The organism is Salinigranum halophilum (assembly GCF_007004735.1).
In the GTDB taxonomy this organism is placed as follows: Archaea; Halobacteriota; Halobacteria; order Halobacteriales; family Haloferacaceae; genus Salinigranum; species Salinigranum halophilum.
Genome location: NZ_SSNL01000007.1, coordinates 56431 through 169987, shown reverse-complemented (window position 1 = coordinate 169987; position 113557 = coordinate 56431). Strand labels below are relative to the sequence as shown.

Here is a 113557-nt window from a genome sequence, read left to right as displayed (position 1 = left end):
ATAATCGGCGGCGGCTTCCCCGTGGGCGCGATTGGCGGGAAGGCGGAGATAATCGAGTCGTTCACGCCGTCGGGCGACGTCTTCCAGTCGGGGACCTTCTCCGGCCACCCGGTGACGATGGCGGCGGGCCACGCCTACCTCACCTACGCCGCCGAGAACGACGTGTACGACCACATCAACGGGCTCGGAGAGACGCTCCGGGCGGGCATCACCGACATCTGCGAGGAGCGCGCGCCGGAGTACACCGTCGTCGGAACCGACTCGATGTTCAAGACGGTCTTCACCAGACAGGCCCCCATCAGCCTCGGCGACCAGTGTTCGAGTGGGTGCGAACAGCGACCCGACTGCCCGCGGTACGACCACTGTCCGAAGACCGGCCACGACGTCGCCGACGCCGAGACCGAGCGGTGGGAGCGCGTCTTCTGGCAGGAGATGAAAGAGAGAGGCGTCTTCCTCACGGCCAATCAGTTCGAGTCGCAGTTCGTCTCCTACGCCCACACCGACGAGGACGTCGAAGAGACACTCGAGGCGTACAAAGAGGCGCTCTGAGCCGTCGCCCGAGAGCCCGCGTGAGAGCGGACGGGGCGACCGTCGCCGGGGCAGCCGACGACTTTCGCCGTCGTGACTGCTCGACACGGCGCTCCCGAGCCAGCGAACGGCGGACCGGGCAGAACGTACCGACACGAAAAACCGAGTAGAGGAGCGGATTGTTCTGCAACTAGGCGAAGAAAACATATATCGTTACAGGCCCGCGAGGGTCGCCATGGAACAGTTCGAGGGAACGATACTCGCCGGGGAGTCGTTCGAACCGGTTCGCGGCCGCGTCGTGGTAGCGGACGGTCGTATCGAGGCGGTCGAGCAGACCGACACGACGTCGACGGACATCGTCCTCCCGGCGTTCGTCAACGCACACACCCACATCGGCGACTCGGTCGCGAAGGAGGCGGCGGTCGGTCTCTCTCTCGACGAGGCCGTCGCGCCGCCGGACAGTCTGAAACACCGACGGCTGGCGGCCGCAAGCCGGACGGAACTCGTGACCGCGATGCGTCGGACGCTCCGGTTCATGGAGCGGACGGGGACCACCGCGTTCCTCGACTTCCGCGAGTCGGGCGTCGAGGGTGCTCGGGCGCTCCGCGACGCCGCACGGGGGCAGATGGTCGACCCGTTCATCTTCGGGAGCGATGACCCGGCAGTGCTCGAGGTAGCGGACGGCTTCGGGGCGAGCGGTGCGGCCGACGACGACTTCGCCGCACGGCGCGCGGCGGTCCGAGAGGCGGGCGTCCCGTTCGCCATCCACGCCGGCGAGCCGGACGCCGACGACATCCACCCCGCGCTCGATCTGGAGCCGGACCTCCTCGTCCACATGGTCCACGCCGAACCGGAACATCTGGCCCGCGTCGCCGAACGCGAGACACCCATCGCAGTGTGTCCGCGGGCGAACCTCGTGCTCGGGGTGGGTCGGCCGCCGCTCCGGGACCTGCTCGACCACACGACCGTGGCCCTCGGGACGGACAACGTCATGCTCAACGCGCCGTCGATGTTCCGGGAGATGGCGTACACCGCCAAGTCGTTCGACGTGACGGCCCGGGAGGTGCTCCGGATGGCGACGACGGCCGGTTGTGAGATCACCGGGCGGAACGCGGGCGTCGTCGAAGCCGGCCGGGCGGCGGACCTCCTCGTCCTCGACGGTGGTTCGGACAACCTCGCGGGCTGTGCGGACCCGGTACGGGGTGTCGTCCGGCGTGCGGGACTCGGTGACGTCGAGACGGTCGTCTCGTCGACAGGCGGCTGAGCCAGCCGTCGAGTTCGACCCGCCCACGGAGGTCCTCCGCGTGCGCGGCGGGCTGTGGACCGAGCCGCCGTGTGTCGTCCCCGGCGGGTGACCGGGAGAGTTGAGTGTCGGCACGCCCTCCGGTCGGACATGTGCCCGCCGCGTGACGAAGGCCGTGACGACCCTGACGGGGCGTCGCCCGCCGAGTTCGACCCGCCCACGGAGACCGACGACGCGAACGGCGGCGACGGGGCCGCTATCGGTCGAAGTGGCGAGACCGCCGCCGGGTCCGACGGCGCGACCGGTGCGCCCGAAACGACGAGCGAGAGCCTCCGGCGGACGCTCGACGGCCTCTTGCCCGCTGCGAGCGTCGAATCGAACTGGTGGTACTGGATCGCGGCCGTCCCCGTCTACCTCCTGGTCACTCTCGTCGGCGGTGCCCTCGCGGCCGTCCTGTTCCTCTTCGCGGGCGTGCTCGATATCGTCGGGCTCGGCGGCCTCGCGAGCCTCTCGACGTTCGTCCTCTTCGGAGGCGTCGCCACGCTGGCCGGCCTCGTCGGCGTCGTCATCACGCTCGTGTTCCCCGTCGCGATGTACGTCGACGCGCGGGCGGTCGAACGGGAAGGCGGCGCGTGGACGCCCGACCCCGTCCTCTGGGGGTTGCTCGCCGTCGTCGCCGTCCTCGTGACGAACTTCGTGGTGAGCGTCCCGCTCGCGCTGTACTACCTCTACAGGCGGCACGAGGAACTCGGCACGCCGTGAAGGGCGTCCGAGCGCGCTACGACCGCGGCCGGAGGAGGACCCGGTCGCGGAACGACCGCCACAGCGTCGGCGAGGTGAGTCCGACGCCGACGCCGACGCCGACGAGCCACCAGCAGAAGACGAGGACGACTGTCGCGAAACTGGACGACTCGTCGAACGGGAACAGGACGAACCCGACGACAGAAATCACGGAGACGACGATGCCGCAGAGCCACGCACGGCCGACGAGCCGCCAGGAGAGCCGGCCGACGGACCAGTAGACGGCGGTCGCGAGAACCGCAGTCGTCACAGAAGCGGTCCACCAGGGCAGTCGCTCACTGGTGGCGGCCGAGATTATCGTTCGAAGCGGCCCCGTCACCGAGCCGAGAGCGACCCAGAGCAGGACGAATCGAAGGAAGTCGCCGACCCCACGGGCCAGCCAGTCGAGTCGGCTAGCCGTCATCGTCAAATGCAATGGTGCGGTCGGAGGGCGACAGAGGGAGGGACACAGACGGACGTGGAGACAGCCAGACAAGAGCGTGACGGCGGAAGTGGTGGGCTTTTCACTGTCGGTCGCGCATGCTCGCGTATGCCCACACGGACGCTCCGACTAGCGACACGCGGGTCGGACCTCGCCCTCCGGCAGGCGGCGAGCGTACAGGAGGCGCTCGAGGACCGCCGATACGAAGTCGAACTCGTCGAGGTCGAGACGGAAGGAGACCGAATCACGGACGAACTCATCCACCGACTGGGAAAGACCGGGGCGTTCGTCCGTGCGCTCGACCAGCGGGTGATGGCGGGGGAGGTCGACGCCGCGGTCCACTCGCTGAAGGACATGCCAACGGAGCAGCCGCCCGAACTGGTCATCGCGGGGGTACTCGAGCGCGCCCCGGCGAACGACGTCCTCGTCACGCCCGACGGCGAGTCGCTGGCGGACCTCCCCGAGGGGGCGACGGTCGGCACGTCGTCGCTCCGCCGCAGAGCGCAGTTGCTCAACGCCCGTCCCGACCTGGAAGTCGAACCGCTCCGCGGAAACGTCGACACGCGCGTCGAGAAGGTGCTCGCGCCGTCGCTCCAGGCGGAACACGAAGCCCGGGTCGAAGCCGACAAGGAGCGGAAGGGCCACATCGGCGAGGACGACTACGAACCGGAGTACGACCAGCGGCCACAGGAGTGGTTCGACTCGCGGACGGAGCTCGAACGGAACGCACTCGGCCGGGAGGTCGACGTTGAGTACGATGCCATCGTCCTCGCGGAGGCGGGCCTTCGGAGGAGCGGCCTGGACCACCAGGTCTCGTTCACGCGCCTCTCGCCGACGGAGTTCGTCCCGGCCCCGGGCCAGGGCGCAATCGCCGTGACGGCGACCGAGAACATCGACGACCTCAACGAGGTGCTGGACTTCCCGCGGACGCGCGTCGAGACGACCGTCGAGCGGACGCTGCTGGCAGAGCTCGGTGGAGGGTGTATCGCCCCCATCGGCGCGTACGCCGTCCTGCAGGGGTCGTACGTCCACGTGACCGTCCAGGTGTTCGGCCCCGACGGCGAGGACGTGCTCGAGGCCTCGCGTGACCTGCCGGTCGAACGGCACGGCACCGCCGCTGCGGACTTCGCCGCCGACCTCCGGGACCGCGGGGCGGCCGAACTCATCGAACGGGCGACGGAGGCCGCCGAATGAGCGACGCGACGGGCGACGGGGGTGACGTCGGCCACGTCTCGCTCGTCGGGTCGGGGCCGGGCGACCCGGAGCTGTTGACGGTGAAAGCCCGACGGCTCCTCGACGAGGCGGACGTCGTGCTCCACGACAAGCTTCCGGGCCCGGACATCATCTCACTCGTCCCCGAGGACCGGCGCGAGGACGTCGGGAAGCGCGCCGGTGGCGAGTGGACGCCACAGGAGTACACCAACCGCCGGCTCGTCGAACTCGCCCGCGAGGGCAAACACGTGGTTCGGCTGAAGGGGGGCGACCCGTTCGTCTTCGGCCGCGGCGGTGAGGAGATGGAACACCTCGCGAGCGAGGGGGTCCCGTTCGAGGTCGTCCCCGGCGTCACCTCGGCCATCGCCGGGCCGGCCGTGGCCGGCATCCCGGTGACCCACCGCGACCACGCCTCGTCGGTGTCGTTCGTCACGGGACACGAGGACCCGACGAAGGAGGAGTCGGCCGTCGACTGGGACGCACTCGCCGCGACCGGCGGGACCATCGTCGTGCTGATGGGCGTCGGGAAGTTGCCCGCCTACAGCGCCGAACTCCGGAGCGCGGGACTGGACCCCGAGACGCCCGTCGCCCTGGTCGAACGCGCGACGTGGCCGGGGATGCGCGTCGCGACGGGGACGCTCGACACCATCGTCGACGTCCGCGACGAGGCGGGAATCGAGCCGCCGGCGATCACGGTCGTCGGCGACGTCGCAGCGACCCGCGACCGGGTTCGAGCGTTTCTCCGGAGCGGGTACGAAACGGAGGTCGGTGAGGCGAGATGACACGAGAGGTCCGCGTCGCCGTGTTCCGTCCGGACGACGAACGACTCGCACAGGCGGTGGAACTGCTCGACTCGCTCGGCGCGACCCCGGTTCCGGACCCGATGCTCGCCGTCGAGCCGACGGGGAACGTCCCCGAAGACGCCCCGTACGTCGTCCTCACCAGCAAGACGGGCGCGGAACTCCTCGCGGAGGCGGGGTGGTTGCCGGGGGAGGCGACGCTCGTCTGTATCGGTCCGACGACGGCCGCGGCCGCGCGGGCGGCGGGCTGGACCGTCGACGCGATGCCGGAGGAGTACTCCTCGGTCGGACTGGTCGAACGACTCCGCGGAGACGTCGCAGGCGAACGGGTCGCAGTCGCACGGTCGGACCACGGGAGCGACGTGCTCCTCGACGGGCTCCGCGAGGCGGGGGCGACGGTGGAGGAGACGGTCCTCTACCGGCTGACGCGCCCCGAAGGAGCGGGGCAGTCGACCGTGATGGCCGCCGGTGGTGAACTGGAGGGTGTCTGTTTTACCTCATCGCTCACGGTCGAGAACTTCCTCGACGCGGCGGCCGAGCGCGGCGTCCGCGACGAGGCGGTCGCCGGCCTGAACGACGCGGTCGTGGGAGCCATCGGCGACCCGACGCGTGAGACGGCGGCGGCGAACGGCATCGACGTCGACGTCGTCCCCGACCACGCCGAGTTCGAAGAGCTAGCGTGTCGCGTCGTCGAGGCCGCGGCACCGTCGTACCACGAGTAGCGTGGTCACTGTCGTCGGAGCGTGGCCACAGAAGAGGGTGAACGTCGGCGATACCGTCGTCGGTCAGAGACGGCTCGTCCGAGACCGGTAGCTACGCCGAGTCCTCGTCTTCGGTCGTCGTCTCGTTCTCCATCGAGTCAGTCTCGTTGGTCAGCGTCTCGTTCTCCATCGAGTCCGTCTCGTTGGTCAGCGTCTCGTTCTCCATCGAATCCGTCTCGTTGGTCAGCGTCTCGTTCTCCATCGAATCCGTCTCGTCGGTCGTCGTCTCGTTCTCCATCGAATCCGTCTCGGTCATCATCTCCGTCTCCGTTTCAGTCTCGGTCATGGCCTGTTCGTCGTCGGCCGTGTCCGTGACGCCTTCTGCTCCCTGGCTCTCTGTCGTTCCGTTCGTCGAGGCACTGTCGCTGCCCGCACCCGAGCAGCCCGCAATCGCTGCAGCGAGTGTCGTCGTTACGCCGGCTACGAACTTCCGTCGAGAGCGGTTGTCGTCAGTCATGTCGCAGTCGTCGGCGACGGGTGACGGGTGCAAAAACCGGGGAGACCGTCCCGACTGTTCGGCGGTGAAACACGGATCGTTTCGACTGTTTCGAACGGAAACTCAGGCCGAGTGGATGATAAACAAAGCGTTAAACCGCAGATACGAGTAGATGTCACGACTGAGTCATGAGCGCACGTCTCGCCGTCCCTGCCACCGTTGTCGTCGCCGTCGTCTTGTTCGCCCTCACCGGCGGCGCCGTCGCTGCCGGGTCCGACGCCGTGGCCGTGAACAGCGTCACGCTGTCGGGGACGGGCGTCGTCGCGGACGGAGAGCGACCGACGGTCGCGGGGTGGCGTGCGGTGAACGTCACCACTTCGGTCACGACGGGGACGGACACGTACGACGTCTGTGCCGACGTGCATGGTAACACGGCCGGGACAGCCACCTGTCGGCAGGTCGATGGGACGAACGCGACCACGAACGTCACGCTGACGCTCGACGGGTTCCCGGAGAACGCGACCGGGAAGCGGGACCTGACCGTCACCGTACGTGCCGCGAACGCGACCAACACGAGCGCCGAACCGCTGGCGAGCGGAACGGTCGGCGTCCGGGTGCTCGGGGCGGCGGGCGACGTCGACGGCGACGGACTCGGCAACCGAGAGGAGTTCGAACGCGGGACGGGGTTCGACACGAGGGACACCGACGGCGACGGCCTCGCCGATGGTCCCGAACTGAACACCCACGAGACGGACCCGACGAGCACCGACACCGACGACGACGGCCTCGCCGACGGCGTCGAGGTGGACAACCAGCAGACCAATCCGACGGAGACAGACACCGACGGCGACGGCCTCGACGACGGCGTCGAGGTTGCCACACACGGGACCGACCCGACGAGCACCGACACCGACGGCGACGGCCTCGGCGACGGGGCGGAAGTGACCGAGTATCAGACCGACCCGACGGACACAGACACCGACGGCGACGGCCTCGACGACGGGCCGGAGGTCAACGTCCACGAGACGGACCCGACGAACCCCGACACCGACGGCGATGGCCTCGACGACGCGGCGGAGGTCCGTCGGTACGACACCAATCCGACGCGGGCAGACACCGACGGCGACGGCCTCGCCGACGGACGCGAGGTGAACCAGCTCGGAACGGACCCGACTCGGGCCGACACTGACGGCGACGGGGTCGACGACGCGGCCGAGGACGCGAGGGGTGGGGACGTCTCTCCGGACGACTCGAGACTGGTCGGTGCGCTCTCGCCCACGCCGGGCGTCGCCGTCGGCGCGCTAGCTGGCGTCTCACTCGCTCTCGGAGCCGGAGCCGTGTTGTTCTACCGCACACGCGGGTCGCCGTGGACCGACTCGTCCGGAGGCAGAACGGAACAGGTCGACGTGGAACCAGGGGTGGAGACCGACGGTGCGACCGAAGGCGGAACGGGCCACGTGGCGAGAGCGACGACGGACGAAAAGCGAGTTCACGAGGTACTCGACGAGCACGACGGGCGGGTACGACAGTCGGTCGTCGTCAGCGAGACGGGGTGGTCGAAGTCGAAAGTGAGTCGGGTGCTCTCGGGGATGGCGGACGACGGCGCGATTCAGAAGATACCCATCGGGCGAGAGAACGTCGTCGTACACCCCGACCGAGTTCCCGAAGGGGCGGAGTCACCGTTCGACTCGTCCGACGAGTAGCGAGAGCGGGGTCGATACCCGACCGGGTGGCCCGAGAGTTCTTGCCACGGAGCGACGTGTACCGGAGCGTGATTCACACAGAGACCCGCGGCGACGCGCACTGGGTGACCATCGACCGACCCGAGAAACGAAACGCCCTCCACCTGGAGGGGTGGCGTCGACTCGGCGAGGAACTCGTACGGGCGGAGGCCGAATCACGGGTAGCCGTCCTCACGGGCGTCGAAGACGTCTTCTGTGCAGGCGACGACATCGCCGTCATCGACGAGGCGGAGTCCGCGGCCGACGTCGAGGAACTGGCCGACGCGCTGTACGAGACGTTCTGGGGAATCGAGCGCCTCTCGGTCCCCGTCATCGCGGCGGTCAACGGCCTCGCGTACGGCGGCGGCTTCGAACTCGTCTGTGCCGCCGATCTCGCAGTGGCCGTCGACGACGCCGCCTTCGCGTTGCCCGAGACCACCATCGGGGCGTACCCACCGTACGCCGTCGAACGTGTCGGAGAGAGCTGTGGGCGGAAGCGTCTCATGGAACTGATCCTCACGGGCGAACCCATCGACGCCGAGACGGCCCACGAGTGGGGGCTCCTCAATCGCGTCGTCGGGGACGGGGAACTCGAACCGGCCGTAACGCGGTTCGTCGAGCGCATCAGTGAGTCACCGAAGCGAGCGACGGCGACGGCCAAACGGCTGGCCCGCACACCGGAGGACGGCGCACGCGACCGTATCCGCGGCGCGCTGTCACAGCTCCGGCGCGACGAGGCGTGCCGGGCGGCCACGCGGGCGTTCACGGAGTGAGGGCGAGCGGACGGTGCAGTCGAACCCGGCGGACGACGCACCGTCACGTCGCGACCCGTCCACCGGCGGCCGTCAGCGCATGACGTGCGGTGGGGTCGTTCTCGTACGTGAAGCCTCGCCCGTGGACGCGAGACCGAGATTTATACGCGAGAGGGCGCTAAGGAGAGTCTATGAGCGCGGACGTAGACACCGGCGGTTCCGAGAGTGGCCCAGTACCCGCGCTTTTCGACCGCGCGACGGCGTGTGCGGACCGACTCCGCGCGGCCGACCGGGTCCTCCTCGCGTCGCACATCGACGCCGACGGCCTGACGAGCGCCGCCATCGCCTCACGCGCACTCGAACGCGCGGGTCTCTGCTTCGAGACGATCTTCGAGAAGCAGCTCGACAGAGCCGCCGTCGAGCGCATCGCTCGGAGCGACTACGACACGGTACTGTTCACCGACTTCGGCAGCGGACAACTGGACGTTATCACCGAGTTCGAAGGCGAGTTCACACCCGTCATCGCCGACCACCACCAACCCGCCAACGCCGAGACCGAATACCATCTCAACCCGCTGTTGGAAGGAATCGACGGCGCGTCAGAGCTCTCCGGAGCGGGTGCGAGCTACGTCCTCGCCCGTGCGCTCGGCGGGGAACGGAACCGTGACCTGGCCGGGCTCGCCGTCGTCGGTGCCGTCGGCGACATGCAAGACGGCGACGGAGGGCTGTCGGGGGCGAACGAGGGAATCGTACGCGAGGGCGTCGACGCGGGAGTGCTCTCCGAGGAGACCGACCTCCTCCTGTACGGGCGACAGACGCGACCGCTGCCCAAACTCCTGGAGTACGCGAGCGAGGCGCGCATCCCCGGTATCTCGAACGACGAGGCAGGGGCCGTCTCGTTCCTCTCGGACCTGGAACTCGACCTCAAGCGGGACGGCGAGTGGCGCCACTGGGTCGACCTCACCGGCGAGGAGCGGAAGACGCTCGTCAACGCGCTCATGCGCTACGCCATCTCGCGCGGCGTGCCTGCCGAACGAATCAACGCACTCGTCGGGACGACGTACGTCCTCACCGACGAGACGCCCGGGACCGAGTTACGCGACGTGAGCGAGTTCTCGACGCTGTTGAACGCGACGGCACGGTACGAACGCGCGGACGTCGGGCTGTCGGTCTGTCTCGGCGACCGCGGCCCGGCGCTCGACCAGGCGCGACAACTCCTCCGTAACCACCGTCGGAACCTCTCGGAGGGGCTCCAGTGGGTGAAGACCGAGGGCGTCACCGTCGAGGAGAACGTGCAGTGGTTCGACGCGGAATCGCGAATCCGCGAGACCATCGTTGGCATCGTCGCCGGGATGGCCGTCGGGTCCAGCGGCGTCCGACACGACCGCCCCATCATCGCGTTCGCCGACGCCGGCAACGGCGAGGTGAAGGTGTCCGCGCGTGGGTCACACGCACTGGTCCGTCGGGGACTGGACCTCTCCGTCGTGATGCGCGAGGCCTCACAGGCGGTCGGGGGAGACGGCGGCGGTCACGACGTGGCCGCGGGCGCGACCATCCCCGCGGGTGCTCGGGAGGAGTTCGTCGCCCGCGCCGACCGCCTCGTCGGAGAACAGCTGTAGTCGGCCGCGCGGTCAGCGGCCGGGCGCGAACACCGTCACGTCGCCCTCGCGCGTCACGCCGACGTCGACAGCGGTCTCCAGTCGATTACGCTGCGTGTGCGGTTCGAGCTGTCCGAACAGGTGCGCGTACAGCTCCGGCCGACAGTACGAGACCTGCGTCCCGGCCGCGTCACACTCGGTGTACACGCGGTCGACGAGGTCGTCGAACGACGTGCCGGCGTCGACGGTGAACCGGACCGGCGAGCGCAGTGTCCGGACGAGTTCGAGCGTCTTCCGGGCCTTCTCGACGTTGGTGTTGGCGGCCCGCTCGATGGCACTCACGTTCGAGTCGGTGGTCCCGAGCCGTTCGGCGACCTCCTGTTGGGTGTGACCCGCCTCCCGGAGTTCGAGCACCTCCACCTGCCGCGCTGTCAGCGTCGTCGAGTCGGGTGAGACCATGAAGGTGAAACAAATCTCTTTGAGATATGCTTTTCCCTCAAATGGTGTTCTGTGATGGTATGTCGAGCGAGCGAACTACGATGACACGTCGGAACTTCCTCGGGGCCGTCGGCCTCGCGGGAGTGGCCGGCTGCACCGGCCGGAGCGGTGGCGGAGGCGGCGGCGTGCCCTCCACGTCGGCGGCGACGGCGCGGGCGAGTAAGAGTAGTGGGCAGTCGACGACCGTCGCCATCCTCGCGGCCGGGAGCCTCCAGCACGCGCTCCAGCACGGCCTCCAACCCGCCGTCGACGTCCCCATCGAGGTCGAAGCGCACGGGTCGGCGGCCGTCGCTCGGATGATCGCCGAGGGCCAACGCGACCCCGACATCGTCACGGTGGCCGACACGGCGCTCTTCGACGAGCCGCTCTCGCCGCCGTGGCACTCGGTGTTCACGAGCAACGCCGTCGTCATCGCCTACAACCCCGACACCGAGGGCGGAACGCGCCTCGCCGAGGCCGGGACCGAACGGTGGTACGAGCCGCTTGTCGAGGGCGACGTCAGGCTCGGGCGGACCGACCCCGACCAGGACCCACTGGGGTATCGGACGCTCTTCGCGCTCGAACTCGCCTCGCGGTACTACGACGACGCCTCGAACCTCACGGAGACGGTGCTCCGACGCGAGCAGATCTACCCGGAGACGGGGTTGATCAGCCAGTTCGAGACGGGGTCGATAGACGCGGCCATCGCCTACCGCAACATGGCCGTCGAACGGGGCTACGAGTACATCGCCCTCCCGGGGCAGATCGACCTCAGTTCGCCGGCGTACGCCGAGGAGTGGTACTCGACCGTCTCGTACACCCTGCCGACCGGGCAGGAGATCGAAGGCGGCGTGATAAGCTACGGCTCGACGATACGGAAGTTGAGCGACGCTGCACTCGCCGTGTTCGACGTCCACACGACCGGTGACTATCTCGCAGACGCCGGCTTCCTGCTCCGCGACAGCTTCCCGCGGTACGAGGGCGACGTCCCGGCGGCGGTCAGAGAGGCGGTGGGACCGCCGGGCGCGGGTGAAAGCGACCGGCGTCGACCGCCGGCTGTGGCGCTCGGAGAGATGGTCTCGGATATCACGGTACTCATCTAGTCCGATGGCGGCACACTCGACACACTCGACACGCTCGCGGCACGCACCGCGCTACGACTGGTTCAAGACTGCGCTCGTACTCGGTGGGCTGTTGCTCGTCTACTACCTCGTCCCGGTCACCTCGCTGTTCCTCTCGGTGCCGCCGGCAGAGGTCGCCAGGCGGATGACGGAGCCGACCGTCGTGAACGCCGCGACGACCTCGCTGCTCTCGGCCTCGGTCACTACGGTCGTCGCCACCGGTTTCGGCCTCCCGCTCGCGTACTGGCTCGCGCGCGCGACGACGCCGTGGAAGAACGCCGTCCTCGCGGCCGTGGTGCTGCCACTCGTCCTCCCGCCGACGGTCGGCGGCGTCGTGTTGCTCACCGTCATCGGACCGAACACCCTCGTCGGGAGTGCGGCCGCGGCGGCGGGCGTCCCGCTCACCCGATCGCTCGTCGGTGTGGTCCTCGCCCAGCTGTTCGTCGCGTCGCCGTTCGTCGTCATCACGGCGAAAGCGGCGTTCGAGGGAGTCGACCGGACGCTCGAACACGCCTCGCGGTCGCTCGGGAAGAGCCGGTGGGAGACCGCCCGACGCGTCACACTGCCGCTCGCCGGGCCGGGTATCCTCGCGGGCGTGACGCTCGTCTTCGCACGCGCGATGGGCGAGTTCGGCGCGACGATGATGCTGGCGTACTACCCGCGGACGATGCCGGTCCAGATCTGGGTGTCGTTCATCTCGCTGGGGCTCGACAACGCCTATCCGGTCGCGATACTGCTCGTACTCCTCGCTGTCGGGACGCTCGTCGTGTTGAACACCGTCGCGTCGAACCCCTGGGAATGACGCTCGTACTCGACGGCGTCGCGAAATCGTACGATGGGTTCGAGTTCGGCCCGGTCGACCTCACCGTCGGACAGGAGGTCCTCTCGGTGCTCGGACCGTCGGGGAGTGGCAAGACGACACTGCTCTCGCTCGTCGCGGGGATGGTCGAGCCGGAGCGTGGCTCGATTACTCTCGACGGCCGAGAACTGGTCGGCACGCCGCTCGAAGAGCGCGAGGTAGGGGTGGTGTTCCAAGAGGGCGCGCTGTTTCCGCACATGACCGGCCGCGAGAACGTCGAGTACGCGGCGACGCGTCGAGGCCGCGTCGACGAACTCGTCGAGATGCTCGAGATCGGTTCGGTGTTGGACCGCCGTCCGGCAGCGCTCTCGGGAGGTGAACGACAGCGGGTCGCCCTCGCTCGGACGCTCGCGGCCGACCCGAACGCCCTGCTGCTGGACGAGCCGCTTTCGAGTCTGGACTCGCCCATCCGTCGACGGCTTCGGGACCAGTTGCACGACCTCTTCGCCTCGCTCGACATCCCGGTCGTCTACGTGACACACGACCAGCGGGCGGCGACGGTCCTCGGCGACCGGCTCGCGGTGCTGCGGGCGGGACGGGTCGACCAGCTCGGCACGCCGGAAGCGGTGTTGAATCGACCGGAGAGCGCGTTCGTCGCCCGGTTCACCGGGAGCGAGAACGTGTTCGAAGCACGCGTGGCGGGACGGGACGGAGAGGCCGTCCTCCGCGTCGGTGACGCCGCCCTCCCGACTGACGCGGACGTCACCGTCGGCACGACCGTCACGGCGTGCGTCCGTCCGTCGCGGATTCACCTCGTCGCACCCGATTCGGCACGAGCGACAGCGCTCACGGGCACGGTCCGCCGCCTACTGAACGAGGGAGACGAGTACCGGGTCACCGTCGCAGGCGAGGGGTGGGAGATGACCACGCGGACTCGCCACGCGACAGTCGAACGAGTCGGCGTACGGCAGGGATCGACGGTTCGGCTCTCGATTCCGGCGGACGCGGTGCACGTCATCAGCGCGGACTGAAACTCGGTCGATGGGAGGCGGATGGCGACCGCGTTTCCGAGCGAGCCCCCTATTTTGTATCGCAACATGCCATTTATCGAGGGGGACAGGGTGGACACGAACAGCTACGTCAACAGCGTCGACGTCGACACAGCCCCGCCGAATCGACGTATCGGCTGACTTTTGTCGCTGCCACGAAAACGCCGGGTATGGCCGAGTTCGACCCCGAGAAGTTCGAGGACAAGTACGCGAACTACTTCACCGAACTCCAGCGAGCGTACAAGAACGCCTTCGAGACGATGCGTGAGTCGTACGACTCCGACCTCGTCCACGCCATCGACCAGTTCGTTCTCAACGAGTCGGAACCGTTCTACGAGGACGGCGGGTTCCGTATCGAGCTCCCGGACGACCCGGCGACGCGACTAGAGGGAAGCGGCGTCCCGGTCGGCGAGGAGACGCTTCAGGCCGCACTCGACGACTACGTCGCGGAGATCGACGCCGAACTCCAACGGATGTTCCGCCTCGACACTGACGAGGAGTGACAGACATCCCCCCGGTGGCCCGGGTGCTCACTCCCAGGAACCGACTACTCACAGCCCGCCCCCTCTCGGGTGAACCAAAGGCATAAGCACCGCCGTTTCGTATTCGCAATCATGAGCACGGACGCCCAAGAGGCCGACGACGACCTGAAAGAGCGGGTGTCGAACTTCCTGCGCCGGAACTTCCCCCAGATTCAGATGCACGGCGGGAGCGCCGCCATCCAGCACCTCGACCGGGAGACGGGCGAGGTAACCATCATGCTCGGCGGTGCCTGTTCCGGTTGCGGCATCTCGCCGATGACCATCCAGGCCATCAAGAGCCGCATGGTCAAGGAAATCCCCGAGATCGAAACCGTTCACGCGGACACCGGCATGGGTGGCGGTGGACACGGCGGTGGCGGCGGCATGTCCCCGTCGTTCCCCGGCGACACGACCGAGGATTCGGACCGCGACGAAGGTCCGCAGGCTCCGTTCTAACCCGCCGGCGACGGTCGGCCGATCCTTTCTTTACCGACGAGAGAGCGACTCGCTCGTGAGCGCCAGCAGAGTGCGGCGATTCCGCTCACCCTCGACTTCACGCGTTTCAGCAGCTTTCACGCCCATTATCGACCGTTCACTGTGCCGTCCGTGTTCGACCGATAAATCAAATACTGCGATATCGAATCGGTACCTCGTCTCTCGAATCATGAACAGACGGCTTTATTCGGGTCAACACGCAAGTCGGGCGCATGCCTACCGAGTCGCCCACGAACGTCCTCTTCGTGGTGATGGACACGGTCCGGAAGGACCACCTCACGCCGTACGGGTACGACCGTCCGACGACGCCCGGTCTGGAGGAGTTCGCGACCGAGGCGACGGTGTTCGAACAGTGTGTCGCGCCCGCGCCGTGGACACTTCCCGTCCACGCCTCGCTCTTCACGGGGATGTACCCCAGTCAGCACGGGGCCGACCAGGAGAACCCGTACCTCGACGGCGCGACCACCCTGGCCGAAACCCTGTCGCGTGAGGGGTACGACACGGCCTGTTACTCTTCGAACGCGTGGATCACGCCGTACACGCATCTCACGGACGGCTTCGACGACCAGGACAACTTCTTCGAGGTGATGCCCGGCGAGTTCCTCTCGGGACCCCTCGCGAAGGCGTGGCAGACGCTCAACGACAACGAGCGACTCCGCGCCGTCGCCGACAAACTGGTCAGCCTCGGCAACACCGCCCACGAGTACCTCGCGGGTGGCGAGGGTGCCGACTCGAAGACGCCCTCGGTCATCGACCGCACTCAGGAGTTCGTCTCTGACTCCGACGAGTGGTTCGCGTTCATCAACCTGATGGACGCCCACCTCCCGTATCACCCACCAGAAGCGTTCAAAGAGGAGTTCGCCCCCGGCGTCGACTCCACCGAGGTGTGCCAGAACTCGAAGGAGTACAACGCGGGCGCGCGAGACATCTCCGAAGCGGAGTTCGAGGACATCCGGGGCCTCTACGACGCCGAAATCGCCCACATCGACGCCGAACTCACGCGACTGTTCGACTACCTCAAAGAAGAGGGCGAGTGGGAGGACACGATGGTCGTCGTCTGCGCCGACCACGGCGAACTCCACGGCGAACACGACCTTTACGGCCACGAGTTCTGCCTCTACGACCCGCTCATCAACGTGCCGCTGATGGTGAAGCACCCGGAGCTCGACGGCGGACGGAGAGACGACCAGGTCGAACTGCTCGACCTCTACCACACGGTGCTCGACGCGCTCGACGTCGAGGGCGGCGTCCCCGCCAGCGACGGTGAAACCGCCATCGCGCGCGACCGGACGCGGTCGCTTCTCTCCGAGTCGTACCGGCAGTTCAGTCGGGCACCGGCTCCCGATGCCGGTCAGCGGGCCGCGACCGGGGGCGAGTACGCGTTCGTCGAGTACTCGCGGCCGGTCGTCGAACTCAAGCAGTTAGAAGAGAAGGCCAAGGGGGCCGGTATCACGCTGCCGACGGAGTCGCGCTTCTACTCGCGGATGCGCGCGGCGCGGCGACCCGACGCGAAGTACGTCCGCATCGACCGCATTCCCGACGAGGCGTACCGACTCGACCGCGACCCCGGCGAGACGGACTCGCTCACGGCCGCCGATGACGAGGTGCTCGCCGCGACCGAAGCCGCACTGAGCGCGTTCGAAGAACACGCCGGGGGAGCGTGGACCGACGCGCTCGACGCCGAAGTGAGCGACGAGACGGTCGACGAGATGGACGACGAGGCTCAAGAGCGACTGCGCGACCTCGGCTATCTCGAGTAGCGGGCAGACGCTTCACCCTCGTGCGCCTCAGTCTCGGTGTGCCCCCTCCGGTTCGCGACCACCGAGACGACCCGCCCGGGCGGGTCGAACCGAAGAACACCGACGAGTACGTCTTACTTCGATAATCGAATCTGAAACCGAATAGCGGTACGTGTCGGTGTCGGACGGTCCCCTCGTCTCCCCAGAACACGGGAACGAGAGTTCCACGCGAGTGAAGAGACGCTCGCGACGTCGGACGGAACCGAGCCGGAAGTCGGAGGGTGGCTGCAGGTGAAAAGTCAGCTTCGAAAATCGAATTTTAGTTCGATATCAGTCTTCCGCCCAGTAGTACAACTCCTCGCGTGGGGCGTGACAGGCCGGACACGACTCGGGGAGGTCGCCTTCGATCTGACCCATCTCACCACACTCCCAGCAGCGCCACATGACGTACCCCGCGCCGAACGCGTCGCGGGCCTCCTCGAAACCGACTCGCCCCGTGCCCGCGACGGAGCGGACGTAGAACCCGACGTCGTCGAGGCCGCGGACGGTCCCGAGTTCGTTCCCGTCAGCGTCGTACACCGTCGTCCCGATCTGGACGTCGACGACCGAATCGGTGGTGCTCGCGGTTGCGGATGCGTCCTCGGACATACGTATGTGTTGGACCGCTGATGACAAAAACCGTGGTATATTCTGTCACGCTGAAGAGAAAACCCCTCACCTGGCGAGATGCCGTTGCTTGCGGTGTCGTCTGTAACCGACCGCGAGCGAGTCGCACACGACTCGCTCGCGGCGTTTTTCATCGATTCTTTTCGGAGCGGTTCGCGCGCTGCGCGAACTGCGAGGGCGATAAAGCTCGAGTTACATGAAATCCGCAATCCCCGACTGCTTGTTCTGGTCGTTCTCGAAGACGCTCTCGAGAGATTTCTCGAGCACTTCGAGCCGCTGTTTGGTGTAGGGGCGACAGTCGTACTCGTCGGCGACCCTGATAGCGGTCTCCATGTACTTGTTCACCGAGCCGCGGTGGACCGTGAGGTTCACGCGGCCACCGCACTCGCGGCAGTCGCCGGTCAGGGGCACGCGACGGTACTTCTCGCCGCAGTCGAGACAGCGCGTCTCCTGCCGGGAGAAGGCGCGGAGGTTCCCGATGAGATCAGGTAAAAAGTGGTACTCGATGACCCGTTCGGCGACGTCGGTTTCGTCGACGGCGCGGAGCTTCCGGGCGAGTTCGAGCTGAGCGTCCATCTTCTCCATCATCGACCCGAGCGTCTTGTACGCCGAGAGGTCGGGTCCGAGGGCGATGTTCGAGGTGTCGTGGCTGTGCTCGAAGCCGTGGTACTCGTGGTCGGTGTCGAGCGTCTCCTCGGCGATGGTGATGTCGACCGACTCGGGGTCGGCCATCTCCAGCGTCGCCTCGTAGAACTCCCGCGGGTACTCGCGGACGATGTCGACGTTGTGCGCCTCGTCGTCGATTTCGGACGGGTCGATGCGCGAGGACATCACGAGCGGCGCGTCCATCTGCCCGCCGCGCTTGTCGGGGAGGAACTCCTTCGAGAAGTTCAGGAGGCCGTCCATGAGGAGCATGACGCAATCTTCGTCTCCGTCACAGTTGCGGCGCTTAGCTGCGTGAAAATAAGGGTGTGCGTAGCCGACGGCCGCGGACGTGAAGCCGACGACACGTCCGACGACGGCCGCCGAGGTATGCGGAGCCATCCCGAAGACGAGTTCACCCACGAGGTCCTGTCGCTCTTCCACCTCGTAGAAGGGCGGCAGGTCGTAGAACTGGGTCAGAAGGTCGTCGACGAAGTCGGCGGTTTTGAGCATGTGTGTTGCCGCCCCGTCAGAGAGCACAATGTCCTGCACTTTGAGTTCGACCAGCTGGTCGTCGAAGCGGAGCGGTTCGCCGTCGACGTCGGTGTCGTAGCCGAGGTTCCGGAAGTCGCCGGCGGTGACGTCGAGTTCGGCCGGGCGGACCGACGTCACCGGGAGGTCCGTCATGTCGTAGCGGACGGTCCCGTCCTTGAACGAGGTCACGCCGTGTTTCGCCCGGAGGACGCCCTTCTGGATGGGTTCGGGCGTCTTGTTCGACGACATCAGCCCTTTGACACCTTTGAGGATGTCGAAGGACGCCTCCCGTTCGCCGACGTCCTCGAGCGCCGCCCGGAGTTCGGTGTTGAGGTCGACGGACTGCCAGTCGACCGAGGAGACGTCACGCTCACACCGCGTGCAGTGGACGCGGCCCCCCTCGTCGGGTTCGACCACCTGACCGCAGTCGTCGCACTCGTAGTAGGGGTCGGTGTGGGACGCACAGTCGGGACAGCGTGACTTGTACGTCCGTGTCCCACAGTCCGGGCAGCGCCGCCGCCCGAGTTGGACGTCGAAGTGTCCGCGTTTCCCGTTCTCCCCACGGGCGCGGGCCGCGGTACTCACGTCTCGCTGGCTGCCGCCGGCCTCGCTGATGGGAAAGAGCGTGTGGACCGCGGGCGAGAGGTCGCGGCTCTCGGACTTCTCCGGGCGGCCCATGCGCGCTCCGATACGCGTCGGCGCGCGCTCTCGAATCCGGAACGGGGCCACCTCGTTGACGGCCTCGACGGCGTTCTCGCCGTCGTCCCAGGTTCGTGCGTGATCGGAGAGCGTCTCCCACGTACGCTCTAGCTCCGGTGTGAAACCGAGCGAGCGGACGAACGGCCGCCAGGTCGAGAGGCGGAGGTCGTCCGCGGTCTGTCGGTGTTCGACGAGGAGTGATTCGAGCGCTCGCGTCACCTCTTCGGTGCGCGGGAGGACGAGCGTCCCCGCGCGGTTCGACCCACTGGCCGTCGGGTCGAGCGCGACGCCGCCGTCTGCGGTCGCTTCCGCGACGTGTCCGGACTCGACCGCGTCGGCGAGCGCCTCGAACGTCTCGACTGAGACGTCGTGCCACAGGTAGGTGTACGCCGGGTGGAGCGGACAGTCGTACTCGGTTGCCCACGTGAGCGCCTCCGTCGCCGTGGGGTTCGCGAGGTCGACGTGGGGGTCGTCCGCCAGCGCCTGGAGGTCGCCGCCCGCGTGCACGAAGTCTTGTCGCCACCACTCCACGGTGTAGGAGGCGGGCGCGAGCGGGTGGTTGTTCTCGACGAACTCGCCGTAGTTGACGAGGTACTCGCCGAGGTCGAGGATGGCCTCGACGCCGTTGCGGAGTTCGAGCGCCTCCGCGGGGTCGTCGATGCGGCGGACGTCGCCGTTCGCCAGTCGGACCGTCGGCCCCTCGATGGAGTCGACGGGGACGACGCCCGCGGCCTTGCCGGGTCGCTCGGTCTTGATCTGAGTCCCCGTGGCGAGGAAGTCGTCGACGAGGTGCATCGTCGCGGGATGGACGCCGGCGGTCGCGAAGCCGTGGTTGCGGGCGCGGCCGTATCTGAGGCGGAACCCGCCCGGCATCGACGGATGTCCGAAGACGGGCCGGCCGGCGATGAGGTCGCGGAGGAACTTGGTCGCGGGTTCGACCCGGGGGGGACCGGCGGGTCCGTCGGCAGGGGTCTCGTCGCCGCCCGGGTGCTCCTCGTCGGCGTCGTCTCCCACGTCGGCGTCTTCGGCCGCGTGCTGTTCGGCCTCGTCGTCCTCGTCCGTCCCGATAGCCCCGTCGATGAGGTCCTGGAGCCACGGCCAGTCGACCTCGTCGAGCTTTCGCGTGTATCGCTGAATCTTCGGAGCTTTCAGCGCGATGCCCTCGGCGAGGACGAGACACATCCCGCCGCGAGGGTTGTTGGTGTCGACGCGTTCGAGGTCACGGTATCCCGAGACTTCCTCGTCCCCGGTGGCCTCCCCGTCGAGCATGATGGGCATGTTCTGGGCGATGAAGCGGGTCTCTTTGTCCTTCGGCGAGTACTGCAGGCCCGTGTCCTTGTCGTAGAGGTTGACCTCCTCGACGTATCGCTCGACCTCGTCGGTTCGAGCCTTGTACTCGTCGATGTCGAGGAGCGTCCGGGCGTAGTCGGCGACGAGCACGGAGAGTGCCTGTGCGGTCCCGCCGGCAGAGCGAATCGGGCCGGCGTAGTAGACGTTGACGAACTGGGTGCCGTCGTCGTTGTCGAGAATCTCGACGCGGTCGATTCCCTCGATGGGCGCGGCGACGACCCCCTCGGTGAGGAGGGCGACGGCCGTCCGGACCGCTCCCTCGATCTTCCCGGCCTTCGACTCGTAATCTCCGACAGAGCCCTCGACGAAGTCGGTGACGAGTTCGAGCGCGGCCTCCTCGCGGGACATCTGCCCTTCGAGTTCACGGACGCGCTCGGCCACCCCCGGGATGCCGAGGATGTTCTCGACGCGGTCGGCCATGTCCTTCGCGACGGGAATCTCGACCTCGCAGGTGGGGTCCCACCCCTGCGCCTTGGCCGCCTCGGCGCGCTCGAACGCCTGGTCGAGCCGCGACTCGATGCGCTCGAAGTAGCGTTCGTCCGCCGGTCTCATCGCTGTCTCCCGCTCACAGCCAGAGGTCCAGGTCGGTCACGTCGTCGTGTTCGCGCGCCAGGGGTTCCTCGAACGCCCGAAGGTAGACCTCGCCGGCGAACACAGTCCCTGAGTTGAGGTGTCCCGCGAGCGACTGCCCCGACCGCCGCGAGAGCACGGCGTGGGTGTGTGCGAACGGGTCGCCGTCGAGGAGGGCGACGTTGCCGACGCAGGCGGCGACCTCCAGCGGTTCGTCGAACTGCACCGAGAGGTACTCTTTGTCCTCCTGGTCGTAGAACCACACCTCGGCGTCCTGGACAGCACCCATGGCGTTGAACCACGCCGACTCGATCCCCTCACGCGCGGCGAACTCCTCGATCTCCTCGCGCCAGTCCGTCCCGTGTTCGAGCGAACAGAGGAACTCCCGCGTCGGCGTGACCTCCCGATAGTTCATAGCCTGGGTATCGGGAGTCGGTGACAAAAAAGTTCAGTCACCGGCCGCCGACCCCCGGGCGTCAGAGCGACTCGATGACCTGACGGCCGCTGACCACCTCCGGGATGACCACCTCGTCGGCACCCGCACGCCGCGCGAGCGACTCGTACATCTCCTCGCCGACCCGGACGACAAGCGTGACCTCGGGGGCCAGTTGGCTCGCCGCGATGGAGAGCTGGATGTTCACGTTGGAGTCGTCGATGGCCGCGACGACCGTGTCGGCCCGGCGGACGCCGGCATCGACGAGCGTCTCTTCCCGGCGCGCGTCGGCGTTCACCGCCAAGACCCCCTCCGTCGCGAGGGCGCGTTCGTACTGCGTCTCGTCCGTCTCGACGACGACCACGTCGCGGTCGGCCGACCGCAGGCTGTCGACGACGGTCCGCCCGAACATCCCGTAGCCGCAGATGATCACGTGGTCGTCGAGGTCGGCGATGGCCCGGTCGTTCTGCATCCGTTTGAGTTCCTCCGTCATCTGGCCGCCGAACGCCGCAGCGAGTACCGTCTCACCGGTCCACAGGCCCGCGAGCACCAGCCCGGAAACCACGAGGACCGCGTAGGCCTTCACGAGGCGTTCGGGGCCCGCGTGCTCGCGGAAGTGGAGTTCGATGCTGGTGGGGTCGACGAGCCAGAAGAGCGCGTCGACGACGCCGACGCCGCCGAGGACGGTGAAGCCGACGACACCCGCGACGACGACGCCCGCGAACGCGGTGAGCGGGCGGGTCGCCCGTCGCACCAGCGGCCGTCCGGCGGACGTGTCGAGGCTGTCAGACGACACTTCTATAATTATCGTTCGTTATGTATCAAGCTGGATTCTCGTGCAAGTACTGCCAGCGGTGGCTCGAGAGCAGTGACTGTCGAGGAGTGAGCGACTCGAGAGTCGACTCAGCGCCACTCCGGGAGTGTCGACGCTTCCTCGAGTCGTACTGCCATCCAGGCGTCGTCGCGGGTCACGTCCGCGATAATGAACTGCGACCGACCGGGGGCAGAGTCCACCGAGGCCATGACCTCAGTGTTCGAGGCATCGACGGGAGTGGTCGCATCCGTCATGTTTGGTACAACGTACCACTCTCTTATAAATTCGTCGATGTATCGAAGACGAATCTCACAAACGGCCCGTTAGTTTCGGACGGATAGCGTTTCTTACCCGCGAGTGAGACATATACGTAAAGAAATGTCCCCACTCTCTCGAACATCGTCCGATTCAGTGCGTCTCGACGGAGGAACCACCGTCGAGCGCCGCGTGCCGGACGGGGTATCGCGGGACCGTGGCGCGAAAATCGCCCTGCGGCGGGGTGCGACCGGCGATGCTCCGCTTCGCAGAGTACAAGAGGAGGGGGCCTGTAAGCGGGGGTATGAACGTAGCCGACGCGATGACGCCACGAGCGGAGGTGGTCACGGTCGAACTCCCCGGCACCCGTGACGACGTCCTGACCTATCTGCAAGAACGTGGCTTCTCCTCCGTTCCCGTCGTCAAACAAACCGACGACGGCGAGGAGTATCGCGGACTCGTCTCCCGAGAGGACCTCATCGAACAGCCCGACGAAGACCAGCTCGCCCTCCTACTGCGGGAGGTCCCGACGACCGCGCCCGACGCGACGGTCGAGGAAGTCGCGAAGCTGATGGTCGACAGCGACACGCGCCGCGTCCCGGTCGTCGACGACGGGCTCGTCGGCATCGTGACCGTGACCGACGTGATTCACGCCATCGCCAGCGGCGAGGCCGACGGTGACGCCGCGGTCGGCAACCTCGCGGCTACGGACGTGAACACGACCTACGTCGGGACGCCGCTGACCGTGGCCGAACGCGAGATCTACTACGCCAACGTCCCCTACGCCGTCGTCCTCGACGACGACGGGCGGATGTGCGGCATCCTCACCGAGGTCGACATCATCGAGGTCGCCCGCGTCGTCGAGGGTGAAGACGACACCGGTGACTCGATCGCCAACCAGGACAACGACTGGATGTGGGAGGGCATCAAGGCCGTCGGGAAGCGTTACATCCCGACGCGGAACGTCGAGATTCCCGCTGAGTCAGTCGAGACGTTCATGACGACCGACCTGGTGACGGTCTCGCGCACGCGGACCGCGAAGGACGCCGCGCAGATGATGATCTCGAACGACATCGAGCAGATTCCGCTCGTGAACGGCGACGAACTCGTCGGCGTGGTCCGGGACATCAACCTGCTGGAGGCGCTCTGACGATGGGGTCGGAGAGCGAAGCCATCGCCGAACTCGCGAAGCGACGCGGCTTCTTCTTCGGTGCCGCGGGAGCGTACGGCGGCGTCGGCGGCTTCTACACGTACGGCCCCCAGGGCGCGTCGCTGAAGCGGAACGTCGAGGACGCCTGGCGCGAGCGCTTCGCCGTCCAGGAGGGCAACCTCGAAATCGACGGCCCAACGGTGATGCCCGAGCCCGTCTTCGAAGCGTCGGGCCACCTCGACGGCTTCGACGACATGCTCGTCGAGTGCCCCGAGTGTGGCGAGTCACACCGTGCGGACCACCTCATCGAGGACGCGACCGGTATCGAGGAGGCCGAATCCCTCCCCATCCCGGAGGTCGAAGCGCTCATCGCAGAGCACGACCTCGCGTGTCCGAACTGCGGGGCCACCCTCGCCGGCGAATCGGTCGAGGAGTTCAACCTCATGTTCGAGACGACCATCGGGCCGGGGTCGTCGACGCCCGGGTACTTACGACCGGAGACGGCGCAGGGCATCTTCGTCGAGTTCCCGCGGCTGAAAGAGTACGCCCGGAACCGTCTTCCCTTCGGTGTCACGCAGATCGGCCGCGCCTATCGGAACGAGATATCGCCGCGGAAGAGCCTCGTCCGCACGCGGGAGTTCACCCAGGCCGAGTTGGAGCAGTTCGTCGACCCCGAGACGGACGAACCGGACCTGTCGAGCGTGGCGGACGTCGCCGTCGACCTGTACCCCGCGAGCGAGCAGGCCGACGACGACGGCGGCCTCGTGGAGACCACCATCGGCGAGGCGGTCGAAGAGGGCGTCATCGGGAGTGCCTGGGTCGGCTACTTCCTCGGCGTCGCCTACGAGTGGTACGAGTTCGTCGGTGTGGACATGGACCGCTTCCGCTTCCGTCAGCACCTCTCGGGCGAGCGGGCCCACTACGCCGCCGACTGCTGGGACGCCGAAGCGGAGGTCGACGGCGACTGGATCGAGATCGCCGGCTTCGCCTACAGAGGCGATTACGACCTCTCGAAACACGGCGAACACGCCAACGACGATTTCACCGTGTTCCAGCAGTACGACGAGCCGAAGACGGTCGAGAAGGCGGTCGTCGACCCCGACATGAGCGTGCTCGGACCGGAGTTCGGTGGGGCCGCCGCCGGCGTCGCGGACGCGCTCCAAGAACTCGCCGAGCGCGACCCGAGCGCGTTCGACGGCGAAGAGGTCACCGTCGAGGTGGGCGACAGCGAGTACTCCGTCCCCACCGAGGTGGCGGACTTCCGCATCGAAGAACAGACCGAGTCCGGCGAGCACACCACACCCCACGTCGTCGAGCCGTCGTTCGGTGTCGATAGGACGGTGTACACCCTCGTCGCCCACGCGATGCGAACCGACGAGGTCGACGGCGAGACGCGGACGTATCTCGACCTCTCGCCCGCGGTGGCTCCGACCGACGTCGGCGTCTTCCCGCTCGTCTCCAACGTCGAGCACCTCACCGACCGCGCGACGGAACTGGCGAGCCAGCTCAGGAACGCCGGCTTCACCGTCGTCTACGACGACTCGGGGAGCATCGGCCGGCGCTACCGCCGCCAGGACGAGGTCGGCACCCCGTTCTGCGTGACCGTCGACCGTGACGGGCTCGAAGGGGACGGTCCCGACAGCGTCACCGTGCGCGAGCGCGACTCCGCCGCGCAGGCGCGCGTTCCCATCGACGACCTCGTCGCCGTCCTCGTCGACCTCCGGGCTGGAACGCGGGCGTTCGACGACGTGCTCGACGAGTACGACGGCGTCGCGACCGAGGCCTGAGCGCGTGAGTGAGCTCCAGCGGCGACTCGTCCACGCCAGCGGGAGCCTCGTGCCGCTCGGCTATCTCGCCGGGGTCGCGCCGTGGTCCGCCGTGAAAGGGCTGCTCGTCGTGAGCGCCCTCGTCGCCACGGTGCTGGAGGTGCTCCGACTGGGGGTGGGCCTCGACTGGGCCATCTACGACCGGCTCACCCGCGAGTACGAGCAGGACAACCCCGCGGGCTACGCGCTGTACACGTACAGCATGGCGGCTGTCGGGTTCGTCTTCGCCCCGCCGGTCGCTGCGGCGGGGATGCTCATGCTCGCCATCGGCGACCCCATCTCGGGGCTCATGGCCTCGCGGGGCGTCGGCGAGGTGAAGCAGGTGACGACGCTGGTCGTGATGTTCGGCGTCTGTCTCGTGCTCGCCGTCGGCACGTTCGTCGTCGAGGGGATGGGGCTGGGCGTGTCGACGCTGACCGCGGGCGTCGTCGGGGCCGCCGGGGCGACCCTCGCCGACGGTATCAAACCCGTGGTCGTCGGCTACGTCATCGACGACAACCTCTCCATTCCACCGGTGGCGTGTGCAGGGATGTGGCTGGTGCTGGTCGCGCTCTCGTGAGGCTTTATTAACACGACTGTCGAACCCCGTCTGTGACCGTCTACGAGAGCGACCTCCCCGGCGTCGGCAAGAAACACGAGATAGAACTCGGTGACGGCTCACAGCTCGTCATCGTGACGCACAACACGGGAAAACGCGAGGTGTTCCGCCGAGCGACCCCGGACGCGGACTCGGAGAAACTCCTCGAACTCCCCGACCAGCTCGCCCGACAGGTCGGCACCATCCTGGAAGGAGCGTACTTCCAGCCGGTCCGGTCGCAGAGCATCGAGACGCTCCTCGGCGGGGACACGGTCATCGAGTGGGTCGAGGTGCCCGAGGGGTCCGACCTCGACGGGACGACGCTCGGTGAGGCCGACCTCCGCCAGGAGACGGGTGCCAACGTCATCGTGGTCCAGCGGGGCGAGACGACCATCACCAACCCCGGTGGCGACACCGAACTCCGCGCCGGCGACACCCTCCTCGCGGTCGGCCCACGGGAGGCCTGTCAGACGTTCGAGTCGCTGGTGACGGGCGAGTAGATGGTCGAGTTCTCCCTGTTAGAACTCGGCGAACTGTTCGTCGCCGTCGCCGTCGCCGGTGCTCTCGGGGCTCGACTCGGCCTCTCCGTCATCCCACTGTACGTCGTCGTCGGGATGTTTGCCAGCCCGTTCGTCGCCGGACGGCTGGGCCTCCCGTACGTCCTCCCCGGCGAGACGCTGACGCTCCTCGCCGAGGTCGGTATCGTCCTCTTGCTGTTCTTTCTCGGCCTGGAGTTCAGCCTCGACCGACTCCTGGCGGCGAAGACGAACATCACCCGGGCGGGCGTCATCGACATCGTCATCAACCTCCCCATCGGGGTCGTCATCGGCCTCGCGCTCGGCTGGTCGTTCGTCGAGGCGCTCCTCCTCGGTGGAATCGTCTACATCTCCTCGAGCGCCATCATCACGAAGTCGCTCATCGACCTCGGGTGGATCGCCAACGCGGAGTCCGAGCCCATCCTGGGCACGCTCGTCTTCGAAGACCTCGTCATCGCCGTCTACCTCGCCGTCGTCACCTCGCTCGTCCTGGGTGGCGACGGCCTGGGGAGCCTCGCTCGGAGCCTCGCCATCGCCTTCGGCTTTCTGGGGCTCCTGCTGGTGGCCGTACAGTACGGCACCCGGTTCTTCTCGGCGGTGCTCGACGTACAGGACCCCGAGCCGTTCGTCCTGCGGACGCTGGGTGTGCTGATCCCCATCGCCGGGTTCGCCCTCTCGATCGGGGTGAGCGAGGCCGTCGCGGCCTTCTTCGTCGGCATGGGCTTTTCCACCACCGAACACCGCGAGCGCATCGAACGTCGACTCGTCGGTATCCGCGACGTCTTCGCTGCCATCTTCTTCTTCTGGATCGGGGTCAACACCGACCCTCGGCTCGTCGTCGCCGCGGCCGTTCCGCTGGCCATCGCCGTCGTCCTCACGGCTCCGACGAAGGTCATCTCGGGGTACTACGGGGGACAGGTCTACGACCTCACGCCGAAGCGGTCGCTCCGGGTCGGCCTCGGGCTGGTCTCTCGTGGCGAGTTCTCGCTCGTCATCGCGGCGCTCGCCGCACAGGGGACCGGTACCGTGATGACCGAGCTCATTCCGGCGTTCGCGGTGGGGTACGTCCTCGTGATGAGCACGCTCGGAACCGTGTTGATGGGCGAGTCCGACCGGGTGGAGACGCTGGTGTTCCGGACGAAGACCGAGACGGCAGCGGCCGATTGAGCGCGGACGAGCAGATTCCAGCGTCGCGGTGCGGTGGCGCGTGGCGTCGCGCTCCACGAGAGCGCGACCCGCGCGCGCGGTCTTCGCGAGTGAAACGAGTTCGGCGAGACGGCACAGCCGTCTCGCTACCTCACGGGCGACCCACAAGTCGCCCGTGACTGAAGGCTCGAAGCGACTTGGTCGCGTCAGTGGACGAGCACCACAGCGAGCGAAGCGAATGAGGAGCGCAGTCGGCTGGGGAGGCTCGTGGATTCATCACCATAGCGACCGCGAGTCCGTGTGCTGTCCCAGAGACGGTATCGCGTCGGACACGCGCCATGGCTCGCCCGAACAATCCCGAACGCACCGACAACCGACCGTCATACTCACACCGCAAAGAGCAGGAACCGCACGCTCACGAAGACGAAGTAGGCGACGACGAGCCACGCGCCCTCGCGCCGCCGGACGACCCACCCCTCGCGGCTCGCGACCACCACGAGCGCGGCACCGACGAAGAGCTTGAACGGGAGGTCCCACCAGACGACCGAGGGCGGCACCGCGTAGGTCGAAATCGCGCCCCCGAGCCCGAAGCCGACGAGCGGGTTGACGACGTTCGAGCCGACGAGCGTCCCGAGCGCGAGGTCTGGCGTCTTCCGCCGGAGCGACTCGACCACCGTCGAGAGTTCGGGGAGCGCGGCGGCCAGTCCGATGGTGACGACGCCGACCATCGACCCGTTCAACCCCAGCGTGACCACGAGGCCGTCGACGACGCGGAGGACGACGAACGCGCTCCCGAGGACGAGGAGGAAGCCCCCGAACGCGACGGCGGCGTCCCGACGCGGGTTCGTACTCGCCGTCTCGGGGACCGTCGCGGCTCGTCCGTGGGTGGTGACCGTCCAGTACGCGTAGGCGACGAACGCGACGAGGAGTGCGAGACCGTCGAGGCGCGAGACGGTCCCGTCGAACGCGACGACGAACGTGAGCGCGAACGCCGCGAGCATCGGGTAGTAGGTCGAGCGACGGAACGCCTCGGAGAGCGTGACGCGGCCGAAGCCCACGAGGAAGAGGCCCACGAGGAGCGTCTGCTGGACCGTCGACGACCCCATGTTCCCGCCCAGCACGGTCGCGCTCGCGACGACAGGGTCCAAGGTGCCAGAGAGGATGCCGAGCGAGGCGACGAGGTGCGAACCGAGTTCCGGGAGACTGGTCCCGATGGCGACGAGCGTCGAGGCGACGACGGCGTCGGGGACGTCGTAGCTGCGAGCCAGCGCGACGAGGCTGTCGACGGTCGCGCCCGCGGCCTTGACGAGGACCGCGAGCGCGGCGGCGGCGAGGAGGAGCGAGCCGAGGAGGTCGGGCGTCAGTGGGACGGCCGTCATCGACTCCCTCGGTCGGTCATACGCGGCGCGACGACCGGGGAAGACAAAAACCCCGGTGTGAGAACGAGCGGACCGACGCCACGAGAGCCGACCGGACGAGTCGCGTCTGACCCGCCGAGCGCGACAGCGGCGGACGGGTGCCGGGTCGCTCGCAGGCCGCATCAGCGCCGGGTCGGCGACGCGGCGGCCGGGGCGTCCTCGACGACGGCCCGTGCCGTTCGTTCACCGCTGATGAGACACATCGGCATCCCGATACCGGGCGTCGTGTACGCGCCGCTGTAGTAGAGGCCGTCCGGGCCGGCACGGCGGTCAGGGCGGAACGGGCCGGTCTGAAAGAGCGTGTGTGCGAGGCCGAGCGCCGTCCCCTGTGGGTCGTCGTACCGGTCGGCGAACTCGCTCACACACGCCGACTCCTCGACGACGATGCGGTCACGGAGGTCGACGCCCGTCTGTGTCGCGAGGTCGTCGAGGACGAAGTCCCGGTATCGCTCGCGGACTTCGGGGCCGTCGTCGAGACCGGGCGCGATGGGGACGAGGACGACCACCGCGTGGTGGCCGTCGGGCGCGACGGTGTCGTCGGTCTTCGACGTGACAGACAGGTAGTACGCCGGGTCGGCCGGCCACGCGGGCCGGTCGAAGATGCGCTCGAAGTGCGGGTCCCAGTCCGTGGGCAAGACCAGCGAGTGGTGCGCGAGCGGGTCGACGTCGCCCTCGACGCCGAGGTAGAGCATGAACGCGGAGGGGGCGTACGTCCGGTCGTCCCAGTCGTCGGGGGCGCGCTCGTGGGCCGTCGACGAGAGGAGTGTCCGTTCGGTGTGCGCAGGGTTGGCGTTGCTGACGACGAGGTCGGCGTGCTCGACACCGGTGTCCGTTTCGAGCGCGAACGCACCGCGCTCGCCGCGGATGGCCTGCACCGCCGTCCCGGTCTCGATGTCGACTCCCTGTGTGCGGGCGAGGTCGGTCAGCGCGTCGACGACACCGGCGATGCCGCCCTCGGGGTAGAAGACGTTCAGGTTCAGGTCGACGTGGCTCATGATGCTGTACAGCGCCGGCGTGTTGTGGGGCGCCCCACCGAGAAACACCAGCGTGTACTCCAGGAGTTGTCTGAGCTTCGGGTGTTCGACGTACCGCGAGACGTAGTCGTCCATGCTACCGAACAGCCGGGCGCGGGTGGCCATCGGCAGCAGGTCCGTGTCGACGTAGTCCCGGAGGCGGTCCCGGCCCGGGTAGACGACCCGGTTCATCGCCAGTTCGTAGTTGCGTTCGGCCGTCGCGAGGTAGTCGGCGAGGGCGTCGCCAGCCCCGTCCTCGTAGCGGTCGAAGAGGGCGTGAACGTTCTCACGGTCCGGCCGGACGGTGGCGCTGTCGCCGTCTTTCCAGAACACCCGGTACTGCGGGTCCAGCCGTTCGAGGGCGTAGTAGTCCGTCGGCTCACGGTCGAAGTGGCCGAAGAACCGCTCGAAGACGTCCGGCATCAGGTACCAGGACGGCCCCGTGTCGAACCGGAACCCCTCGCGCTCGAGCAGTCCCGCGTGGCCGCCGAGTCGGTCGTGCTGTTCGAGCAGTCGGACGTCGGCCCCGGCGCGAGCGAGATATGCGGCCGCCGAGAGTCCGCCGAAGCCGCCGCCGACGATTGCGACTCGCGTCTCGTCTGGCAGGACCCGTTGCATGTGTAGGGCTAGCGACCCGGGAGACAAGGACACGGTACCCGTTCTCAGATTCTTGGAACGCCGGCCGTCGCTTATGAGCGGTTTCTCCCTAGGCCCGAATAATGAGCACGCCAGGCCTCGGTCCGGTCCGACGGTGGCACCGACACGCAGACACGCACGTCTCGCTCGTGCTGTCGCGAGGCGCGCTGCTCGCGCTCGCGGTGGGGTTCGGCGTCGTGAGCGTCGCCGACGTCACCGTCCCGCTGGAGGCGCAGATGGTCGTCTACCTCGTCGGGATGGTCGCGCTCAACCTCCCGCACGGAGGGTACGAGCACTTCGAGAACCTCCGGCGACGCCGGCCGACGTTCCGCTGGCAGTACGTCGTGGCCTACCTCGCCGCCATCACGGGGTTCGTCGGGCTGTTCCTCCTCGCACCCGTCGCCGGCCTCGGACTCGCGGTGGCGGTCGCGGTGGCCAAGGGCGGCATGGGCGGCCTCCACGTCATGGAGGCGACGACCGGGACGGCCCACCTCGAGACGCGACTCCAGCGCGCCCTCGCGGTCGTCGTCCGCGGTGGCGCGGTGATGCTCGTGCCCATCGTGTTCTGGCCGGAGACGTTCCACGCGTTCAGCGCGCTCATGGTCGGCCTCGTCGACCCCGGTGGCCTGGCCCCCTACACCGGGTACTTCGACGTGACGCGACCGCTCGTCGCCGCGGGGTACGGCCTCGCCCTCGTCGCGCACGTGGGCCTCGGCTACGTCCACGGCGGCGGGCACTCGTGGCTCGTCGACGCGGGCGAGTCGCTCCTCCTCGCGGCGTACTTCGCGTTCGTCCCCGTCCTCGTCGCCGTCGGCCTCTACTTCCCGTTCTGGTACTCGGCCCGACAGGTCGCACGGACGCAGACGGTCGAGGAGTTCGGCGGAGGCGACGACGGCTGGGACCTCATCGGCGGCGAGGAGGCGTCGACGGTCGCCCTGCGGGCGTGGCTGGTCCTGGTCGCGGGTGCACTGGCCACGTTCTCGGTGCTGGCCGTGGTGTACTGGGCGTTCCCGAACCCACTGGCCGGGGCGTCGCTCCTCCCCGGAGCCGTCGCGTTCTGGAGCGTCTTCATCAGCATCGTCGCCCTGCCGCACGTCGTCGTCGGGTCGGTGCTCGACCGGGAGCGCGGCATCTGGTACGTGCCCTGACGGCGAACGGCGTCACCCACCTCGTTCAGCCCGAGAAGAGCGAGTTGTGGACGGGTGCGTACTCGCGCTCGTTCTCCGTCTGGTCGGGGGCGGTGTCGTGGATGGCGCTCCCCTCGAGGCCCTCGGTCAGGAAGTCCTTCAGCGGCGGGCCGACCTTCTCGGGTTCGACGAGGAACGCGTCGTGGCCGTGGTCGGAGTCGACGACGTGGTGGGCCACGGGGACGTCCGAGTCGCGGAACGCCTCGGCGACCGCCTCCGACTGTTCGACGGTGAAGTGCCAGTCACCGGTAAACGAGAGCAAGAGCGTCTCGCCCTCGAAGGCGGCGACTGCGGCGGCGTCCGACTCGTACCCCTCCGAGAGGTCGTAGTCGTCCATGGCGCGCGTGAGGTACAGGTAGGAGTTGGCGTCGAAGCGCTTGGTGAACTTCTCGGCCTGATAGTCGAGATACGACTCGACGTCGCGGTACGGGAAGAACGACGCCGCGGGGTCGACCGGGAAGGTGTCCCGAATCGCGTCTCTCCCCGCCGACCGACGGCCGAACTTCTGCTCCATCGACGCCTTCGAGAGGTACATCACGTGTCCGATCTGTCGCGCCAGCGCGAGGCCGTCGCGCGGGCCCTCGGTCCCGTAGTAGTCGCCGCCGTCCCAGTCCGGGTCCGAGGTGATGGCGCGGCGGGCGATAGCGTCGAGCGCGAGACACTGTGGGTCGAGCCGGGCGGCCGTCGCGACCGGGGCGATGCGCTCGACGTCGTCGGGGAACGCGACGGCCCAGTCGAGGACGTTCATGCCACCGACGCTGCCGCCGACGACGGCGTGGAGGCGGCCGACGCCGAGTTCGTCGAGGAGCGCGCGCTGGGCGTTCGTCCAGTCCCGGACGGTCACCGGCGGGAAGTCCGTCCCCCACGGTTCGTCGTCGGGGCCGTCGCTCGGCGGGCCGTCGGTCCCGTAGCACGAGCCCGGAACGTTCGCGCAGACGACGTAGTACCGTTTCGTGTCGACCGCCTTGCCGGGGCCGACGATGTCGTCCCACCACGCGCGGGCCTGACCGGCCGTACCTTTCGTCTGCCGCCCGGAGACGTGTTGGCTCCCGGTGAGTGCGTGGCAGACCAACACGGCGTTCGAGCCGTCGAACTCGCCGTACGTCTCGTACGCGACGGTGAAATCCTCGATGACGTCGCCACACTGGAACTCGAATCGGCCGACAGAGGTACGGTCTCGGGTCGTCATATCTGTGTCACCGCCGTCTCGATACCCTGTTCGAGGTCCGCAATGATATCTTCGGCGTCTTCGATGCCCACCGAGAGACGGAGCATGTCGGGGCCGACCCCCGCGGCACGCTGTTCGTCCGCGGAGAGTTGCGCGTGCGTCGTCGACGCGGGGTGGATGATGAGCGTCTTGGCGTCGCCGATGTTGGCGAGGAACGACACGAGTTCGACCGACTCACAGAGCGTCTTGCCGGCCTCGAACCCGCCCGCGAGGCCGAACGTCACCATCCCGCCGTAGCCGCCGTCGAGATACTGGGTGGCGAGGTCGTGGGTCTCGTGACTCGCCAGGCCGGGGTACGACACCCACGCCACGTCGGGGTGGTCGGCGAGGAACGCCGCGACGGCGCGGGCGTTCTCGCAGTGTTTCTCCATTCTGAGGGGAAGCGTCTCGAGTCCCTGAATCGTCACCCAGGCGTCGAACGGCGACTGCTGGTTGCCCAGCGAGCGGACGGCGCGCTGGCGGGCGCACTCGGCGAACGCGTGGTCACCGAATCGGTCGGCAAAGTCGATTCCGAAGGCAGGGTTCTCTCCCGAGAGTTCGGGGTACTTGTCGGTCTCGCTCCACGGGAAGGTGCCGCCGTCGACGAGGACGCCTCCGACGGTCGTCCCCGACCCGTGGAGCCACTTCGTCGTCGACTCCCAGACGATGTCGGCTCCGTGTTCGAGCGGGCGACAGAGCATCGGCGTGGCGAATGTGTTGTCGACGACGAGCGGCGCTTCGTACGCGTGGGCGACGTCGGCGATAGCCTCGAAGTCGGGCGTCCGAAGCGAGGGGTTGGCGATGGTCTCGACGTGGACGTAGGCGGTGTCGGCGTCGATAGCTTCCTCGTAGGCGTCGACGTCGAGCGTGTCGACGACGCGCGTCTCGATACCTCGTCGGGAGGCCATCTTCGAGAGATACGTCGCGGTGCCGCCGTACATATCCGAGGCGGCGACGACGTTGTCGCCGCTCTCCGCCAGAATGCTCGTCGCCGAGTCGAGCGCGGCCATGCCGGCGGCGGTCGCGACGGCGTCGGTGCCCCCTTCGAGCGCGGCCATCCGCCGTTCGAGGACACGCGTCGTCGGGTTGGCGATGCGCGAGTAGACGTACCCGTCTTCTTCGAGCGCGTAGAGATCCGCCGCGTAGTCCGCGTCGTCGAAGACGTAGGACGTGGTCTGATAGATGGGTGGTGCGCGAGCACCCGTCGCCGGGTCCGTGCGCTGTCCGGCGTGGAGGCTCCGGGTGTGGAAGCCACGGGTCATGTATACTACGCATATTTCTCGAATCTCTTATAACCCGTAGTTACGGCAATGCCTGCGGCTGTTCGGGGGTTTCTGAGGCGACAAGGGCTGAGAACGAGCGTTTCGGGAGTATATGTGACGTGTGCACGAGGCGCGGAGACGAACGCAGACACTCCCCAACCGCCACACCCCCGAGCACCACAGGGAAGAACACATCCCGGACCATTTACTCCCGTCCCTCCTATGACCGGTCGATGACAGAGGGCGAACTCGAGTCGGACGCCGAGAACCCGTATCTGCGAGACCCGCCGACTGCGTTCACGCCGGTCGACGAACTCACGCGCGAGGACGCCAGCGCGGAGGCAGACCGACTCCGCGAGGCGCTCCACGAACACGACCGCCGGTACTACGTCGAGGCGGACCCCCTCATCGCCGACCGGACGTACGACGCGCTGTTCGAGCGACTCCAGACGCTGGAGGAGGCGTTCGACCTCACCACCGCGGACTCACCCACCCAGCGGGTCGGCGGCGAACCGGTGGACGAACTCGCGACGGTGGAGCACGTCGCGCCGATGCTCTCTATCGACCAGTCCGTCGAGGAAGCGGACGTGCGGGCGTTCGACCGCCGCGTCCGCGACGCCGTGGGCGACGGTAGATACGTCTGCGAACCGAAGTTCGACGGCCTCTCGGTCGAGGTCGTCTACGACGACGGCGTCTTCCAGCGCGCGGCGACCAGAGGCGACGGACGGGCGGGCGACGACGTGACGGCGCAGGTTCGGACCATCCACGCCGTCCCGCTGCGGCTCCGAGGCGACCCGCCCGAGACGCTGGCCGTCCGCGGCGAGGTGTACATGCCGCGGGACGCCTTCACACAGCACAACCGCGAGCGGGTCGAAGCCGGGGACGAGCCGTTCGCCAACCCGCGCAACGCCGCCGCCGGGACGCTCAGACAGCTCGACCCCTCGGTGGTCGCAGAGCGGCCGCTCGCGTGTTTCTTCTACGACGTGATGGCCGCGAGCGAGGAACCCGAGACACAGACCGAGGCGCTGGAGCGCTTCGCCGACTGGGGGCTTCCCGTCGCCGACCGAGTGGAACACGTCGACGACGTCGACGAGGCCATCGCGTATCGGAACGAGTTGATGGCCGACCGCGACGACCTGAACTACGAGGTCGACGGGACGGTCATCAAGGTCGACAGCCGTGAGGCCCGCGAGGAACTGGGCGCGACCGCCCGGGCGGTCCGGTGGGCGTTCGCCTACAAGTTCCCGGCACGGCGGGAGGCGACCACGGTCGAAGACATCGTCGTGCAGGTGGGGCGGACGGGGCGGCTGACTCCTGTCGCCCTCCTCGACCCCGTCGACGTCGGCGGGGTCACGGTGTCGCGGGCGACGCTCCACAACCCCGACGAGATTACGAGCCTCGGCGTCGACGTCGGCGACCGCGTCCGGGTCAAGCGCGCGGGCGACGTCATCCCGCACGTCGACGAGGTGGTCGAGAAACGCGCCGACGGCGTCTTCGCGTTCCCCGACACCTGCCCGGTGTGCGACAGCCCCGTCGAGCGCGACGGCCCGCTGGCGTTCTGTACCGGCGGACTCGCCTGCGAGGCGCAACTCGAACGAGCCATCGAACACTACGGCTCGCGAAAGGGGCTCGATATCGAGGGACTCGGCGGCGAGCGCGTCGCGCAACTCGTCGACGAGGGGCTCGTCAGGGGGCTAGTGGACCTCTACCGCCTCTCTGTCGAGGACCTCGCCGAACTGGCGGGCTGGGGCGAACGCAGCGCCGAGAAGCTCGTCGGCGAGATCGACGAGGCGCGCGACCCCTCCCTCGACGACTTCCTCGCCGCGCTCGGCATCCCCGAAGTGGGGGCGTCGACGGCGCGGAACATCGCCCGGGAGTTCGGCTCGGTCGGCGCCCTGCCGCTGGACGACGCAGACGACTTCGAGGCGTTCGAAGAGCGCCTCCAGACCGTCCCGGACGTGGGGCCCACAGTCGCCCACCACGTCCGGGAGTTCTTCGAGAACCACGAGAACCGCGCCGCCATCCACGCCCTCTTGGGTGAGGTCGACCCACGGGACGTCGACGTCGAGGAGGGAGCGGCCCCGCTGGAGGGACTGACGTTCGTCTTCACCGGGTCGCTCGCCGTCTCGCGTTCGAAGGCGTCGGACCTCGTCGAACGCAACGGTGGCCGGGTGACGTCGTCGGTGAGTTCGAACACCTCCTACCTCGTCGTCGGCGACTCGCCCGGACAGAACAAGCGCGACGACGCCGCGGCGAACGACGTCGAAGAGCTACGAGAAGCGGAGTTCGAACGCCTGCTGGACGGGTACGGCGTCGCGTACCCGCCCGCGGAGTGACGGATAGACGTATTATCGACCTAATATAGCTTAGCCAGATCCGCGACAACCCTTATATTCCCTGGCGGCCCGGTGTGCAGCAATGGCAACGAAACAGACGGCAGTGAACACGTACCGGTGTCCCAGTTGTAGCGGCGTCCTGGCGTGCGTCGACGGCTCGTGGGGGTGTACCGAGTGTCGGTACGTCCCGACCCACGGCGCGGACTGACGGGACCGGTCGCACTGGGCGTCGGTCGTCGTGAGCGTCAGAGGTCCTGGTCGCGAAAGCTCCAGTAGCCGAGCAGCGGCGGCACGGCGATCCACGCCAGCAGCACGGCGAAGATGAACGGCCCCGTGAGGTAGAACGGGAGCGACTCCTGCAGCACCGGCGCGGCCTGCGCCTGCGTGAAGAAGCCCTCTTTCACCAGCCGAGCCTGGATCGGGTCGCCGAAGTACACCTCGGCGACCAGCGTCTCGTACGCCCGGAGCGGGTTGAGGTACTTCACGAGGAGTCGAAGCTTCACCGTGAGCGCCCCCGAGAGCGGCTCGACAACGGGCACGCGCTTCGCGATTTCGGTGAGTAACTGGGGGAAGCCGCGGGCGACGAACGACCACAGCAGGGCGAAGAGGAAGTACAGTCCCAGCGTCCCCAGCGTGGCCTGTCGACCCGAGCCCGCGGACGCGGAGACGCCGACGCCGATGGAGACGAAGGCGACGGCGAGCAACGCGGTGAGCGCGATCTGCGGGAAGAAGTGTCCGGGGACGATTCGCGTGCCTGTGGCGAGGAGCGCGACGAGCGCGATGAGGAAGCCGACGAGCGCCGGGATGACGACGACGGCGCTCCGGCCGGCAATCTTTCCGGCGATGACGTCCCGACGGGCGTGAGGGAGCGACAGCAAGAGCTTCAGCGTGCCCGACTCCCGCTCGTCGATGACGGCCCCGTACGAGGAGATGAGCGCGATGAACGCGAGCGCGAACGCGAGAAAGCCCGTGTACGAGAAGGAGAGAAAGCCCGAGGCGAAGAGGCCGAACAGCGAGTCGGAGGTGGCGTCGGGACCGCCGACGTAGGCGTAGAAGACGGTTGTCGTCCCGCCGAAGAAGAGGAGGAAGAACACCGAGAGTCCCCAGAGCCACCGCGAGCGGACGGCGTCTTCGAAGTCCTTCTGGGCGACGGCCTGCCAGCTCATGTGCGGGCCTCCGTGTCGGCGTCCGTCTCACTCGCCGTGGCGCGCTCGACGGTCCCGTCACCGGGGTCACCCGTCGCCTCGCCGGTGTAGCTGAGGAAGAGGTCTTCGAGTGAGGCCTCCTCGGTCTTGAAGTCCTCGACGGTCACCCCGGCGGACTCGAGCGCGCCGATGACGCGGGTCTTCGCGTCGCTCGAACACGAGACGGTGAGTGTCTCGCGGTCCAGGTGGGCGTCGTCCACTCCTTCGAGGCCGCGAACCGTCTCGACCGCCCCGTCGACCGCGCCGCCGACGGTGACGACGAGGCGGGTGTCGCCGCCGCGCGCGTCGCGCAGGCCCTCGATGCTGTCCTGTGCGACGAGTTCGCCGCCGCGGAGGATACCGACGCGGTCGCAGACGGCTTCGACCTGCCCGAGGACGTGGCTCGAGAAGAAGACGGTCGTCCCCCGGTCGGCCTCGTCGCGGACGATGTCGCGCATCTCCTTCGCGCCTGCGGGGTCGAGCCCCGAGGAGGGTTCGTCGAGGACGAGCAGGTCGGGGTCGCCGACGAGCGCCATCCCGAGGACGAGTCGCTGGCGCATCCCTTTCGAGTACTCGTCGGCCCGGCGGTCGGCGGCGTCGGCGATGCCGACGCGTTCTAAGACCGCGTCGGCGTCGACCTCGACGTCTTTCGAGCGGGCGGCGAAGTCGATGTGTTTCCGGCCGGTGAGGCGGGTGTACACGTCGTACCCTTCGGGGAGTACGCCCGTCCGCCGTCGGACGGCGACGCTGTCGGCCTGGGCGTCCATCCCCAGGACGCGGACGTCACCGGAGGAGGGTCTGACGAAGTCCAAGAGCATGTTGATGGTCGTCGACTTCCCCGCGCCGTTCGGCCCGAGGAAACCGTACACCTCGCCTGTTTCGACCCGGAGGGAGAGGTCGCGGACGGCGGTGACATCGCCGAACCGTTTCGTCACTCCGTCGAGTTCGATGGCGGCCATGGGATGGCCTTGTCCCACCACGGAATAAAGGGTTTAGGTCCCGCTATCAGCGCTGACCCCTGGAGCGGAGTCAGATCTCGTCGTCGGGGTCGTGGCGGTCGGCCATCCTGGCGGCCTCGGTGGCGTAGCGCTCCCGGTCCGTGGCGTCGACGGCGGCGAGTTGCGCCTCGTCGGCGTCGATGGCGGCAGTGATGCGGGTCCCACGCTGGTGTAACACCGTCGCCGCGATCTCCTTTCGGAGCGCGCGCTCGCCGTCGGGGGTGGCGTAGACCAGCGTGATGAGGTTCCGGTCGTCGTACGAACGCTCGACCAGCCAGGCACGGACGGTGGCATCGTCGTCAGCGTCAGGGTCGACGTCGGCCATACCGGCGATTCGGGGCGCGGGGTTATACAGACTGGCATGTTCGGGCGCTCGAGCGACTCGACACCGCGTCCCGACTGTGACGACTGGTATCACGAGTGCTTCTGTCAGCACCGAAGATATACCGACACAGTTTGGCTGGCACTTAATAGTCTGGCCGTTCATCTGTTGCGATGATGGGGGAGAACACAGACAGTGGGGGACCCACAGGAGTGTTGACGAATCGGCGACGACAGCTGGTGCTCAGCCAGTTGCAGGACCACGAGTCGATGGCGCTGCGCGACCTCGCGGAACAGATCGCCGTAAACGACCTGCAGACGGACATCGAGTCGCTCAGCGAGGAGGTGATCGACGAGGTGGAGATCGCGCTCCACCACGTCCACACGCCCAAACTGGCCGGGGCGGGCTACGTCGAGTACGACTCACACAGCCAGGTCGTCTCGTTGACCGAGACGGGGCGCCAGGCGTCGATCGAGACCCAGTGCGACCGGGTCGACTCGACGTCGGCCAGCCGGGTCTCGGTCGACCTCTGTCCCGAGACGGTCGACCTGCTCCACGACCTCATCCGGCGCGACGACCGGTTCGGAGCGCGGATGGACTACGACGAGGTCATCGCGACCGTCCTCGCCGACGCCGGACCGGACGTCGGGCGGGAGAGCGAAGAGGAAGCGAAGTAGCGGTCCGGCCCCGTTTCTCGGCTCGAATCGCGTCTGACAGCGGCCGCCACCTGCGGGTGTGAGTCCGCCCGCCGGTGCGGGACGAACCCCCGGAACAGCCGACGCGAAACCTCAAAGCCCGTCGGCCCGCTAGCGGGGGCGTGGAACCGAACGAGGTCCGGGCGCGCGCGAACGACCTGCCGCGACAGCCCGGAGTGTACCAGTTCCTCGACGGGGACGCCACGCTGTACGTCGGGAAGGCGGTCGACCTCCGGAGCCGTGTCCGGTCGTACGCCGACCCGCGCGGGGAACGTATCCGCCGGATGGTCGCCGCGGCGGAGACGGTCGACGTCGCGGTGACGGAGACGGAGACGCAGGCGCTCTTGCTCGAAGCGAACCTCATCAAGCGCCACCAGCCGCGGTACAACGTCCGGCTGAAGGACGACAAGTCCTACCCGCTCGTCCAGTTGACCGACCATCCGGTGCCGAGAGTCGAGGTGACGCGCGACCCCGAGCCGGGCGCGACGGTGTTCGGCCCCTACACCGACAAGGGGCAGGTCGAGACCGTCGTGAAGGCGCTCCGGGAGACCTACGGCCTTCGGGGATGCTCCGACCACAAGTACAGCGGTCGCGAGCGCCCGTGTCTCGACTACGAGATGGGACTCTGCTCGGCGCCGTGTACCGGGGAGATCGGCGAGGACGCGTACGGCGAGGACGTCGAGTCGACAGTTCGGTTCTTCGAGGGCGAGACCGGCGTCCTCGCGGACCCCTTGCGGAGAGAGATGGAGGCCGCGGCACAGAGCCAGGAGTTCGAGCGGGCCGCACACCTCCGCGACCGGCTCTCGGTGGTCGAGTCGTTTCACGGCGGCGGCGAGGAGGCCGTCAGCAGTCGGCGCGACGAGCGCACCGTCGACGTCCTCGGGGCGAGCGTCGAGGGCGACCGGGCGGTCGTCGCCCGACTGCACGCCGAGCGGGGCCAGCTCGTCGACCGGTCGCGACACCACCTCGACGCACCCGAGGGGAGCGACGCGGCCACCGCGGCGCTGTTCAGCGCGTTCCTCCCCCAGTACTACGCCGAGCGCGACTTGCCCGACACCGTGCTCCTCTCGGAGCGCCCCGACGACGAGGACGTGATCGCGTGGCTCGAAGCCGAGGGCGTCGCGGTCCGCGTCCCGGGGAGCGGCCGGGAGGCGAAGCTGGTCGAACTCGCGCTGAAGAACGCCCGGCGAACCGACGGCGAGCCCGACGGCGTCGGCGAACTCGGTGCGGCGCTCTCGATTCCACGACCCGAGCGCATCGAGGGCTTCGACGTGAGCCACGCGCAGGGGCGGGCCGTGGTCGGAAGCGACGTCTGCTTCGTCGGCGGCGACTCCGACACGGCCTCGTACCGGCGAAAGAAGCTCTCTGAGGGCAACGACGACTACCTGCACATGCACGAACTCGTCGCGTGGCGCGCCCGACGGGCCGTCGAGGGCCGCGACGACCGGCCCGACCCCGACCTCCTCCTGGTCGACGGGGGCCGCGGGCAGTTAGACGCCGCTCGTGCCGCTCTCGACGAGGTCGGGTGGGACGTGCCGGTGGTGGCGCTCGCGAAAGAGGAGGAGGTGGTCGTCACCACCGAACGGACGTACGACTGGCCGGCCGACCATCCCGGACTCCACCTCCTCCAGCGTGTGCGCGACGAGGCGCACCGCTTCGCCGTGCAGTACCACCAGACCCTTCGCGACGACGTCTCGACGGTGCTCGACGACATCGACGGCGTCGGGCCCGCGACGAGAAAGCGGCTCCTCCGGCGCTTCGGGAGCGTCGACGCGGTGCGGACGGCCTCGCTCGACGACCTCACCGACGTGCCCGGTATCGGGGAGAAGACGGCAAGAACGCTCAGCGAGCGTCTCTAACGCCCGCTCGACCCCACAGGCGTTCGGGTCGGAGCAGCAGCCACCCCGCGAGGAATCCCCACGGAATCACGACGACGAGTCCCGTGACGGTCGGACCGAGGAGCAGCGACTCGGCGGGGCGCGAGACCACCAGGCCGATGCCGCCGACGGCGTTGACGGCACCGTGGCCGAGCGCGGCCGGCCAGACGCTCTTCGCCCGGAGCGTCACCCACGCGAGAAACGTGCCCGTCGAGACCGTCATCACGACCATCGCGAGCATGCCGGTCCAGGGCGCGCCGGGGTAGCCGACGCCGTAGTTGTACCCCATCGCGATGACCGGCCAGTGCCAGACGCCCCAGACGAGGCCGACGAGGCCGACGGCGATGCGTGGCCCCAGCGGGAGGAGCTTCGGGAGGAGGTAGCCGCGCCAGCCGAACTCCTCGCCGAACGCGAAGACGGTGTTGATGGCCGGGCCGACGGTGAGCGCCGCGACGAGTTGGGTACCGACGACGAGGGTGGGTGACAGCGGCGCGTCGGCGGGCAGGACCGAACTGATCGTCGAGAGCGTCGGGTCGAACCGGGACGGGAAGACGGCGAAGTAGAGACCGACGCCGGCCAGCGTGAGCGCGGCCGGCCCGACCCACGCGAGGAGGTACGAGCGGGGGGCGGAACGAAGGTTCGGGCGGAGTACGGCGCGAGCGTCGGCGACCCCCTCTCCGGTCATGAGTCGCGTCAGGACGTGGGCGGCTGCAGGGGCGAACATGTAGCCGGTGGCGAGCAAGACCGTACCGAGCGAGAGTCCGGCGACGAGCGGCGGGCTGTCGCGGAGCCCACCCGTGAGCGCGATGACGCCGCCGACCGCCCAGGCGATACCGAACGCGAGGACCGAGAAGACGAGGACGCGGCGACGCTCGACCGAGGCGGACGGCGTCGGCGTGAACGGGGACGAAGCGACCGGGGTGGAGGGCTGTGACATGCACGGCTAGACGCGTCGGCCGCGAGCAAAAACGTGGGTGTCGGTGCGGGTCGTGGGGACCGTGGCGTGGTGTGGCCGGTTCAGAGGTCGGCCGTCATCTTCTCGTACTGCGTCGAGAGCTTCTCGGAGGCGTCTTCGAGGAGTCCCTGCTCGTAGTCGTCGAGGTCCCACTCGACGACCTCCTCGACGCCGTTCGAACCGAGCTTGACGGGGACGCCGAACGCGGTGTCTTCCTGTCCGAACTCGCCGTCGAGTTTGACCGAGCCGGGGAGGACCGCGCCGGTGTCCCGGAGGACGGCCTCGGTCATGTGGGCGACGCCCGTCGCCGGGCCCCACTGGGTCGCGCCCTTGCGGGAGATAACGTCCATCGCCGACTCCTGGAGGTCGGCGAGAATCTCCTCCTTCTCGTCGTCGGTGAACGACGGGTCGGCACCGTCGACGCGGACCTTCGAGAAGACGGGTACCTGCGCGTCGCCGTGCTCGCCGAGGATGGTCGCCTCGACGTTCCTGACGGGGACGTCGAAGCGCTCCGAGAGGACGTAGCGGAAGCGCGCCGAGTCGAGCCGACCGCCGAAGCCGATGACCTTCTCGGGCGCGCGGTCGCCGACCTCGTAGAGGTGGCGGTTGAGCAGGTCGACCGGGTTCGACGTCGTGATGGAGACGAAGTCGTCGTTGTACTCGGCGAGCGAGTCGTGGATGTCCTGCATGATGGGCGCGTTGTCGCCCGCGAGGTCGATACGGGTCTGCCCCTCTTTCCGGGGGATGCCCGCCGTGATGACGACGACGTCGGAGCCCTCGGTCGCCTCGTAGCCGCCCTGGACGACGCGCGTGTTCGAGTCGTAGGCGATGCCGTGGTTCGTGTCGGCGGCCTGGCCGACCGTCTTGTCCTCCATCTTCGGGATATCGACGAGGACGAGTTCGTCGCAGATGTCCCGAAGGGCGATGTTGTATCCAGCCGCTGCGCCGACGGTGCCGGCGGCGCCAACCACGCTAACTTTCGTCATACCGTTTCGAAACGGTGCGGGACCCCGATTAAACGCTTCGGAACGGCCGAACGGCCCGGTACGTCCGGGCGCGGCCGCGGCCGCGTCGGGACGAGTCGCGCACGTCGCCGACCCCGGTGGGTTTTTCGACTCGAATCGCATGGATGGACGTATGAGCGACTTCGACAAGGAGGCAGAGCGACAGAAGCTTCGCGAGAAGTTCGACCACGACCGCGAGAAACGCAAGGAGACGGAGCGGATGAGCCAGCTCCTCCTGCAGGGGGCGACGATGACGAACCGCCACTGCGACGCGTGCGGTGACCCGCTCTTCCGTTATCAGGGGCAGGTGTTCTGTCCGACCTGCGAGGGGCGCGCACAGGAGGCCGAGGGGCAGACGGGGGACACGGCACGGCCGGAATCGGGCGCGGAGGCGACGGAAACACCCGCGACGGCGGAGGCCGAGCGGGGTGACACCGCCGCGGTCAGCGCGCTCGACGCCACTGCCGCCGGACATCCGGAGCCGGCGGTCGACGCCCCCACCGAGGACGGCGACGGGCAGACACCCACAGGAGCAGAGACGGAGACGGACGCGAACGTGGCGACAGGAGTGTCGACGGCCACGGAATCCACTCGCGTGAGCGCGCGCGGAACGGACGAGAACGACCGCGACGAACTCGCCGCCGCACGCGCCTCGCTGGTCCGGACGTTGCAGCACCATGCCCAGGCGGCCGAGGCCGCCGACGGGCCACGGCGGGCGAGAGAACACCTGTCGGCCGCGCGCGAGGCCGCCGAAGCGCTTGCGGCCCTCGACGAGCGTCGCTGAGGCGGCTACTCCTCGTCCTCGTCGTCGTCCTTGTCACCATCGCCGTCACCGTCACTATCGCTGTCCTCGCTGTAGGCGTAGTCGCTCCCGACGACCTCCCGGATGCGCTGTGCGGTCTTCGTCCCGACGCCTCGGACCTCCTGTAACTCCTCTTCGGTGGCAGTCATCACGGCTTCGACGCTCCCGAGCGACGCGAGGAGCGACTGCGCCGTGACCGGGCCGACGTCCGCAATCGCGCCGACGACGTACTCTTGCTGTTCGTCGAGCGTCTTCGCCGCCTTCTCCCCGTGGACGCTCACGGTCCGGTCCCGTTCGGTCTGTTCGCGCGAGGCGAGGGTCGCGAGGAGTTCGGTGGTGTCGGTCTCGTCTCGGGTGTGGAGGACGCTCACCCCGAAGTCCACCGCGAGCGACGCGATGGCCCCGCGGATCGCACCGGGGTGGATGTTCCGCTCCTCGTACAGGCCGTCGCCCTCGATGACGACCACGGGACGGGGGTAGTGGCGAGACATGTCGCGGGCCTGTCCGAACAGCGAGCGGTCCCCGCCGGTGAGGGTGTCGAGGAAGTCCGAGACGGTCTTGCGCTCGACGACGACGCGGTCCGAGCAGACGTAGTCGCCGACCGCGAGCGTCTCCAGTCTCGTTCTGAGCCCCTCGCGCGTCGAGAGGTCGCGAGCGATGGTCGAGTCGAGTTCGCGCTGGTCGACGACGACCTCCACCACGTCGGGGTCGTCCGTCGAATCCGCGGTCGCGACGGTCCCCTCGGGGTCGTCGTCTGACTCGGCTTCGGTGTCGTCACCGTCGGAGTCCGCCGCCTCCACGGAGTCGGTGTCGTCGGTCGCGTCGGTCCCGTCCGTCTCCGCTGTGGTGGCCGCGAACTCCGTCAGCGACGAGTCGCGGGCGCTCCCGCCAGTGGCGGCGGCCGGGCCGGAGTCGGCGTCGCTCGTCGCGTCGGGGGTCGTGCGCTCGCCGTTCTCGCCGCCCGCCGCCTCGAACTCCTCGAGGGTCGTCTCCTCGAGTTCGCGTTCGAGTTCGTCGGCGACGCCTTTCAGGTCACGGAGTTCTTCGGCCATCTCCCGCTCGCGGCGTCGCGAGATCCAGAAGAACGCCTCGTCGCGCGTGTCCTCGGCGAGGAGGACGACGACGCGTCCCTCGGCCTGCCGACCGGTTCGGCCCTTGCGCTGGATGGACCGAATTGCGGTGGGGACCGGTTCGAAAAAGAGTACGAGGTCGACTTCGGGAACGTCCAGCCCCTCTTCGGCGACGGAGGTGGAGACGAGCACCTCGAACTCGCCGGCGCGGAACTCGTCGAGCGTCTCCTGTTGCTCCGTCTGGGTCATCCCGTCGGAGCCGTCGGTGTCCGACTGTCCGACGAACTTCCGGACGTGGAACGACTCGGCGAGGAAGTCGACGAGCGCCTCGGCGGTGTCGCGCGACTCGGTGAAGACGATGACGCGTTCGCCGCCGCCGATGCCGAGCGTCTCGGCCAGCAGGATGCGCGTCTGGGAGAACTTCGGGTGGATGCCGTCGTACGATTCGGCGAGGCGCATCGCTTCTCTCACCTTGGGCTCGGAGACGAGTCGCTGGCTCGCCTTCGACGCCCCCGACGAGCGGGCGGCGTTGCGCTGGCGCTCGAAGTACCGCCGCACGGATTCGACCGACTGGGTCTCGACGAGTTCGACGGCCCGGCGGAGCTTCATCACCTCCGCGTGAATCGACATCCCCTGATACCCCTCGGACTTCCCGGCGTTGATGAGTCGCTGGAGGTCCGCGCGCATCCCGTTGAGCTGCTTCTGGGAGAGGTCGGGCGAGGTGGCGTTCGTCACCCCCATCTCCTTTAGCTTCTCCAGTCGGTCCGTGATGACCGCGTTGAGCGCGTCCCTGATGTCGAGGACCTGGTCGGGGAGCTGGATGCGGTTCCACTCGACCTCGGTGTCGTGGGTGTAGTCGGCGACGTCGCTATCCTCGTCGGTCATCACCTCGACGTTGGAGAGACCGAGGTTCTCACACACCTGGACGATGGCCTCCTTGTCGCCGCCGGGGGAGGCGGACATCCCGGTCACCAGCGGGTCCGCGGCGTCCGCGAGGTAGCGCTCGGCGATGTAGACGTACGAGTAGTCGCCGGTCGCGCGATGACACTCGTCGAAGGTGAGGTGTGTCACCCGGTCGAGCGAGATACGGTTCCCGATGAGGTCGTTCTCGACGACCTGCGGGGTCGCGATGACGACCCGTGCGTCCGCCCAGAGGGCGGCGCGGTCGTCGGGGCGGACCTCGCCGGTGAAGACGACGATATCGTCGTCGGGAATCGAGAGCGCCTCGCGGTAGAAGTCGGCGTGTTGCTGGACGAGCGGCTTCGTTGGGGCGAGCATCAGCGACGTGCCGCCGCGTTCGTGGAGCCGTTCGGCCGTGACGAGCAGCGAGACAGTCGTCTTTCCCAGCCCGGTGGGGAGACAGACGAGGGTGTGCTCGCCCATCGCGGCGCTCGCGAGGCTGAGCTGGTACCGGCGCTGTTCGATGAACGCCGGGGAGAGCAGGGGGTGGTCGACGTACGCGTCCTCGGACGTGGCCGCCATTGCGCTTGAGGTTGCGCGTCTCACCGGTTAAGCGTTGGCGAACCGCGGTGAAAGTGAAACGGCGGGTCCGAGCGGGGTGGTCACTGGCTCTGGCTGTTCGACGGCTGGGTCGCAGTCCAGCGGTCGTCCGTGGGCCGGCCGGCGGACGGCTGTGCCGCGGCGGCGTCGACGTCGCAGACCACGTCCGGAACGCGGTCACCGACGAGTTCGGCCCACTCGGCGACTCTGGACGGACGCGTGTGGGATGTCATAGCTGGCTCGGGAGGGTGGTTCTCGAACCGAGGATATAACGGTTGTGTCCACTCTCACGCGGCGGGAACAAAGGGAGCAGGGCGCACGCCGACGTCACCAGACGCCCTGGACGCGGTCCATCCAGGTGACGACGACGACGTGCGGGAGCGTGAGCGCCGCGATACCGACGAGGTACAGCGCGAGCAACGCGTCGCTGTCGGCCAGTCCCGTCGGCGACGAGGGAACCGCGAGCGCCAGGCCGGCGAAGAGCAGGAGCGAGACAGCCGTCAGGGGAGCGGCGTCGCGGGCGAAGCGACGAAGCGCCCCGACGGCATCGCCGGTCGTGAGCGCGTGCTGTGCGTCGGGATCGACGGCGAGCAGGCGAGCGATGTGGCGGAGGGCGTGCCAGAGGGTGAAGTAGAGCCCGACCGCGAGGACGGGCGGAAGGACGGCGAAGAAGACCCAGAGGAGGGTGAGTTCGGCGGCGTCGACGAGCCAGGGACGGGCGGCAGCGCCCCGGCGGACGCGCCAGGCACCGACTGCGAGCGCGAGCACGGTGAGCGCGAAGAGACCGCCGCCGGCGACGAGGCGGGCCGTGGGGGTGAAGAAGGGGGTGAGCGCCGCCGGTGACCCGTCGAAGAGAGCGACGAACGCGGCGACGACGCGGCGGTACGCGGCGGGGTGAAACGCGAGCGGCGCGAGCATCGGGAGGCCGCCGCGAACGACGAGCGAGAGCGCGCGCTCGGCGCGGGTGGGCAGGTGTTCGACGTTGAGGAGTGCGAGGAGCGCGTACACGTCGCCCTGCCCCCAGTGGAACCCCGTGAGCGCGATGAAGAAGACGGCCGCGGAGACGGGCGCGACGAACCACCACGCGAGATACGCGCCCCCACAGAGGAGGTACAGCAGGCCGACGACGAGCATCGACCGTCTCTCGCTCCCGTCGACGGTGCGGGCGGGCGCGAGGTGGTCGACGGCACCGTGAGGGAGGCCGAAGACGAGGGCGCTCAGGGCGAAGGGGAGGTACACGAGGACGTCCGGGAGTGACTCGACGAACGGGGCGAGGAGGACGGCCACGCCGAGCGCGAGCCACGAGGGACGGACCGCCGCCGTCGACAGCGTTCGTCGGACGACGGACGGAAGTGGCTCGGAGACGGCGGCGCGCGCGGACGACGACAGGCTCATCGTCCCCGGTCCGTGGAGGGATGCTCCCGCGCGGTCGGGTCCGGATTCGAGTTCGGAGACGAGACGCGGGGCGTGACGGGGTCTCGCTCCGTCTCGGTGACGGCTCCGGTGTCCATCCGGTCGGCATCGAGGGTGAGTCGACCCCAGCGGTGCATCACCCACTCGAAGAGCACCAGGCCCTGGACGACGAGGAGGTTCGTCACGAGGAAGAAGACGGCCTCCTCGAGCGGGAGGCCGAGGATGTCGACGCCGAGCGTCTGGGTCCCCGAGATGGTCCACACGCCGAGGCCGATGGCCACCCGGTCGGCGAACCACAGGTACAGCGTCGGGATGGCCACGGCGACGGGCCACTCACGACGCATGCGGACGAGGTAGCCGCCGCCGACGGCCCACTGGAGCGCCAGGAGGGGACAGGCCCACAACAAAATCGCACCGAGGTAGTAGCCCGACGTCGTGGTGAGGAGGACGCCGCCGAGGGCGCTCAGGGCGAGAAAGCCGACGCCGCCAGTGAGACGGGGGCGAAGCCTGGTGTCGCGCTGCTCGAACGCGGGCGAGAAGCCCATCGTGTAGAGGAACAGTCCCGAGAGGACCGGCTGGAGGACGAAGAAGAGGTACTCTTCGACGGGAGCGGAGCCGAGGTAGGCGACGACGGTCCCCTCGCCGTACCACCAGACGCCCTGGTCGATGAGGTAGTTGTCCCACGGAGTGGTGTAGACGAGCGCGAGGAACGTGATGGCACCGAGGCCGGTGAGCGCCACGCGGCGTCGCGTCGGCGGGAGCGACGGTGCGGCTCGGAGGAGTAACGCGAGCGGTGGGAGGATGAACACGAGATGGAACCCGAGGTAGGTGAGCCTCATCCGCGTCCACGCACCGCCGACGTCTTCGAACGGGTGGTCGTCATCGCTCGACGGGGAGGAGGGACGCGAGCGGGATGAAGCTCACGGCCACCGGGGTGTGCGCCGAACGAGGTACTTCAACGTTCTGGCCGAGAGAGGCGCGCTCGAATCGGATATCGACTTTTTTCCTCAATCTGCCATCAAATATAAGTCGAGGTCATCCCTAGCCGCGAACGGGTATGGCACAACCAGGCGCAGGCCTCGAATCGATAGCGCTGTGGATCGGCACGATCGGGATGACACTCGGCACCCTGTACTTCGTCGGACAGGGATGGTCCGTACGTGACCCCGACCAGCAAGAGTACTACATCATCACCATCTTCATCGCCGCTATCGCGGCGGCGGCGTACTTCGCAATGGCCACGGGGTACGGCCTCATCGAGGTGTCAGTGCAGGGGCTCGGGACGCTCGACATCTACTGGGCCCGCTACGCGGACTGGCTGTTCACGACACCACTGTTATTGCTGGACCTCGCACTGTTGGCAGGAGCCGATCGGAACACGATCTACACCCTCATCGGGCTGGACGTGTTCATGATCGGCACGGGTCTCGTGGGCGCACTGGCAACCGAGGGACAGCTGTTCCGCATCATCTGGTGGGCGATCAGCACGGGCGCACTCCTCGTGCTCCTGTACGTCCTGCTCGGCTCGCTGTCGGAGCAAGCCAGCAAGCAGTCCGGCGAGGTCGGTGCCCTGTTCAGTCGGCTCAGGAACCTGATCCTCGTCCTCTGGTCGGCGTATCCGGTGGTCTGGATTCTCGGAACCGAGGGCGGCTTCGCCATCATCCCGCTGGGAATCGAGACGGCAGCGTTCATGGTCCTCGACCTGTCGGCGAAGGTCGGCTTCGGGATCATCCTGCTGCAGAGCCGCGACGTCCTCAGCGCGGCGAGTGGGACGGGCGCTTCGGCGACAGCGGACTGACGCGAAACCGACCGGTCGCGACGCGAGACGTCATTTTTTGCCGCGCCACCACCCGAGAGTGAGAGCGACAGCGACAGCGCCGAGCGGCGTGAACGTCCGGAGCGACCGTCGGCTCAGACGATCCGCTCGCCGTCGTCGTCGAACAGCTTGATGGCGTCGACCGGACAGACGCGCGCGGCGTACTCGGCGTCGAACTTCGCGTCCTCGGGCACCTCGCGGACGAAGACGCCGTCTTCCTCCTCGGCGTCGACGAGGTCGGCCTTGCCGTCGTCGAGGTTCTTCTCGAACGCCTCCCACTCGTCGACGCACTGGAACATCCCGATGCAGGTGTCGCGGTCGTACTCGATGTGCATGGCTCGGGGTAGACTGGCGGGGGGTTTAGACGTGGCGCCCAGACGCGGACAGGTCGCCGCCACACCGCCACACCGCCGCGCACGCGACCCGAAACCCTATACTCCGAAAGGAACCAAACGGGCGGTAGATGAACCCCGCCGACGTCCCCGGACTGCCCGAGGGGGTCGCAGACCGACTCCACGAGGAGGGTATCGAAGCGCTGTACCCACCGCAGGCCGAGGCGGTGAACGCGGGCGTCACCACGGGCGAGAGCGTCGTCGCGAGCGTCCCCACGGCCTCGGGGAAGACGCTCGTCGCCGAACTCGCGATGCTCTCGGCGATTCGGCGCGGAGGGAAGGCGCTCTACATCGTCCCCCTCCGCGCGCTCGCCTCGGAGAAGAAAGCCGAGTTCGAGCGGTGGGAAGAGCTGGGCTTCACCGTCGGGGTCTCCACCGGGAACTACGAGTCCAGCGGCGAGTGGCTCGCCTCCCGCGACATCATCGTCGCCACGTCGGAGAAGGTCGACTCGCTCGTCCGGAACGACGCGCCGTGGATCGACCAGCTCACGTGCGTCGTCGCCGACGAGGTCCACCTCGTCGACGACCGGAACCGGGGGCCGACGCTGGAGGTGACGCTGGCGAAGCTTCGACGCATCAACCCCGGCCTTCAGGTGGTCGCGCTCTCCGCGACGGTCGGCAACGCCGACGAGATCGCCGAGTGGCTCGACGCGAACCTGGTCGACGCCGACTGGCGCCCCATCGACCTCCGGACGGGCGTCCACTACGGCAACGCGATCACGTTCGACGACGGCTCACAGCGGGAGGTTCCGGTCGACGGCAAGCGCCAGACGCCGGCGCTCGTCGACGACGCGCTCGTGGGCGACGGTGACCACGGACAGGGCTCGTCGCTAGTGTTCGTCAACTCCCGGCGCAACGCCGAGGCGGCGGCGAAACGCCTCGGCGACGTCACGTCAAAGCGACTCACGGGCGAGGAGACGCGGGAGTTACGCGAACTCGCCGACGAAGTCGAGGACGTCTCGGACACGGAGACGTCGACGGACCTCGCGCGCGCGGTCAGGAAAGGCGCGGCGTTTCACCACGCGGGACTGGCCCCGAAGCACCGAGAGCTCATCGAGGACGCCTTCCGGGCCCGACTCGTCAAGTGCGTCTGTGCCACCCCGACGCTGGCGGCGGGGGTCAACACACCCGCACGACGGGTCGTCGTCCGCGACTGGCAGCGGTACGACGGGGAGTTCGGCGGGATGAAGCCGCTCGACGTGCTCGAAGTGCATCAGATGATGGGACGGGCGGGGCGGCCCGGACTGGACCCCTACGGCGAGGCCGTGTTGCTGGCGAAGGATTACGACACGCGCGACGAACTGTTCGAGCGGTACGTCTGGGCGGAGCCCGAGGCCGTCCAGTCGAAGCTCGCCGCCGAGCCCGCCCTGCGGACACACCTCCTCGCCACCGTCGCGTCGGGGTTCGCGCACACCCGGTCCGGACTGCTGTCGTTTCTCGACCGGACCCTGTACGCGACCCAGACGGACGACCCCGACTACCTGGCGCAGAAGGCCGACACCGTCCTCGACTACCTGGAGCGGAACGACTTCCTCACGCGCGAGCGCGAGGACGACGACGTGCGGCTGAAGGCGACGGGGTTGGGCCACACCGTCTCCCGGCTCTACCTGGACCCGATGAGCGCGGCCGAGGTGGTCGACGGTCTGGCGTGGGGCGACGAGAACGAGCGCGAGATGCGACGACGGCTCGACGGCGTGGAGTCGACTACGGGCGGGAGTAGGACGAAGGAGACGGAAGCCGGTGGCTTCCAGACGGCGAGCGAGTTGGTGGCAGAGAGCGAGAGAGCGGACGAGAGCGACGGAGACGGGCAGGAAGCGGACGAGAGCGACCGCACCTATCCCACGCCGCTCGGGCTGTATCACCTCGTCTCCCGCACCCCGGACATGTACGAACTCTACCTCAAGTCGGGAGACAGAGAGCGGTACACCGAGGAGTGTTACGAGCGGGAGGCCGAACTCCTGGGTCGAACGCCCTCCGAATACAGCGACACGCAGTTCGAGTCGTGGCTCTCGGCGCTGAAGACGGCACGACTCCTCGAGGACTGGGCGAACGAGGTCGACGAGGACCGCATCGCCGAGCGGTACGGCGTCGGCCCGGGTGACATCAGGGGGAAGGTCGACACGGCGACGTGGCTCCTCGGCGCGGCCGAGCGCATCGCCGGCGACCGCGGCTTCGACGCCGTCGCGGTGCGCGAAGCGAAAAAGCGCGTCGAGTACGGCGTCCGCGACGAACTGCTCGACCTCGCGGGGGTGCGGAACGTCGGCCGGAAACGCGCACGACGGCTGTACGAGGCCGGCATCGAGACCCGCGCGGACCTCCGCGACGCGGACAAGTCGGTCGTCCTGGGGGCCCTTCGGGGGCGGCGGAAGACCGCCGCGTCCATCCTCGAGAACGTCGGCCGGCAGGACCCGTCGATGGACGACGTCTCGGCCGACGAGTCGACGGCGCAGGCGGTGGCCGAGGGGACGGAGGCGGAGGGGTCAGCCTCGGGAGGGGGAAGCGACACCGAGAGCGACCAGGCGAGCCTGGGAGACTTCGGATGAGGCTGGTCGAGGGAGTCGCAGACGTCGACGACGTCGGGGCGTTCGTCGAGCGGCTGGATGCCGTCGGAGCGCGCCACGGCGTGACGGTCCAGGCGTTCGACGCGCGGTACGTCGTCTCGCGCGCGCACCTCGAACGCGCCGTCGAACTCGCCGAGAGAGCGTTCGAGCGGGGAGCGAACGTCGCCCACGACCGCGGTGTCGAGATACTCCTCTACGCGGCCGGCCGTCGACAGATCGACCGGGCGCTCACCATGGGCGTCTCGCCCGGCGAACAGTCGGTCGTCGTCCTCGTCGACGCTGGAGACGACGACGGAGCGGCCGAAGACGAGGCGGCCGCCGCCGTCGAGCGGGAGTTGCGCCCGGCGTCGACGCTGGGGGCGTTCGACGAGGGGCGCGTCAGGGAGTACTTCGACGTGGGAGCGCGCGAACTCGCCGTCGTCGACGGGCGTCTCGCGGACGTCGTCCTCGAGCGGGTGGCGCTCCTCGACGTCGAGAAGTGAGCGCGCCCCTGTTGCGTCGTCCGCAGACTCGAGTGTGTCATCCAGAGGTGGTGTTCGGCTGACCGACACGTTCTGGTCGCTGCGGTCCCTTTCGTCACAGATGACCGTTCGAAGGCTGTGGGCCGCCGTCAGGCGGTGGACACCGTGGGTCATCGTGGCACCCCGGCGGTACGTGGGACGGGGCGACGAGTGGGGTTCGTTCGACTTCGAGTCGTGGTCCGAGCGGTACGAGTGGCGCGAGGACGAGTGGAACGGGTGGGTCGACGTCGCACGGCGGCCGGACGACACCGTCGCGGACGAGACTGGCGACTGTGAGGATTACGCGCTCGTCGCGGCGTCGTGGGCGCTCGCGAGGGGCCGGACGCCCGTCGGGGTGGGCTTTTGTTTCACCCCGTGGCTCCCGGTTCCGAGACACGCCATCGCCTACGACCGCGACAGGGTGTACTCGAGCGGCGAGGTTCGCGAGGAGAGCGTCGACGCGTTCCTCGACCGGACGGAGTACGCGTGGGCGCTTCGGCGTCGACTCGCCTGAGAGCGGCGACTGACCGGACCAGTCCGAGCGAGTGCGGGCGCGGAACATTCAATCCGTTGACGGGCCAAGTGGGAGGTATGTACCGAGTGCTGTTCCCGGAAGGACAACTGGAGTGTGCACACTACGAACGGACGGAGTACGGCGTCGACCTCTACGACGACGAAGAGGAGCTGGTGGCGTTCATCCCCTACGCGAACCTCCACGCGGTCATCGACGACGCGGGGTTCGACGACGACGAGACGGAGCCGTCGGTCATCTGAGCCTGGCTGACGGACTAGACGCTCGAAGGACGAGCGAGAGAGAAGTAGTCCCACCAGGATTCGAACCTGGGTCGTTGCCCCCAGAAGGCAACAGGATTGGCCACTACCCCATGGGACTGCATACTGAACGAAGACACACCGAAACAAAACGCTGTCGCTTCATTTCGAGGGTGGAATCGTCTCCCACGCGGAGGGTCCACGGGCCGGATAGACGGGCGAAGAACGTGCATATATCGTCACCTACTTCACCCCGAGATGACCACTGTCGTGCATGTACATCGGGAGATTCGTCGTCGTCGGTCCGGGACTGGGTGCGTATCGCGTCTCGTCGCGGTCGTTCCCGAACCGCCAGGTCGTCGACCGTGACGGGACGCTGACCGTCGGGCCCACCGCTGCGGCCGAGGAGACGGACAACCCCTACGTCTCGTACAACTGCCTCCGTGAGGCCGGGTCGGGGGTCGTCCTCGGGAACGGGTCGCACGTCGACCCCATCGCGGAGAAAGTCGACATGGGGTATCCCGCCCGGGACGCACTCGCGCTCTCGCTTCTCTCCTTGGACTTCGAGAAGGACGACTACGACACCCCGCGGGTCGCCGGCGTCGTCACGGCCGACACCGCGTTCGTCGGCATCGTCCGCCGCGACGCGCTGCTCGTCGAGGAGGTCGACGAGCCGACGCTCGTGGCGACGTACGAGGAGGACACCCCCCGGGCGTTCGATTTCGCGGCGGAGAGCGCCGAGGCGGCGGCGGAAGAAGCGTACGCCCTCAGCTTCGAGCACGCGGTGTGTGCAGCGGCGGCGCGGGTGACAGCGGCGGGCGTCGAGACCGCCGTCGAGAACGGCGACGGGTAGGCGGGCCGGGCTACTAAACCGCCGGCGGGCCTGCTAGGGAGCATGCGTCTCGGACTCATCTCGGACGTCCACGGGAATCGGGTCGCGCTCGAAGCCGTCCTCGACGACATGCCCGCCGTCGACCGCCTGCTCTGTGCCGGCGACGTCGTCGGCTACAACCCCTGGCCCGCAGAGTGTGTCGCCGCGGTTCGGGGCCGAGACGTCCCGACGGTGATGGGCAATCACGACCGCGCAGTCGCTTCGGAGACGAGTTTCGGGTTCAACAGCATGGCGCAGGCGGGCGTCGAGTACGCCCGCGAGCACCTCGACGAGTCCGCGCTGGCGTGGCTCGCGAGGCTCCCGGACGAACGGACCCTCCTCGACGGCCGTGTGAAGGTCGTCCACGGCCACCCCGCAGACCCCGACCGCTACACCTACCCCGCGGACTTCGCGCCGGGGATGTTGGACGGCGAGGAACTGCTCGTGATGGGTCACACGCACGTCCAACACCACGCGGTCTTCGCGGAGGGGATGCTGGTGAACCCCGGCAGCGTCGGCCAACCGCGCGACGGTGACCCGGACGCGGCCTACGCCGTCGTCAATCTGGCGGAGCGAGCGGTCACGGAACACCGGGTCTCGTACGACGTCGACCGGGTCGCGACGGCCATCGAGGAGGTGGGGCTCCCCAGACGGCTCGGCCAGCGGCTGTACGAAGGTCGGTAGCGGAAAGGAGAGCGAGCGAACGTTACCCCTGGAACTCGTCCTGGATGATGCGGAGCGTCTCCTCGCGGTCGTCCCAGGCGACGAAGATGGCGACGGAGGTCGCGCTCGTGATGACGTCGTGGATGTTGATGCCGGCGTCGGAGATGGGTCTGACGATGTCGAGGATGATTCCCGGGCGGTTGGGGAGTTCGCCACCGGTGACGCGGACGACGGCGATGTCGTCTTCGACCGTCACCGAGGAGAGCGTCTCGTCGGAGATGACCCGCTCGTGGAGGACGGTCTCGGCGAGTTCGGCGTCGTCGTCGCCGACGTAGAACGTGATGGAGTCCATCCCACTGGCGACGGAGTCGATGTTGACGTTCGCCTCGCGGAGCGCCTGGGCGAGTTCGGCGAGGATGCCTGGCCGGTTCCGAATGGCCCGACCGGCGAGGGTGATGCACGACAGGGGGTTGTCCTCCATGTCGATGAGGTTCTGGAACTCGCCTTCGATGAGCGTGCCGCCGGTGAGCAGGTCACCGTGCTGGTAGTGGACGACACGGACGTTGAGCGCGGCGTCTTTGTATGACAGCGCGGAGGGGGCCACCACTTCAGCGCCGCGGAACGAGAGGTTTCGGAGTTCGTCGACGGTGATGCGCCCGACGTTGCGAGCGCCCTCGACGACGTGGGGGTCGCCGGTCATGACGCCCTCGACGTCGGTGACGATGACGACCTCGTCGGCGTGCATGTACTTGCCCATCATGACGGCGGTCGTGTCGGAGCCGCCTCTACCGAGCGTGGTGACCTCGCCGTCGATAGTCTGGGCGAGGAAGCCGGTGATGACCGGGACGACGCCGTCGAGGTCGGCGGCGAGTTGCTCGGCGCGCTTCGTCGTCTCCGCGACGTCGACCTCGCCGTACTCGTCGGTGATGACCGGCCACTCGTCGCTGCCGGGTTCGAGGAACTTCGCCTCGACCCCGCGGGAGGACAGGGCGGCCTTCAGCATCCGAACCGAGGTACGCTCGCCCATCGAGACGATCTCCGCACGGTCCTTGTCGTCGGCTTCGAACTTGATCTCGTCGAGGAGGTCGTCCGTCGTCGAGCCCATCGCGCTCGCCACGACGGCGATCTCGTGGCCCTGTTCGACGGCGGCCGCGATGGAGTCGGCCGCGCGGTTGATCCGGTCACCGCTTCCGAGAGAGGTGCCACCGAACTTCGCGACTACGCGCACCGTCGGGCCTCCGTCGTTCGCGGCAGCACACCGTTGGAAAGACGCCTGTCAAACATGGCGGCGACTAACACAGGGGCCGGTATAACTGTGTCCAAATCGGTGGCTCGCGTGCATCCGGCTGACACGACTGACCGCGTCGCGCCCGCTGGTCGAGGGCACCCGACGCGACGAACGCAGGCGGCGGGAGTGGTCACCCGAGACGGCCTGTCCGTGCCACCACCAACGTTTATGAAAGACCGTCAAAGACCTAGGCGTATGAGTCACGAACGCGGTTCGGTTCCAGCACCGGAAGGCGATCGACGACCGCACGCGACCCCGCTGTCCCGGCTTCTCGGGAAGGTGCACAGACATTTCAGGGCGTGGCCGCGGCGCTACGTCGAGATGCGCGTCGGCCGGCGACGGCCCTGATCGAGTTCGTCGGGACGACTGCACGGGGTTCGAGACCCGTCGAAACGGTCGTCGGCCGCGCTCCCGGCCGACGGGGTCACCTCACGCTTCGGCTCTGACCGTGAGCACCGGCACCGGGGAGTTGCGGACGACGCGCTCGGTGACGCTCCCGATGAGGTAGTGGTCGAGGCCGGTTCGACCGTGCGTGCCCATGACGACCAGGTCGACGTCGGTCTCGTCGACGTAGTCGAGGACCTCCGTCTTCGGGATGCCCGCACGGACCACTCGTTCGGTCGGGACGTCGTCCGGAAGCGCCTCGACCGCCCGGTCGATGGCCGCCTCGGCGCGCTCGTGTTCGGCCTGTTCCCAGGCGTCGACCGCGAGGCCCGCGGTGGGGCTCTCGAACCGGTTCCGCGTGTCGGCGACAGAGAGGACGTGCACCGTCGCACCCGAGAGCGCCGCGATGTGGCCCGCCTCCTCGACGGCCGCCAGCGTCGCCTCGCTCCCGTCGGTCGGGAGGAGGACGTTGTCGTATCCGCGCGCCATCATCTCAGAGGATACCTCCCGCGGCCATGAGGAACAGCGCGATCGAGATGACGGCGAAGAGGACGCCGACGCCGTTCTTGATGGTGTCCGTCTCGAGCGCGTTCGACACGTAGGGGGCGATCTGTCCACCGATGACCGTCGCCGGAACGGTGAAGACGACCATGTTCCACGGCGTCGTCGCGAGGCTGAGCGAGTGCCCGCCGACGATGCCGCCGCCGAAGACGTGGACGACAGACGCCAGCACCGCGGTCAGCGCGACGACGATGTGGTTGGTGCCGATGGCCACGCGAACCGGAACCTTGGTTCCGAGCATCGAGACGATGCCGAGTTCGCCGACGCCGAAGCCGGCGAGGCCCTGGAACGTCCCGCCGACGCTGTAGTTGGCGAAGCGTCGCAGGTAGCCCGACCGGGTGTAGGTGTAGTCGTCGCCCTCGCGGTCGACCCGGGTGACGGTGCCGTCGTCGTCGGTGCGGACGCCCGCCGGGCCGAGTTTGCCGGGGTCGTTCGGGAGGGCGACGGTGCCACCGTCGGCCGCCGTGGTCGCGTCCGCGTCGGAACTCGCCGAGCCGTCGTGGTCACCGTGCCCGAGGTCGGCCGTGAACAGGAGGTACGACGCCGCCAGGAGCGCGAGTCCGAGGAGCGAGTGGAACAGCACCTCGGGGATGACGAACGAGAGCAGCGCGCCCCCGATGACGAACGGAATCGACCCGGCGACGAGCGACAGCGCCAGTCGGCGGTCGACGAGTCCGTACTGGATGAACGCCACGGCCGAACTCGAGAGGCCGAACGCTTCGCTGATGAGCCCCACCTTGACGATGGTCTGTGGCGTCAGCGGCTGGGCGAACAGCGGGAAGATGAAGATGAGGAACGGGACGAACAGCGCCGACCCGCTGATACCGACGGTGTTGACGATGGTCGCACCCAGCATGAACACCGGGAAGAGCCACCAGAACTCCAGCCAGTAGCCGGAGCCGGTGTCGGCGGGCGTCGGTGCCGCGAAGTACACCGAGGTGATGAACAGCACGGGCGCGAACAGGACGAACACGTGCTGGTACTTCAGGAACGACTTCTGGACACGGCTGTATGAGGGGGTGTCAGACATTGGCGTTGTGTAGCGTTAGTTGTCGACGAGACTGACGGTCGGGAGACTCGGTGACAGCACGGACACAGACGCAGGAACTGACGCACGAGACTCGGACGGAGTCCGGGCGTGAGAACAGTGTGCTTCGAGGTCGGTCGGGACGGACGGGGCCCGAGACATCGTCAGGTGATCCCTCCGGTCGCCGGGTTGAAGTGACGATGAGCGCTAGCGCCTCCGCTCGTGACAGTACGAATCATCGTGGAGCCTCGTATGGATTCACCGTTTGAAAAAGTTGAGATTCGCCGACGGCGTGCGAACGCGAGGCACAAAATTGCATTGACAGGTCGAGCGCGAGGCTGCCCGGGTGCGCCCTCACGAACCGTCCGCCCTGTCGTCGGGTTCGACGACCGTCCCGACGGTTCGGACGAGGAGGCGGTCGGAGAAGCCCGCGACGAACGCGACGGCGAGCGCGAGTGCCGACGACAGCGGACCGAGAGAGACGACGCCGGAGTGGAGGAAGACGAAGAGCGCGAGCGCCGCGGCCATCCCGACGGCGACGCGGGCGAGTCCGACCCAGGCGTCGACCAGCCGTTCGGGGTTCCGAGTGGAGTCGCGGCCGGCCGAGAGCGCCGCGCTCACCGTCGCCCCGAGGCCGCCGAAGAGCGCGACGGCGACGAACAGGGAGGTCCCGACGTCGGGGAGTAACGGGCCGCCGAGCGCGTCGACGGCGACGACGCTCACGACGAAGAGAAGAGAGAGGGTGGCGAGCGCGCCGAGGTATCGCCTGAAGGTCCGGAGCTGCCGCCACATGTTGTCGTACTGTTCGTCGAGGAGGCGACGGACGTGGTACAGCGCGTGCGCGTCGCCCGATTCGAGCAGCGCGGTCGCCGCCGCCCGTCGCCACGCCGAATCCAGCTTCGTCGTCTCCGCCGCGAGCAGTTCGGCCCAGTCGTCGACGCGGCCGTCACCGCCGAGTGCGTCCGCGAGCAGTTCCACCTCGACCGCGGCGTGGAAACACGCCCACGCCCGGTCGACGTCGCCCTCGGTGAGTGCCGCCTCGGCGGCGTCGAGTAGGGGTTCGAGCCGCGGGAGCCGCTCGGCTCCGGTGACCTCGTCGACGGCGTCGAGCTGGAGGCGATACGCCGCGAGTCTCCCGCGGAGTCGTCGGTGTGAGCCGCTCTGGGACCACGGCCCGCTCGCGCGCAGGCGTCCGAGCGCCCAGGTTCGCTCACCCGGTGCGGGCCCGTAGGGTGGCTGTTCCTCCGGTTCGGTCGGGAGCGCGCGGTTCATGTCGAAGCGCCAGTACGCCACGAGAGGAAATCACCGTTTCCCCCGGAGTGACCAGTCAGTCGACCCTGCCGACACGCCGGAGCAGGTCGCGTTCGAGCGCGTACGTCAACCGGTCGAGCGCGTCCGCGACTCGGAGCCACGCGAGTTCGTCCACCTCGTCGTCCGGTCGTCCCCGCTCGTCGCGGGCGCGCATGTGCCAGACGAACACGGTCTTCGGTCCCGCGCTCACCTCGTACTGGTACCGACCGGCGAACCCTCCGCGCTCGACGGCGAACCCCGTCTCCTCTTCGACCTCGCGCACCGCAGTCTCGGGGAGGAGTTCGCCCGGTTCGAGTTTCCCTTTCGGGAGGCTCCAGTCGTCGTATCGGGGGCGGTGGACGACGGCGAGCGAACCGTCGTCGCGCCACAGCAAGCCGCCGGCAGCGAAGACCATCGCTCCGTCGTCGTCACGCGCGGGCGTGGGGTCGGACACGGGTCAGAACTCCGGGTCGAGTTCCGGCGCGACGCCGTCGTCCTCGCGGTCGAGGTCGTACTCGCGCCTGAGGTCGCGGATGCGGTCGCGGATGTCCGCCGCGAGTTCGAACTCCAGGTTGCTCGCGGCCTCGTCCATGCGCGCTTCCAGTTCTTCGATCTGCGCTCGCGCCTCGTCGGAGTCCGTCGGCTGCTCCCGTGAGACGCCACCAGTGTCCGTCTTCGACCCTGGGAGGTTCATCTCGCTGACCGCCTTCTGGATGGTCTCGGGCGTGTAGCCGTGCGCCTCGTTGAACTCCCGCTGAATCTCGCGGCGACGGCGCGTCTCCTCGATGGCCGATTCCATGGCGTTCGAGGGCGAGTCGGCGTAGAGGACGACCCTCCCGTTGACGTTTCGCGCCGCCCGCCCCATCGTCTGAATCAGCGTCGCCTCCGAGCGGAGGAACCCCTCCTGGTCGGCGTCGAGGATGGCCACCAGCGAGACCTCGGGGATGTCGAGCCCCTCGCGGAGGAGGTTGATGCCGACGAGGACGTCGATATCTCCCAGTCGGAGCGAGCGGATGATCTCGTGTCGCTCCAGCGTGTCGGTCTCGTCGTGCATGTACTCGACGGCGACGCCCGACTCCTCGAGGTACTCGGTGAGGTCCTCGGCCATCCGTTTCGTCAGGGTGGTGACGAGCGCGCGCTCGTCGTCGGGGAGGTCCGAGATGCGGTCGAGGAGGTCGTCGACCTGCCCCGTCGCGGGGGCGATTTCGACCTCCGGGTCGACGAGGTGGGTCGGGCGGACGATCTGTTCGGCGATCTGTTCGGACTGCTCGCGTTCGTAGTCGGCGGGCGTCGCCGAGACGTACAGCGTCTTCGCGGTCTTCTCTTCGAACTCCTCGAACGTCAGGGGGCGGTTGTCGTACGCGGTCGGGAGGCGAAAGCCGTTCTCGACGAGCGAGTCCTTCCGCGACTTGTCGCCCGCGAACTGCCCTTTGATCTGCGGGAGGGTCTGGTGGGACTCGTCGACCACGGTGAGAAAGTCGTCGGGGAAGTAGTCCAGGAGGGTGTACGGCGGGTCGCCCGACTCGCGGTCCGAGAGGTGGACCGAGTAGTTCTCGATGCCCGAACAGTAGCCCGTCTCCTGGAGCATCTCGATGTCGAACGTGGTGCGTTCCTCGATGCGCTGGGCGGCCACGAGGTCGCCCTGCCGCTCGAAGTACCGCACCCGGTCGTCCATCAGGTCCTCGATCTCGCCGATGGCCGCGTCGAGGGTCTGCTCGGGGATGGAGTAGTGCTCTGCGGGGTGGACGAGCACCGCTGGCTCGGCGGAGACGACTTCTCCCGTCAGCGGGTCGAGTTTCGCCATGCGGTCGACCTCGTCACCCCAGAACTCCACGCGGACGGCGTGGCGACCGTACATGGGAAACACCTCGACGGTGTCGCCACGGACCCGGAAGGTGCCCTGCTGGAAATCGACGTCGTTGCGCTCGTAGTTGAGGTCCACGAGCCGCCGGAGCAGTTCGTCGCGGTCGAGTTCGTCGCCGACCTCGAGTCGGAGTGCCATGTCCTCGTACGTCCGCGGGTCACCGAGCCCGTAGATGGCCGACACCGAGGCGACGACGATGACGTCGTCGCGGGTGAGAAGCGACCGCGTCGCCGAGTGGCGCAGGCGGTCGATCTCCTCGTTTATCGACATGTCCTTGTCGATGTACGTGTCGGTCTGTTCGATGTAGGCCTCGGGCTGGTAGTAGTCGTAGTACGAGACGAAGTACTCGACCGCGTTGTCGGGGAAGAGGTTTCGGAACTCCTCGTACAACTGCGCGGCGAGCGTCTTGTTGTGGGCGATGACGAGGGTGGGCTGCTGTATCTCCTCGACGACCCACGAGACGGTGTTGGTCTTGCCGGAGCCGGTCACGCCGAGCAAGGTCTGTCGCTGCATCCCCTCCTCGAACCCGCGCGCGAGCGTCTCGATGGCCGCCGGCTGGTCGCCCGCAGGCTCGAACGGCGCGTCGACGCGGAACGGCACGTCGGCCTCGGGACGGTCCACGGAGAGCGGGCTGTCTGTCACGCCCGAGGGTATGCGACGGACGTACTTGGCTCGCTCGGCCCTCGGCGGCGCGGCGTCGCAGATACCGTCAATCCGTCCCGAGGTGCCAACGGTTTTGCGCCCGGGCGGCGTACGCCACGGTATGTCACGCACCGCACTCGAAGCCGCAAGCGAAGAGCTCCGGAAGGCGAGCGAACTGGCCGAGGGTGACCTCCAGGGACGCCTGTACGACCACTCGAATCAGATCGCGACGCTCGCGGCCCGCGAGGAGGGGCCCGACCACGGCAGACTCGACCGACACATGAACGCGCTGTACGAAATCGCCGGCGAGACCGAGGGGGACCTCCACGGCCACGTCGTCGCTGCCCGCGAACAGCTCACGGAGTACCGACGGGGCGTCGCCGGCGTCTGAACGCCCCCTTCGTTTCAGGTGGAGCGTTCGCCCGCGGACGAAGCTCGCGAGCGGCGACTGGTACGGGAAGAACCGACGTACTGCGACCAGATGGTGAACGTGGTCGCGGGTCGTGGGAACGAGTTCCAGTGGAAGCGAACGGGTTCTGCGGGGCGAACGGTGAGAGGAGGTTCCAGTTGAAACGGGGGGGGTATGGGACCGACTACCGAAGCGTCAGCAGACGTTCTTCGGCTTGATGCCCATGGACTCGAGCGTGTCGACGTAGTCGGCGTACGCCGCCTCGACGACGGCGTCAGCGCCGGTACGGGCGGCCGCCCAGGCGTCGTCGTCGGAACAGACCTCGTCGAGGAGCGCCTCGGCCGTCTCGCGCGCCTCTCGAACGCCGCTCTTGCGGTCGCGGAAGGTGTTCGCCGTCGAGGGGTCGGCGTCGCCGACGAAGAACCCGACCATCTGTGCGAGCGTCTTCTCCGCGACGAGGGTCCACGCGAGGAGGCCGCCGGCGCGGGCGGCCGTTCCCGTCAGGTCCGCGAGCGCCTCGTACGTCGGAGGCGTCTCCGCCTCGCCGTCACCGCCGTGTTCGGCCGCGAACGCGGCGACGTCGGCGAAAGCACGCTCCGCCTCCTCGGTCGGGTCGTCCGCCGCCCACGCTTCGAACGTCTCGCGGGCGGCGCGCGCCTCGACGGCCCAGGCGGCTTCGACGGCGTCACCGGCCATCTCCCCGCCGGTGAGCGCGTACACCCACTTCGACGAACCGAGTCGCGACAGCGGCGTCTCGTGGTCGTCTCGAACGGTCTCGGTGAACTCCGGTGCGTTCATGCGAGTCGGTACGACACCGCCGCGTTAGAAAGCGTCGACAGAGGCAGCGGGGTGTGGCAGTCTCGGACGCGGCGACCGGGCACTCACGTCTCGTGCCCCTCGGGCGGTTCGCTCGCGCGGACGAGGTCGAGTCGCACGTCCGTGACGACGCCGCGGAAGGGGTAGCGGCCGTCGGTGGTGTCCCCGATGACGAGCGTGGTGGTGGGGGTGATGCGTCCCGCGTAGGGCGTCTCGTCGACGACGGCCCCGTCCACGACGAGTCGCACCACCTCCCCATCCCACAGGAGGCTCACGGTGTGGGGTGCGCCGTCGTCGACGGCCGGCCCGCGGACGTCGGCCGCGCCGGGGCCGTCACCCAGCGCACCGACGATGCGGCCGTCGACGATGCCGACCTGGTAGCCGTCCGTCGTCGTGTACCGCCCGGAAGGCGCAGCGGCGACGAGACGCTGGAATCGGGTCGGCTCGGGAGAGTCCCGGCTCACGTCGTCGAGGCCGGCGAACCGGACGGTGAGCGCCAGGCCGGTCTCGGCAGTCGGCGTCGGGCCGCCGGGGACGACGACACCCCCGGTGCCCCGGAACCAGAGGCCGTCGTCGGTCCACACCGGACCGGAAACGCGCCCGTGGTACCCACCGACGGGGTCGAACGCGACGTCACCGTCGGCCGCGTCGAGCGACCAGCGGGCGGTCGTCGGCGTGTACGCGGGAGCGCCGACCGTGACGAACCGGCCGTCACGGACGTCGGCCTCGCTGACCGTGACCGCCTGGCCGTCCACGGTGTAGGTGCCGGAATAAGGGACGGTGACGGCGTACCAGCCGACGGCGGTCGTCGTCGCCTCGCGCGCGTAGACGAACGACTGGTCGCCGACGGTCACGGGGAGCGAGAGCGAGACACGCTCGTCGGCGGCGGCCCGCCCGACGACGACGGCACCGGGAACGAGCGCGAACGCACGGACCGAGCCGTCGTCGCTGGCGTAGACGAGTCGGTAGTGGCCCGTCCCCTCGAAGCCGTCACCGCGGCTCCCGAGTCGCTGGTGGAGGCGGGCCCAGGTCGAAGCGGGAGAGCCGGCGCGCACGTCGTGGGTCGTGACGACGAACCCGACCTGTTCGTGGTGCCGCCGGTACTGCCGCTCGGGCGAGTCGCTGTGGACGAACGTCGCGTAGTGCGCCTCCGCGTAGCGGTAGGAGAGTTCGGGGATGCTGTCGGCGTTCACCTCGTAGTTGAACAGCCGGTTCGTTCCGAGCGGGCTGAGGACGTAGCTCTCGGGGTACACGAGGTCACGGTCGACCGCGTACGCACGCATAGCCGTGGCCGCGTCGACCTCGGCGTCGGTGGCGGCGGACTGGTTGAGTTTCACCGCGAGCACGCCCGAACTCGTGACGACGAGGACGGCGACGAGGACGGAGAAGGCCGCCGGGCCGTAGCGACGAAACCGTCCGCGGGCGGCGACGAGAGCGGAGCGAGAGACGGCGGGCCCTGTGGCTCCTGTGGAGGAGTCAGAGACCGAGCAGACGCCCGTCCGTCGGGCGAGAGAAACGAGAGCGAGGCCGACGAAGACGGCGACGAACGGCGAGAGTTCGCCGGCGAAGCGGCGCTGGACGAGCGCCGAGGCGAGGAAGTACCAGGTGTACGTCGCGACGACGGCGACCCCGACGTCGCTGGTTCGGAGGGCGGCGAGCGAAGCCCGCAGGAGCGAGGGGAGCGCGAGGAACAGCAGCAGACCGAACAGCGAGAGCGGGCCCGTGAGGGGGCCGAGCGGGCCACCGACGAGCGAGACCGTCTCCGCGATACCGGTGGTGCGCGACTCCTCGAGGAACACGGCCCCGGCGGCGACGAGCGACCGGACGGGGGCGAACCGTTCGTCGAAGACGGCGACCGCGGCCACGAGACCGACGACGACGGGGAGAGCCGTCAGGCCGAGTGACAGCCGGGCGGCAATCTCGGAGGCGTCGAGCGCGGCGAGGGCGACGACGCTCAGCACGATACACGCTGCGAGCAGGCCGAACGCGAGGACGACGCCGGGCGTCTGCCAGCCGAACCAGGCGAACGCGGCCGCGACCAGCAGGGCGGCCCCGACGAACGACGCGGCGGCGCTGAGGCCCGCGCGGGGGCGGCGGTCGGCGGCGACGTCGAGGACGGCACCGAGGACGACAGCGAGGCCGGCGGGGAGCGCGAGCATGACGCCGGCCTCCCACGACGACACCTGAACCGCGAGCACGACGGTGAGCGCGAACACGAGAGTGACCCGGCGGCGCGTCGAGGCGGCCTGCCAGAGAAGGACGAGCAGGGTCGCCCCGACGACGAGCCAGAGGAAGTCCGCGGCGTGGTGGTCCGAGAAGCCGAGCGCGGTCCGAACGACGTGTGCGGGGGTGAGCGCGAGCGCGACGGCGGCGACCACCCCGACGAGCCGTGACGACGTGACGAGCGTGGCGAGCACGAAGACGAGAGCGACGGTGACGACCCCGACGACGACGGGGTACCACGCGAGGACGAGTGGGGTCTGGTCGACACCGCCGAGGAGTGTCACGACGAGCGCGAGCGCGACGACGAGGAACGGGTCGCGGCCGTCGTAGCGGACGAGGAGCGCAGGGTCGCCGCCGGCGGTCGCGACGTGTCGCTCGACGACGAAGCGGTAGAAGTACGGGTCGTTCGCGAGGAAGACGACCGTGTCACCGCGAAAGACGCCGGCGTAGATGTACGAGCGCGCCAGCAACGCGACGAGGAGGACGGCGGCGACGCTCACGACGACCGGGCGGGCGCGGGCGTGAGCGAGCGCGACCCCGACCCGTCCGGTCGTCTCGGACGGCAGCGGGGTAGGGACGTCCTGCATCAGTCAGTACACCGCTGCGGAGGGCATAAGTCGTCAGTCACTAACGCTGGCGGGAGTGGGGGTAATGACGTCTTACCGTCCGATAGTGGTCGACGAGCGAGCGCGAAGGGAGCGAATCGGCGGGACTGAGTGTCGCCACCGGAGGGGGCTTGTCGCGGTCCAGCAGGGCGGCGAAAACACGGGTTCACGGGGCGGAGAACGGTGATCCGTATCGCCAGGAGCCACCGCAGTGTCACGTGTGGGAAAGCGCCGAGGCTGACGGGTGACGCGGAGACCGGGAACGGTGACGCACTTGCGGGGCTGTCGGTGGGGAAGAAATACGCCGATTGCGGGACAACGACGACGCGTGTCAGTCGCCGATGCCCTCCGGTCCGCCGGCGGCCTCCTGCGCCGACGGACGAACGCCGTCCTCCCGTACTACGCGCTCTCCGCCGCGACGGTCGACGTGACTCGTCTCCCGCTCCTGGTGGGGGTGGTCGTCGCGTATCTCGCCCTGACGTCGACAGGCCAGTTGTCCCCCCTCCTCGACGAGTTCGCGGCGTTGAACCCCGAACTGCTCGGTCCGGAGAGTCCCGAGGCTCTCCCGCCCGAGTTAGGTGACCGGCTCGCCGCAGTTCTGTTCTCGCCGACGGTGGTCGTGCCGGTCGCCCTCGCGGCCGCAGTCGCCCTCGTCGTCTCCGTCCTCGTCCGCGGTGTGACGCGAGCGGCAGCGCTCTCGGCCGTCGACGCGGGCCTCGCGACACGAGACCCACTCGCTGCCGGGCTGAGGGGGATGCGCCGGTGGAAGACGTTCGCGGGGCTCGTCGTCGTTCGGTGGGGACTCCTCCTCGCCGCTGGGATTCCGTTCCTGGCGGCCGTCGTCGGCGCGTCGGCGACGCTCGGGGCGACACCGGGGATGGCTGCGCTCGGCCAGGGAGCCGTCGTGGCCGTCCTCGCCGCGCTCGTCGGCGGCCTCGTCAGCCTCCTGGCAGTCGTCGCCGTCGTCGCGCTGTTGGCGTTTGCCGGCCCGGCGGCCGTCGTCGACGACCTCGGGCTCGGGGCCGCGGTGCGACGGAGCGCCGGCGTGCCGTTCGCCCATCCCGTCGGGTTCCTCCTGTACGGCGTCGTCGTCGTGGGGACGTACGTCGGTCTCGGCGTCGGGACGGTCCTCTTCGGCATCGCCGGGGTGGAGCGGTTGGTCGCGGTCACTTCCGCGTTCCTCGTCTCGCCGCTGCTGGACGGCGTCGCGGTGGCGCTGTACACCGACTGGACGGATGCCGCGTCGCGACCGGCCGAGACGGACGCGGAGTCGTCGGCCGCGGCTGATGACGACGACGAACGCGTCGACACTGGCGGCGAGGCCGACGAGTCGGGTTTCGTGTTCGGCGAGCGAGAGCCGGCCGAAAGAGGGGACGAGGACGAGGACGGGGACGAGGACGAGGACGAGGACGACACCGAACGAATCGCGGAAGCCGTCGGTGGCGCGCTGCGAGACGGCATCCGCGAGCTCGGGCGGTTCGTTCGGACGGGGTGGTACTACGTCGTTGTCGCGGCGGCGGCGCTGCTGGCGGGTGTCGCAGGGGGGTGGACGGCGACGGCCGGGTCGGGAGTCCGCATCGGGACGCCGGCGGACCCGGGCTCGGTGTTCGGTCTCGTCCCCGTCGGTCCCTTCGTCAACATCGCGGTCAACAACTGGTTCGTCGCGTCGAACGCCGGGTTCGCGGGGCTGTTCGCCGGACTGCCGACGCTGGGAACGCTCGTGTTCAACGGGTTACTCGTCGGGGCTGTCGCGGGCGTCGTCGACCCGGTCGCCTTCGTCGCGTTCGTCGGCCCGCACGGCGTCGTCGAACTGCCGGCCATCGCCGTCGCCGGCGGGGTCGGTCTCCGTCTCGGCCACGTCGCGTGGGGTGTGTGGCGAGATGAGCGGCCGACAGCGGCGCTCGCCGACGAACTGGGCCTGACGTGGCGACGCGTCGTGGGGTTGCTCGCCGTGTTCGTCGTCGCCGGGTTCGTCGAAGCGTTCGTCACGCCCCAGGTCGCGGCGGCGGTACTGTGAGGCGGTTCCGGCGAGCGCCGTGGTCCGACGTCGGCGTCAGACCGCCTCGAACGCGCCGCCGTCGACTTCCTTCTTCACGCCCGCGTCACCTGCGCGGCAGGGGTCGTTGGCCGGACGGTCGACCGCGACGCCGTCACCGACAGTCGCCGAGCCGCTGGTCACGCCACCGAGGTCGAACGCGAACTCCTCGGCGGTCGTCGCGTACTTGAGGACCACGTAGTCGACCGGCACAGTCGTGTTGAACGACGCGGTCAGGAACTCACCCGGTTCGCCCGGTTTGGGGTTCGAGAACGTGATGTCGACGACGTCGCTCTCGTCGACGTCGCCAGCGACGACACAGAGGGCAGCGAAGCTGATGGCCCGCTGGTCACCCGGGTCGGGCGTCGGTTCTGGTGTCGGTTCTGGTGTCGGTTCCGGTGTCGACTCGGGGGTCGGTTCCGGCGTCAACACACCGTCGTTCGAGTTCTCGTTCAGGTTGAAATCCGTCGTCGTCCCGGTCTGTGTGACCGCCCCGGCGACGAGAGCGCTGAGGACGATGCTCAGCGCGAGGGCTGCGGCGAGGGTAACCGACGCCTGACCCCGGATGTCTGTCATCGGTCGCTCCCGTCTGCCGACGCGCGTCGGACCGGTTCGGTGACGATGCTGGTCGCGTACATGTCCGACTCAACGAACGTCACGAACGGAGCTAAGTATGATATTCCTTACACTCTGTGAGAGCTGTCTGTGTCAGAGAGAGTCAGGATTAATTGAACGCTACGGTGCCGACAGAATCGAGAGCCGGCGCGGGACGGCAGCCGAGGAGCGTGAAATCGTGGCTCAGTCGCCCTTCTCGATGGGCGCGCCGACGAGGTTGCCCCACTCGGTCCACGAGCCGTCGTAGTTGACGGCCGAGTCGTAGCCGAGCAGTTCGTGGAGCGCGAACCACGCGACGGAGGAGCGCTCGCCGATACGGCAGTAGGCGACGACGGAGTTGTCACCCGTAATTCCCTTCTCGGCGTAGAGTTCCTGGAGTTCGTCGTAGGACTTGAACGTCCCGTCGTCGTTCGTGACGGCGGCCCACGAGATGTTCTGCGCGCCGGGGATGTGGCCGCCGCGCTGGGCCGTCTCCTGCAGTCCCGGGGGCGCGAGAATCTCGCCGGAGAACTCCTCGGGCGAGCGGACGTCGACCAGCGGGATGCCGCGGTCGATGGCCGTCTCGACGTCGTCGCGGTAGGCGCGGATGTCCTCGAACGGGCCGCGTGCGGTGTACTCGACCGCCGGGAACTCGGGGGATTCGTCCGTCGTCGGATAGTCGTTGTCGAGCCAGTAGTCGCGGCCGCCGTCGAGGAGGCGGACGTCGTCGTGGCCGTAGTACTTGAACTGCCAGTAGGTGTAGGCGGCGAACCAGTTGGAGTTGTCGCCGTAGAGGACGACAGTCGACTCGTCGGAGATGCCGTGGCTGCCGAGGAGGTCCGCGAAGTCCTCCTTCGAGAGGATGTCACGGGTCGTCTGGTCCTGCAACTGTGTCTCCCAGTTGAAGCCGATGGCGCCGGGTGCGTGCGCCTCGTCGTACGCCTCGGTGTCGACGTCGACTTCGACGAGTCGGTACGCGGGGTCGTCGCTCTGGAAGTCCTCGAGGTGGTTCTCCACCCAGTCGGCGGAGACGAGGACGTCGTTCGCGTATTCGGTGTCGGACATCGTAGGGACGTACGAAAGCCAGCCTCATAACTGCCACACCAACGGCAGAGACGGCCATTCATCCGCCGAAGAGGCAAATCTGACGGGGTCTGTGTGGCGAGCGGGTCACACAGTCCTGCCGTCCCCGAATCGCGGGTCGCCGTCGGGAGAGTGCGGAGTGGTCACTCCCCCGCCTTCTCGGCAACAAGCTCCGCTATCTCTGACAGCCGGCGGCGTCGGGTGCGGTCACGACTGCTAAGGTCCGTGACCGTCAACCCTCGCGTATGACTGATATCGTGGTCTCCACCGACTGGCTGGCGGACCATCTCGACGAGGTGCGGGTCGTAGACGTCCGCGACGGCTGGGAGTTCGACGGCATCGGACACATCCCCGGAGCAGTGAACGTCCCGTTCGACACGATTCGGGCCGCAGAACACGCCGTCGAGCGCGGTGCCGACCCCGCGGAGGGGATGCTCCCCGGCGTCGAGACGTGGGAGGAGGTCCTGGGAGGCGCGGGAATCGAGCCGGACGACACCCTCGTCGCCTACGACGACACCCACGGCGTCTTCGCGGCGCGGTTTCTCGTCACCGCGCTCGCGTACGGCCACGCCGACGTCCACCTCCTGAACGGGGACTTCAGCGCCTGGAGCCGCGACCACGAGGTCGAACGCGGCACACCCGAAGTCGAGCCGACCGAGTATGTCGCGCGGGAGTCGGAGACGTCGCCGTTCGTCGACTTCGAGACCGTCGAGGCGGCGCTCACAGCGGACGACGTCGCCGTCATCGACACCCGCGAACCCGACGAGTGGGCGGCGGGTCACCTCCCCGGAGCGATCCAACTCGACTGGCGCGAACTCGTCGACGACGACTCGCGCGGACTGAAGCCCGACGCGGAGCTGGAGTCGATTCTCGCCGACCACGGCGTGACGCCCGGCGCCCGCGTCCTCCTGTACTGCAACACCGCCCGACGCATCAGCCACACCTACGTCGCGCTCCGACACCTCGGCTACGAGGACCTCATGTTCTACGAGGGGTCGCTGGCGGAGTGGGAGGCGCGCGGAGCGCCGCTCGAGTCGGCCTGAGCGGTCCTGTCCGGGTAGTCGAATCGGTGCTGACCCGGAGCAGTCCACGCCTCGGTGAGAACGACGGGTTACGCCTCGTCGACAGGGATGTCGTTGAGTTCCTCCGAGAGGATGCTCGCTGCCTCGACGACGAGCGCGACGACGAGCGGGCCAGCGATGATACCGATCGCGCCCATCGAGAGGAGACCGCCGACGAACCCGATGAAGTAGACGCCACCCGAGAGGTTCGCCGCGCGTTGCGACAGACGGGGGCGGATGAGGATGTCGGGGAGCCAGGCGATGAAGAACCCGCCGACGGCGAGGACGAGGACCGCCGCCGTGAGCTGTCCGGCCGCGACGTGGAAGACCGCCACGACCAAGAGGAGGACGCTCGGCCCGACGATGGGGATGAACTGGAGGATGGCCGCGACGGTCGAGAGCGTGAGGACCGAGTCGTAGCCCAGGAAGAAGAACACCGGAATCGCGATGAAGAACGTCCCGAGCGCCGTCGCGGCCTGGAGGACGTAGATGCCGAACAGGGTGTTGCGCGCGCGACGGTTGAGCGCCTTCGCGACCCGCCGGTAGTTCGGCGGGACGACGGCCAGAAGCGACTGGGCGAGCGATTCGCTCTGCTGGAGGAGCGAGTAGACGAGGAAGACGAACAGCGTGAACTTCACGAGGAGCACGGGGAGCGAGACGAGGAGTTGACGGCCGACGTTGCGGACGACCGCGACCATCGACGCGCGGAGGTCGGCGACCTGGATGGTGAACGCCTGCCCGAGGAACTCGACCTCGTACGTCGAAGGGAGCGTCGACAGCAGCGCGAGCGTCTCGGTGAGGCGGCTCGCGGTGAGAAAGACGAGCGGCGCGACGACGGCGACCACGCCGACGAGCGCGGCGAAGGTGACCACGACGGTCGCCACGCGGTCGTCGAACCCGCGGTCGACCAGTTCCTCACGCAGCGGGACCAGCAGGTAGGCGATGGTGACGGCGAAGAACACCGTCCCGATGACGTCCGAGAGGAGCGCGGCGGCGACGACCGTCAACAGGACGAGGAGGCCGCCGAGCACGTACCGTCGTGAAAGGGCCACATCCCTCCTGCACGCGTGACCGAGTTAAATCCGTGTCACCCGACCCGTCCTGACCGTCCGTCCGGTGTCGCCGTCGTTAAGTACTACTCAGTGTGATTACCTAGTAATGAGACGACGTGAGTTCATACGAACCGCAGGGGCCGGCGGGGCGGCGGCGCTCGTCGCTGGCTGTCTCGGCGGTGGGACCGACGCGAGCGGCGGGTCGACCGCGGAGTCGACGGGCACGGCGGCGGACGGAACCACGACGGGAACCGCAGTCGGGTCGACGATCCCGTCGGAGTTGGTCGTCGCGACGTACAGCGCGTTCGTCGACGCGCCGAGTTCCTCGCCCGGACCGTGGCTGAAAGAGCAGTACGAGTCGGAGTTCGACGCCACGCTCACGTGGGAGACGCCCGAGAACGAGCTGAACTACTTCATCGAACGCCAACTCGGCGGCGCGGGTATCGACGCCGACGTCTACGTCGGACTCGACACGAACATGCTCATCCGCATCGACGAACGGCTCTCCGAGCCGCTCTTCGCGCCCGTCGCGGACGGGGCGCTGTCGCGTCGGGACGACGTGAAGTCGTCGCTGGAGTTCGACCCCCAGGGGCGAGCCGTCCCGTACGACACGGGCTACATCAGCCTCGTGTGGAACGAGAACGAGACGACCGCGCCGGAGACGTTCGACGGCCTCCTCGAGCCAGAGCACGCGGGAGAGCTCCTCGTCCAGAACCCCACGTCGAGCGCGACGGGCAAGGCGTTCCTGTTACACACTATCGCGGCGAAGGGCGAAGACGGCTACCTCGACTACTGGCAGCGACTCCGCGAGAACGACGTGCGCGTCCTGGGTAGCTGGGAGGACTCGTACAACGCGTACTCGAACGGGGAAGCGCCGATGGTGGTGTCGTACTCGACGGACCAGGTGTTCGCCAACCAGTCCGGGGAGCCGATGTCCGAACACCAGATCCGGTTCCTGAACGACCAGGGCTACGCGAACCCCGAGGGCATGGCCCGCTTCGCCGCGAGCGAGAAGGAGGGGCTGGTCGACGAGTTCATGGACTTCGTGCTCACGCCCGAGGTCCAGGCCGAAATCGCGGTGCGGAACGTCCAGTTCCCGGCGACGACGACGGCGGAGCTGCCGGAGGAGTTCGCACAGTACGCCCACGAGCCACCCGAGGCCGTCACCTTCACGTACGACGAACTGAAGGGTTCGCTCAGTGAGTGGACCGACGCGTGGGCCCGGGCGTTCGCCAGCAAGTGAGGACGGCGGCCGGACTGTCGAACGCGTGGCCCGTCGACTCGACATAGGGCGGCTCGTCCTCCCCGCGGCAGCGGTCGTGACGGGCGTCGTCCTGCTCGTCGTCTTCTACTACCCCGTCGCGACGGTGTTCGTCGAGAGCGTCGTCGTCGACGGAAGGCTCACGGTCGGCCCCGTGAGCGAGATTCTGACGTCCGACTTCTACCTCGTGGACATCATCGGCTTCACGGCCTACCAGGCGTTCCTCTCGACCGTCGCCAGCGTCGCCCTCGGGCTTCCCGGCGCGTGGGTTCTCGCTCGGTTCGAGTTCCCCGGACGCCGGACGCTCCGCTCGGTGACCATCCTGCCGTTCGTGCTCCCCTCCATCATGGTCGCGATCGGCTTCGTCGCGATGTTCGGACGGCGGGGGACGCTCAACGGCGTGCTCGGTGCGGTGGGGCTCGGCCCGGTCGAACTGCTGTTCACGCTCGAGGCAGTCGTCGTCGCCCACGCGTTCTACAACGCGCCGCTCGTGACGCGCGTGGTGACCGCTGCGTGGGAGAGCGTCGACGCCCGCACCGTCGAGACGGCACGAAGCCTCGGCGCGTCGCCTACGCGGGCGTTCCGTGACGTCGTCGTCCCGCAGTTGCTTCCGGCGGTAGCCGTCGGCGCGACGCTGACGTTCGTCTTCACCTTCGCCTCGTTCCCCATCGTCCTCGCGCTCGGCGGCTTCCAGCTGGCGACCGTCGAGGTGTGGATATTCAAGCTGGTCTCCGACCTCGAGTACGCGGAGGCGGCGGCGCTGGCGACGGTCGAGACGGGCATCTCGCTGGGTCTGACGTACGCGTACCTCAGATACGAGAGCCAGACCTCGGGTCAGGGCGAGGGGGCCAACCCCCTTGCTCGGCAGTCGCTCGTCCCGGAGACGGCGAGCGTGAAGACGCTCGCGAGTCGGCTCTCAGTCCTCGTGTACGGCCTCGTCGTCGTGGTGGTGTTCGTCGGCCCCATCGCGAGCATGCTCCTCGCGAGCGTGTCGAACGCGGAGGGGTTCACCCTCACACACTACCGGTTCCTCCTCGAACGGCAGGCCACCGGTGCGGCGTTCCAGGTGAAGCCGTTACCGGCCATCCGCAACTCGCTCCTCTTCGGCGTCGCCACGGTCGCTGTGGCGCTCCCGATGGGCGTCGTCGTGAGCGTGCTCTCCGCCCGTGCGGGCTGGAAGGGGCGACTCGTCGACACGCTGGCGATGGGGCCGCTCGCCGTGTCGGGCATCGTCGTCGGACTGGGGCTGCTCAGAGGGTTGGTGTTCGGCGTCGACGTGTTCGGGCGGGAAGTCGTCGTCACGGGGACCGTCGCCATCGTCGCGGCACACGCCGTCGCCGCCTACCCGTTCGTCACTCGGAACGTCTCGCCGCTTCTCGCTCGGCTCAACCCGCGGCTCGTCGAGTCGGCGCGGAGTCTCGGTGCGTCCCGCGCGCGAGCGCTCTGGGACGTCGAACTGCCGCTCGTGTGGGCCGGTGTCGTCGCCGGCGCGGCGTTCGCGTTCGCCATCAGCGTCGGCGAGTTCGACTCGACGGTCATCCTCGCGTCGGGGTCGGGCAGCTACACGATGCCCGTCGCCGTCGAGCGCTACCTGGGGCGACGACTGGGACCGGCGACGGCGATGGGGTCGATACTCCTCGTCGTCACCGCGGCGAGTTTCGTGGTCATCGACAGGTTTGGAGGGCGATGGGAGTTGTGACGCGAGGATGTGTTGGTGACCGAGGACGCACGGGTCCCATCGCTGAGGTGGGAGTTGTGACGCGAGGATATATCGGTGACCGAGGACGCACGGGTCCCATCGCCGAGGTGGGAGTTGTGACGCGAGGATGTGTCGGTGACCGAGGACGCGCGAATCCACCCCGCGTTCGTGATTTTGTGAGTGACACGTTCCAGTCGAAACGAAGGGGTCAGGGGCGGGCTGGCGGCCGAAAGCGGGACGACTCACGGCGGCGTGACAGCCGTGAGAGTCACGAGCAGAACAGTTTACCACCGGGCGGGGCGACTGTTCGAGTGACTCCGCCGACCGCCGCCGGGCGGCACCCGAGGACACGCTCGACATGACCACGCTCGACCTCTCAGGCGTCACCAAGCGGTACGGCGACGCGACGGCGTTGAACGACGTCTCACTCACCATCGACGACGGCGAGTTCTTCACGCTCGTCGGCCCCTCTGGGTGTGGGAAGACCACGACGCTCCGCCTCGTCGCGGGGTTCGAGTCACCCACCGCGGGACGAATCACCTTCGACGGCCGCGACGTGAGGGGAGTTCCACCCGAAGCGCGGGGTATCGGCGTCGTCTTCCAGAACTACGCGCTCTTCCCCCACATGAGCGTCGCCGAGAACGTCTCGTACGGGCTCAGGTTCTCCGACCCGCCGGGCGGTGTTTCGACCGGGGAGCGCGTCAGCGAGTTGCTCTCACTCGTCGACCTCGCGGGCTTCGAGGACCGAGAGCCGACGGAGCTCTCGGGCGGCCAACAGCAGCGCGTCGCCCTCGCCCGAGCGCTCGCCCCCGGGCCGCGGGTGTTACTCCTCGACGAACCGATGAGTGCACTCGACGCGGGGCTTCGCGAGCGCCTCCGCGGACAGGTGAAGGAGATCCAGCGCGAACTTGGCGTGACGACTCTGTACGTCACCCACGACCAGGAGGAGGCGCTCGCCGTCTCCGACCGCGTGGCCGTGATGCACGACGGGAGGGTCGAACAGGTCGGAACACCCCGCGACATCTACGACTGGCCGGAGACGTCGTTCGTCGCGTCGTTCGTCGGGGACAACAACCTCCTCGAGGGGCAGGTCGTCGGTCGTGACGACGGGGTGCTCGACGTCGCGGTCGACGAGGCGGTGTTCAGCGTGACGGCCCGGGCGTCCGGACGGGAGCCGAACGTCGGGGCGGACGTCACGTTCGGCGTGCGGCCGGAGCGACTCCAAGTCGTCGACGAGGGGGCAGGTTCGAACGGAAACCGCGTACGAGCGCGGGTCACCCGGTCGGAGTTCCTCGGCGAGACGACGCGGGTGTGGCTCGATTGGAACGGGAGGGAACTGACGGCGCGGACGACGGACGCGCTGGCGGGCGCGGTGACGCTGGCGTTCGAGGCGGAGGACGCCCACCTCGTGAGCGTCGACCGCGGGTAGAACAGTGCGTCAGGGGGCGACGCCCACGGTGAGCAGCGTCCCGAGGTCCCGGTAGCGTTCGACCATCGCCTCACGCGTCTCGAACCCCTCGGTCGGGAACTCGCTGGCCGGAGGGATCTCCGTCTCCCGGTCGGGGACGTTGTCCTGTCCGGCGACGTAGAGGCCGGCCTCCCGGAACTGTTCGCGGTACTCCGGACCGGACCAGCGCGTCATCGGGATGGAGATGTTGTCCTGCCACTCGTGTGAGTGGACGTTCTCCTCGTAGTAGTTGACGGCGCAGTAGAACGTCCCACCGGGGCGGAGGACGCGAGCGACCTCCTCCAGCGTGTGGAGCGGGTCGGGCGCGTAGTAGAACGCCTCCATCGAGAAGCAGTGGTCGAAGCTGTCGTCGACGAACGGAAGGGCGTCGAAGTCGCCGACGAGGAACTCGACCCCTTCGTCGTCGGTGTACGCTCGGGCGTTCTCGACCATCCCGGGTGCGCCGTCGAGGCCGACTGCACGCCCCGCATCGGCGGCCTCGCAGAGGGCGCGGGCGGCGTACCCGCTTCCGGAACCGAGGTCGAAGACGGCGTCGCCCGACTCGACCGGCATGCGCGAGAGGACGTGTTTCGCGGTGTGCCAGTGGCGCTCTTCCATTCCGCGGTCGCGGCCGTCGGCGGCCCAGGCGTCGAATTCGTCGCGAACGCTCATACCGAGAGGAGACGCGCGGTGGTGAAAACGGGTTCGGACTGGCCGACAGGTGCCCGTTCCGTATCGGCTTTAGCCGTGGGCGCTCAGAGAGAGAGGTATGGTCGGGAAGAACCGGCGGTTCGCGCTCGCGGACACGGCTCAGCAGGTCGTCGGCGGGTTCCTCCTCGCGGGGCCGTTCGTCGTCACCGAAGAGGTGTGGGTACTGGCGCGGAGCATGTCCGCCGTCCAGGGGCTGTTGACGTTCGTCATCGTCCTCGGAATCGGCTACGGGACCCTCTACAAGGCCGACAACCGCGACCCCGACCGCGAAGTCGACATCGCCGGGGTTCCCGCCCGCTTCGTCTCGCTCATCCTCGTCTCGTACCTCTCGGTGTTCATCCTCGCGCTGGCGTTCGACGCGCCGGGAACGTTCCTCGCCGACATCGCCCAGGCCGACCCGAACGCCGTCGAGATTCTGGGGATGACACTGAGCGGAGCGGTCCTCGACGTCACGGTGAAGGCGACGAGTGTCGGGGCGGTCTTCAGCGTCATCGGGGCGGCGACAGCCGACAGCCTGTTCTGACACCCCCTCGCTATCCCGCAGTCTTAAGTCCGTTCGGTCGGTGAATCGCGTATGGATTACACCCTCGCCATCGAGAACACGCCCGAGAGCATCCCGGGCGGAACAGGGCTCCTTCTCCTCCATCCGAGCATCGGCGAGACGGACCGCATCGACACCGACTTTCTGAAGACCGACACCGACCACTTCCTCGTCGTCTCCACGCGAACCACGGCGCGAGAGGTCGAGCAGAAGCTCGAGTACTACGACGTCGACGAATCCCGTGCGGTCATCCTCGACTCCATCTCCGTCGAACGCGGCTACTCGCGGCGCCGGACCGAACACATCCACTACGTCCGCTCGCCGGACGACCTGGCGGGCATCGTCGAACAGGTCCGCACCTTCCTCGAGACCCACGATGGCAAACTCCGCGTGAGTGTCGACTCCGTCACCGAGATGGCGTACTACGCCGACGTCGACCAGGCGTACGCGGCGACGGAGGAACTGCTCGAACTCCTCGAAGCACACGACGCCGTCGGGCTGTTCCACCTCTCGAAGGAGGTCCACGACGACGAGACACTCGACCGGTTCCGCGGGCTGTTCGACGGCGTCATCGACCTCGACGTCGACGGGAACGTCGGCTACGAGTCGTAACGTAAGCGCCTCGACCGCACGGACAGCGGGAGAAGCGTCGACGGCACGTCGACACGTCGACGAACCGAACCGGGACAGGAGAGGGAGACAGCCGTCAGCGGTCGTCTTCGCGCAGCTGCTCGAACGTCTTCTCCGCCCACCGGACCGCGTACGCCGGGCCGTGGTCGAGGTACGCCTGGGTGTCGAGCGCGGCGAAGGGGGCCGGGAGGTCGAGGCCGTGTTTCACCGCCGAGCAGGCGTACTCCGTCGCGGCCGCGAAGGAGGTCTTTCCGTGGGCGACCTCCGCCGGCAGGTCGGTGAGTCGTCCCTCCAGTCGGTCGCCGGCGTCACGCCACGCGTCGTACAGTTCGGGATAGTCGTCGTCCCACTCGCGGAAGACCTCGCGCGTCTGCAGGCCGACCCACGCGTCGTACAGCGCCGCAGCCACCTGGAAGACGTCGGCCGAAGCGGAGTCGACGGCCGCGTCGAGAGCGGCATACCGCTCCCCGAAGAAGGGGAGGAAGCTCTCCGGGACGTCGAGGGAGAGTTCGACGAACGCCTCGGCGAGGAGGAACTGGAGGAACGCCTCGGGCGTCCCGCGGGCGCGGAACTTCACCAGAACCATCGGGGGGACGGTCTGGCGGGTCCACACGACGGTTCCGTCGTTCGGCAAGCCGATGGTGAAGTCCGAACTAGCGTAGTGTGCGAGCGTCTCGGGAACGTCGTCGGGGAGCCACTCGAGCGGATAGCTCGCCGGGGCGAGCGAGTCCGCGAGGAGGCCAAGATCCTCGGCGACGGCGGGGGGAAGCGTCTCGAAGTCGCGACTGACGTCCAGCACGATGGCGTCGGACGCGTACGCGTCGTGAGCGGCTTCGACCTCGCCCGTAAGCGGTCGGCGCTCGAACGCGGACATCGCTACCCGAAGGCGGCGACGCCGATGAGAAGCAGCACCAACACGACCGCGAGGCCGACTGTTCCGAGTACGATCTTCGTCGCTTGGCTCATATCCTCACGGTCTGGGTCTGTTCGCATAAAAGCTTCAATTCCGGCTACGACTGCACCCTGCCCGCTCGCAATCGACAGGCTGCCACGCCACGCGATCACGACCCGGGAGGCCCCCGTTTCCGGTGGAGCGCGGACGCACGACGAGGAGCGTTTCGTGGTTCGAGAGCGCGGTCGAGCGAGAGAACGGCGTCGGGACGACGACAGCGTCGGCGTCCGCGAGGTTCCAGTCGAAGCAAAGGGGTTGTGCTCCGTTCACCCGACGTCGACAGCGTTCGAGAGGGCGTCAGTCCTCGTCGCGGTCGCCCCAAGAGCCCGGTACCTCGATGACGTATCGGCCGTCCTCCTGGAGGGAGATGATGTACTCCTGTCTGTCGTACAGTTCCATGAGGTTGAGTTCGTACTTCCCGGGGCTGACGATCTTGATGCTCTCGAACTGGCTGTTGAGTTCCTCGCGGAGCTCGTCGAGCCCGGGCCGGTCCTCGCTCTCTGGTTCGATGACGCGCCCGTCGACCTTCTCGGGGGCCGGCCGAGACTCCGAGGCGGCGTCGGCGAGTTCGTCTGGACTGACCATGTCCGTTCGCGCGCTCGCCTGCGCGTGGTCCTCTGCCGGAGGTCTGACCTCGTCAGTTCGGTGGTCGACCTCCGTGTCGGTGTCGTCGTCGGAGTCGCCGTCGGGGTCGTCGTCGGTTGGTGACTGCGACGTCGCGGGCGTCGGAGATGCCGTCGACTGTGACGACTGCGGCGACGCGGCTCGGCTCGGTTCGGTCTCCGCCGACGACGATGACGACGGGTCGGGTGGCGACGAGTCGGATGGGGGTGACGTGTCGGTCGGTCCGTCACCAGCGCCCGTCGTCGGGCGGTCGGCGCGGTTCGTCGACCGAGAGCCGGCGTCGGACGCGGCGGGGTCGTCCGCCGTCTGCTCGGACGCCCGTGAGGCTCGGGACGACGAGGGCTTGAACTGGAACTTGTTACCACCACAGTCGGGGCAGCCAGAGAGCATCTCCTTCGAGCCGTCGGCGAACGTCCGCCCGCAGGTGGTACACTGGTGGGGCATCGGGCTACTTCCGTGAGACGAGCGCGCTGATGAAGTCCTCGTCCTTGTGGAGCGTCTTGATCTGGTTGGCCGGCCCGATGACGGTGAGCTTCTTCGGCGAGTCTCGGCCGATGAGCTTCCCGAAGAGGCCGCCGCCGCCACTACCGGTGGTGGGGTAGGTCTCGATTTCGATGCCGTTGAACTCGTCGGGGCTGATCTCGGTCATCGTCACCTCGATGAGCTTCGACTCCTCGTCGGGCGAGAGCCCCTCTTCGAGGATGACGATGTTGCCCTCGCGGACGCCGTCGAGGATGAGCCGGATCTTCTCCATCGAGCGGAGTTTCTCCATGCGGGCACCGCTGATGAGGTCGATCTGGACGCCGTCAGGCGAGTCCGGTTCGGGGGTTGCTTCAACCATCGTGGCTCACCCGAAGTACTCCGCGATCTTCTCGTACACTTCGTCCATGTTGTCCCCCTCGAGTGCCGATAGCGGCACCGTCTCGTGCTGTGGGTAGGCGTTCGCGATGCGCTGAACGTTCGAATCGTCGAGGTCGATCTTGTTCGCGAAGATCAACACGGGCAGGTTCTGACTCTCGATGATGCCGATGAGCATCGTGTTCACCTGGGTGAACGGGTCCTGGGTCGAGTCGAGGACGTAGATGACGCCGTCGACGTCCTCGCGGAGCCAGTGCATGGCCTCGGCGACACCTTCTGTCGCCTCGCGGGAGCGTCGGACCGCGTCTTCTTTCTCCATGTCGTGCTCGATGAACTCCTTGTAGTCGACTTTCGTCGTCACCCCCGGCGTGTCGACGATGTCGATGGTGACGGTCTTGCCGTTCCGTTCGATCTCGACGTTCTCCTTGCGTCGGGCGCGGCGAGTCTCGTGGGGGATGTGGCTCTCGGGGCCGACCGCGTCACCGGTCCAGTCGCGTGCGATTCGGTTCGCGAGTGTCGTCTTCCCGGCGTTCGGCGGTCCGTAGATGCCGATCCGCTTGGGTTCGGCGTCCTCGAACAACCGGTCGACGACCCGCGATATGCTGTCTCTGAGGTCTGTAAACAGTCCCATCCTGGCCTCCAGCACCCTCTACGGTCCCGCAGAGGGGCGTATGCGGTTACAACACATTCGACTCCACTTAAGTCTGCGTCAGACACGCGTCATCGTCTCTCGTGGTGCTCCGCGGACCGTCGTGCACCCGAAACGACCCGCCACGCTTCACGCATCGGGACGGCAGTCGTCGAAGGAAGCCCGCCGAGAGTCGTCGAGGCTGCCGGGAGCGGTTCGTCGTCCCCGTCCGCTGCGCGCGAACTGAACCCCTTTGCTTCCGGTGGAGACTCCTCGGAGCAGCCGACGTGTGAACGTCTTTACACACGGGAGAGCGGAGCAGCAGCTGGTCTGTTCGATTCAGTGAGGGGGGCGAACGCGGGGGCGGGCGGGACGTGCCTCGGTCCGACTCGAGTGGAACTCGCGGGGTGGTGGACGACCCGACCGGTGCCCCCCCACCCCTTCGTTTCAACTGGAACGTCCCTGAAGACGGGGCGGCCCACAGCCGAGGATCGACCGAACTCACTAGATACCTAGATAAACCGGTCGAAAATATGTATTGCTACTGCAGTACGGACTCAGTTTGAATGTGTTTGACTTAATCCTTTTCGTCCTAGTAGCCCCCTTCTCCCCCCCCACCCCTCTCGGAGCGGTTCCAGTTGAAACGAAGGGGTGGGGGGGTTCGTGATAGCAAATCAACATGACTCCGTTCGCGAGGGCGTTCCGCACCGTCGAGTCGTCTCTGGACGCGTTCGCCTTCTTCACCAGCGCTTCCACAGCTTCACCCCCACCGCTTCACATCGAACGGGTTCCCCGAGAGGAACGGACTCGACCCGTTCGCTCTCGAGCGTCGGGGTGACCCCTCTCGAGGCGAGTCCCGACCAGGTCCGGGTGGATTCGCGACCCGACCGTCGGTACCCGCCCCCGTTTCGGGTCGACAGCCAACTCCCCGGTGTGAGGCCTCTCCAGTCCGCTCTGGATGGTTTTCGGGTCTATTCGACACGAAACGTGGCTGGTGAGAGACAATCTTTTTATACCTCCTCTTCATCTGTTTCGCCTGCATCATCTGGACGCCTCTCGCAGCCGGTCTGGTGCGACACGCTCGTACACGCCGTGTATCCGGCGATACGCTGGTGCGAGAACGATTCTCCAGTTGAAACGGTGGGGTTACGCACATGGGTGAACACGAGGATGACACAGGCGGTGTGGGTGACCATGCCCAACGAGACAGAACCGAAGGTGACCGAGCCGTCGACGACGCCGACGAGACCATTCCGGGTTCGGTCGACGACCTGACCGACACGGACCAGTCGGCCTCCCAGCCGTCGGCCGGGCTGGACTTCGACGAGGTCGTCCTCGAAGAGACGACCGAGAGCACGGGACTGTTCGACGACCTGCTCTCGGGCGAGCCCATCTTCGAGAACAAGGAGGTCCTTCGGCCGTCGTACACGCCACACGAACTGCCCCACCGAACCGAACAGATCAATCAGATGGCGACCATCCTCGTCTCCGCACTCCGCGGCGAGACGCCGTCGAACATCCTCATCTACGGGAAGACCGGAACCGGGAAGACGGCCAGCGCGAAGTACGTCTCCCAGGAGCTGGAGTCGACCTCGCAGAAGTACGACGTCCCCTGTGAGGTCGAGTACATCAACTGCGAGGTGACCGATACTCAGTACCGGGTCCTCGCCCAGCTCGCCAACAAGTTCATCGAGAAGAACGAGGCCGTCATCGAGGGGCGACTCGACCGCCTTCGCGAACTGCAGACGCGCGCGGCCGAGGACGCCGACGCGCTCGCAGGGACGGAGTTCGAGTCGCTCGACGCCCTCGAAGCGCGTCTCGCGAGCCTCGAAGCCGACCGCGAGGAGATGGAGACGGTTCCCATGACCGGGTGGCCCACCGACAGGGTGTACTCGACGTTCTTCGACGCCGTCGACTACCACGAACGGGTCGTCGTCATCATGCTCGACGAGATCGACAAGCTCGTCGAAAAGAGCGGTGACGACACCCTGTACAACCTCTCGCGGATGAACTCCGAGCTCACCAACTCTCGCATCTCCATCATGGGTATCTCGAACGACCTGAAGTTCACCGACTTTCTCGACCCGCGCGTGAAGTCCTCGCTGGGTGAAGAGGAGATCGTCTTCCCGCCCTACGACGCCACACAACTGAGAGACATCCTCCAGCACCGCGCCGACGTGGCGTTCAAATCTGGCGCGTTGACCGACGACGTCATCCCCCTCTGTGCCGCGTTCGCCGCGCAGGAACACGGCGACGCTCGACGGGCGCTCGACCTGCTCCGGACGGCCGGCGAACTCGCCGAACGCGGACAGGCCGACACGGTCGAGGAACGACACGTCCGACAGGCGCAGGACAAGATCGAACTCGACCGCGTCGTCGAGGTCGTCCGGACGCTCCCGACCCAGTCGAAGATCGTCCTCTTCGCGACCATCCTCCTCGAGAAGAACGGCGTCCGAAACATCAACACCGGCGAGGTGTTCAACATCTACAAGCGGCTCTGTGAGGAGATCGACGCCGACATCCTGACTCAGCGGCGCGTCACCGACCTCATCTCCGAACTCGACATGCTCGGCATCGCTAACGCCGTCGTCGTCTCCAAGGGCCGATACGGCCGCACGAAGGAGATCTCCATCTCGGTCCCCATCGACGAGACCGAGGCCGTCTTGCTCTCCGACTCCCGACTGAGCGACATCGAGAACGCTCAGCCGTTCGTTCAGGCTCGATTCGACAACTGACCGCGGACCCGCCCGCAGTCGCCCGTCTCTCGAGACGTCACTCCCACCAGCGGTGTCTCTCGGCTCTCGTCAGGACGCACGCGTCGACCCGGCCGGCGTACCCTGTTCCCTGTCGCTACGCAGCGATGGAATCGCGGTCCACGGGAGTCACGCCCGCTCGTGGCCCACGGGAATCACGCCGACCCACGTCTCGTTCCTCGCGTGGGTCCCTGCGGACGACTCGCGCGGTGGTGCCGACCACTCGCCAGTCGTCAGTTGCCGGCTCACGTCGGGTCCGACCGCCGAGGTATCGGCGGAGAACACCGCGTACGCCCCCGTCTGGACGATGTCGGAGAGTCCCAGTCGGACCCACCCGAGGTAGGGAATCCGGAGCCGCGCGATGCCCGTAATCCACGACGGCCTCACGGGTTCGGCGATGCCCGAGACCTGGTCGTACCGGCCGTTCGCGTCGCCCTTGGTAATGAAGCCGGCGTGCGGTGCGGGGCAGTTGCGGAGGTCGTCACAGCTGTCGGCGGAGATGAACTCGGGGTCGGCCCGGTCGTACCAGTTCTCGCCCTCCTGAACGTAGAACTCCGCGCGGTGGATGATTGGGGGGCCGCCCCGTCCCGGGTCGTCGTAGACGACGACCGAGCCTGGCCCGCCGAACGTCCGGTAGCCGGCGTCTGAACCGGTCTCTGCGGTCACGACGCCGGTCGAGTCGTACGCCGAGTCGGGCGCGTACCGTCCGGGTTCGGTGATGAACACGAGGTCGCCCTTGTGCATATGCGGCTCCATACTCCCGGACTCGACGGCGACCATCGGCGGCCACACGCCGCTGACACCGAACAGGACCAGGCCGACGAGGACGACGGCACCGATGCTCGTCCCCACTTCGCGCAGGAAGAAGAGCGGCCCGGACCGCGCAGTCCACAGGCGGCGGGCGAACGACTCGTCAGTCTCCCGGCCGGGAACCGGGTCCGGTGCCCGACGGTCGTGCGGCGCTTCGGTGTCGGCTCTAAGGGTATCCTGTCCGCTGTGCTCGTCGGCCGTCGCTGACTCGCCGCTGGCTTGCTCGGCAGACGAGGTGGAGGGACTCGTGGAGACCGCGTCGTCCACCGGACGCTCGTCGTCCTGCGAGGACCGGCGGCCCTCATCAGCGGTCATCACCTCTCTTACCTCCGCCCCGGGTTTCAACCTTCTGGGTTTCCACCTTTTCGGCAGTTCTCCAGCGGGGTCCGGCACGCTTTTCTCGCGCCCTCGCCACCTGCAGATGTGCCGCTGGAGACGACGACGCGCATCGTCCGAGAACTCGCCCGACACGGGTACAACGCCGAACGGGAGGCGGTCACCCTCATCGCGAGTGCCGACGACACCGCCGGGACGCTCGACCGTGTCGTCGAGCACGCACCGGACGGTGCCCTGCGGATCACGACAGCACACGTCCGGACCGTCCTGGACGCGGAGACGGCCCCCATCCCCGACCCACCTGGTGTCGTCTCCGACGCGCCCGCCGAAGACGCGGCCGAGCCGCCCGTCTCACACCCCTCTGTTTCGGGTGGAGAATCAGACACTCCACCGGGTTCTTCGAGTAGTACTCCAGTCGAAACGAAGGGGTCGACTCGGCAACGAGACCGGGACCCCTCACAGCGCGTCGTGAGCATCGACGGCGACATCACGGGACAGTCGACCGGAACCGGCGACTACGACGACTTCGTCGCCATCTTCAGAGACCGCTACGAGACGCTCTCGAAGCAGTTGCGCGGCCGGGTCAACCACCGCCCGGCGACGGCGATTCAGGACATGCCGGGGCGGAGCGACGCGGAGATGATCGGCCTCGTCAACGACATTCGCTCGACGGCGTCGGGTCACTGGCTCGTCGAACTCGAGGACACGACCGGCGTCTTCCCGTGTCTCGTGATGAAAGACAAGGACATCGCCGCCTCGGTCGAGGAACTGCTCAAGGACGAGTGTATCGCGGTGTCGGGAACGCTCGCGGACGACGCCGGCATCCTGTTCGTCGACGACCTCTACTTCCCCGACGTACCCCGGACCTACCGCCCGTCGACGGCGGACCGTCACGTCCAGGCCGCGCTCATCTCCGACGTCCACGTCGGCAGCCAGGAGTTCGTCGCCGACGCGTGGTCCGCGTTCGCCGACTGGCTCCACACCGAGGAGGCCGACCACGTCGAGTATCTCCTCATCGCCGGCGACATGGTCGAGGGAGTCGGGGTCTACCCGAACCAGGACGAGGAACTGAGCATCATCGACATCTACGAGCAGTACGAGCAGTTCGCAGAACACCTCAAGGAGGTGCCCGGCGACATGGAGATCGTGATGATTCCGGGTAATCACGACGCCGTCCGCCTCGCCGAACCCCAACCGGCGTTCGACGAGAACCTCCGGGAGATCATGTCCGCTCACGACGCTCGTATCACGGGCAACCCCTCGACCGTGACCATCGAGGGCGTCTCGGTCCTGATGTACCACGGCGTCTCGCTCGACGAGGTCATCGCCGAACTGCCCGAGGAGAAGGCGAGCTACGACAACCCCCACACGGCGATGTACCAGCTGTTGAAGAAACGCCACGTCGCCCCGCAGTTCGGCGGCCGGATGCGTCTCGCTCCCGAGAAGCAGGACTACCTCACCATCGACACCGTCCCGGACGTCTTCCACACGGGCCACGTCCACAAGCTGGGATACGGCAAGTACCACAACGTTCTGGCCGTCAACTCGGGCTGCTGGCAGTCACAGACCGCCTTCCAGAAGTCGGTCAACATCGACCCCGACGTCGGCTTCGCGCCCATCGTCGACCTCGACACGCTGAACCTGACGCTCCGGAAGTTCACCTGAGGCGTCCCCCGCCCTCGCCGTCACCGTCACCGCGGGTCGAGCCGGTACTTGACTGTTCGCCGTCCACTGAAACTCGGCCCGCGTCCGTCCGCGTCGAACCCGGCGTTCTCCGCGGCCGCCGTGAGGACGTCGTCGGTAGCCTCGACGAGGAGTTCGACGGCCATCCGTTCGTTCGTCGCGAAGCGAATCGGTTCGCCGATGAGGCGTTCACAGGCCTCCGTGGTCCCCCCGAACTGCGTCACGTAGACGGTGTCCTCGCGCGCGTCGAAGCTGACGAACCCGAGGACGTTCTCGGTGGGCTCGTCTCGCGCGTCGGTGCTCACGTCGGCGTCGACGTCCGCGTTCGGTCCGGGGTCGTTCCGCCGCACCGCGACGCGAACTGTCCGGTCGTGGACGACGTTGCGCATCACGTCGGCCGGTGCGTCGACGATTGCCGCCATGGCGTCGGCGTCTGCTTCGACGGCGTCACGGACCTCCATGTCTCCCACTAGCCACTGAGCCGATATAAATCTCCGTCGGCGGGGGGCCCGACTCACAAGAAGGTGTTCGCGCTTGGCTTCGACTCCCGGGTTCGACGACGCGCGTGTCGCTCAGCTCTCCGCGTCGTACTCGAACTCCATCTCCGCCTCGTCACCCTCGCCGGTGTCGTACTCGAACTCGACCTCGGCGTCGACCGACTCCCCGTTCGTCACGTCCGACGCCATCTCGACGAGTTCGTCCACGCTGTCGAGGTCGAGCAGTTCGCGGGTGTCCGCGTCGAACGTCAGGCTATCGAGCCCGGCCGACTCCTGGACGTCGCTCTCGGTGAGCTGTCGCCCGTATCTTCCCAGGAGGGAGGTGAGCTCCTGGGGGAGGACGTACGTCGTCGACGGGGCCTGTCCTATCCTCCCCAGCGTCTCCATTCCCTTGTCGATGATGGCGCGCTCGCCCATCGACTCCGCCGACCGGGCCCGGAGGACGGTGGCGATGGCGTCGCCCTGCGCCTCCAAGACCGCGGCCTGTTTCTTCCCCTGTGATTCGACGATGGCCGCCTGCTTCTCCCCTTCGGCCCGCTCGATGGCGCTCCGCCGCTCACCCTGCGCCTCGAGAATCATCGCACGGCGGTGCCGCTCGGCGGAGGTCTGCTCTTCCATCGCGTTCACGACGTCCGCACTCGGCGTCACCTCGCGGACCTCGACGCTCTCGACGCGGATGCCCCACCGGTCCGTGGGCTCGTCCAGTTCCTTCCGAATCCGGTCGTTGATCTGGTCGCGCCGCGACAGCGTCTGGTCGAGTTCCATGTCGCCCAGTGCCGCACGGAGCGTCGTCTGCGCGAGCAGCGAGACGGCGCGGCGGTAGTCGTCGACCTCGAGGAAGGCGCGCTTGGCGTCCATCACCCTGATGTACACCACGGCGTCGGCCGTGACGGGCGAGTTGTCCTCGGTGATGGCCTCCTGGGAGGGCACGTCGAACGTCTGCGTCCGCATGTCGAACGCGTACGTCCGCGAGACGAACGGCGGGACGACGTTCAGGCCGGGCCGGAGCAGCCCCCGGTACTCGCCGAAGACCGTGAGCGCGCGCGTCTCGTACGCCTCGACGATTTCGACGGCGCTGTACACCGCCGAGACGGCGAGCGCGAGGACCGCGAGACCGATCACCGTGACGGGCGTGATGGGCACCACGAGGAGGGCGAGGGCGACGAGGACCACGGCGACCAGGCCGGTCTTGAGCGCTCCGGGGAGCCCGCCGCGTTCGGACACGGCTGTGGACGACCCGCCGGTCGTGAGTCGACCGACGGTCCGACCGAGCCAGCGGAAGAAGCTCATACCGAGTGTAGGGACGTCGTCGTGATAAGGCTTGACGTGACCGACGTGAGACACAAGACACTCGGCGCGCTCTCCCCACCTCTCGGCCGATGACCACACGCGCATCCATCGACGTCGAAGACCTGCTGAAGCTCGTGCTCGGACTCGTGGTAGTCTGGCTCGTCCTCGAGGTCGTCGGCGAGGTCGTCGGGCTGTTCACCACGCTCCTGGGGCCGCTCCGCCCCCTCCTGGGCATCGCTATCGTCGCCCTCGTCGCTCTCTGGTTTCTCGACTACCTCTGAACTCCGCCGCCGCCCGCGACGAGTGGCGGAAGACGAGACACTCAAGCGGGTCGCCCGCCTGCTCCGACTGTGTTCAGCCTCAACCTCCCCGTTCCCGGCGCCGTCGCACGCGAGGCGTCGGCCCTCCACCCCGCGCTGGCGAGTGCGGGCGTCACTCGCTTCCGCGACCGACACTCGCTCGTCGTCAAGCGGTTCGAGGGGAAGCGACCGGGAGGCGAGCGGTACGAGTCGCTTCCGCGGCTACGCGAGCGGCTCCGGACGGCGCTTCGGGGCCAGCCGGCGTTCGAAGCCCGCCTTGCCGGCGTCGACGTCTTCGAGGACCCGCCGCGGGGACCGGGGCCGGTCGTCCACCTCGCCGTCGAGAGCCCCGGGCTCGTCGCACTCCACGAGCGCCTCGTCGACGCGTTCGGTGCCGTCGAGGGGCTGGAGGGCGACGACTACACGCCGCACGTGACGCTCGGTCGTGGCGGGAGCTTCGACGCTGCCCTCCTCACCGACCTCTCCGCACGGGTCGACCCCGTGACGTGGACCGTCTCCGAACTCGCCGTGTACGATTCACGGAGCCGGGAGACGGCCGCGCGGGTGTCGCTGCCGGCGTAGCGCGAGACAGCGGGTCACGACGTGGGGCCGACACGAGCCGCTTACCGTTCGACGAGTCGCATCTCCATCGGCTGGCGGGGGTGCATCGTCAGCGAGCCACGGAGGTCGAACGGCTCGTCGCGCTCGTACTCGAGGCGGTACTCCTGACAGACGGTCCCGAGGATGAGCCGCGCCTCGAGCAGTGAGAGCTGTTTGCCGATACAGAAGCGGGGCCCGCCGCCGAACGGGAAGTACGCGAAGCGGGGTCTGTCGTCGGCGCGCTCGTCCAGCCAGCGGTCGGGATCGAACTCCAGCGGGTCGTCCCAGTACCGCGGCGAGCGGTGGACGGCCCACTGTGAGAGCATGACGGCGCTCCCCTCGGGGATGCGGTACCCGCCCAGCCTGACGTCGACCTGCGGCTCGCGGAAGATGGTGTACACCGGCGGGTAGAGCCGCATCGCCTCGTTCAACACGGCTTCCGTGTACTCCATCTGCCGGACGTCGGCGAACGTCGGGCGGTCCCCTCCGAGGAGCGAGTCGAGTTCCTCGTGGACCCGCGCTTCGACCTCCGGGTGCTGTGAGAGGAGGTACCAGGTGTAGGTGAGGGTGAGTGCCGTCGTATCGTGTCCCGCCAGGAGCATCGTCACCATCTCGTCGCGGAGGTTCTCGTCCGTCTGCCGTCCCTCCGCACGCGCCCGCAAGAGGATGGAGAGGAGGTCCATCGGCTCCTCTCCATCGCCGTCCTGGGTCCCCTCGCGTTCGTCGATGAGGTCCCAGACGACCTCCTCGATGGTCGACAGCGCCCGCTTGTACTCGCGATTCTCCTTCGTCGGAGCCCAGTCGGGAATCGCGAAGCGGAACGGGTTCGGCTCGAAGCGCGAACCGAGCGGCTCGAGGTTCTCCTGTACCGTCCGGACGCGTTCGTCGTCGATGGTCGACCCGAACATCGCCTCGACGATGATCTTCACCGTGAGGCGGGCCATCTCGAGGTGGACGTTCACCACCTCCCCGCCCGTCCAGTCGTCGAGCATCTCCACCGTGTAGTCGACCATCTGGTCCGACAGCCCCGAGAGCCGCGACATCAAGAACGCGGGCTGGGCGAGTTCGCGCTGTTTCCGCCAGGTGTCACCTTCGCTCAACAGCAGCCCCTCGCCGAGGAGGTCGCCGATGGCGTCGTCTTGGAACTTCGGCTTCGTGTACTTCGCGTCGTCGGTCACGAGGACCCGCTCGATGTCGGCGGGGTTCGTGATCATGTACGTGTCGATGGGGCCGAGTTCGAAGTGGACGACGTCGCCGTACGCTTCCGCACAGGCCGTGATGAACTCGAACGGGTCGCGGGCGTACTGACCGCTGTTCCCGATGACCGGGACACCCTTCGGACCGGGCGGTTCCGTGCTCATTAGCCCCTCCTTCGACTGGAGAGACATGAAGCGTTCGGCCCCACACCTCTCTCTCGTCGGGTCGCGCCCGCTGTGGCTCACGGCCGCGGCGGGTCGCCGGTGTACGCGTCGTGGTCGGTGAAGAAGTTCAAAATCGCGAACTTCGCCTTCGACGGCCCGACGTCGACGAACTCCGTCCGCTCTTCGGTGGGGAACGAGCCCCGGACCCCGTACCGGCCCATGTCACGGCTCTCGCGCGTGTACCGACGGTCGAGCAGGAGTCGAACCCCGAAGTCGTCCGGCGAGCGGATGACACGGCCGAGCGCTTGGCGCGTCTTGCGGATGGTTGGAATCTCGACGCCGTAGCGCCATCCCGCCTCGTTTCCCGGATAGGCTCTGTCGTACGCGGCCTGCACCGCCTCCATCCGCTCGGAGAGGTGCGGATAGGGGACGCCGACGACCGCTACGGTCCGCGCGTCGTCGCCGTCGAAGCTCACGCCCTCGCTGAGCGTCCCCCACAGCGAGGTGAAGAGCGCACCGTCGTCGCTGGCGACGAACCGCTGTCGGGCCTGTTCGGTGTCGACGTCCGAGCCGTCGAGCCACAGGCTCGTCTCCCCGGCCCGTCCCCGGAGGCGTTCGTAATACCGTTCCGCCTCCGCGTACGAGGGGAAGAACACGAGGGTGTTCCCCGGGGTGAAGCGCAGCACGTCCGCGAGCGTCTCCGCGACGAGTTCCTGGGTCTCGGGGTTGCTCCGCTCCGAACTGAACAGTGGGGGGACGTCGACGGTGAGGGTCCGGCGGTTCTCCTCCGGGTAGGCGAGCCCGTACGCCATCGTCACCGGGTCCTCCAACCCGAGGACGTCCTGCGTCACGTCGAAGGGACGGAGCGTCGCGCTCATGAGCACCGTCGCCGACACCTGGTCGAACAGTTCCTGGGTGACCTCCCGCGGGATGCACGTGTACAGCTCCGCGCGGCCGTATATCTCGTCGCTCCCGCCGTCGCGGCGGACCGAGCACATCGGATGCTGGCCGAGGTCGCCCCCTTCGTCCATCCACGCCGAGACGAACGCCGCCGCCTGCAGCGTCTGACACTCCTTCCGGGAGGTGGTCTCTCCCTGCTTGTACGCCTCCTCGTACTCCTCGTCGAGGCGCTTGCCCAACTGAAGCGCGAGTTCGACCTCCGTCGAGATTCCCCGCCCCTCGTACGCGTCGAGAAAGCGCATCGTGAGGTCGTCGCGCCGGTCGTCGTTCGCGATAGAGAGGTCGTACCAGTTCTCGCCGACCTGCTCGCGTTCGCCGAACGCGAGCGCCTCCTCGTAGGTTTCACAGAGCGCATCGGAGAACGCCCGAAGGACGTTTTCCGCCGAGACGGCCCGCGAATCGTCGACGTCCTCCAGCTCCGACAGCGCGGCGGAGAGGGTGTTCTCGGTCAGTGTTCGCGTCGCGTGGTCTCTGGCGGCGGATTCGACGTTGTGCGCCTCGTCGAACACCGTGATGACCTCGCTCGGCTCGCGGCCGAGCCACCGGAAGAACTGTTCGCGGATGAGGGGGTCCAGCAGGTGGTGGTAGTTGCAGACGACGAGGTCGACCCCTTCCATCCCCTCCTTCAGCAGCTCGTACCCACACAGTCCTTCCCTGTCCGCGTAGTCGTACACGTCCTGGGGGGTCCGAACGTCGTCGAACAGCCACGAGAAGAACGCGCCGGTGTCGCGGGTGAGGTTCGCTCGGTAGTGGTCGCAGACGTTCCCGTCCTCGAACTCCTCCAGCTCCGACTCGAGCGTGTCGAGTTCGTCCATCACCGCCTGCCGCGCCTCGCCCGCTCCCTTGCTCCCCGCTTGGAGTTCGTCGAGGAGGTCTTGCTGGCGCGCGTTCAGTTCGTCCACCTCCTCCTGTTTCTCGACCAGGTCGCGCGTCGTGTCCCGAAGCGTCTGACACTCGCGGTAGTCGACGTCGATGTGACACATCGACGCCTTTCCCTTGAACACCACGGCCCGGATGGGCTCCGTCCGGGTGATGGCGCGGGCGTCGGCGACGAACTGGCGCATCTGCTGGTGGACGTTCGTGGTGATGACGACCGTCTTGTCCTCCTCCCTCGCGTGTTCGAGCGCGGGCACGAGCGCCGAGAGCGTCTTGCCCGTCCCCGGCGCTCCCTCGAGCAGGACGTTCCGCTCCTCACTGAGCGCCTCGGCGATGCGCGACATCGCCTCGTCCTGGTTCGGATACGGCTCGTCGTACGGGAAGAACCGCCAGTGGTCGTCCGTCGACCGGTTCGAGGCTGCCACACCCGCTCTCGCGCCCCGATGGGCAAAAAACGCTCGCCCCTGTCGTGTGCTACCATCCGTTCTCGAACCCCTTTGTTTCCGGTGGAACTAACTGTTCACTCGGGTGGGAGTTACTCGCGTTCAGGTCGACGCGCCGGGCAGTCCGCTGACCACCAGGAGAGTGCAGCCTCCGACCACAGGGCTACCGTCCAGAGGAACAGCCCTCTGCCGAGCGGCGGGAACACCCTCGCCCGACGGGGAGCGGGAGGCCGTTCGCGTCCTGCTCCGACTCTCCGCGGAGACGTCGTACGTGCCTGGTGGTCCCTCGACTCACGTCTCGTCGCGCCCGAGGACCGACCACCCGCCGCCGACCAGCGCGAGGGCCGTGAACGTCGCGCCCGCCGAGGCGGTCCAGACCGGGCCGGTCGGGGCGGTATGGGCGAGAACGATACCGACGACGGGCGCGACCGACCCGAGGAGCGTCGGCCAGCGCCACCCCCGCTCCCGTGTGAGCGTCGCTCCGACCGTCGCCCCGCAGAGCGCGAGCACACCCAGCGGGAGGCCAGCGACGAACGCGAGCGCGAGCGTCCCGGGCAGTCCGGTCCCGCTCACGGTGACGATGGCCAGCGGGACGCCGAGGGCCACGACTGTGGCGAGAACACCCGCCTCGGCGTAGAATCGAACCGCTGCGGTGAGCGTTTCCCGAACGCCCTCGGCACCGTCGGACGGCGGCAGGAGACCCACGTACACCGAGCCAACTGCACCCATGAGCACCCCAAACAACAGCGGTGTGTGGAGCGTGACGAACGCGACTTCGGGGCTGGTGTCGTAGGCGGCGGCGGTCGCCTCGACCGCTCGGCGGGTCGTGCCGGTGAGCACGCCGAGGTCGGTCAGCACCGCCCCCGAGAGGGCGGCGACGGCGACACCGAGTCCGACGGTTCCGAGACGAAGGCGACGGCGGACGGTGACGTCGTCGGTGGTGGACATGGCTCACGATTCGTGAGCGACGACTCGGCTCTTGCGGTCCGACCGGGGGTAACGGCGCATCCGACCGCCCGCGAGACGAGAGACGGTCAGCCGCCCGCCAGGAGTTCGACCAGCAGCCCGTTCTGGGCGTGCATGCGGTTCTCCGCCTGGTCCCAGACGATGGCGCGGTCGGACTCGAGGACCTCGTCGGTGATTTCCTCGCCGCGGTGGGCGGGGAGACAGTGCATCACCTTCGTCTCCTCGCCCGCGTGTGCGAGGAGGTCGGCGTTCACCTGGTAGCCGTCGAAGGCCCCGAGTTTCTCCTCCCGTTCGCCCTCTTCGCCCATGCTGACGAACACGTCGGTGTAGACGACGTCGACGTCCGCGACGGCGGCTTCGGGCGTGTCGACGACGTCGGGCGCCGCGCCGAGGTCGGCCGCGCGGGCGAGGACGGACTCGTCCATCCCGTACCCCTCCGGTGTGGCGACGGTGAGGTCGATACCGACCAGGGCACAGCCGAGGGCGAACGACTGGCCGACGTTGTTGCCGTCGCCGACCCACGCCACCCGGGTGTCGAAGCCGAACTGTTCGCGGATGGTGAGGAGGTCTGCGAGCGTCTGACACGGGTGGGCCGCGTCGGTGAGCCCGTTGATGACCGGGACGTCGGCGTACGCCGCCAACTCCTCGACGTCGCCGTGGTCGAACAGCCGCGCCATGACCGCGTCGACGTACCGCGAGAGCGCCCGCGAAGTGTCCTTGATGGGTTCGCCGTGGCCCAGGTGGATGTCGTCGGGACCGAGGTAGACGGCGTGGCCGCCGAGTCTCGTCATCCCCGTCTCGAACGACGTTCTCGTCCGGGTCGAGGGTTTTTCGAATATCATCCCCAGCGTCTTCTGCGGGAGCCGAGCCTCGTCCTCACCGGCTTTGAGCGCCGCCGCTCTGTCGAGGACGGTGTGGACGTCCGCTTCGGAGAGGTCGTCGATGTCGAGCAGGTGGGTCGTCGAGAGCATCGCCGGACTCACTCCTCCGTCAGCCGCTGTGCGACGTCGACGAGGACCTCGACCGCGGTGTCGAACTCGTCGAGTACGATGTGTTCGTCCGGCGCGTGGTCGAGGTCGGAGTTCCCCGGGCCGTAGGTGACCATCGGGCAGTCCCAGGCGTCGGCGTAGAGGTTCATGTCGCTCGTCCCCGTCTTTCGGAGGAGCCGGGGCGACCCCCCGGCCTGCCGGATGGCGACGCGGAACGCGCGAGCGACCTCCGTCCTGGGCGACTCCATCACCGGCGGGATGGGCTCGTTCCAGTGGACGGTCCCCTCGATCAGTTTCGAGTCGGCGAGTTCGCGCAGTTCGTCGGCCGACAGCGCCGGTGGGATGCGGAACTGCACCTCCATGGTCGCCTCGACGGAGAGCCCGTCCGCGCCGAGTCCTCCGTCGAAGCCGACGGGCTTCGTGGTGACCTGTTCGAAGATGGGCCGCCACTCGTCGGCCTCGAAGGCGTTCTCGACCTTCTGCCACCACTCCATCGCCTCCTCGATGGCGTTCATGTCCGGGCGCGAGGAGTGGCCCGACTCCGAGGTGGCGACGTACGTGCCGTCTAGGAATCCGCGGTAACCGAGGGTGATACCCTCCCACCCGGAGGGTTCGCCGTTCACAACGGCTTCCGGTGCCTCGCGGTCCTCACAGAGGAATCGTGCGCCCGAGGAGGTGGTCTCCTCCTCGACGACGCCGGCGAACGAGACGCCGGTCTCGACGGCTGCGACGGCCATCGCCGCCAGCGGCCCGGTCGCGTCGACGCTCCCGCGCCCCCACAGCTCACCGTCTTTCACTTCGACCGGGATGTTTCCGGGGACGGTGTCGATGTGTGAGGTGAGCAGGACGGCGTCGTCCGCGGGGGCGCGGACGTTTCCGGCCTCGTCGACGTACACCTCGCGGTCGTGCGCCTCGAAGAACGCGACGAGGACCGCCGCAGCGTCCGCTTCCCGACCGGACGGTGACGGCGTCGACACGAGGTCGACCAGAAGTTCCTGTGCGTCCAGTTCCGTCGTCCGTGTCTGGGGTTTGGTGCTCATCACGTCATCACCTCGACCAGCGCGTCGACCATCCGGTCCGCGTGCTCCTCCTCGATGGTGAGGGGCGGTAAGAGCCTGAGAACGGTCCGTCCCGCGGGCAACGCGAGGACCTGTTCGTTCAGCGCGAGGTCGCGCAGGAGCCGATTCGAGCCGCGCTTCACCTCGATGCCGATCATCAGCCCCAGGCCACGAACCTCCCGGATGGGGAGGTCGTGCTCCTCGGTCGCCCGTTCGATTTCGCTCCGGAGATACTCGCCGACCTGTGCGGCGTTCCCGGGGACGTCCTCCTCGACGATGGTGTCGAGCGTCGCGTTCGCCGCCGCACACACGACGGGGCCCCCGCTGAACGTCGAGCCGTGCTCGGGGTCGGCGTCGGCGATCCAGTCCGCACAGAGTGTCGCGCCGAGCGGGAGGCCGTTCGCGATACCCTTCGCCGCCGTGAGCATGTCCGGGACGACCCCGGCCTGTTCGCAGGCCCAGAGCGTCCCCGTCCGACCCACGCCCGTCTGAATCTCGTCGAAGACGAGCGCCGCGCCGGCGTCGCCGGTGAACTCGCGCGCGGCTTCGAGGTACTCCGTCGAGGCGGGATGGATGCCCCCCTCGCCCTGGACGGGTTCGAGGAAGACGGCCGCGGTCTCCTCGTCGACCGCCGCTTCGAGTTCCTCGGTGTCGCCGTACGTGACGAATTCGATGTCACCGGCGAGCGGCTCGAACGGCTTCTTGTACTTGTCCTTCCACGTCATCGCCAGCGCGCCCATCGTCCGGCCGTGGAACCCCCGGCGCGTGGCGACGATTTTCGACCGGCCCGTGGCGTTGCGCGCGAACTTCATCGCCGCCTCGTTCGCCTCGGTTCCCGAATTGCAGAGCCAGACGTTGTCGAGCGTGCACTCGCCGTCCGCGGGGCTGAGCGCCGCGAGCTTCTCGTACAGCTCCGTGCGCGTCGAGTTGGGGTACGACGCCTGCACGTACACGAGGTCTTCGACCTGTTGCTGGACGGCTTCGGTCACCCGCGGGTGGGCGTGACCGAGCGCCGCAACCGCGTACGACGCACCGAAGTCCAGATACTCGGTGCCGTCGTCGGTGTACAGGTACGGTCCCTCGCCGCGTTCGATTTGAATGGGCTTCTCCGAGAAAACGAATCCGCTCATTGCTCTGCAACCTCCTGTACTGCACTCCGCTGGATGTGTGTGCCGCCGCCGCCGACGGCGCTGCTCACGGGGTCGTCGGCGTTCGCGTTCGCGACGACGACTGCAGGGGAGCCACCGTCGAGCGCCTCCTTCGCCGCCATGACCTTCTTCGTCATGAAGCCCTCGGCGGCGGCCTCGAGGTCCGCCCAGTCGTCGCCCGTCTCGACGCGCGAGATGAGCGTCGACGGGTCCTCGGGGTCCGCGTACACGCCCTCGACGTCCGTCAGGAGGACGAGTGTCGCGTCGAGCGCCCCGGCGACGGCTGCGGCCGCGCGGTCGGCGTCGGTGTTCACCGGTGTACCATCATCGCCGAGCATCGGCGGGCCGGTGACGGGCGTGTGACCGCTCGAGAGGAGCGTCTCCAGCAGGTCGGTGTTGACCGCGTCGATGCGGCCCGAGTGCTCGCCGCGTTTGATCTTCTTCTTGCCGTCCTCGACGACCCTGACCGCGGACTTGCGCTTGCCGGTGAGGAGGCCACCGTCGACGCCTGAGAGGCCGAGCGCGTCGACGCCCTGCTTCCGGAGGCCGGCGACGAGGTCGGTGTTTATCGACGACATCGCCATCGTGAACACCGCCATCGTCTCCGCGTCGGTAAAGCGTCCCGTGACGCCCGCGGGCGTCTCGACGTACGTGGGCTCGATACCCATGCGTTCGAGCGTCTCGTCGACCTTCGTGGAGCCGCCGTGGACGACGACGACGTCTTCTCCCGCCTGGACCAGCGAGGCGACGTCCGCCAGCGCGCCTTCGGGGTCGACGGCGCGTGCGCCGCCGATTTTGACGACGACAGACATCTAGGGTGCCCCCACAGGGTGGAACCCCGTCGCGTCCAGTCCGGCGGTCTCGTCGAGGCCGAGCGCGACGTTCGCGCCGTGGATGGCCTGGCCGGCCGAGCCCTTGATCATGTTGTCGATGGCGGAGAACACCACGAGTCTCCTGTTCTTGGGGTCGAGTTCGAAGCCGACCTCGCCCATGTTCGTGCCGGCGACGACCTTCGGCTCGGGGTAGCGGTAGACGCCACCGCCGCCTGCGACGGTGCGCATGAACGGTTCGTCGGCGTACGACTCCCGGTAGGCGCTCCAGAGGTCGCTCTTGCTGACGGGCGACGACGGGAACGTGTGGCAGGTCGCGCTCGCGCCGCGGACCATGTCCACGGCGTGCACCGTGAAGGAGACCGAGAGCCCGAGGAACTCCTCGATTTCGGCCTCGTGGCGGTGGCCCGTGGGCGCGTAGGGTCGGACGATGCCCGACCGCTCCGCGTGCGAGGAGGCGTCGCCGCCCCCTGCGCCTCCCTCCGACGAGCCGACCTTCACGTCGACGACGACCTGTTCGTCGCCGTCGAGAATCCCCGCGTCGAACAGCGGCTTCAGTCCGAGGATGGTCGCCGTGGCGTTACACCCGCCGCTCGCGACGAGTTCCGCACCGGGGAGGTTCTGACGGTTTAGCTCGGGGAGGGCGTACTCTGCTTTCTTTAGGTACTCGGGGCAGACGTGGCCGTCGTACCACTCGTCGTACTGTTCCTCGGTGGAGAGTCGGAAGTCCGCGGAGAGGTCGACGACCGTGTCCGCGTGGTCGAAAAAGTCGTCGACGTGCTCCATCGAGACGCCGTGCGGCGTCGCCGCGAAGAGCACGTCGACCGACTCGAGGTCCTCGGGGGAGGTAAAGCGCAGGTCCAGTTCCCGCAGGTTTGGGTGGACTCTCCCGACCGTCTTGCGGTCGTACGACCGACTCGTCGCCTGCGCGATCTCGAACTCGGGGTGGTGGCTGAGCAGACGGAGGAGTTCTCCGCCGGTGAAGCCGGAGCCGCCGACGACGCTTGCGCGCAGTGTCATCCTACGCGGTCACCTCTGTCTCTGCGGCGACCTTCGCTTCGAGCCAGTCGACGACTCGATTGGGAACGTCGACGCTGTCGCCGACGGCGTCGTTCAGCGCCTTGAACTCGACGGTGTGGTTCACTTCGTGAACGGTGTAGTCCGAGCCGACCTCCATGAGGTCCACGCCGAGGAGGCCCCCACCGACCGCAGCAGCGGCCTTCTCGACGAGTTCGCGCGCGCGGTCGTCGAGTTCGAACTCCGCCGTTTCCCCGCCTTTGGCGGCGTTCGTGAGCCAGTGGTCCGACGAGCGCGTCATCGACGCGACGGGCTCGCCGTCGACCGCGAGCACGCGGATGTCGCGGCCGGGCTTCTCGACGAACTCCTGGATGTAGAACACCTTGTGCTCGTAGTGGCCGAGGGTCGCCTTGTGTTCGAGGATGGCCTCGGCCGCGTCGCGCGTGTCGATCTTCGCCATGAGTCGCCCCCACGAGCCGACGACGGGCTTGAGGACGCAGGGATAGCCGAACGCCTCGATGGCTTCGAGGGCGGCGTCGGTGGTAAAGGCGACCGTCGTGTTCGGCGTCGGAACGCCCGCGGCCTCCAGTGCGAGGCTGTTCTTTACCTTGTCCGCACACAGCTGTGCGGTCTCCGAACTGTTGACGACCGGCACGCCGTAGGCGTCGAGGAAGCGCGTGATGTAGAGGCTCCGGCTCGTCGCCAGACACCGGTCGAGCACGACGTCGAGGTCGGCGAACACCGCAGGCGCCTCGGAGATGTTGAACTGCTCCTTCCGGACGTCGATCTTCGTCACGTCGTGCCCGCGGTCGCGGAGCTCGGAGAGGAGGAGTTTCTCGTCGCGGCGGATCCGGGAGTATAGCAGTCCAACGTGCACCGCTATTCTCCCCAGTCCTCTTCGAGCTCGGGCGCCTCCTCGAGGACCACGGGGTCCAAGGAGACGACCTCCAGTTCGGCGCCGCTCACGGGACTGTCGATAATCTCGCCGACTTCGACGTCGGCCGGGAGCGTGATCTCTTCGCCGGTCAGCGGGTCTTCCGCAGTGATTTCTTCTGGCATCGTACCTCCTTCTCATCTGTGAGTGAACTTAAACCCATCGAACTTATCATTTGAAATACATTATTGTAGCTTCGGCTAATCGAGCGCAGTACATCGATTTTGGGTCCGTCGACCCGTGCCGTATCAGTAATGTAGTAGTTAGTCCCCTGCCGGGGACGGCGGCGCTGCTCGCGGTCGCGGCGGGAGCGACGCGGCCACGTCGCACTCGTGGCCGACCCGCTCAGACATACGTCGTCACCTCTGTCTCGAGCGTCTCGTGGGCGTCCGCGAGTCGCCCCCGGGCGTCGTCGACCGTCCCGGCGTCCGCTTCGAGGTCGCGCTCGACCGCCGTGAGCGCCCGCGCGACCGCGTCGGGCGCGGGCCCGCCGGCGGAATCGCGGCTGGCGACGCTCGCGGTCGGGTCGAGCGCGGCTTCGACGGCCTCGCGGCTCACGTGTTCGAAGAGGGACGCGCCGAGGACGTCTGCTGTGACCGCGTCAAGTGTTGCGACGTCGGGCGTTCCCGTCCCCGCGTCCTCGGCGGCGGCGGCTGCCTCCGCGAGTATCTCGTGGGCCGTCCGGAACGGGATGCCGGCCATCGCCAGCTGGTCCGCGACGCCTGTCGCGGTCGAGAACCCCTCGCCGGCGGCCTGTCTCAACGCGTCTTCCTCCCACGTCGCGGTCGCGACTGCGCCCGCCGCGACGTCGGTGGCCTCGACCACGCTGTCGACGGCGTCGAACGCGTGGGGGTGGGCGTTCTGCAGGTCGCGGTTGTACGCCCGCGGGAGGCCCTTGAGCGTCGTGAGCAGCGCCGAGAGGCCGCCCACGGCGTCGCCCGCCACCGACCGGACGAGTTCGAGCGTGTCGGGGTTCTTCTTCTGGGGCATGATCGAGGAAGTCGAGGAGTAGTCGTCCGCGAGGTCGACGTACCCTCTGTTGGCGAAGACGACCAGGTCCTCGGCGAGCCCCGAGAGTGTCACCGCGTGGGTCGCGAGCGCGCTCGTCGCCTCGACGAGGAAGTCCCGCGCCGAGACGGCGTCCATCGAGTTCTCGAGGACGGCGTCGAACCCGAGCAACTCGGCCGTGCGCTCGCGGTCGACGTCGAACGGCGTGCCCGCGAAGGCCGCCGCGCCGAGGGGCGATTCGTTCACCCTCGCATACGCGTCCAGCAACCGCTCGGTATCGCGTGCGACCGCCGACTCGTACGACAGGAGGTAGTGTGCCACCGTCGTCGGCTGTGCCGGCTGGAGGTGCGTGTACCCGGGCATGAGCGTCTCGGTGTGCGCGCTCACCTCGTCGGCCAGCACGTCTCGCAACCGGAGCGTCGTCTCCGCGGCGTCGAGGAGGTCCTCCCTGAGGCGGTATCGGAGACAGGTCGCCACCTCGTCGTTGCGCGACCGGGCGGTGTGCATCTTCCCGCCCTCCGCGCCGACTCGTTCGATGACGGCCGTCTCGATGGCCTCGTGGACGTCCTCACCGTCGGAGAGGGCATCGTGGCCCGCGGCCTCGACGTCGTCGAGCGCGGCGAGTATCTCGCCGGCGACGTCGTCCGTGATGATTGCCTGTTCGGCGAGCATCACCACGTGTGCGCGGTCGACGGCGAGGTCGGCGTCGAAGATGCGGGCGTCGCCCGCGAGCGAGGAGAGGAATCCCCGTGCGGGGCCGCCGCTGAAGCGGTCGCGGCGGACAGCGCCCGTGCCGGTGCCCGTGCCCGTGGATTCCTCACTCATCTCGTTACTCGTCGTCGCCGCCGTCGGTCACGGCCTCGGTCTGCTTCTTCGTCGCCGACTCGTACGCCTCCATCGCGAGACGCTCTTGGAAGCCGTGGTACTTCGCCACGCCTGTCGCGTCGCTCTGCTCGATACCGGCCTCGATGTCGGCGGAGTTGAAGGAGGCGTGTGACTCGGAGTAGACGGCGTAGTCGGAGTCGCGGCCGACGGCGCGCGCCTGGCCGCCCTCGAACTTGATGGTCGCCGTGCCGGTGACCTTCTCCTGGGTGACCTCGATGAACCCTTCGAGCGCCTGGACGAGCGGCCCCGAAATCAGCCCCTCGTAGGCCTTCTCCGACCAGCGGTGGTCGACCTGCGTCTTGAACGAGCGCTCCTCCTTCGTGAGGACGAGGTCCTCGAGCGCCTTGTGGGCGTTCAGGAGGACGGTCGCCGCGGGGTGCTCGTAGTTCTCGCGCACCTTCAGCCCGAGCATGCGGTCTTCCATCACGTCCGTGCGACCGACGCCGTACTTCCCGGCGCGGGTGTTGAGGTGCTGGATGAGCGAGACGGGGTCCATCTCCTCGCCGTCGACGGCGACCGGAATCCCGTTGTCGAACTCGACCTCCACCAGTTCGGTGTCGCCCGTCGGTGCCTGCGTCCACTTGTAGATGTCCTCGGGGGGGACGTAGTTGGGGTTCTCCAGTTCGCCGCCCTCGACGGCGCGCGACCAGAGGTTCGTGTCGATGCTCCAGACGCCCTCGTTGCCGGCCTCTACTGGTAACTCCTTCTCTGCGGCGTACTCGATCTCCCACTCGCGGGTGAGCCCGAGTTCGCGTACGGGCGCGATGACCTCCAAGTCGGAAGCGCGCCAGACAGCCTCGAACCGGAGCTGGTCGTTCCCCTTCCCGGTGCAGCCGTGCGCGAGGGCGTCACAGTCGTGCTCCTCGGCGACGTCGAGAATCGCCTGGGCGATGACCGGACGGGCGAGCGCGGTTCCGAGCGGGTAGCCCTGATACGTGGCGTTCGCCTTCACACCGCGGAAGCACGCCTCCGCGAACTCCGCCTTCGCGTCGACGACGTAGTGCTCTAAGCCGAGCGCCTCTGCGGTTTCTTCTGCCTCTTCGAACTCCTCTTCGGGCTGCCCGACGTCGACGGTGACGCCGATTACCTCGTCGTGTCCGTACTCCTCTTCGAGAAGCGGGACACAGACCGTCGTGTCCAGTCCGCCCGAGAACGCGAGTGCGACGCGTGTCATGTACTTCGACCTAGCACCGTTCACGTGCTTAAATTCTTTGTTTTAAATTATGAAAGAAACGCGCAGAGATGCCTATAGACGACACAAGAGCCGTTGAAACCGTTTGAGCAATCGCCGGGGGAGTGAGTAGTAGTGGGCCTAACGGCCCGGTCGTCGCGGTCGTCGGACGCCGTCGACGGCGACAGTGCGGACTCCCGAAGAAGCGGGCTGTGGGAGGGGGGTCCGCGTCATTGTTCGTACTTTGTCCGTTCGCGCTATTAAAGCGTTACGAGACGGGCGCGAGCGTTCCGTGCGACAGGGGACCGCCCGCTCACGCACCGCCCGTCGTAGCCACCGGCAGCCTCCGCCGCTCCCACCTATCTTTACGTCCCCGCCGTCTGAGCACAACCCACGTATGTCCGACGACGACTCCCAGCCAGGCTTCAACACCCGGAGCCTCCACGCCGGTCAGGAACCCGACGCCGCCACGGGTGCTCGCGCCCCACCCATCTACCAGACGACCTCCTACGTCTTCGACGACGCCGACGACGCCGCCGCGCAGTTCGCGCTCGAGGCGGAGGGGTACATCTACTCGCGGCTGATGAACCCCACACTGGAGATGCTCCAGGGCCGTATGGCCTCCCTCGAGAACGGTATCGGCGCGGCCGTCACCGCCTCCGGCATGGCCTCGTTCGACCTCGCGAACTTCCTGCTCGCCGAGGCGGGCGACAACATCGTCTCCGCCTCCTCGCTGTACGGCGGCACGTACACCTACCTCACGCACACGGTCGAACGCCGCGGCGTCTCGACGCGCTTCGTCGACACGCTCGACTACGACGCCTACGCCGAGGCGATCGACGAGGACACCGCCTACGTCCACCTCGAGACCATCGGCAACCCGGCGCTCGACACGCCCGACATCGAGCAGGTCGCCGACATCGCCCACGAACACGGCGCGCCGCTGTTCGTCGACAACACCTTCGCTACCCCCTATCTCTGCCGGCCGCTCGACCACGGTGCCGACCTCGTCTGGGACTCCACGACGAAGTGGCTCCACGGCGCGGGTTCGACGGTGGGCGGCGCGCTCGTCGACGGCGGCTCGTTCCCCTGGGCCGAACACGCGGAGAAGTACAGCGAAATCGCCAAACCGAACCCCGCGTACCACGGCGTCAACTTCGCCGAGCGATTCGGCGACGCCGCGTTCACCTACGCGGCCATCGCCCGTGGACTCCGCGACCTGGGCAATCAGCAGTCGCCGTTCGACGCCTGGGTCGTCCTCCAGAAGCTCGAATCCTTCCCGCTCCGGATGGAGAAACACTGTGAGAACGCCCAGATCGTCGCGGAGTTCCTCGACGACCACCCCGCGGTGGCCTGGGTCAACTACCCCGGGCTGGAGAGTCACCCGACCCACGACAACGCCTCGCAGTACCTCGAGGGCGGCTACGGCGGCATGATCTCCTTCGGCCTCGAGGACGGCTACGACGCGGCGAAGGGCACGGTCAACGGCGTCGAGGTCGCCTCGCTCCTCGCGAACGTCGGCGACGCCAAGACGCTCGTCGTCCACCCCGCCTCGACGACGCACCAGCAACTCACCGAGGAAGAACAGGAGGCCGCGGGTGTCACGCCCGACATGGTCCGGCTCTCCGTCGGCATCGAGAACCCCGAGGACATCCTCGCCGACCTCGACGAAGCCATCTCCGAGGCGACGAAGTAACGCGGCACGACGGCGTCGTCGCGCGTCCGTGACACGGAGTTTTTGTACAGTCCGGCCCGAGACTCACACAGCCGTGATTTCGCTTCTCCTGCTGGTCGGGCTCGCCGTCGCGGTCTTCGTCGGCTTCAACGTCGGCGGCTCGAACACCGGCGTCGCGTTCGGTCCCGCCGTCGGCAGTGGTGCGGTCTCGAAGCTCGCCGCCGGCCTCCTCATGACGGTCTTCGCCCTCCTCGGCGGGTGGACCGTCGGTCGACGCGTCGTCACGACGCTCGGTTCGAACCTCGTCGTCGGCGACCCCTTCACGCTCCCGGTGAGTATCGGCGTCCTCTTTTTCATCGGCGGTTCGCTCTTCGTCTCGAACGTCTTCGGGGTGCCGGCGTCGACGTCGATGACCGCCGTCGGCGCTATCGCCGGCCTCGGGCTGGCCCAGAACGCGCTTGCCACGGCTGTCGTCCTCGAGATCATCTCGTGGTGGATCGTCGCCCCGCTCATCGCGTTCTGGGTGAGCGGGATGGTCGGCCGCTACGCCTACGACGCCGTCGAGGAGCGCATCGCTGTCGACACGAGCGACGGCTCACTGCTCGCGCTCGACACCGACGGGCGGGTTCCGACGCCACAGCTCGCCGACGAGACCACGCCGCGCGAGGCGACGGGCGTCGTCCTCGTCGTGGGCATCGCCTGCTTCATGGCGTTCTCTGCGGGCGCGTCGAACGTCGCCAACGCCATCGCGCCGCTCGTCGGCTCGGGACAGCTCACGATGAACGCGGGCATCCTCCTCGCCAGCGGTGCTATCGGCCTCGGGGCGGTCACCATCGCGCGACGGACGCTCGACACGATGGGTGAGGGGCTCACCGAACTGCCGCTGACCGCGGCGCTCGTCGTCGCCGTCGTGAGCGCGACGCTCGTGACGGCGCTTTCGGCCATCGGCATCCCCGCCAGCTTCGTCGTCATCGCCACGATGAGCACCGTCGGGCTCGGCTGGGGTCGGGCGACTCGCGCCGAGGGTGCGCTCGTCGTCGACGCCGACGACGTCGTCGAGGAACTCGAGCAGGAGGTCTCGGTCGGCGACCTCTACCGACCGTGGGCGACGCTCCGCGTCGTCGCGCTCCAGAACGCCGTCCCCGCCGTCGCGACCATCGGTGCGTACGCCCTGTTTTCGGTCTGGTAATCGACTCGCTCGCCGCTGTGGAGACCCGCGCCGCGCCGGGAACACCAGGCACTAAAGCCGCGGGACACAACCGACCCTCGTGGTCGAACTGCTCCTCCTCGTCGGACTCGGGGTCGCCGCCTTCGTCGGATTCAACATCGGTGGCTCCTCGACCGGCGTCGCGTTCGGTCCCGCCGTCGGCAGCGACGTCGTCTCGAAACTCGCCGCTGCCGGCTTGATGACCGCCTTCGCGCTCCTCGGGGGCTGGACGGTCGGTCGGGAGGTCATCGAGACGATGGGCGGCCGTATCGTCCCACGCGACGAGTTCACGCTGGCGGCGAGCGTCGGCGTGCTGTTCTTCGTCGGCGTGGCGCTTCTCATCTCGAACGCCTTCGGGGTGCCGGCGTCGACGTCGATGACCGCCGTCGGCGCTATCGCCGGCCTCGGAGTCGCGACGAACACTCTCAACGAGGCCGTCATGCTCGAAATCGTCTCGTGGTGGATCGTCGCGCCCGTCCTCGCCTTCTGGGTCTGTGCTGTCATCGGCCGGTACGTCTACCCGTATCTCGACGCCCGCCTCGCGCTGGACCGTTCGGACGGCCCGCTCGTGACCCTCGACCGTTCCGGGGTTCCCACACCCGCGCTCGGCCCCGGTACGACCGTTCGCGAACTCGGGACCGTCCTGCTCGTCGTGGGTATCGCCTGCTACATGGCGTTCTCGGCGGGCGCGTCCAACGTCGCGAACGCCGTCGCACCACTCGTCGGCTCGGGCGTCCTGAGCATCGACGCGGGCATCCTCCTCGCCGGCGGTGCTATCGGCCTCGGTGCGTTCACCATCGCCCGGCGGACGCTCGACACGGTCGGGAACGACCTCACCGAACTTCCCCTCCTGGCGGCGCTCGTCGTCGAGACGGTCAGCGCGTCGTTCATCACGTTCCTCTCGGCGATCGGTATCCCGGCGAGCCTGGCGGTGTCGGCGACGATGTGCATCGTCGGCCTCGGCTGGGGTCGCGCCACCCGAACGGTCACGCTCGGCGAGGCCGTCCGCGGGGCTTCACCCGAACTCTCGGTCAACGCCCTCGCCGCCGACCCTGGCGACGAAGTCGCCCCCATCGGCGAACCCGACGACACGCTCACCGCCCACGAACTGTTCAACCCGGGGACGACCGGGCGAATCATCTTCTTTTGGCTGCTCACCCCATCGGTGTCGGCCGTGACCTCCTATTTGCTCTTCTCAGCGGTGGCGCTCTGAACGACCGTCGACACCGTTCGTGTTCACCTGTCCAGTCGGACGGGTTTTGGCCGACCAAAACCAGTGACGGCGCGGGGAAAACCCGCTCAGAACAGCAAAGCATAATGAGGTGGGGTTCAAATCATCTGACGAGATGCCCACGGTAGAATACCTCAATTACGAAGTACTCGACGACAACGGCTGGGACATGGACGACGACGACCTCTTCGACAAGGCTGCCGACGCCGGCCTCTCGGACGAGGATTACGGCTCGCTGGAGGTCAACCAGGGCGAGTACATCCTCGAGGCTGCTGAGGCCCAGGGCTACGACTGGCCCTTCTCGTGCCGCGCGGGTGCCTGTGCGAACTGTGCTGCCATCCTGACGAAGGGCGGCATCGACATGGACATGCAGCAGATCCTCTCGGACGAGGAAGTCGACGACAAGAACGTCCGTCTGACCTGCATCGGGACGCCCACCGAGGACGAGGTCCAGATCGTCTACAACGCCAAGCACCTCGACTACCTCCAGAACCGCGTCATCTAACTTAGAACGTGTACTGTTACGGTACACGCCCCGACTAGCGATTTTTCGCAACCTCACTGAAAGACCTCGTAGCAACTGCTCCACCCCACGAACTCGATACTGCAACAAACTGCCGACCAGAACCACTCAGCGGTCTGAACGAGGGTTCACCCTCTGCCTTCTGTCGCCATCGAGATGTCTCCCCGAGGCCTCTGACTGGCTGAACAAGACGACAAGCGTCTGCTACGTGGAGAGCCGGTGTGAAATCTAGTCTACTTCTTACTGGCCCTGTTGGAATCCTTCGAGCTTGAACAGAACTCGCGTGACACAGACAGAAAACGTATACAGTATGGAGGTACTCGACAGCGGTTTTCACTGTGGGTTATATACCGTCAATTGAACGTGCCGGCAAGAGCCCCAGCAATCAGCAGTAGGCCTACGAAAGCGAGGCCGCCGCCTAGTATTCTGTTGTAGGTCTGTCCTGCATGACTCATTTGCATGGGAGACCTGCAGAACGGACTGATTTCGCAAGCGAAGTCGACAACGGCCTGTGGTCTGAATACTGAGGGAAGTCCAGCGGCCACTGCGATGAGTCCGACAATCAGGGCACCCGCATCCACTATAGTTCACGTATGCGATGACGTGGTAAATCCGTTCGGGCAAGACTCTTGTCGCACACAGTCAGTCCATCGACAGTCGCTCTACGCTGACCAATACGCGCTCTGTATTCCACGATGACCCACTGTCGAATAACATTTGCCCACTATTGCCCACGAACCCCGACTTTCTCTCCGGTATCGCTCCCGGCGTAGCGACGGCGTCGGCTCGCGTTCTCGCCTGTGATTCTCTCACCCAAAGGGCTAACTTCCTCCTCTCCGCGCCGTCTGTATGTTCGCATCGGCACCCGACCTCCTGCGTCTCGTCGCCATCCCCGTTCTCGGTTGGGCGGCGCTCTCTGATATCCGGACGCGGCGGGTCCCCAACCGGTTGTGGCTTCCCCTCGCCGGTCTCGGTATCGCGTTGCTCCTCTGGGACCTCCTCGCGCACCTCCCGCCCACGACCTTCGACGACCGGCTCTTTCTGGTCCAGGTCGGCGTCAGCGTCGTCTTCGTCGTCCCCTTCTCGTACCTCTTCTGGCGCATCGGCGGCTTCGGGGGTGCAGACGCGAAGGCACTCATCGCCCTCGCGCTCCTCCTTCCCACCTACCCGGTGTACTTCCTGCCCTCGACGGCCCTCCCGCTCGTCGAGGCACCACTCGGTGTGTTCTCGTTCACGATTCTGACGAACACCGTCGTCGTCGCCGTCGTCTATCCGCTCGTCATCGGCGTGGGGAACCTGCTCTCGGGCGACGTCGCTCCCATCATGTTCTTCGGGCGGCGGATCGACGTAGCCGACCTCCCGAGCGAACACGGTCGGCTGTTCGAGACGCCGAGCGGCTACACTCGTGGCGGTCTCGACCTCGACGCGCTCAGGATGTATCTCCGCTGGCGCGGCAGTTCCTTCGAGGACCTCCTCGCCACGCCCCACACCCTCCGTGACCCCGCGACCGTCGACGAGACGTTCGAGCCGACAGACGGCCGCGTCGACCCGACCGACGTGGCGACCGACGGTGGTGTCGCACAGGACGCGGCGGCGGCCGACCGACGGGACACAGCCGTGACCCCTCCCGCTCCCGACGCCGAGACGTTCGACGACCCCTGGGCGGCCGAACAGTTCCTCGACAGCATCGAGGGCACCGCCTACGGCACCACGCCGGAGGCGCTACGCGACGGCCTCGAACTCGTCTCGACGCACGAGCGCGTCTGGATCTCTCCCGGCATCCCGTTTCTGGTCCCGATGTTCGTCGGCCTCCTCCTCGCCGTCTCCTACGGCGACGTGCTGTTCGGCCTCCTCGCCGTTCTGGGACTCGCGTGAGGTGCGTCACGCGGCGAACGGACGGCACGCTCCCACCCGGCCGGCGGTGTGCCGTCGCGCCGCCGCACGCCGACCGACGTTCTTCAGCGCATCACCCCGACTGGCCGCGGTTTCACGTTCGAACCGTCCGTCGACACAAGACATATCGGCCGGACGCTCCTCGGTCAGTGCATGAGTGACGCAGACGCCGCTGTTGGTGACGCCGAGGTCGGCGTCGACCTCGACTTCGGCGACGACGGACTCGTCCCGGCTGTCGCCCAGGACGCGGAGACGGGCGAGGTGTTGATGCTCGCGTACGCGACGCGAGAGGCGCTCTCGCGAACCCTCGAGACGGGTCGCGCCCACTACTACTCGCGGAGCCGCGACGAACTGTGGGAGAAGGGCGGGACGAGCGGGCACACCCAGGACGTTCGAGAGGTCCGCGTCGACTGCGACGGCGACGCCCTGCTGTATCTCGTCGACCAGTCCGGCGGGGCGTGTCACACGGGCTATCGCTCGTGTTTCTACCGCCGGGCCGACGGGGGCGTCGTCGGTGAGCAGGTGTTCGACCCCGACGACGTCTACTGATGGCCGAGACTGTCTCCGCCAGCGGTGTCACGGTCGACGACCTCGCAGCCGCCCGTGAGCGACTCCGCCAGGCCGAAGCGGCGGTCGACGAGTACGGCGAGTCCGAGGCCCGCGCGGTCGCCGAGGCGTACGCGGACGCGCTCGACCTCCTCTCGAACTACGAGGACACGGCGACGGGGAGCGGTAACTTCGCCGCCTACGTCGAGTTCGAAGAGCGGTTCGTGAACCTCGTCGAGGAGTTACCGGACGAGTTCCCCACCCGCGACGCCTTCGAGGAAGCCAACGAACTGCTCGACCGTCGACGCCTCGCGGTGAAACACTTCGAGCAGGCACGTGACCTGCTCGCTCCCGCCCGCGAAGCCGTCGAGGCGCTCGACGAGCGCGAGGCCGCCCGCCAGCACCTCCGCGAGACGCGACAGGCGGTCCGTCGCCGACTCTCGACCCTCGACGACGAAATCGGGCGCAGGGAGCGACTCCTCGACCTCGGCGCGGCCGACCTCGACGCACCGACAGAACAGCTTCACGACCCCATCACCGCCTACAACCAGGCGATAGCAGACGCGTTCGAGCGGTTCCGCCGCGAGGAGAGCGTCCGCGACCTGCTCGACCTGGTCGGGACCACGACGGCGTATCCGCTCGTCGAGTTCACCGCCCCGCCCGACTCGCTCCGGTCGTACCTCGAGACGGCCCCCGTCGGACGCGAGTCGCTCCCGACGGTGCTGGAGTACGCCGGCTACTCGCAGTCGAAGCTCGACCACTACGTCGACGACCCCGCCCGGTTCCGGACGAAGGTCGCGACGAACGAGACGTACCTCGCCCGACTCGACGCGACGCCGTTGACGGTCGACTGGCCGCCGCCGGCCGCCGGCGAACTCCGTCGGTTCGCGGAGGAACTCGTCGCCGTCGTCGCTCGGTTCGCCGACGAATCGGTCGTGGCGCAAGCCCGCCGCGTCCGTGACCTCGCGTTCCGCGACGATTACCAGCGCCTCCGGCAGTCGGTGGTCGCCCGCGACGAACTCACCGACGGGGAGCGCGACCGACTCGCCTCGGGTGCGGTCGAGACGGAACTCGCTGACCTGCGTGCGGAGCGCGACCGTCTCCAGTCGGCGCTCGACGACGGCGAGCCCTGAGCGTGGTCACCGTCGTCACGGGCGTCGCTGCGTTCGTCGGGGTCGCGACCGTCCTCGCCGGCGTCGCGTGGCTCCGTGACCCGGAACTGGTCCACCGGCTACAGGTGACGTATCTCGGCAGCGCCCCGCGCGACCGGTCGGCGGTGCGTCGGGGGGCGCTCTCGCGGGGACTCGCCCTGGTCGTTCTCGGCAGTCTCTGTCTGCTGTTCGTCGTCCTCTCCGTCTGACCTACGCCCCGTCGCGGGTGTCGAGGAGCGCCGATTCGACCTCGTCGGCGAGCGACTCCGCGCGGTCGGCGTCCCGCGCCTCGGCGTAGATTCGGATGACGGGTTCGGTCCCGGAGGGGCGGACGAGCACCCACGCGTCGCCGTAGTCGAGCCGGTACCCGTCGATGGTGTTCGGCTCGACGTCGGCGCGTTTCGCGTACGCCTCGGCGGCCTCGAGCATCGCCGTCAGCTCCCCCTCCGAGTCGTAGTGGACGTTCACCCGTGCGGCGTGGTACGCCGAGAAGGGAGCGACCACCTCGCTCGCGGGTCGGTCGGCGACGAGTTCGAGGAACTTCCCGCCGATGTACGCCCCGTCGCGGACCAGGCGATAGTTGGGGAAGAAGACGCCGCCGTTGCCCTCGCCGGCGACGGGAACCGTCTCCCCCTTCGCCCGGAGCGCGCGGATGTGGGTGATGATGTTCGTCGACCCGATGGGCGTGAGTTCCAGCGACGCGCCCGCCTCCGAAACCGCGTCTACGACCCGCTGTGAGACGTTGACGGCCGAGACGAACGTGTCACCCGCCGAGAGGTGTGCGGCCGCGAGCGCCGCCATCGACGACTCGCCGTCGATGAACTCGCCGGTCTCGTCGACGAACACCGCGCGGTCGGCGTCGCCGTCGTGGGCGACGCCGAGGTCGGCGTCCGAGGCACGAACCAGCCGCGAGAGGTCGGTCAGATGGCTCCCGACGGGTTCGGGCTGTCGGCCGGGGAAGTGCCCGTCTGGCGTCGCGTTCACGGTCACGACCTCACAGCCCAGTC

108 protein-coding genes and 1 tRNA gene (2 of these 109 running past the window's edge) are annotated in these 113557 nt (G+C 68.0%); 54 read left to right on the top strand and 55 right to left on the bottom strand.

Annotation, left to right across the window (positions count from 1 at the left end; all coding sequences use genetic code 11):
* The 3 genes from hemL to E6N53_RS18985 all read left to right on the top strand — a co-directional run.
* On the top strand, positions 1 to 549 hold the 3' portion of the coding sequence (gene hemL / locus E6N53_RS18995; RefSeq protein ID WP_136592264.1) for a glutamate-1-semialdehyde 2,1-aminomutase. The gene continues 789 nt to the left of window position 1, outside the view; 549 of the gene's 1338 nt are visible here — the last part of the coding sequence; the start codon falls outside the window, past its left edge; the stop codon is at positions 547 to 549.
* Positions 550 to 763: 214 nt separating this feature from the next.
* Positions 764 to 1792 carry an amidohydrolase family protein gene (locus E6N53_RS18990; protein ID WP_142861020.1) on the top strand — a complete coding sequence of 343 codons (1029 nt, stop codon included), beginning with the start codon at positions 764 to 766 and terminating at the stop codon, positions 1790 to 1792.
* 129 nt (positions 1793 to 1921) lie between these two features.
* Complete coding sequence (locus tag E6N53_RS18985) at positions 1922 to 2533, top strand: hypothetical protein (RefSeq protein WP_142861019.1); 612 nt, start codon at positions 1922 to 1924, stop codon at positions 2531 to 2533.
* Positions 2534 to 2549: 16 nt separating this feature from the next.
* Here E6N53_RS18985 and E6N53_RS18980 read toward each other — a convergent pair whose 3' ends face one another.
* Positions 2550 to 2975 (bottom strand): hypothetical protein, encoded by a 426-nt coding sequence (locus E6N53_RS18980; RefSeq protein WP_142861018.1) that lies wholly within the window; start codon positions 2973 to 2975, stop codon positions 2550 to 2552.
* Positions 2976 to 3101: 126 nt separating this feature from the next.
* Here E6N53_RS18980 and hemC point away from each other — a divergent pair, with 126 nt between their 5' ends.
* From hemC to E6N53_RS18965, 3 genes are read left to right on the top strand one after another with little or no spacing between them, the layout of a single operon-like run.
* Positions 3102 to 4187, top strand: a complete 1086-nt coding sequence (gene hemC, locus E6N53_RS18975; protein WP_136592260.1) for a hydroxymethylbilane synthase — start codon at positions 3102 to 3104, stop codon at positions 4185 to 4187.
* Positions 4184 to 4987 carry a uroporphyrinogen-III C-methyltransferase gene (cobA, locus tag E6N53_RS18970; protein WP_142861017.1) on the top strand — a complete coding sequence of 268 codons (804 nt, stop codon included), beginning with the start codon at positions 4184 to 4186 and terminating at the stop codon, positions 4985 to 4987. Before hemC ends, cobA begins: the two co-directional genes overlap by 4 nt.
* A complete protein-coding gene (locus E6N53_RS18965) occupies positions 4984 to 5727 on the top strand; it encodes a uroporphyrinogen-III synthase (protein ID WP_142861016.1) in 744 nt (247 codons plus the stop codon). The genes cobA and E6N53_RS18965 overlap by 4 nt, the downstream gene beginning before the upstream one ends.
* 91 nt (positions 5728 to 5818) lie before the next feature.
* Here the strand turns inward: E6N53_RS18965 and E6N53_RS18960 are convergent, their stop codons facing one another.
* Positions 5819 to 6223 carry a hypothetical protein gene (locus tag E6N53_RS18960; protein ID WP_136600596.1) on the bottom strand — a complete coding sequence of 135 codons (405 nt, stop codon included), beginning with the start codon at positions 6221 to 6223 and terminating at the stop codon, positions 5819 to 5821.
* Between the two features lie 167 nt (positions 6224 to 6390).
* Here E6N53_RS18960 and E6N53_RS18955 point away from each other — a divergent pair, with 167 nt between their 5' ends.
* From E6N53_RS18955 to E6N53_RS18945, 3 genes are all read left to right on the top strand, one after another.
* Entirely contained in the window at positions 6391 to 7905 is a 1515-nt protein-coding gene (locus E6N53_RS18955) for a helix-turn-helix transcriptional regulator (protein WP_142861015.1), read from the top strand.
* 68 nt (positions 7906 to 7973) lie between these two features.
* Positions 7974 to 8696 (top strand): enoyl-CoA hydratase/isomerase family protein, encoded by a 723-nt coding sequence (locus E6N53_RS18950; RefSeq protein ID WP_161596608.1) that lies wholly within the window; start codon positions 7974 to 7976, stop codon positions 8694 to 8696.
* 170 nt (positions 8697 to 8866) lie between these two features.
* Positions 8867 to 10294: a RecJ family nuclease gene (locus E6N53_RS18945; RefSeq protein WP_142861013.1), complete on the top strand. Its 1428-nt coding sequence runs from the start codon at positions 8867 to 8869 to the stop codon at positions 10292 to 10294.
* Between the two features lie 12 nt (positions 10295 to 10306).
* Here the strand turns inward: E6N53_RS18945 and E6N53_RS18940 are convergent, their stop codons facing one another.
* On the bottom strand, positions 10307 to 10732 hold the full coding sequence (locus tag E6N53_RS18940) for a Tfx family DNA-binding protein (protein WP_142861012.1): 426 nt from the start codon (positions 10730 to 10732) through the stop codon (positions 10307 to 10309).
* 80 nt (positions 10733 to 10812) lie between these two features.
* Between E6N53_RS18940 and E6N53_RS18935 the strand changes: the two genes are divergently transcribed.
* From E6N53_RS18935 to E6N53_RS18910, 6 genes are all read left to right on the top strand, one after another.
* Complete coding sequence (locus E6N53_RS18935; RefSeq protein ID WP_236642426.1) at positions 10813 to 11853, top strand: extracellular solute-binding protein; 1041 nt, start codon at positions 10813 to 10815, stop codon at positions 11851 to 11853.
* Between the two features lie 4 nt (positions 11854 to 11857).
* Positions 11858 to 12673, top strand: coding sequence for a molybdate ABC transporter permease subunit (locus E6N53_RS18930; RefSeq protein ID WP_136600591.1), 816 nt, complete (start codon positions 11858 to 11860; stop codon positions 12671 to 12673).
* Positions 12670 to 13701 carry an ABC transporter ATP-binding protein gene (locus E6N53_RS18925; protein WP_142861010.1) on the top strand — a complete coding sequence of 344 codons (1032 nt, stop codon included), beginning with the start codon at positions 12670 to 12672 and terminating at the stop codon, positions 13699 to 13701. The genes E6N53_RS18930 and E6N53_RS18925 overlap by 4 nt, the downstream gene beginning before the upstream one ends.
* A gap of 188 nt (positions 13702 to 13889) precedes the next feature.
* On the top strand, positions 13890 to 14222 hold the full coding sequence (locus E6N53_RS18920) for a DUF5783 family protein (RefSeq protein ID WP_136592249.1): 333 nt from the start codon (positions 13890 to 13892) through the stop codon (positions 14220 to 14222).
* 111 nt (positions 14223 to 14333) lie between these two features.
* Positions 14334 to 14696: a NifU family protein gene (locus tag E6N53_RS18915; protein ID WP_142861009.1), complete on the top strand. Its 363-nt coding sequence runs from the start codon at positions 14334 to 14336 to the stop codon at positions 14694 to 14696.
* Positions 14697 to 14947: 251 nt separating this feature from the next.
* Positions 14948 to 16495, top strand: a complete 1548-nt coding sequence (locus E6N53_RS18910) for a sulfatase (RefSeq protein ID WP_142861008.1) — start codon at positions 14948 to 14950, stop codon at positions 16493 to 16495.
* Positions 16496 to 16804: 309 nt separating this feature from the next.
* On the opposite strand, the gene E6N53_RS18905 is transcribed toward E6N53_RS18910, so the two are convergent.
* From E6N53_RS18905 to E6N53_RS21165, 5 genes are all read right to left on the bottom strand, one after another.
* Positions 16805 to 17122 carry a DUF7130 family rubredoxin-like protein gene (locus E6N53_RS18905; RefSeq protein ID WP_136592246.1) on the bottom strand — a complete coding sequence of 106 codons (318 nt, stop codon included), beginning with the start codon at positions 17120 to 17122 and terminating at the stop codon, positions 16805 to 16807.
* Positions 17123 to 17332: 210 nt separating this feature from the next.
* Positions 17333 to 20917, bottom strand: coding sequence for a DNA polymerase II large subunit (locus E6N53_RS18900; protein WP_142861007.1), 3585 nt, complete (start codon positions 20915 to 20917; stop codon positions 17333 to 17335).
* A gap of 13 nt (positions 20918 to 20930) precedes the next feature.
* Positions 20931 to 21350 (bottom strand): PPC domain-containing DNA-binding protein, encoded by a 420-nt coding sequence (locus tag E6N53_RS18895; protein WP_142861006.1) that lies wholly within the window; start codon positions 21348 to 21350, stop codon positions 20931 to 20933.
* 61 nt (positions 21351 to 21411) lie between these two features.
* The gene (locus tag E6N53_RS18890) at positions 21412 to 22170 is read right to left on the bottom strand and encodes a potassium channel family protein (RefSeq protein ID WP_142861005.1); all 759 of its coding nucleotides are present in this window, start codon (positions 22168 to 22170) and stop codon (positions 21412 to 21414) included.
* A gap of 101 nt (positions 22171 to 22271) precedes the next feature.
* Positions 22272 to 22436, bottom strand: a complete 165-nt coding sequence (locus E6N53_RS21165; RefSeq protein WP_201740309.1) for a DUF7556 family protein — start codon at positions 22434 to 22436, stop codon at positions 22272 to 22274.
* 305 nt (positions 22437 to 22741) lie between these two features.
* On the opposite strand from E6N53_RS21165, the gene E6N53_RS18885 reads away from it, so the two are divergent.
* Genes E6N53_RS18885 through E6N53_RS18865 form a run of 5 tightly spaced genes read left to right on the top strand, consistent with a single transcriptional unit; the run spans position 22742 to position 27693 of the window.
* The gene (locus E6N53_RS18885; RefSeq protein ID WP_136592242.1) at positions 22742 to 23587 is read left to right on the top strand and encodes a CBS domain-containing protein; all 846 of its coding nucleotides are present in this window, start codon (positions 22742 to 22744) and stop codon (positions 23585 to 23587) included.
* Positions 23584 to 25374, top strand: a complete 1791-nt coding sequence (gene glyS, locus E6N53_RS18880) for a glycine--tRNA ligase (RefSeq protein ID WP_142861004.1) — start codon at positions 23584 to 23586, stop codon at positions 25372 to 25374. Before E6N53_RS18885 ends, glyS begins: the two co-directional genes overlap by 4 nt.
* 4 nt (positions 25375 to 25378) lie before the next feature.
* On the top strand, positions 25379 to 25972 hold the full coding sequence (locus E6N53_RS18875) for a diacylglycerol/polyprenol kinase family protein (protein WP_136600585.1): 594 nt from the start codon (positions 25379 to 25381) through the stop codon (positions 25970 to 25972).
* Between the two features lie 32 nt (positions 25973 to 26004).
* On the top strand, positions 26005 to 26490 hold the full coding sequence (locus tag E6N53_RS18870; protein WP_142861003.1) for a cation:proton antiporter regulatory subunit: 486 nt from the start codon (positions 26005 to 26007) through the stop codon (positions 26488 to 26490).
* Complete coding sequence (locus tag E6N53_RS18865; RefSeq protein WP_142861002.1) at positions 26491 to 27693, top strand: cation:proton antiporter; 1203 nt, start codon at positions 26491 to 26493, stop codon at positions 27691 to 27693. It begins immediately after the preceding gene.
* A 365-nt stretch (positions 27694 to 28058) separates the two neighbouring features.
* On the opposite strand, the gene E6N53_RS18860 is transcribed toward E6N53_RS18865, so the two are convergent.
* Complete coding sequence (locus tag E6N53_RS18860) at positions 28059 to 29051, bottom strand: sodium:calcium antiporter (RefSeq protein ID WP_142861001.1); 993 nt, start codon at positions 29049 to 29051, stop codon at positions 28059 to 28061.
* A 161-nt stretch (positions 29052 to 29212) separates the two neighbouring features.
* A complete protein-coding gene (locus E6N53_RS18855) occupies positions 29213 to 30721 on the bottom strand; it encodes a phytoene desaturase family protein (protein WP_142861000.1) in 1509 nt (502 codons plus the stop codon).
* Positions 30722 to 30822: 101 nt separating this feature from the next.
* Here E6N53_RS18855 and E6N53_RS18850 point away from each other — a divergent pair, with 101 nt between their 5' ends.
* Complete coding sequence (locus E6N53_RS18850; protein ID WP_142860999.1) at positions 30823 to 31887, top strand: Brp/Blh family beta-carotene 15,15'-dioxygenase; 1065 nt, start codon at positions 30823 to 30825, stop codon at positions 31885 to 31887.
* A 25-nt stretch (positions 31888 to 31912) separates the two neighbouring features.
* On the opposite strand, the gene metX is transcribed toward E6N53_RS18850, so the two are convergent.
* Complete coding sequence (gene metX, locus E6N53_RS18845; RefSeq protein WP_136592235.1) at positions 31913 to 33115, bottom strand: homoserine O-acetyltransferase MetX; 1203 nt, start codon at positions 33113 to 33115, stop codon at positions 31913 to 31915.
* On the bottom strand, positions 33112 to 34395 hold the full coding sequence (locus E6N53_RS18840) for an O-acetylhomoserine aminocarboxypropyltransferase/cysteine synthase family protein (protein ID WP_142860998.1): 1284 nt from the start codon (positions 34393 to 34395) through the stop codon (positions 33112 to 33114). Before E6N53_RS18840 ends, metX begins: the two co-directional genes overlap by 4 nt.
* A 233-nt stretch (positions 34396 to 34628) precedes the next feature.
* Between E6N53_RS18840 and ligA the strand changes: the two genes are divergently transcribed.
* Together ligA and E6N53_RS21510 are read left to right on the top strand one after the other, a co-directional pair.
* The gene (ligA, locus tag E6N53_RS18835) at positions 34629 to 36731 is read left to right on the top strand and encodes an NAD-dependent DNA ligase LigA (protein WP_142860997.1); all 2103 of its coding nucleotides are present in this window, start codon (positions 34629 to 34631) and stop codon (positions 36729 to 36731) included.
* Positions 36732 to 36813: 82 nt separating this feature from the next.
* Positions 36814 to 36939, top strand: a complete 126-nt coding sequence (locus E6N53_RS21510; protein ID WP_268951775.1) for a hypothetical protein — start codon at positions 36814 to 36816, stop codon at positions 36937 to 36939.
* Between the two features lie 37 nt (positions 36940 to 36976).
* Here E6N53_RS21510 and E6N53_RS18830 read toward each other — a convergent pair whose 3' ends face one another.
* The 3 genes from E6N53_RS18830 to E6N53_RS18820 all read right to left on the bottom strand — a co-directional run bounded on the left by E6N53_RS18830 (position 36977) and on the right by E6N53_RS18820 (position 39238).
* Positions 36977 to 37897 (bottom strand): ABC transporter permease, encoded by a 921-nt coding sequence (locus tag E6N53_RS18830; protein WP_142860996.1) that lies wholly within the window; start codon positions 37895 to 37897, stop codon positions 36977 to 36979.
* Positions 37894 to 38874, bottom strand: coding sequence for an ABC transporter ATP-binding protein (locus tag E6N53_RS18825; protein WP_136592231.1), 981 nt, complete (start codon positions 38872 to 38874; stop codon positions 37894 to 37896). The genes E6N53_RS18830 and E6N53_RS18825 overlap by 4 nt, the downstream gene beginning before the upstream one ends.
* A 70-nt stretch (positions 38875 to 38944) precedes the next feature.
* Complete coding sequence (locus E6N53_RS18820; RefSeq protein ID WP_142860995.1) at positions 38945 to 39238, bottom strand: DUF7967 family protein; 294 nt, start codon at positions 39236 to 39238, stop codon at positions 38945 to 38947.
* A 170-nt stretch (positions 39239 to 39408) separates the two neighbouring features.
* Between E6N53_RS18820 and E6N53_RS18815 the strand changes: the two genes are divergently transcribed.
* Both E6N53_RS18815 and E6N53_RS18810 read left to right on the top strand, forming a co-directional pair.
* Complete coding sequence (locus E6N53_RS18815; RefSeq protein ID WP_142860994.1) at positions 39409 to 39912, top strand: DUF7344 domain-containing protein; 504 nt, start codon at positions 39409 to 39411, stop codon at positions 39910 to 39912.
* Between the two features lie 140 nt (positions 39913 to 40052).
* On the top strand, positions 40053 to 41789 hold the full coding sequence (locus tag E6N53_RS18810) for an excinuclease ABC subunit C (protein WP_142860993.1): 1737 nt from the start codon (positions 40053 to 40055) through the stop codon (positions 41787 to 41789).
* On the opposite strand, the gene E6N53_RS18805 is transcribed toward E6N53_RS18810, so the two are convergent.
* The gene (locus tag E6N53_RS18805) at positions 41773 to 42744 is read right to left on the bottom strand and encodes a CPBP family intramembrane glutamic endopeptidase (protein ID WP_142860992.1); all 972 of its coding nucleotides are present in this window, start codon (positions 42742 to 42744) and stop codon (positions 41773 to 41775) included. The genes E6N53_RS18810 and E6N53_RS18805 overlap by 17 nt on opposite strands.
* A gap of 80 nt (positions 42745 to 42824) precedes the next feature.
* On the bottom strand, positions 42825 to 43748 hold the full coding sequence (gene mdh / locus E6N53_RS18800; protein ID WP_136592226.1) for a malate dehydrogenase: 924 nt from the start codon (positions 43746 to 43748) through the stop codon (positions 42825 to 42827).
* 151 nt (positions 43749 to 43899) lie between these two features.
* On the opposite strand from mdh, the gene E6N53_RS18795 reads away from it, so the two are divergent.
* Positions 43900 to 44550 (top strand): Sjogren's syndrome/scleroderma autoantigen 1 family protein, encoded by a 651-nt coding sequence (locus E6N53_RS18795; protein ID WP_201741205.1) that lies wholly within the window; start codon positions 43900 to 43902, stop codon positions 44548 to 44550.
* A gap of 5 nt (positions 44551 to 44555) precedes the next feature.
* Here E6N53_RS18795 and E6N53_RS18790 read toward each other — a convergent pair whose 3' ends face one another.
* The 4 genes from E6N53_RS18790 to E6N53_RS18780 all read right to left on the bottom strand — a co-directional run bounded on the left by E6N53_RS18790 (position 44556) and on the right by E6N53_RS18780 (position 49390).
* A complete protein-coding gene (locus tag E6N53_RS18790) occupies positions 44556 to 47120 on the bottom strand; it encodes a DEAD/DEAH box helicase (protein WP_142860990.1) in 2565 nt (854 codons plus the stop codon).
* 80 nt (positions 47121 to 47200) lie between these two features.
* Entirely contained in the window at positions 47201 to 47371 is a 171-nt protein-coding gene (locus tag E6N53_RS20845) for a hypothetical protein (protein WP_161596607.1), read from the bottom strand.
* A gap of 94 nt (positions 47372 to 47465) precedes the next feature.
* Entirely contained in the window at positions 47466 to 48533 is a 1068-nt protein-coding gene (locus E6N53_RS18785) for a Brp/Blh family beta-carotene 15,15'-dioxygenase (RefSeq protein WP_142860989.1), read from the bottom strand.
* On the bottom strand, positions 48530 to 49390 hold the full coding sequence (locus E6N53_RS18780; protein ID WP_142860988.1) for a lycopene cyclase domain-containing protein: 861 nt from the start codon (positions 49388 to 49390) through the stop codon (positions 48530 to 48532). The genes E6N53_RS18785 and E6N53_RS18780 overlap by 4 nt, the downstream gene beginning before the upstream one ends.
* A gap of 218 nt (positions 49391 to 49608) precedes the next feature.
* On the opposite strand from E6N53_RS18780, the gene E6N53_RS18775 reads away from it, so the two are divergent.
* Positions 49609 to 50349, top strand: a complete 741-nt coding sequence (locus E6N53_RS18775) for a bacteriorhodopsin (protein ID WP_136592221.1) — start codon at positions 49609 to 49611, stop codon at positions 50347 to 50349.
* Positions 50350 to 50462: 113 nt separating this feature from the next.
* On the opposite strand, the gene E6N53_RS18770 is transcribed toward E6N53_RS18775, so the two are convergent.
* The gene (locus tag E6N53_RS18770; RefSeq protein WP_136600572.1) at positions 50463 to 50702 is read right to left on the bottom strand and encodes a ferredoxin; all 240 of its coding nucleotides are present in this window, start codon (positions 50700 to 50702) and stop codon (positions 50463 to 50465) included.
* A gap of 128 nt (positions 50703 to 50830) precedes the next feature.
* Here E6N53_RS18770 and E6N53_RS18765 point away from each other — a divergent pair, with 128 nt between their 5' ends.
* From E6N53_RS18765 to E6N53_RS18750, 4 genes are all read left to right on the top strand, one after another.
* Positions 50831 to 53302: an ATP-dependent DNA helicase gene (locus tag E6N53_RS18765; RefSeq protein WP_142860987.1), complete on the top strand. Its 2472-nt coding sequence runs from the start codon at positions 50831 to 50833 to the stop codon at positions 53300 to 53302.
* Positions 53299 to 53802 carry a KEOPS complex subunit Cgi121 gene (cgi121, locus tag E6N53_RS18760; RefSeq protein ID WP_142860986.1) on the top strand — a complete coding sequence of 168 codons (504 nt, stop codon included), beginning with the start codon at positions 53299 to 53301 and terminating at the stop codon, positions 53800 to 53802. Before E6N53_RS18765 ends, cgi121 begins: the two co-directional genes overlap by 4 nt.
* A 100-nt stretch (positions 53803 to 53902) precedes the next feature.
* On the top strand, positions 53903 to 54334 hold the full coding sequence (locus tag E6N53_RS18755; RefSeq protein ID WP_142860985.1) for a hypothetical protein: 432 nt from the start codon (positions 53903 to 53905) through the stop codon (positions 54332 to 54334).
* Between the two features lie 77 nt (positions 54335 to 54411).
* Positions 54412 to 54594, top strand: coding sequence for a hypothetical protein (locus E6N53_RS18750; protein ID WP_136592216.1), 183 nt, complete (start codon positions 54412 to 54414; stop codon positions 54592 to 54594).
* A 45-nt stretch (positions 54595 to 54639) separates the two neighbouring features.
* On the opposite strand, the gene E6N53_RS18745 is transcribed toward E6N53_RS18750, so the two are convergent.
* Positions 54640 to 54712: transfer RNA gene (locus E6N53_RS18745), tRNA-Gln, on the bottom strand.
* Between the two features lie 153 nt (positions 54713 to 54865).
* Here E6N53_RS18745 and E6N53_RS18740 point away from each other — a divergent pair.
* Both E6N53_RS18740 and E6N53_RS18735 read left to right on the top strand, forming a co-directional pair.
* Positions 54866 to 55444 carry an IMP cyclohydrolase gene (locus tag E6N53_RS18740; protein WP_142860984.1) on the top strand — a complete coding sequence of 193 codons (579 nt, stop codon included), beginning with the start codon at positions 54866 to 54868 and terminating at the stop codon, positions 55442 to 55444.
* A gap of 42 nt (positions 55445 to 55486) precedes the next feature.
* Positions 55487 to 56146 carry a metallophosphoesterase family protein gene (locus E6N53_RS18735; RefSeq protein WP_142860983.1) on the top strand — a complete coding sequence of 220 codons (660 nt, stop codon included), beginning with the start codon at positions 55487 to 55489 and terminating at the stop codon, positions 56144 to 56146.
* Positions 56147 to 56168: 22 nt separating this feature from the next.
* Here E6N53_RS18735 and E6N53_RS18730 read toward each other — a convergent pair whose 3' ends face one another.
* Positions 56169 to 57353: an aspartate kinase gene (locus E6N53_RS18730; protein WP_142860982.1), complete on the bottom strand. Its 1185-nt coding sequence runs from the start codon at positions 57351 to 57353 to the stop codon at positions 56169 to 56171.
* 255 nt (positions 57354 to 57608) lie between these two features.
* Between E6N53_RS18730 and E6N53_RS21160 the strand changes: the two genes are divergently transcribed.
* Positions 57609 to 57761, top strand: coding sequence for a hypothetical protein (locus E6N53_RS21160; protein WP_201741204.1), 153 nt, complete (start codon positions 57609 to 57611; stop codon positions 57759 to 57761).
* Between the two features lie 81 nt (positions 57762 to 57842).
* On the opposite strand, the gene E6N53_RS18725 is transcribed toward E6N53_RS21160, so the two are convergent.
* From E6N53_RS18725 to uvrB, 5 genes are all read right to left on the bottom strand, one after another.
* Positions 57843 to 58289, bottom strand: coding sequence for a universal stress protein (locus E6N53_RS18725; RefSeq protein ID WP_236642424.1), 447 nt, complete (start codon positions 58287 to 58289; stop codon positions 57843 to 57845).
* A 1-nt stretch (position 58290) separates the two neighbouring features.
* Positions 58291 to 59388 (bottom strand): sulfite exporter TauE/SafE family protein, encoded by a 1098-nt coding sequence (locus tag E6N53_RS18720; RefSeq protein ID WP_142860981.1) that lies wholly within the window; start codon positions 59386 to 59388, stop codon positions 58291 to 58293.
* Between the two features lie 351 nt (positions 59389 to 59739).
* Positions 59740 to 60657 carry a hypothetical protein gene (locus E6N53_RS18715; protein WP_142860980.1) on the bottom strand — a complete coding sequence of 306 codons (918 nt, stop codon included), beginning with the start codon at positions 60655 to 60657 and terminating at the stop codon, positions 59740 to 59742.
* Between the two features lie 55 nt (positions 60658 to 60712).
* Positions 60713 to 61090 carry an NUDIX hydrolase gene (locus E6N53_RS18710; RefSeq protein WP_142861025.1) on the bottom strand — a complete coding sequence of 126 codons (378 nt, stop codon included), beginning with the start codon at positions 61088 to 61090 and terminating at the stop codon, positions 60713 to 60715.
* A 42-nt stretch (positions 61091 to 61132) separates the two neighbouring features.
* Complete coding sequence (uvrB, locus tag E6N53_RS18705; RefSeq protein WP_142860979.1) at positions 61133 to 63181, bottom strand: excinuclease ABC subunit UvrB; 2049 nt, start codon at positions 63179 to 63181, stop codon at positions 61133 to 61135.
* A gap of 121 nt (positions 63182 to 63302) precedes the next feature.
* On the opposite strand from uvrB, the gene E6N53_RS18700 reads away from it, so the two are divergent.
* On the top strand, positions 63303 to 63572 hold the full coding sequence (locus E6N53_RS18700; protein WP_142860978.1) for a DUF7553 family protein: 270 nt from the start codon (positions 63303 to 63305) through the stop codon (positions 63570 to 63572).
* A 213-nt stretch (positions 63573 to 63785) separates the two neighbouring features.
* On the opposite strand, the gene E6N53_RS18695 is transcribed toward E6N53_RS18700, so the two are convergent.
* Entirely contained in the window at positions 63786 to 64388 is a 603-nt protein-coding gene (locus tag E6N53_RS18695; protein ID WP_142860977.1) for a transcription antitermination protein, read from the bottom strand.
* 83 nt (positions 64389 to 64471) lie between these two features.
* Complete coding sequence (locus E6N53_RS18690) at positions 64472 to 67216, bottom strand: STT3 domain-containing protein (RefSeq protein ID WP_142860976.1); 2745 nt, start codon at positions 67214 to 67216, stop codon at positions 64472 to 64474.
* Positions 67217 to 67562: 346 nt separating this feature from the next.
* Here E6N53_RS18690 and E6N53_RS18685 point away from each other — a divergent pair, with 346 nt between their 5' ends.
* The gene (locus E6N53_RS18685) at positions 67563 to 69251 is read left to right on the top strand and encodes a stage II sporulation protein M (RefSeq protein ID WP_142860975.1); all 1689 of its coding nucleotides are present in this window, start codon (positions 67563 to 67565) and stop codon (positions 69249 to 69251) included.
* A 36-nt stretch (positions 69252 to 69287) separates the two neighbouring features.
* Here the strand turns inward: E6N53_RS18685 and E6N53_RS18680 are convergent, their stop codons facing one another.
* The gene (locus tag E6N53_RS18680) at positions 69288 to 69845 is read right to left on the bottom strand and encodes a hypothetical protein (protein WP_142860974.1); all 558 of its coding nucleotides are present in this window, start codon (positions 69843 to 69845) and stop codon (positions 69288 to 69290) included.
* A 222-nt stretch (positions 69846 to 70067) separates the two neighbouring features.
* On the bottom strand, positions 70068 to 70928 hold the full coding sequence (locus tag E6N53_RS18675; RefSeq protein ID WP_136592413.1) for a sulfurtransferase: 861 nt from the start codon (positions 70926 to 70928) through the stop codon (positions 70068 to 70070).
* A 263-nt stretch (positions 70929 to 71191) separates the two neighbouring features.
* Here E6N53_RS18675 and E6N53_RS18670 point away from each other — a divergent pair, with 263 nt between their 5' ends.
* Positions 71192 to 71989, top strand: coding sequence for a sulfurtransferase (locus E6N53_RS18670; protein WP_142860973.1), 798 nt, complete (start codon positions 71192 to 71194; stop codon positions 71987 to 71989).
* 68 nt (positions 71990 to 72057) lie between these two features.
* On the opposite strand, the gene E6N53_RS18665 is transcribed toward E6N53_RS18670, so the two are convergent.
* Positions 72058 to 73059, bottom strand: coding sequence for an AI-2E family transporter (locus E6N53_RS18665; RefSeq protein ID WP_136592415.1), 1002 nt, complete (start codon positions 73057 to 73059; stop codon positions 72058 to 72060).
* 106 nt (positions 73060 to 73165) lie between these two features.
* On the opposite strand from E6N53_RS18665, the gene E6N53_RS18660 reads away from it, so the two are divergent.
* The 3 genes from E6N53_RS18660 to E6N53_RS18650 all read left to right on the top strand — a co-directional run bounded on the left by E6N53_RS18660 (position 73166) and on the right by E6N53_RS18650 (position 77448).
* Positions 73166 to 74302 (top strand): thiamine ABC transporter substrate-binding protein, encoded by a 1137-nt coding sequence (locus tag E6N53_RS18660; RefSeq protein ID WP_142860972.1) that lies wholly within the window; start codon positions 73166 to 73168, stop codon positions 74300 to 74302.
* A 25-nt stretch (positions 74303 to 74327) separates the two neighbouring features.
* Complete coding sequence (locus E6N53_RS18655) at positions 74328 to 76019, top strand: ABC transporter permease (protein WP_142860971.1); 1692 nt, start codon at positions 74328 to 74330, stop codon at positions 76017 to 76019.
* A 358-nt stretch (positions 76020 to 76377) separates the two neighbouring features.
* Positions 76378 to 77448, top strand: a complete 1071-nt coding sequence (locus E6N53_RS18650) for an ABC transporter ATP-binding protein (RefSeq protein WP_142860970.1) — start codon at positions 76378 to 76380, stop codon at positions 77446 to 77448.
* 9 nt (positions 77449 to 77457) lie between these two features.
* Here E6N53_RS18650 and E6N53_RS18645 read toward each other — a convergent pair whose 3' ends face one another.
* The gene (locus E6N53_RS18645; RefSeq protein WP_142860969.1) at positions 77458 to 78138 is read right to left on the bottom strand and encodes a class I SAM-dependent methyltransferase; all 681 of its coding nucleotides are present in this window, start codon (positions 78136 to 78138) and stop codon (positions 77458 to 77460) included.
* 97 nt (positions 78139 to 78235) lie between these two features.
* Here E6N53_RS18645 and E6N53_RS18640 point away from each other — a divergent pair, with 97 nt between their 5' ends.
* Both E6N53_RS18640 and E6N53_RS18635 read left to right on the top strand, forming a co-directional pair.
* Positions 78236 to 78700, top strand: a complete 465-nt coding sequence (locus E6N53_RS18640; protein WP_136592419.1) for a DUF2391 family protein — start codon at positions 78236 to 78238, stop codon at positions 78698 to 78700.
* A 51-nt stretch (positions 78701 to 78751) separates the two neighbouring features.
* Positions 78752 to 79330, top strand: a complete 579-nt coding sequence (locus E6N53_RS18635) for a DUF7090 family protein (RefSeq protein ID WP_136592420.1) — start codon at positions 78752 to 78754, stop codon at positions 79328 to 79330.
* Between the two features lie 94 nt (positions 79331 to 79424).
* On the opposite strand, the gene E6N53_RS18630 is transcribed toward E6N53_RS18635, so the two are convergent.
* From E6N53_RS18630 to E6N53_RS18615, 4 genes are all read right to left on the bottom strand, one after another.
* Positions 79425 to 80222 (bottom strand): DUF7089 family protein, encoded by a 798-nt coding sequence (locus tag E6N53_RS18630; protein WP_142860968.1) that lies wholly within the window; start codon positions 80220 to 80222, stop codon positions 79425 to 79427.
* Between the two features lie 375 nt (positions 80223 to 80597).
* Positions 80598 to 81368 carry a Zn-ribbon domain-containing protein gene (locus E6N53_RS18625; RefSeq protein WP_142860967.1) on the bottom strand — a complete coding sequence of 257 codons (771 nt, stop codon included), beginning with the start codon at positions 81366 to 81368 and terminating at the stop codon, positions 80598 to 80600.
* A 4-nt stretch (positions 81369 to 81372) separates the two neighbouring features.
* On the bottom strand, positions 81373 to 81765 hold the full coding sequence (locus E6N53_RS18620) for a DUF2073 domain-containing protein (RefSeq protein WP_136592423.1): 393 nt from the start codon (positions 81763 to 81765) through the stop codon (positions 81373 to 81375).
* 6 nt (positions 81766 to 81771) lie between these two features.
* A complete protein-coding gene (locus tag E6N53_RS18615) occupies positions 81772 to 82413 on the bottom strand; it encodes a GTP-binding protein (protein ID WP_136592424.1) in 642 nt (213 codons plus the stop codon).
* Positions 82414 to 83564: 1151 nt separating this feature from the next.
* Between E6N53_RS18615 and E6N53_RS18610 the strand changes: the two genes are divergently transcribed.
* A complete protein-coding gene (locus tag E6N53_RS18610) occupies positions 83565 to 85145 on the top strand; it encodes a Cdc6/Cdc18 family protein (RefSeq protein WP_236639954.1) in 1581 nt (526 codons plus the stop codon).
* Positions 85146 to 85292: 147 nt separating this feature from the next.
* On the opposite strand, the gene E6N53_RS21375 is transcribed toward E6N53_RS18610, so the two are convergent.
* Positions 85293 to 86288, bottom strand: coding sequence for a S26 family signal peptidase (locus E6N53_RS21375; RefSeq protein ID WP_236642423.1), 996 nt, complete (start codon positions 86286 to 86288; stop codon positions 85293 to 85295).
* A 108-nt stretch (positions 86289 to 86396) separates the two neighbouring features.
* Between E6N53_RS21375 and E6N53_RS18600 the strand changes: the two genes are divergently transcribed.
* Positions 86397 to 87974, top strand: coding sequence for a DNA-directed DNA polymerase II small subunit (locus E6N53_RS18600; RefSeq protein WP_142860966.1), 1578 nt, complete (start codon positions 86397 to 86399; stop codon positions 87972 to 87974).
* 26 nt (positions 87975 to 88000) lie between these two features.
* Here the strand turns inward: E6N53_RS18600 and E6N53_RS18595 are convergent, their stop codons facing one another.
* Positions 88001 to 88453, bottom strand: coding sequence for a hypothetical protein (locus E6N53_RS18595; protein WP_136592426.1), 453 nt, complete (start codon positions 88451 to 88453; stop codon positions 88001 to 88003).
* A gap of 111 nt (positions 88454 to 88564) precedes the next feature.
* Positions 88565 to 89779, bottom strand: a complete 1215-nt coding sequence (locus E6N53_RS18590) for an SPFH domain-containing protein (RefSeq protein WP_142860965.1) — start codon at positions 89777 to 89779, stop codon at positions 88565 to 88567.
* Between the two features lie 89 nt (positions 89780 to 89868).
* On the opposite strand from E6N53_RS18590, the gene E6N53_RS18585 reads away from it, so the two are divergent.
* Together E6N53_RS18585 and E6N53_RS18580 are read left to right on the top strand one after the other, a co-directional pair.
* On the top strand, positions 89869 to 90060 hold the full coding sequence (locus E6N53_RS18585; RefSeq protein ID WP_142860964.1) for a DUF7554 family protein: 192 nt from the start codon (positions 89869 to 89871) through the stop codon (positions 90058 to 90060).
* Positions 90061 to 90129: 69 nt separating this feature from the next.
* Entirely contained in the window at positions 90130 to 90660 is a 531-nt protein-coding gene (locus E6N53_RS18580) for a 2'-5' RNA ligase family protein (RefSeq protein WP_142860963.1), read from the top strand.
* A 41-nt stretch (positions 90661 to 90701) separates the two neighbouring features.
* Here E6N53_RS18580 and E6N53_RS18575 read toward each other — a convergent pair whose 3' ends face one another.
* The 12 genes from E6N53_RS18575 to E6N53_RS18520 form a co-directional block, all read right to left on the bottom strand.
* Positions 90702 to 92039, bottom strand: coding sequence for a cytochrome P450 (locus E6N53_RS18575; RefSeq protein ID WP_142860962.1), 1338 nt, complete (start codon positions 92037 to 92039; stop codon positions 90702 to 90704).
* Between the two features lie 77 nt (positions 92040 to 92116).
* Positions 92117 to 94300: an ATP-dependent DNA helicase gene (locus E6N53_RS18570; protein ID WP_269090108.1), complete on the bottom strand. Its 2184-nt coding sequence runs from the start codon at positions 94298 to 94300 to the stop codon at positions 92117 to 92119.
* A gap of 309 nt (positions 94301 to 94609) precedes the next feature.
* Positions 94610 to 95266, bottom strand: a complete 657-nt coding sequence (locus E6N53_RS18565; protein WP_142860961.1) for a hypothetical protein — start codon at positions 95264 to 95266, stop codon at positions 94610 to 94612.
* A gap of 86 nt (positions 95267 to 95352) precedes the next feature.
* Complete coding sequence (gene argF / locus E6N53_RS18560; protein ID WP_142860960.1) at positions 95353 to 96255, bottom strand: ornithine carbamoyltransferase; 903 nt, start codon at positions 96253 to 96255, stop codon at positions 95353 to 95355.
* 8 nt (positions 96256 to 96263) lie between these two features.
* A complete protein-coding gene (locus E6N53_RS18555) occupies positions 96264 to 97313 on the bottom strand; it encodes a [LysW]-lysine hydrolase (RefSeq protein WP_142860959.1) in 1050 nt (349 codons plus the stop codon).
* On the bottom strand, positions 97313 to 98461 hold the full coding sequence (locus tag E6N53_RS18550; RefSeq protein WP_142860958.1) for an aspartate aminotransferase family protein: 1149 nt from the start codon (positions 98459 to 98461) through the stop codon (positions 97313 to 97315). The genes E6N53_RS18555 and E6N53_RS18550 overlap by 1 nt, the downstream gene beginning before the upstream one ends.
* Positions 98458 to 99291, bottom strand: coding sequence for an acetylglutamate/acetylaminoadipate kinase (locus tag E6N53_RS18545; protein ID WP_142860957.1), 834 nt, complete (start codon positions 99289 to 99291; stop codon positions 98458 to 98460). Before E6N53_RS18545 ends, E6N53_RS18550 begins: the two co-directional genes overlap by 4 nt.
* Positions 99292 to 100329, bottom strand: coding sequence for an N-acetyl-gamma-glutamyl-phosphate reductase (gene argC / locus E6N53_RS18540; RefSeq protein WP_142860956.1), 1038 nt, complete (start codon positions 100327 to 100329; stop codon positions 99292 to 99294).
* A gap of 1 nt (position 100330) precedes the next feature.
* Entirely contained in the window at positions 100331 to 101203 is an 873-nt protein-coding gene (gene lysX, locus E6N53_RS18535; RefSeq protein WP_142860955.1) for a lysine biosynthesis protein LysX, read from the bottom strand.
* A gap of 2 nt (positions 101204 to 101205) precedes the next feature.
* Positions 101206 to 101385, bottom strand: a complete 180-nt coding sequence (lysW, locus tag E6N53_RS18530) for a lysine biosynthesis protein LysW (RefSeq protein WP_136592438.1) — start codon at positions 101383 to 101385, stop codon at positions 101206 to 101208.
* Between the two features lie 220 nt (positions 101386 to 101605).
* Entirely contained in the window at positions 101606 to 103093 is a 1488-nt protein-coding gene (gene argH, locus E6N53_RS18525) for an argininosuccinate lyase (RefSeq protein ID WP_142860954.1), read from the bottom strand.
* Between the two features lie 4 nt (positions 103094 to 103097).
* Entirely contained in the window at positions 103098 to 104327 is a 1230-nt protein-coding gene (locus E6N53_RS18520) for an argininosuccinate synthase (RefSeq protein WP_136600539.1), read from the bottom strand.
* Between the two features lie 394 nt (positions 104328 to 104721).
* Here E6N53_RS18520 and E6N53_RS18515 point away from each other — a divergent pair, with 394 nt between their 5' ends.
* From E6N53_RS18515 to E6N53_RS18480, 8 genes are all read left to right on the top strand, one after another.
* Positions 104722 to 106020 (top strand): O-acetylhomoserine aminocarboxypropyltransferase/cysteine synthase family protein, encoded by a 1299-nt coding sequence (locus E6N53_RS18515; RefSeq protein ID WP_136600538.1) that lies wholly within the window; start codon positions 104722 to 104724, stop codon positions 106018 to 106020.
* A gap of 73 nt (positions 106021 to 106093) precedes the next feature.
* Entirely contained in the window at positions 106094 to 107188 is a 1095-nt protein-coding gene (locus tag E6N53_RS18510) for an inorganic phosphate transporter (RefSeq protein ID WP_142860953.1), read from the top strand.
* Positions 107189 to 107267: 79 nt separating this feature from the next.
* The gene (locus E6N53_RS18505) at positions 107268 to 108419 is read left to right on the top strand and encodes an inorganic phosphate transporter (RefSeq protein WP_142860952.1); all 1152 of its coding nucleotides are present in this window, start codon (positions 107268 to 107270) and stop codon (positions 108417 to 108419) included.
* Positions 108420 to 108552: 133 nt separating this feature from the next.
* The gene (gene fer / locus E6N53_RS18500; protein ID WP_136592444.1) at positions 108553 to 108942 is read left to right on the top strand and encodes a ferredoxin Fer; all 390 of its coding nucleotides are present in this window, start codon (positions 108553 to 108555) and stop codon (positions 108940 to 108942) included.
* 867 nt (positions 108943 to 109809) lie between these two features.
* Entirely contained in the window at positions 109810 to 110835 is a 1026-nt protein-coding gene (locus tag E6N53_RS18495) for a prepilin peptidase (RefSeq protein ID WP_142860951.1), read from the top strand.
* A 171-nt stretch (positions 110836 to 111006) separates the two neighbouring features.
* Positions 111007 to 111402 carry a phosphoribosyl-AMP cyclohydrolase gene (hisI, locus tag E6N53_RS18490; RefSeq protein ID WP_136592446.1) on the top strand — a complete coding sequence of 132 codons (396 nt, stop codon included), beginning with the start codon at positions 111007 to 111009 and terminating at the stop codon, positions 111400 to 111402.
* On the top strand, positions 111402 to 112532 hold the full coding sequence (locus E6N53_RS18485) for a DUF7118 family protein (RefSeq protein ID WP_201741202.1): 1131 nt from the start codon (positions 111402 to 111404) through the stop codon (positions 112530 to 112532). The genes hisI and E6N53_RS18485 overlap by 1 nt, the downstream gene beginning before the upstream one ends.
* A 2-nt stretch (positions 112533 to 112534) precedes the next feature.
* Entirely contained in the window at positions 112535 to 112759 is a 225-nt protein-coding gene (locus tag E6N53_RS18480) for a hypothetical protein (RefSeq protein WP_136592447.1), read from the top strand.
* Position 112760: 1 nt separating this feature from the next.
* On the opposite strand, the gene glmM is transcribed toward E6N53_RS18480, so the two are convergent.
* Positions 112761 to 113557: the 3' portion of a phosphoglucosamine mutase gene (gene glmM / locus E6N53_RS18475; protein ID WP_142860950.1), read on the bottom strand. It continues 568 nt past the right edge of the window; the window shows 797 of its 1365 coding nt (coding positions 569–1365); the start codon falls outside the window, past its right edge; its stop codon occupies positions 112761 to 112763.

Coding starts and splice junctions, on each gene's coding strand:
- E6N53_RS18990 (WP_142861020.1), top strand. CDS start 764: ATGGAACAGTTCGAGGGAACGATACTCGCCGGGGAGTCGTTCGAACCG.
- E6N53_RS18985 (WP_142861019.1), top strand. CDS start 1,922: ATGTGCCCGCCGCGTGACGAAGGCCGTGACGACCCTGACGGGGCGTCG.
- E6N53_RS18980 (WP_142861018.1), bottom strand. CDS start 2,975: ATGACGGCTAGCCGACTCGACTGGCTGGCCCGTGGGGTCGGCGACTTC.
- hemC (WP_136592260.1), top strand. CDS start 3,102: ATGCCCACACGGACGCTCCGACTAGCGACACGCGGGTCGGACCTCGCC.
- cobA (WP_142861017.1), top strand. CDS start 4,184: ATGAGCGACGCGACGGGCGACGGGGGTGACGTCGGCCACGTCTCGCTC.
- E6N53_RS18965 (WP_142861016.1), top strand. CDS start 4,984: ATGACACGAGAGGTCCGCGTCGCCGTGTTCCGTCCGGACGACGAACGA.
- E6N53_RS18960 (WP_136600596.1), bottom strand. CDS start 6,223: ATGACTGACGACAACCGCTCTCGACGGAAGTTCGTAGCCGGCGTAACG.
- E6N53_RS18955 (WP_142861015.1), top strand. CDS start 6,391: ATGAGCGCACGTCTCGCCGTCCCTGCCACCGTTGTCGTCGCCGTCGTC.
- E6N53_RS18945 (WP_142861013.1), top strand. CDS start 8,867: ATGAGCGCGGACGTAGACACCGGCGGTTCCGAGAGTGGCCCAGTACCC.
- E6N53_RS18940 (WP_142861012.1), bottom strand. CDS start 10,732: ATGGTCTCACCCGACTCGACGACGCTGACAGCGCGGCAGGTGGAGGTG.
- E6N53_RS18935 (WP_236642426.1), top strand. CDS start 10,813: ATGACACGTCGGAACTTCCTCGGGGCCGTCGGCCTCGCGGGAGTGGCC.
- E6N53_RS18930 (WP_136600591.1), top strand. CDS start 11,858: ATGGCGGCACACTCGACACACTCGACACGCTCGCGGCACGCACCGCGC.
- E6N53_RS18925 (WP_142861010.1), top strand. CDS start 12,670: ATGACGCTCGTACTCGACGGCGTCGCGAAATCGTACGATGGGTTCGAG.
- E6N53_RS18920 (WP_136592249.1), top strand. CDS start 13,890: ATGGCCGAGTTCGACCCCGAGAAGTTCGAGGACAAGTACGCGAACTAC.
- E6N53_RS18915 (WP_142861009.1), top strand. CDS start 14,334: ATGAGCACGGACGCCCAAGAGGCCGACGACGACCTGAAAGAGCGGGTG.
- E6N53_RS18910 (WP_142861008.1), top strand. CDS start 14,948: ATGCCTACCGAGTCGCCCACGAACGTCCTCTTCGTGGTGATGGACACG.
- E6N53_RS18905 (WP_136592246.1), bottom strand. CDS start 17,122: ATGTCCGAGGACGCATCCGCAACCGCGAGCACCACCGATTCGGTCGTC.
- E6N53_RS18900 (WP_142861007.1), bottom strand. CDS start 20,917: ATGAGACCGGCGGACGAACGCTACTTCGAGCGCATCGAGTCGCGGCTC.
- E6N53_RS18895 (WP_142861006.1), bottom strand. CDS start 21,350: ATGAACTATCGGGAGGTCACGCCGACGCGGGAGTTCCTCTGTTCGCTC.
- E6N53_RS21165 (WP_201740309.1), bottom strand. CDS start 22,436: ATGACGGATGCGACCACTCCCGTCGATGCCTCGAACACTGAGGTCATG.
- E6N53_RS18885 (WP_136592242.1), top strand. CDS start 22,742: ATGAACGTAGCCGACGCGATGACGCCACGAGCGGAGGTGGTCACGGTC.
- E6N53_RS18865 (WP_142861002.1), top strand. CDS start 26,491: ATGGTCGAGTTCTCCCTGTTAGAACTCGGCGAACTGTTCGTCGCCGTC.
- E6N53_RS18860 (WP_142861001.1), bottom strand. CDS start 29,051: ATGACGGCCGTCCCACTGACGCCCGACCTCCTCGGCTCGCTCCTCCTC.
- E6N53_RS18855 (WP_142861000.1), bottom strand. CDS start 30,721: ATGCAACGGGTCCTGCCAGACGAGACGCGAGTCGCAATCGTCGGCGGC.
- E6N53_RS18850 (WP_142860999.1), top strand. CDS start 30,823: ATGAGCACGCCAGGCCTCGGTCCGGTCCGACGGTGGCACCGACACGCA.
- metX (WP_136592235.1), bottom strand. CDS start 33,115: ATGACGACCCGAGACCGTACCTCTGTCGGCCGATTCGAGTTCCAGTGT.
- E6N53_RS18840 (WP_142860998.1), bottom strand. CDS start 34,395: ATGACCCGTGGCTTCCACACCCGGAGCCTCCACGCCGGACAGCGCACG.
- ligA (WP_142860997.1), top strand. CDS start 34,629: ATGACAGAGGGCGAACTCGAGTCGGACGCCGAGAACCCGTATCTGCGA.
- E6N53_RS21510 (WP_268951775.1), top strand. CDS start 36,814: ATGGCAACGAAACAGACGGCAGTGAACACGTACCGGTGTCCCAGTTGT.
- E6N53_RS18830 (WP_142860996.1), bottom strand. CDS start 37,897: ATGAGCTGGCAGGCCGTCGCCCAGAAGGACTTCGAAGACGCCGTCCGC.
- E6N53_RS18825 (WP_136592231.1), bottom strand. CDS start 38,874: ATGGCCGCCATCGAACTCGACGGAGTGACGAAACGGTTCGGCGATGTC.
- E6N53_RS18820 (WP_142860995.1), bottom strand. CDS start 39,238: ATGGCCGACGTCGACCCTGACGCTGACGACGATGCCACCGTCCGTGCC.
- E6N53_RS18815 (WP_142860994.1), top strand. CDS start 39,409: ATGATGGGGGAGAACACAGACAGTGGGGGACCCACAGGAGTGTTGACG.
- E6N53_RS18805 (WP_142860992.1), bottom strand. CDS start 42,744: ATGTCACAGCCCTCCACCCCGGTCGCTTCGTCCCCGTTCACGCCGACG.
- mdh (WP_136592226.1), bottom strand. CDS start 43,748: ATGACGAAAGTTAGCGTGGTTGGCGCCGCCGGCACCGTCGGCGCAGCG.
- E6N53_RS18795 (WP_201741205.1), top strand. CDS start 43,900: ATGAGCGACTTCGACAAGGAGGCAGAGCGACAGAAGCTTCGCGAGAAG.
- E6N53_RS18790 (WP_142860990.1), bottom strand. CDS start 47,120: ATGGCGGCCACGTCCGAGGACGCGTACGTCGACCACCCCCTGCTCTCC.
- E6N53_RS20845 (WP_161596607.1), bottom strand. CDS start 47,371: ATGACATCCCACACGCGTCCGTCCAGAGTCGCCGAGTGGGCCGAACTC.
- E6N53_RS18785 (WP_142860989.1), bottom strand. CDS start 48,533: ATGAGCCTGTCGTCGTCCGCGCGCGCCGCCGTCTCCGAGCCACTTCCG.
- E6N53_RS18780 (WP_142860988.1), bottom strand. CDS start 49,390: ATGAGGCTCACCTACCTCGGGTTCCATCTCGTGTTCATCCTCCCACCG.
- E6N53_RS18775 (WP_136592221.1), top strand. CDS start 49,609: ATGGCACAACCAGGCGCAGGCCTCGAATCGATAGCGCTGTGGATCGGC.
- E6N53_RS18770 (WP_136600572.1), bottom strand. CDS start 50,702: ATGCACATCGAGTACGACCGCGACACCTGCATCGGGATGTTCCAGTGC.
- E6N53_RS18765 (WP_142860987.1), top strand. CDS start 50,831: ATGAACCCCGCCGACGTCCCCGGACTGCCCGAGGGGGTCGCAGACCGA.
- cgi121 (WP_142860986.1), top strand. CDS start 53,299: ATGAGGCTGGTCGAGGGAGTCGCAGACGTCGACGACGTCGGGGCGTTC.
- E6N53_RS18755 (WP_142860985.1), top strand. CDS start 53,903: ATGACCGTTCGAAGGCTGTGGGCCGCCGTCAGGCGGTGGACACCGTGG.
- E6N53_RS18750 (WP_136592216.1), top strand. CDS start 54,412: ATGTACCGAGTGCTGTTCCCGGAAGGACAACTGGAGTGTGCACACTAC.
- E6N53_RS18740 (WP_142860984.1), top strand. CDS start 54,866: ATGTACATCGGGAGATTCGTCGTCGTCGGTCCGGGACTGGGTGCGTAT.
- E6N53_RS18735 (WP_142860983.1), top strand. CDS start 55,487: ATGCGTCTCGGACTCATCTCGGACGTCCACGGGAATCGGGTCGCGCTC.
- E6N53_RS21160 (WP_201741204.1), top strand. CDS start 57,609: ATGAGTCACGAACGCGGTTCGGTTCCAGCACCGGAAGGCGATCGACGA.
- E6N53_RS18725 (WP_236642424.1), bottom strand. CDS start 58,289: ATGATGGCGCGCGGATACGACAACGTCCTCCTCCCGACCGACGGGAGC.
- E6N53_RS18720 (WP_142860981.1), bottom strand. CDS start 59,388: ATGTCTGACACCCCCTCATACAGCCGTGTCCAGAAGTCGTTCCTGAAG.
- E6N53_RS18715 (WP_142860980.1), bottom strand. CDS start 60,657: ATGAACCGCGCGCTCCCGACCGAACCGGAGGAACAGCCACCCTACGGG.
- E6N53_RS18710 (WP_142861025.1), bottom strand. CDS start 61,090: ATGGTCTTCGCTGCCGGCGGCTTGCTGTGGCGCGACGACGGTTCGCTC.
- E6N53_RS18700 (WP_142860978.1), top strand. CDS start 63,303: ATGTCACGCACCGCACTCGAAGCCGCAAGCGAAGAGCTCCGGAAGGCG.
- E6N53_RS18695 (WP_142860977.1), bottom strand. CDS start 64,388: ATGAACGCACCGGAGTTCACCGAGACCGTTCGAGACGACCACGAGACG.
- E6N53_RS18690 (WP_142860976.1), bottom strand. CDS start 67,216: ATGCAGGACGTCCCTACCCCGCTGCCGTCCGAGACGACCGGACGGGTC.
- E6N53_RS18680 (WP_142860974.1), bottom strand. CDS start 69,845: ATGACAGACATCCGGGGTCAGGCGTCGGTTACCCTCGCCGCAGCCCTC.
- E6N53_RS18675 (WP_136592413.1), bottom strand. CDS start 70,928: ATGTCCGACACCGAATACGCGAACGACGTCCTCGTCTCCGCCGACTGG.
- E6N53_RS18670 (WP_142860973.1), top strand. CDS start 71,192: ATGACTGATATCGTGGTCTCCACCGACTGGCTGGCGGACCATCTCGAC.
- E6N53_RS18660 (WP_142860972.1), top strand. CDS start 73,166: ATGAGACGACGTGAGTTCATACGAACCGCAGGGGCCGGCGGGGCGGCG.
- E6N53_RS18650 (WP_142860970.1), top strand. CDS start 76,378: ATGACCACGCTCGACCTCTCAGGCGTCACCAAGCGGTACGGCGACGCG.
- E6N53_RS18645 (WP_142860969.1), bottom strand. CDS start 78,138: ATGAGCGTTCGCGACGAATTCGACGCCTGGGCCGCCGACGGCCGCGAC.
- E6N53_RS18640 (WP_136592419.1), top strand. CDS start 78,236: ATGGTCGGGAAGAACCGGCGGTTCGCGCTCGCGGACACGGCTCAGCAG.
- E6N53_RS18635 (WP_136592420.1), top strand. CDS start 78,752: ATGGATTACACCCTCGCCATCGAGAACACGCCCGAGAGCATCCCGGGC.
- E6N53_RS18630 (WP_142860968.1), bottom strand. CDS start 80,222: ATGTCCGCGTTCGAGCGCCGACCGCTTACGGGCGAGGTCGAAGCCGCT.
- E6N53_RS18625 (WP_142860967.1), bottom strand. CDS start 81,368: ATGCCCCACCAGTGTACCACCTGCGGGCGGACGTTCGCCGACGGCTCG.
- E6N53_RS18620 (WP_136592423.1), bottom strand. CDS start 81,765: ATGGTTGAAGCAACCCCCGAACCGGACTCGCCTGACGGCGTCCAGATC.
- E6N53_RS18615 (WP_136592424.1), bottom strand. CDS start 82,413: ATGGGACTGTTTACAGACCTCAGAGACAGCATATCGCGGGTCGTCGAC.
- E6N53_RS18610 (WP_236639954.1), top strand. CDS start 83,565: ATGGGTGAACACGAGGATGACACAGGCGGTGTGGGTGACCATGCCCAA.
- E6N53_RS21375 (WP_236642423.1), bottom strand. CDS start 86,288: ATGACCGCTGATGAGGGCCGCCGGTCCTCGCAGGACGACGAGCGTCCG.
- E6N53_RS18595 (WP_136592426.1), bottom strand. CDS start 88,453: ATGGAGGTCCGTGACGCCGTCGAAGCAGACGCCGACGCCATGGCGGCA.
- E6N53_RS18590 (WP_142860965.1), bottom strand. CDS start 89,779: ATGAGCTTCTTCCGCTGGCTCGGTCGGACCGTCGGTCGACTCACGACC.
- E6N53_RS18585 (WP_142860964.1), top strand. CDS start 89,869: ATGACCACACGCGCATCCATCGACGTCGAAGACCTGCTGAAGCTCGTG.
- E6N53_RS18575 (WP_142860962.1), bottom strand. CDS start 92,039: ATGAGCACGGAACCGCCCGGTCCGAAGGGTGTCCCGGTCATCGGGAAC.
- E6N53_RS18565 (WP_142860961.1), bottom strand. CDS start 95,266: ATGTCCACCACCGACGACGTCACCGTCCGCCGTCGCCTTCGTCTCGGA.
- argF (WP_142860960.1), bottom strand. CDS start 96,255: ATGCTCTCGACGACCCACCTGCTCGACATCGACGACCTCTCCGAAGCG.
- E6N53_RS18555 (WP_142860959.1), bottom strand. CDS start 97,313: ATGAGCACCAAACCCCAGACACGGACGACGGAACTGGACGCACAGGAA.
- E6N53_RS18550 (WP_142860958.1), bottom strand. CDS start 98,461: ATGAGCGGATTCGTTTTCTCGGAGAAGCCCATTCAAATCGAACGCGGC.
- E6N53_RS18545 (WP_142860957.1), bottom strand. CDS start 99,291: ATGTCTGTCGTCGTCAAAATCGGCGGCGCACGCGCCGTCGACCCCGAA.
- argC (WP_142860956.1), bottom strand. CDS start 100,329: ATGACACTGCGCGCAAGCGTCGTCGGCGGCTCCGGCTTCACCGGCGGA.
- lysW (WP_136592438.1), bottom strand. CDS start 101,385: ATGCCAGAAGAAATCACTGCGGAAGACCCGCTGACCGGCGAAGAGATC.
- argH (WP_142860954.1), bottom strand. CDS start 103,093: ATGAGTGAGGAATCCACGGGCACGGGCACCGGCACGGGCGCTGTCCGC.
- E6N53_RS18520 (WP_136600539.1), bottom strand. CDS start 104,327: ATGACACGCGTCGCACTCGCGTTCTCGGGCGGACTGGACACGACGGTC.
- E6N53_RS18515 (WP_136600538.1), top strand. CDS start 104,722: ATGTCCGACGACGACTCCCAGCCAGGCTTCAACACCCGGAGCCTCCAC.
- fer (WP_136592444.1), top strand. CDS start 108,553: ATGCCCACGGTAGAATACCTCAATTACGAAGTACTCGACGACAACGGC.
- E6N53_RS18495 (WP_142860951.1), top strand. CDS start 109,810: ATGTTCGCATCGGCACCCGACCTCCTGCGTCTCGTCGCCATCCCCGTT.
- hisI (WP_136592446.1), top strand. CDS start 111,007: ATGAGTGACGCAGACGCCGCTGTTGGTGACGCCGAGGTCGGCGTCGAC.
- E6N53_RS18485 (WP_201741202.1), top strand. CDS start 111,402: ATGGCCGAGACTGTCTCCGCCAGCGGTGTCACGGTCGACGACCTCGCA.